The sequence below is a fragment of the Leptolyngbya sp. FACHB-321 genome, assembly GCF_014695975.1.
Lineage (GTDB): Bacteria > Cyanobacteriota > Cyanobacteriia > Leptolyngbyales > Leptolyngbyaceae > Stenomitos.
The window spans coordinates 229,937-345,279 of record NZ_JACJPI010000083.1; the positions used below are offsets into that span (position 1 = coordinate 229,937).

Here is a 115,343-nt window from a genome sequence, read left to right on the forward strand (position 1 = left end):
TCCCCTGTTACTGATGCAGGACGGCGCTCAGTTGCGGCTACAAATTTACCAGCGACACAAAGCAAGCGAAAATCTTTACCTGCAATGCTTTTTTCAACAATGATGCGAATGGACTGATCTTCGGGAACGGCTGCAACAGCCCGCTCGAACGCTTGCACTAGCTCCGTTTCGTCCATAATGCCCGCCGTGACACCAATGCCCTTGTGCCCAACGACTGGCTTCACTGCAACGGGATAGCCAATGCGATCAGCGGCGGTCAACGCTTCTGCCTCAGTGTAGACGATGCTACCGTGAGGTACAGGAAAGCCTAGCGTATGCAGGAAGGCTTTGCAGTCATCCTTGCCTGTGGTGAAATCTGAATCAATGTGGCTGTCATGGTCAAAGGTCGTAGCAATGCCTCGTACCTGCTTTCTGCCATAGCCGTACTGCATTAACCGCTCATCCCACAGATAAAAGGTAGGAATGCCGAGATCATAGGCAGTTTGAAGCAGTGCATAAACAGTAGGACCACCAAAAACGGAGTCGCGGAAGGTCTCTTGCAGTACCTCAATTTGGTCTTCGATCCAAAAACGTCGATCGCGTGTAATCGCTTCAAACCAGTCCCACACGCAGTAAACGATCGCCCGACTCGTCCGTGCATGTACTGCCTGTACCGCAATCCGGGTACGACTGCCCTGCTGCTTAACAGCCCACTGAGTTATGTGCAGATCCATCTCTAGCTTGCTAACTTCAGCAACCGTGCGGGCAAACAGATGCGCGTAAGATTTGTGTGTTTCTTTAAGCAAAAGGGGATAACGATTGCCAATCACTGCAACATATTCTTCCAGCGATCGAGGCGGGTTTGCTTCTACCAGAGCAAAATCGAACGCTGCTGCTGCTGTGCCAAGATCGGGATTAGGACCGATGTAGTGCCTGAGATTGAAGATGTCAAAGGCATCTGTCGTACGGGCATTCACGCGAACCAGATCAACACTTTGATCCACAACCATAATAAGTATCTCCAGTAGACCGTTACTACCCTAGTCCTATCGTTCTCACACGTTCTTCTATCGCAGGTTACGATCTGTAGCAGTTTTGTAAAGCATTAACAGCAAACCATTTAAAGGTACATCTTAGGAAATACCACTTTTGAAGGGTGAAACAATAGCGTTCAATGTATAGAACAGAAGGATCGCTTTGTTATTCAGTCATGATTTTATGAACAAGACAGCCACGAGCGAAACAGTGTTGAATCTAAGAATGGAAGTGCATAATCTTGCTGAGGCTGCCTTCCATCGACACTTAATTTCAGGATATGGTGACAGTGAATATCCTGATTCGTATCAGATTGTGTATGAAGGAAAGCCCAAGCATTTAACCCTCAATCAGGCACGTACTTTTCTATCTCGCTTAATGCAGCAACCCGTTTAGTAAGTAGCTGGGTGTAATTGTTTGTAAGCTGCATTTCGACTTCGCGTTCAACTGAGTGCTTACGCCCAAGTTTCAATGCTCTCAGTCTTGTATAAGTGGGTTGAGTGCAGTCGAAACTTGGTCTCTAAGTAGTGCTTAATTTAGCTCCTACGTGCTTCCGGTTCATTTACTGAGCCGGTTTTTTATTATTTACTTTTTCTCGATCAACCCTAGTGTGACGATCGACTCGTAAACCTACTGCCTTTAGAAATATCAGAGAGATAAAGTTAGGTCGCTAGAGCGATTTTCCATCGGAAAAGTATCAAAATCTACCGAACGGTGAAGGCAACTGTGCAGAGCACTGTGTTTTATTAAAAGACCACCTCAACACAACGCGGAGACACTATGACAGGACACGAGGCTCAAGGATCGGCGGTGATGGCGTCTCAGGAAGATGCTGCCGAAGCGCAGGAGAGTGTTGCACTTCCAGAAACGCATGGGCAACTAGTCATTATTGGTGGAGCAGAAGATAAAGAAGGCGATTGCACTATTCTGCGCGAATTTGTACGTCGGTCTGGTGGGTTACAGGCACGTATTGTTGTGATGACCGTTGCTACAGGGTTACCCGGAGAGGTTGGAGAAACGTACCTTAATGTCTTTGAGCGTCTGGGTGTGGAATCAGTTCGGGTGGTTGACACTGCCAGACGAGAAGATGCTGATGATCCCAAAGGTCTAGAGTTGATTCAGCAGGCGACAGGCGTCTTCTTTACAGGTGGCAACCAGGCCCGCATCACAGAATGTCTGAAGGACACACAACTGGATGCAATGCTGCACAAGCGGTTTGCTGATGGTGTTGTCATTGCTGGGACGAGTGCTGGTGCAGCAATGATGCCCGACATGATGATTGTGGAAGGCGAGTCTGAAACGAACCCACGGATGGAAGTGGTTAGCATGGATCGGGGTATGGGCTTCTTACCGGGCGTTGTAATCGATCAGCATTTTGCCCAACGTGGTCGCTTAGGACGGTTGCTATCTGCGATCGCCCAGCAGCCTGTCAATCTGGGTTTTGGCATTGATGAAAACACCGCGATCGCGATCAATGGCAAAGAGCTAGAAGTGATTGGTGCAGGCGCAATCACTATTGTGGATGTGGCAAACCTTACCCACAATAATGTGGAAGAACTCTTACGAGACGAACCCTTGGCTTTGTGTAACGCAACGCTGCACATTCTTCCCCACGGGTACAAGTTTGATCTAGAAACGCGCTCGCCAATGGAGCTTAAATAAGCTGCTAGCTGAAATGCGATCGTCCAAGTAAGTGATTCTGACGGCATCTGGTTTGACCAAGAACACCAAATGCCGTCAGTCATAGCGCCACCCAAGCGCGAAAGCTACTTGGCTAAGCTTTGCCTTATTACAAGTTTTTGGTCAAGGTATCAATACAGAGGCTAAGGCAATCCATCCTACGTTTTGCAGTTCAGCGTGTCGCGCGTATTGCGTCCAGTGACGGGGTTTTTCCCTTTTGCTGATTGGCATAGGAGAGTTTGAGCATCCTGCCGCACATCAACATCAGTGAAGTCAGCACCGTCTACGATCGCCCCGCCAAATTTGGCATTGAAGGCAAACGCCCCCTCTAGATTGGCATTGGTCAGGTTAGCGCCTGTAAACCGTGCAGCATCTAAGGTAGCGTTTCGTAAGTCGGCACCCTCAAAGTTTACGTCCTCCAAGTTGGCACCAAAAAAACTTACGCCATGTAGGTCACTATGGCTAAAGTTACTGCCCCGGAGATTTGCTTTTGTAAAGCTAGAGTCGGTTAAATCTTTGCCAGAAAAATCAGCGCCGACCAAAAAATCTCGGTTGTAGTCATCTGCCAACGCAGCCATAGGGCTAACGAGCCAGAGACTAATCACGATCGCGCTCCAACAGATGAGGCTTACCGTAATTGTCCGTCGCTGCTGCCATATCTGTTGCTTAACCAGTGCTGCAAGCCATCGTTTAACGTGCTGACCGATTGCCGTGCCCAATCGTTTGATGCTCATTGTTGCTGCTTACTACCGAACCCAACTGCGATCGCAGTAGCGCCTTCATCTTTGCTCACCGCCCTAAGCAGACGCTTTGTTACTGGGTGAGTGAATACGATCGCTACTCCTTCGATCCTACCTGAATCCGTTGCGCTTCTAGTCTGGCAGCAGTAAACCGAAACAGTAGAGCGCTTCAGCAACGTGAGTTTAGCGCCGGGATTGTCGATATTAAAGTATTGAAGAAAGACTTAGTATCTCGTTCTGTTCCACCGCTCATGCCTCAAAAGCCAAAGCTTCAAATAAGTCGCAAGCGCAGTACTAACGCAGAAGCCTCAGATATTGGTTCCTTAGGAGAAGCTTTGGTAGCTCAATGGTTGTGCGATCGTGGCTGGCTTCTGTTGCAGAAACGCTGGCACTGTCGATGGGGCGAACTCGATTTAGTCGTTGGTCAGCCCTCAGCACAACTACCAACACAGCCGATCGCCCTAGCGTTTGTGGAGGTTAAAACCCGCAGTCGAGGCAACTGGGACAGTGATGGTGCGCTGGCAATCACCGCTCAGAAGCAGTCAAAACTTTGGAAAACGGCACAACTCTTTTTAGCAGATCATCCCGACTGGGCAGAATTACCTTGTCAATTTGATGTGGCGCTGGTCTGCTGTCGGTATCAGCCTCAACCAACCGTGCTGTCAGATGATGTAAGCCAAGCGAGGAAGGCAATCGCTGATTACAGCCTGACGCTTCAAGACTATATTCCTGCTGCCTTCACGCTCGATTAGGATGTATCAAATAGGACGTATCAAAACAGTAGAATCTCTAGCGATACGTCCGCTTCTCTACGCATTACGCCAACGTTTCTGGGCAGTAGCCTAACCCCTGCACAAACTGCTGACGAAACGCTTCAATCTCCTCGCGCTCTGGTGTGCCATGCGAGACGACTGCAACCTGATAACGATGCATCACCTCAACTGGTGACTGCCCCGTTTCCAAACCCCATAGTGCCATTTGGACGCGAATACCTGGGTCACATGGAATGCCCAGTTCATGCATCAAAGCTCGGAAGTCGCCATGCTCATGAGGCTCCAGGCAACGGCTCATTTTCACCTTTACAATCCACCCGTCAATTTGGTGGATCACGGTCATAAAGCTGACTGGAAGCCGACTTGAGCAGTGTAGATACTCTACAACCCTTAATGTAAGGGACGCATTTGCAAGATAATACAGATAGTCCACCACAGTTTTTGACCAGCAACCGCTTACACCATCTATAGTCGCTAAACGTATCAGTAAATACCAGGGGAGAACCCCCCGAAGTGGAGCGTGTTATCACCCAATCCGAAAGGAGGAGGGGTAGGGAGTTAGGGCTAAAGGCTGAAGGATTAACTGGTGGTTAAAGCCACGTCTACAAACCAAAAAATCTACGTAGGTGGATTACACCAAACCAGCTTGCAGTCTCTGTAAGCAGACTTATAGGTGTAGCCGAAATGATAAGTGTACTAAGCGTTACTTCTGACTACTTCTACTAAAACTAACTTGCCTGTAATGAGTTCTGACCGCCTGCTGACTGCTTATGACTATACGTTGCCTGAAGGATTGATTGCTCAAGCGCCGTGCGTTCCTCGTGATCAGTCACGGTTGCTGGTGGTACAGGATACCGTGCAGCATTGCCATACGATCGTGCAGACGTTGCCAGATTGGTTGCGATCGGGCGATTTGTTGGTGTTGAATAACACTCGCGTGATTCCAGCTCGGCTGCACGGGCACAAAACAAGCGGGATGCCTGTAGAGGTGCTGCTGCTGGAGTCACAGGCTGTCGACCCATCCAAGGGCACTGTGCACGGTACGAGCGATCGCTGGTTGGCACTGGTAAAACCGGGTCGGCGGCTTAAGCCGGGTGCGACGATCGTGTTTGGGGGGCAGGAGCCAGCAGACCAACAGCAAGAGGCAGGCAGCTTAAGTGCCACGGTTCTGTCGATTGATGCGGCTACGGGTGGACGCCTTTTGCAATTTAACGTGCCACCGGAAACCACGCTCGACGAGTGGATTGAGCGGCTTGGGCAAGTACCGCTACCACCCTACATCACTGAGTCCGAGGCACAGCCAGAGCAGTATCAGACGGTCTATGCCGATCGCCCTGGTGCGATCGCGGCACCGACAGCAGGGTTACACTTTACGCCTGCTTTACTAGAACGCTTGCAAGCACACGGTATTAAGCAGGCTTTTGTGACGTTGCACGTTGGCGTGGGCACCTTTCGTCCAGTGGAGGCAGCGGCAATCACTGACCATACAATGCATGCTGAATGGGTAGACGTGCCACCAGAAACAGTAGCGAAGATTCAGGAAACCAAAGCAAGCGGTGGACGCATCATTGCAGTTGGGACAACCGTTGTGCGATCGCTCGAAGCAGCAGCACAAAGCGGCACGATACAGACCTTTTGCGGCAAGACTAATTTGTTCATTTACCCCGGTTACAAATGGCGAGTCGTTGATGGATTGATGACAAATTTTCACCTACCGAAGTCGAGCTTGCTCATGCTGGTCAGCGCCCTGATCGGACGACAGCGCTTGTTAGATCTGTACCAGGTGGCGATTGCAGAGCAGTATCGCTTTTACTCCTTTGGGGATGCGATGTTAATTTTGCCAGAGGCAGGAGTGGGGAGTAGGGAATAGGGGATGGGGATTAGGGAGAGTTTTGAGTTTTGAGTTCCACTGACTCTTCACCCTTTCACCCTTTCACTCTTTCACCTCTTTCACTCTGGCAACGCATGACAAAGCTGACGGAAGTGTTCACCGCGTTGTTCAAAGTTTGGGTACTGGTCAAAGCTCGCGCAGGCGGGAGAGAGGAGTACGACGGGTGTCTGGTGCTGTTTGGCAAGTGCTGCCGATCGCTCGACGGCTCGTTCCATTGTTTCCACAATCTCAACGCTGGAGTAATTTGCCTGCTGTAAGCGTTCGGCAAAGGCAGGGGCAGCGTTACCAATCAAAAGTACCGCAGTCACGTTGGCTTGAATGGCAGCGATCCAGGCAGCATCGTCGCCCTGTTTTGCTTCGCCGCCTGCAATGAGGATAGTGGGATGCTTGACGGCAGTGAGTCCCACTTCGGCGGCATCGTAATTAGTTGCTTTGCTGTCATTAATGAAGTCAATGCCGTGCCAGGTGCGAATATGTTCTAGGCGATGGGGTACGCCAGAGAAGTTAGCAATAGCATGGGCGATCGCGCTTTTATCAATGCCTGCCAGTTTTGCGGCGGCGACTGCCATCAAGAGGTTCTGTCGATTGTGCGCTCCCGGCATTCGTAGCAGACTGATCGGCAAAATTAGTTCGGTAGCCGTTCGTACCCAGGCATCTTCAATGTAGACGCTGTGAGGGGAGTTGCCAATTAATGCAGCCTTGCCGTTAACGCTTGTCCAGCAGGCGGTTTCGCGCACTGGATAAGACGCTTGTTTACCTAAGTTCCGCAAGTACGGATCATCGCCGTTGAAGACCTGATGGTGAGACTGGTTGAGTAACTGAGCTTTAATAGCGCAGTAGCGTTCCAGCGTTTTGTGGCGACTCAGATGGTCGGGTGTGAAGGTTGTCCATACACCGATGCGGGGTGCGATCGATGGCGATGATTCGATCTGATAGCTACTGAGTTCAGCGATCGCCCAGTCTGGCTTTTTGTCACTGAGCGCCACTTCACAGGCGGCAAGCCCAATATTGCCAAAAGCCGGAGCAGCTAATCCTGCGGTTTGAAAAATAGCGGCAATGAGTGTGGTTGTGGTTGTTTTGCCATTAGTGCCTGTAATGCCAATCCAGGGGCAAGGCTTCAGATGTTGCCACGCTAGCTCTGTTTCGCCGATCGTTTCAATGCCTAGCTCTCTGGCACGTACTAGCCCTGGTAGATCCCAGGGCACACCAGGGCTAACGACAAGCCGCTGGACAGATTCTGTGTGCAATACTTCCACACGTGCCGGAGTGAGGGATTCGCCCAACTGTCCCGTGATGCCTTCAGCGGTCAATACCTGCTGCTGTTGCTGTAACCCATCGGAACTGCCGGAATCACTGACCGCTACCTGCCACCCCTCACGCTTGAGTAGTCGGGCGGCTGCGAGTCCCGATTTTCCCAGACCGATCACATAGGCTTTGGGCATAGCTTGCGGTGTTCCTGCGTTTGCATCCCTCATGGTACCGCTTAACGGACAGCAAGCCGCTGGTTAGGAGTGAAGGCAAGCGATCGATAGCAACACATCACTCGCGATCGCTCACCTTTACTAACGTACGAGCTAACGATACATTCGTACTTACCATGAGCAGTGCGATCGTTAACTGCTACGAACGATCGTTAGCCTACAGTTACTTCAGCCGTGGTGACATCGGTTGCGCCACTCACGCTTCTGGCAATCTGGACTGCTTTGTTAAGGACATCCTGACTGGGCACTTTCCCCTTCAACACAACATTTGTACCAAGTTGCGCGACCCAGAGTGTTTCCACGTCGTCTAGCGTAGAATCTTCATCAAAAGCGAGGGCAACCCGCTTGGCAAGACCGCTCTGGTCGTATTCGCCGTTTAACCCCACGCGCTCAGGTGCGATCGTACCAGTTGCGGTTTGTTCTGCTGCTGGCACCTCTGGCGTTACAGGAGCCGGAGCTGGATTGACTTGAGCGCCCGCAGGCTTTTCCTTACCAAAAATTCGTTGTAACCAACCCATAGTTTTCCTCCCAAAAAAATGCCTTCTCAACCGCAGGTAACTAACTGATACCAATTAAGTTAAGAACACACACATTCTGTCGGTGTACAGCGTTGATACGCCCCTACCCAACGAGTGATCTATAGCGATCCCGCTCTAAACCCACTAGGAGTATGTCTTGCTGAAGGAAGGATTTTCTCTAAATAGACGAATGGTTAGTTGCTTAATTAAGGTGAGAGACGGAATTTCGAGGGAAAACCTGTCAACACGGGGCACAAAAGTTGGCAGTGATAGGGCTGTCTTCAGCTTTTGACGATCGCCCCAAAGTCCGCCAGGACTCTTGCATGATTGCGGAGTACACCCAGTAAGTACAGCCGATTTTGCTTAATGGCTGGGTCATTATCCATCACCAGAACGCTATCAGCACCGTCAAAGAAGCGACTCAGCGTGGGTGTGGTCTTGCTAAGGGTTACGACCAGGGTTTGGTAGTCTTGCGGTTGCGCTGCCATAGCGGTGTGTAGTTGGCACAAGGCATCGTAAAATGCTTGCTCCGACTGCTTTTGAAATAGCTTTGGCTGAATGACGGCAGTGGGGTCAAGGTGTTTGGTTGCCAGGTCGCTTTGAGCAGCGAGGCGAGAGGCTCGGTTGACCACCTCGTAAATCGTTGCCAGGGTGCCATCTTGCCGACGAGCTTGTAGGAAGAGGGCACGATCGCGCACGTCCAGCAAATCTTGCAGCGCCCGCTCCGTGTATTCAGCATCGTTTTCGCCCAGCACTGCACTTACTAAGTCATAGTCTACGTGCTCGTCTTCTTGTAGCAAGGTGCGGGTGCGCTGAAGCAAGAAATCTCGCAACTGCTGCCTCAGCTCGTCCAAACTTGGCTTCATGACTGCAGCAAACGAGGTCTTGAATGCCTCAGTGACGGCTTCGACCAGAGTGGACAAATTGAGGGGCAGCTTGGCATCCCAAATAATTTTGACGATCGCGTTAGCGGCACGGCGCAGCGCAAAGGGATCAGAGGAACCAGTTGGCACCAAACCCAGCCCAAAAATGCTGACTAATGTATCAACGCGATCGGCAAGCCCAACGATTTGTCCTGTCAGGGTTTGAGGCAGTGTGTCTCCAGCACCTTTAGGCAGATAATGCTCGAAGATGGCAGTGGCAACTGCTTCTGTCTCGCCACTGGCGATCGCGTATTTTTGCCCCATCACGCCTTGCAGTTCGGGGAATTCGCCCACCATTTGCGTTACCAGATCCGCTTTACAGAGCAAGGCTGCACGCTGGATATCTTGCTGCTGTTGCGTATCCTGCTGTAAGCGTAGCTGGTCGGTAATTAAAGCAGCGTTTTTGCTAATGCGATCGACCTTTGCCCGTACCGATCCCAGGCTTTCCTGAAAGGTAACGGTTTCGAGCTTGGGTAGGTAGTTTTCAAGGGGAATGGCGCGATCGGCATCAAAAAAGAATTTGCCATCCGACAGACGGGCACGGATGACGCGCTCATTGCCAGCCGCAATAATGTCAGACTTGGCGGGATCGCCATTAGAAATAGTGATGAAGTAGGGCAGCAGCTCGATCCCATCTGCTTGCTTAAGCACTGGGAAGTAGCGCTGATGGCTCTCCATCTCGGTCGTGATAACTTCGGGCGGCAACTCTAGAAAGTCTGGCTCGAAGGTGCCAACGACAGCGCTGGGCCACTCTACTAGATTGGTGACTTCGCGCAGCAGCCCAGGAGTGATAACGGCAGTCCCACCAATTTCGGCAGCGGCAGCTTGTACCTGGTGTTGAATTGTTTCTTGCCGTTGGGCTAGGTCTACCGTAACAAACGCAGACGCAAGGGCAGCTACATAGGTATCAGCATGAGAGAGGGCGATCGGTTGGGGATGGAGCACGCGATGCCCCCAGGACTGTCGATCGCTGGTGCAAGTTTCGGAACCACTAACCAGGGCGATCGGCAGTACGGCATCATCTAGCAGTGCCACTAGCCAACGGATTGGGCGCGAAAACCGTAGGTCGCCATCGCCCCAAACCATAAACCGCTTGCCCTGAAGTGCAGTAATCCATGCGGGTACAAGCTGTTGCAAAATGTCGGCGGTGGGTTGCCCGGCGATCGTTTTACGCACAAAGGTAAACTCCCCTTTTTCCGTCGGGCGAATTTCTAGAGACGAGAGCGGTACGCCTTGCTTCTGGGCGAAACCGATGGCAGCTTTCGTGGGCTCACCGTCTTTGAAGGCAGCTTGTGCCGGGGGACCTTTGACTTCTTCTTCTTGATCAGGCTGCTGTAAGGGCAACCCTTTAATCAGCACTGCCAGCCGTCGCGGGGTGCCATAAAACTCGATCGCCGTTGGAGTCAGGTAATGGTCTTGCAGCGTTTGCGGCAGGCGCGATCGCCACTGCGCTAGCGCTTCATCTACAAAACTGGCGGGCAATTCTTCAGTTCCAACCTCGAGCAAAAACGTTGCCATAACTCCCGAACCTAGCACCAGACAGCTTTTAATTTCATCAGTTTACCGTGCTAAGAGACGGCTGGGCGGTTTGTTGACCGACACGACTTGACCGCTCACTACTTTGTCGGCTGCACCGTTGGCAGGGGCGATGCGTTTGCTCCAGGTAGCAATGTGGCGCATGCTCCTAGCTGCGAGGCTTTGAGACCAAGGTTTGAGGTCACAAGCGGCGCGATCGTGTCTTGCTCAATCCAGCCGCTGACTCCTGGCTTGAGTGTGGCGGCAACTGGGGCTGTAGCTGGCGTATTTACACTGGTAGGCGCAGGTGAAACGGATGTGGGTGCAGAAGCGGATGCGGGTGTGGAAGGCAAAGAGCAAACTTTGAGCTTGAGCCAATAGCCGCGATCGGGTACTGCCTGTCGGCTTGAGATTTGCAGCACAGCTCCAACGGGAAGCGTTCCTAAGCGCACACTGGCACTCTTTGGTAATGTCGATTGCCCTGGCTGGCTCCACAGCGTCAGCGGTGTTTCGGTCGCTGTAAGTGTAAGTGTTTCGGCAGTCGTGGGTGTTGCCTCAGCTGTAGGTGTTGCCTCAGCCGTGGGTGTTGCTTCAACTGTATTGCGCTGTACCTGAATCAGTGCCCCAACCGTTAACGTCTCTACGTTAGGTGCTGGACTTTCTGGTGAACTTGTAGGCGCTGGTGTTGTAGCGATCGGCTCTGGTGAGGGGCGCGTTCGTGATCCCAGTAGCACCTCTGTCCACAGTCGCAAGCCTGGAAAAGCAGCATAAGCGATCGCGCCTCCTATCCCCAGCACCACTAGCAAAGACAGTAAGGCTAAAAAGGGGTTGGTTCTTGGCTTGCGGGTTGGTAGAATTTGCGTTCTGGCTTGCGTTTGGGCAGCAGCAGAGACCTTCTGTGTTCTACCTGTTGTTGTATCTATGGTGGGGTCCATGTTTCCGCCCCCATTGGCACCCAAGTCAGGCACATCCATAGCTAGATTGAGCGGCGCGTTGGTACCAGCAAGTTTGCTAGGGCTGACCTGGCAGTGCAACAGCCCAATCGTGACGTTGTCATGTCCATTCACATGATTGGCGATCGCTAGCAAGCGCTGACTTGCTGTAGCGACATTGACCTTGCCGTCTAGCAGCGGTAGCAATTCGCTCTGCCAGTATTCATCGACGCGATCATAGTCACTCAAGCCATCAGAGCACAACAAAAACACGCAGTCCTCATCCAGCACAAAGCGCTGCACAGTCGGGTGCAGCAGAGTTGAGGCATTCATCCCCAACGCCTGCACCAATGAGCCAGATCCCGGTTGTTGGAGCGCTTGACGGTACAACGCATAGCCCAACCGTACCTCCCGCGATGCCAAATCATCATCCAGCGTGACCTGATGGCAGCCAGAACGGCTTATACGGTAGATACGGCTATCGCCAACGTGGGTGAGATACAGTTCGTGGTCACGAGCCAGGGCTGCCACCAATGTTGTGCCCATGCGCTGTCGTTCTTGCCGCTGTTCGCTGTCGTTGCGCTGGCTGATGATATCGTTGGCTTGCAGTGCGACCCGCTCCAATTGCACCATTAAGACTGTCGGTGCTGTTGTGCTGCCTTGTAGTACAGACTGTAACTGGTGTTGTACGGTGTCGATCGCCAGGTTAGAGGCAACATTGCCACCTTCATGCCCACCAATACCATCGCAAACCACGACTAACGGCTGCGTTTGCGTTGGATCAACATCTGCCCAAAGCGTGCCACTGGGGGGATAGCAAGCATCCTCATTGCGTTGTCGGCTGGGTCCTTGGTCGGTCACAGTGGCGATGTGCAGCTGACGAGACTGCGATCGCCCTCGGTCAGCTAGGGCGCGATCGAGCAGTGCTACAAGCTGTTCTGCATTCCGTATGTCCCCCTGCTGCATCAACTGGCAGAGCTTGCCCACGAATGCCGCAATGTCTGGTTTCGCTGTGGGTTGCCACCGCTGCCAGAGTTGCCCTAATGCTGCCAGTGTAGCTGGTGTTCGACCCTCTGGCTGCAATGATAAGAGTCGTACTAACGATCCCTCTACTCGTAGCAGTGTTGGCTGCAACAGCGACGCTGCCACGCCTTCGCCTGCAAGCGGTTCCCAAAGCTGTGCGATTTGCCAGAGCCAGTGAAGCTGACGCAAGGCGCTAGCCTGCTGCCAAACAGCCGTTAGCTCGGGCATCAGTTGTCCTTCAAGCGGCTCTAACGATGCACTCATCACCCCTTCTGGGTAAAGTGGCGCTTGCTCCAGCAGCCAAATGCCACTATTGCGTTTTTGCGGTAAGGTCACTACCCCATAAACCTGCGGCACATGCAGTTGATACGACACTAACCGCAGGTAGGGTTCGAGGTCAGGTGAAATTTCAGTCGGTGCCTCTGGTAATAGCCCAGGTTTTGTATCCAGCACAATACGAGGCTGTTTGACGCTATAGCGTTCCGCCAACAGTTCACCCAATCGACAGGACTCTATGCCTTTACCGATCGCCCACAAGTAACGCTTGGGCAGAAAAGTATGGCACTGCTGGCAAGACCGTTGGCGCTCCGAATTGGGAGCCTGGCAGGCGTGATTGGGGCAGTAGATTGTTGTATCGCTGTGCATGAAGCGTCCTTGCCAGGTCTATTTACGCCTATTACAGCGTTTCTTCAATGGATCAGCCATAGTCTATGCCAGACATGACTGCGGCTCTCCCCATGTTAAACCCAGTCGGGAAGTCGGTGTTACTTAAGTATGTCGGTAGTGTTGTTCAGCGCATCGGTGACCCTAAGGACATTGCCATGATCGTCATCAGCAAACCGAGTTTGTGTTCTTTGGCATCAACAGCTTGTAACTTCTGCTTTGTGCGATCGCACTGGGGCTGATGTATTAAATAGGCAAGGCAACAGGGTTTAATGAAGATTTATTGATGCGTTACGCTATCGCTAACGCATCCTACAAGATCGGGCGATTGCTCTTGAGCAGATATACAGCAAGGCTGCTGTTAATTCACCTAAAACCGGGAGATAAACAGCTAAACTCTGTACGATAAATTGTTGGGCTGCTTCTCGTATCTGTTAAGACAGTGGTTTGAAAGTTGCCTGTTAAAGTTGATATTTTACTAAATTGCAAGGTTGTCAGTGAGGTCTGATGAATTGGCTGAGTTTGCAGAAGCGCTTATTCAACTTGACCCAACCCAAGAGAGTGGCAGAAAAGTACCGCTCAAAATTGGTTCACTTCTTTACACCCTACATTTTCGAGTCTCCAAAGATTCGGTTTCAAGTGCTGTTGAGCCTATTGGAGGATCACCAGAAATTGAACCAGGGCATAGCGGTTTAGTTCAGGTTGTATTTCTCGATCGTGTTCTAGACCCTGCTTTAGAAGTCGGATGCCAGTTCTACCTGTATGAAGGTTCAGTGTTGATAGGTAAAGGTGAATTAACCCGAAGATGGCAAGGTGAATTTGAAAGAAAACCAAATAATCTAAATCCAACAATCGATGAGGTGAGAGCTTGGGCATATGATGAAGAGGCTTGGCTAATGGATCAGGATGAGGACGTAATCCTGTGCAGACCGCGATACATTTCCGTTCTCAAAGAGTTGGTTTTGGATCAAGGTTGTGCTGAAAATAAAAGGAAAGAGATTCTTAAGATGCTCAAGCTTCACGGCATCTCCTAAATATCCTGAACATACTACATGCATCCCAACACTACGTTGGAGCCGAATGAAGAGAGTTTATCGGTTAGAGTTGAAGAATACTGCATCGGCTCAACTCTGCCGTTGTGTTGCTTAGCGCGATCGCCGATCTTGTAGGATGTGTTAGCGCTAGCGTAACGCATCAACGAATCGTCATAAAAACCCCTGTGAAATCGTCTCTCATCGTCATGTGATCGCCCCAAAAAGTAGAGCGATCGCAGTTCTTGTGACTGGAGGAGCGATCGCTATTCACCTTGTGGCGGCGTTGCATCCGGTAGTGCGCCACTCTCCTGCATCAAGCGAGGATAAATCAATAGAAAAAAGACCATCCAGACCACCACTGGCACTGCTACCAGCACGGTCAACCAGATCGTGTGCATCAAGCCCCAGCTGCCACCAATCAACACCGCACCCGTTAACAAAATTGACCAGGGTTGGCACCACCACGGTTTGTACGCCCAGACACTGCCTGCTTTAGACATGGTGATCGATTTTTTAGAAAGGTCACATTTATCGTAGTGCGTGATGGAGAGGAGGAAGTTCTGAGTTTTAAGTTTTGAATTGCGTTTCTGCCTTCTACCTTTTGCCCTTTGCCTTCTACCCTTTGCCTTTTGCCTTTCCCCTTCCGTCATGAGTATTTTTGCTAACTTACCCTAAAATGGTGGGTGGTAAGTAGATATACACAGACGGGAAAGCTATGGCTGCTGGCGAATCTCAAGTGCAAGGTCCTCTTTCAGACCGCGAACTCCAGGTGATTGAACTGGTTGCCTCTGGCTTAACCAACCAGGAAATTGCCGAAAAGCTAGAAATTAGCAAACGTACCGTCGATAACCACATCAGCAACATCCTGACGAAAACCGAAACTGACAACCGTGTGGCGTTAGTGCGGTGGGCGTTGCAGTGGGGTAAGGTCTGTATTGATGAGGTTAATTGCTGCGCGTTGCCAAACGCCAATTTGCCTAAGCTTGGTAATGAAGCTGTGTCGTGATCGCATGCTTTAGCTGACCTGCTAAGACGAGAGATTAGGGATGAAGGTAAACGCTTCTCTCTTTGGTCGATCGTGCAGCGTTAGTGCTTATGCTCGTAGGCAGTGCTAGTAAAGCTTAGTTTTGAATCATTGGGAGAGATGGATTGGACGATCGCCTTCGTTGCCCAGGGCTGCCGCTGGCTGTCTATCGTGAAGTGGCTGCCCATCTTTGCCAGGTGGATGGCATTACCGTAGACCTGCTACCGCAGCAGTCGCAGCAGTTTGACTATCGCCTGAGTCAGATTGATAGTCTGCGGATTCAAAGCATTGCGGATGCAGACTCGATCGATTCTGAGCAGGTGAAACGAATTTTGGCGTACTATAGCGATCGCTATGGTGCTTGGGAAGCAGTCAATTTAGACAACACATGGGTTTAATTCAAGCGCAACGGGGCACGCGAGATATTCTGCCGAGTGAGATTGCCTACTGGCAACAGGTCGAGGCAGCGGCTCGAACAATTTTGCATCAAGCAGCGTTTGAGGAGATTCGCACCCCTATTTTTGAGCAGACCGATCTGTTTGAGCGCGGCATTGGTGAAGCAACCGATGTTGTGGGCAAGGAGATGTATACCTTTCAGGACAAGGGCGACCGATCGCTGACCCTTCGTCCTGAAGGCACGGCTGGCGTTGTGCGTGCGTTTATCGAGCATGGCTTGCACGCGCAAGGAGGCGTACAGCGTCTCTGGTATATAGGTCCGATGTTTCGTTATGAGCGTCCGGGGACAGGACGACAGCGACAGTTTCATCAGTTGGGTGTGGAGTTGCTGGGTAGCGGTGATGTCCGGGCGGATGCCGAAGTCATTGCGATCGCGGTCGATCTGCTGCAAGCGGTTGGACTCAATGATCTACAGCTAGAGCTAAATTCGCTCGGCACTCGCGACGATCGCATCCAGTACCGCAGTTTGCTGGTGGATTACCTGATGCCTTACAAAGCGGATCTTGATCCAGATTCTCAAGATCGTCTCACGCGCAATCCGCTGCGAATTCTGGATAGCAAAGATGCTAAAACGCAGACAATCCTGCAAGGGGCTCCGCTGTTGGGTCACAGCCTTAGCGTTGCGTCTCAGGAGCGGTTCGCAAAAGTGCAGCAGCTCTTGACCAATTTGGGCATTGGCTACACGCTGAATCCGAAGCTAGTACGAGGGCTAGATTACTACAGCCACACCGCGTTTGAGTTTCAGTCTAAGCAGTTTGGCACTGTTGGTGGTGGTGGACGCTATGACGGCTTAATCGCTGAATTGGGCGGTCCCGAAACGCTCGCGATCGGCTGGGCGATCGGGCTGGAACGACTGATTGGGCTTTTGCAGCAGCTTGCACCGAGCCAACCAACCGCGATCGATTTTTACATCGTTTCCAGAGGCGAGGCGGCTGAGGCACAGGCTTTGAAGCTGGCGCAAACGCTGCGTCATGCAGGCTTCGTCACGGAGCTTGATCTCAGCAGCAGTGCCTTTGGTAAACAGTTTAAGCGTGCCGATCGCAGTGGTGCAGCGGCTTGCTTTATCTTGGGCGATGCCGAAGCCGCCAATCAGACGGTGCAGCTTAAGTGGCTGGCAACCGGAGAGCAACAGGCAATCGCTCAGGCTGATCTACCAGCGCTTGCCGACACACTCCATGAGCAAATTGCCCGTAGCCGCAATGACCGATCCACCACCACAGTTTAGTCCAGCTGAACTGCTCGCATGGCAGCAGGGCATCGACGAAGCTAACAAAAACAATATTCTCTGTCACTGTCGGCAGTGCGATCGTGAATGGATTGCTTCGACTAACGAATCCTGTTCCTGCGGGAGCGATCGCGTGGAGCATATTGCCTGCTGGCAATTTCCCGATGATTAAGACCAGCTTCCTTTCTCCACGCTGTTAAGATCCCCTGCCTACGGCTTCCCACTTTGTAAAGGGGATTGAGGGGTCTCTCAAGCTAGTGCGTCAATAAGGGTATCAAGCGCGATCTCAGTCTCTTTCGGCTCAGACTCTTCTAGGCTCAAAAACGCGCTTCGTATTCCACCAAAGCACGACTATCACCAGAGAAATCGCTAGAACCGCGCAACAAGATTTGATCGTTGAGACGGTAGCGGATGCCAAACTGGGTGGGTTCGTTAGACGTAAGAACTTTCAAGGCAGAGAGGGAGAAACTGGGGGTAATGTCGATCGCGGCTTCGGCACCTAGACCAAGAGCGGACGTACCACGGCTTGAACCACGTGCTCGATCGGGGCGAGTCACAGTAGGAAAGAGCCGAAATTCGCTAAGTCCCAGCGCATTGCCAATTACACCCTGAATATTGCTCAACAGAGCAGACCCAGCCAGGTTAGCGATCCCCAGAGCCGTGTCGCCTCGCCCTAAAGTATTCACGAAGCCAGCACCCAGCAGGGACACAATCTCAGTTTCACTACGAGCGGGACTGCTGGTGAGCGTAAGATTGTCTGACAGGCGGCTAGCGGGACCCTCTACCTGTGCCTGAACCCGCACCGTTTGCAAGGAGCCGTAGGCAGAGGCTGTAATCGTTGAGTCGTTGATTTCGGACGACAGCGTTGATGTGGGCAGGCGGCTACTGGTCACCTCTGCCACAGATGTAATAAGACGCACATTCAGGTTGGGATCAAGCCCCTGATTCTCGACAAACTCAGCAGTTTGGGGGTAGCCACGCGCCAGCGTGAACTGAGTTGTGAAGAGATTAACTTGACCCGATCGAAGACTAATCAGCCCCTTTGGTTTTAGCTCGTCCAATGTGCCGTTGATCGTGAGATCTCCAGTCGCGACGAAACTTAGTAGGGGGGCACTTACAACCCGGACGCGATCGCCCAACGAAATCAGCAAGTTGTTAAACGCAATGACAGTCGCGTTATCACCTGACGCAGCATTTCTGCTAGTAGCATTCCCGCTGGTGGCATTCCCGTTAGTAGTCGCGCCATCATTATTGGTAGCTTCAGTGCCCTCCGAACTCGCCAAAAGTACCTGCCCATTTGACAGTTGAATCGTGCCACCAATGACAGGACTCAGCGCAGTGCCTGTGACTTGAACATCACCACCAACGCCGCCCTGATATAACCCTTTCAAATTTAGAGAAACCTGATCGAGAGAGACGTTGAGAGGCGTTTGCTGATCGGGATCGTTCGGCGACAGAGTGGCAAAAATCGGCAGCACGCCAGCCGCAGTGACCTCGCCCCGCGTGAACTGCCCCGTTACTTTATCTACCCGCAGGCGATCGCGGTCAAAGCGAATGGTACCCGTTACATTTGTCAGCGGTTCGGGGAGTGCTCGTGCTTGTAGCGTCGCTTTTTCAAAGCTGGCAGTACCAGTGGCGATCGGCTGCTGAAGCGTGCCCTGCACTTCTACATTGACTTGCCCAGCGCCATCAACCCAAGCAACTTGATTATTCAGCAAGTTGAGCAACGCCAGCCCTTCGTCTTTCACATTGATGCTGAGTTGAATCTGGTCGTTATCCGGTTCCACAGAGGCAAAGGGTAGCTTTTGAGGCACGCTACCCGTGAGTGTGACTGGCTCGGTGCCGCTAATCAACAGACGACTGCCAAAGTTGAGACGAGCATTGCTATAGCCAAAGTTACCCTGTGCCTCCTGAACATCAGTCCCATTAAGTACACCGTTAGCTAAACTTAGGAGTCCAATCACCTGCGGATTACTTTGGCTACCCGAAATCGTTGCAGTGGCATTCAGGTTGCCTTGCACATCTAGCGGCAGGTTAAGTAACTCCGTTACGCGATCGACCGGAATATTTTCCATGCGGAACTGCCCCGACTGCGTTGCGCCGCCTACTTGCCCCGAAAACGCAACTAGTGAGTCATCTGATTGAAAACGTAAGGGCAGCAGCGTCAGGACACCATTCTCGAACGTGCCGCTTGCCACAACCTGTTTCGCTGACAGGTCACTGCCCCACTGCCAGTCTTGTCCACTTAGGTTGAACTGGGCATTGATGCCAGTCCGTAACGAACCTGTGGCTGTGACTTCGCCGCTAAATGCCCCTTTCAGCTCACTAAGTTCTGGTAAGGGTGATGCCTCACGGGTCGCTTGTGCTTGTGCTTGCAGCGTCTGAATTTCAGCGATGCGGCGGATTCGATTGAGCAGAGCGGTACGGGATAGTTCAACTGGTACAGTCTGGAGGTCAGCAGCCGTACCATAAGCAGGCGAGTCTGCGCCCCGTGCAAGGTCAGATAAATCGAAGAGCTGAAGCAATTCCAGCACATCCTGAAGTTGCCCTTGCGCGACTGTTAACTTCGTCTTGAACTGCGGATTGGCACTAGCAATGTTGGCACTGGCATCCAACTGAAAGATGCTTTGCCCGCGTCGCAATTCGGCTCCGCTTAACGTCGCGACACCATTGTTCAGGCTAATCCGCCCACCAAATTGGCTTGCCCGGTAGGTGCCGATCGCCGGATTAGTAATTGTCAGCTGCCCATTAGCGTTCAACTGGCTGAGATCTCCGGTTCGTAGTCGGCTCCGACTCAGCGCTACAGTGCCGTTTAGCTCACCCCCTAAAGGGAAAAAGACGGCTGTAGCAGACGTGTTGAGGAACGAAAGCGGAAAGTTTTTCGCGTCCACCAGCAGTAAATCGCCCTGAGTTCTGCCTGTTGCAATGGCTTGATCGCGCTTGATGTCAAAGGCAACAATCTGGTAGTCAGAACCAAGCGTGAGTGCAATGCGGTCACGCTGCCCGGTCAGGTTTAAGTTCACACCTTGCGCCACCCGCAAACTGCCCCGCAGTGGCGATTCAAAGGCGGTGCCATTTAAGACAAACTGGCGTAGCGTTAAGCCTCCGTTAATGTTGGGGCTGGCAGGGCTACCAACTAGCCGCCCTGCAAAGTCTACGCGCCCAGAGTAATCGATGTTGCGAGGAACGGGAAGCGCGATCGCCTGCAAGCTGTAGTTGCTGGTGCGAACGTTCAGATCCAGTCCGGTGACTGCTGGTCTGCCCGTTAACCGTGCAAAAATGGCACCGTTGGCGCTAAACCCTGGAGCCGTTGCTCTCTGCAAAAGCACTTTTTGTCCATCCCATCCAAACTGAGCGTCGATCGGTGCCGCAATGACCGAAATGCCCTGCGATAAACGTCCCTGCCCCTGAGCGCGTACGCTGGCTGGGCTAAAATCTGACAGCGAACCAGAGAGCGCGATCGCCCCACTAAAGAACCCGCGCAAGTCTTGAGAAAAGCGATTGAGCTGAATCTGAGAACCTGCCACCAACGCCTGCCAGCGTCCTCCTTGTGCCCGCGCCTGGGCGCTCACGCTACTGCCTGCGATCGCCAGGTTCGTATTCTGGAGCGTGGTGATGCCGTTAGCAATAATGATTTCGCCAGTGCCAGCATATTCTGCTTCGGGAGCCTGCCAGCGAATAGCGGTACGAGGATTTGCAGTGGTGCCTGTCACTACTGCCTGAGCGCTAACTCGACCAATCGCGATCGGTAGTGCCCTGCCGTTGCTGTAAGCGCTAGCGATTGGTTCAGCGGGTACATCTCTTGCCTGAAGGCTGAATGCCAGTTGCACTGGATCTCTGAGGCTAACCCGTCCTGCCCCTGTAACCTGTCCACCCGCTGCGGGTGATGCTTGAATGTCTGGGATCGCCAGTGCCAACGTTGCCGTACTTAGCTGAAACTGGGCACTATATTTGCTTAGGTCAATACGATCAACCCTGCCCGGTTTGGTATTGCGTGCTACCCCTGTAATCACCGGCTGCTGAGTTTTTCCCGTTACTTTCAGGTCTGCCAGTACTTCGCCTGATACTGGTACGGGCAGCTTCAACTGAAAGGTCTGTACCAAGCGAGCCAGACTGATTGGCTTTACTTTCGCCGCGAGATTAAAGCCTTTGTCAAAGTCCAGCGTACCGTTTGCCAGTAGAGGAATCTTGCCCTTGCCAAAGAATGCCGTAGTATTCTCTAAGGTCAGCAACCTCCCTACAAGTTGCAGCGTACCCTTTGCCTGGGTAAAGGTATAAGGGACTTTGGGAATAGCCAGCGTGGTGCCTGTAAACGTTGCCGTGCCCATCACATACGGCTGTTTTTGGTTGGGACGAAACTCTACACTGACGTTGCCATTGGCGCGACCGGCTGGAAGGTTAACAGGAAACTTGACCAGGCGATCGATTTCAGCCAGGGCAAAATTCTGCCCCTGCACCTGCAAATTAGTTCGTGATGGCGATCGTAGCGTTTCGCCGTTGAGCTTTAGGCTGCCACCGGTGTTCGATTGCCCTGCAAGTTCATAGGCAATGCGTTGATTTTGGTCAAAGAAATTAGCGCTGCCGTTAAGTTGCGAAAGGTTTATGGGTGCTGCTTTACCGCCGCCAGCCTTAGCAATTGGCACCAGCGTTGCTCTAGCATCCTTAAAGCGAATGGCTTGAAACTCAGTTTTGACAGGTCCCTGGCGCTCCTCGTCCGAGATTTGCACCGCGATCCAACTGCCATCTCGTGCCTGCTCTAGATAAAGGTTTGGTTTATCGAGCGTAATATCCAGATTGAGATTGCGGGTAAGCAGCAGTTGAATAGGGTTGAACGCGACATCAACGGCTTCAATCGTGACGCGATCGGGATCAGTTGCCGTGGGTGGCACCGACGATCGACCAAAGCGCAAACTGGTCAGCGAAACTCGTTCCACCCCACCCAACTGCACGGGACGCCTTAGTGACTGACTCAGATTCGCCTCAATTAACGGAGCCAACCTCTCGTTGACAAAAAACCAGCCATACCAGGCTCCTCCCGCCACTCCTGCCAGCAACGCAACGCCCAGCGGCAAACCAATTCGCCTCAGCAAACGTGACCGTGAGCGTCTGTTGGAATTAGAGCCGGGATCGCTCCCCGGACTTGGCAAATTCGTCATTTGCGAGGGGTGAGGTAACTACTGGAGCCAATATACTGCCTACGCCTGCGAATCTCCCATTCTCTGAAAACTTTTAATTTAAGAATTTTGCAGAGGGTCGGAAGTCGGAAGTTTCACAGATGAATTTTCGAACCTTGCACTTGAAGCACTAAGTTTTGAGCTTGAAAGTCTGAGTTCTGAAGTTGAAACACTGAGTTCTGAACACGAGGTATCAAGTTATGAACTGCAACATCCGAATTCTAGGGTCAAAATACCGATTTCTCCGTACAGGGTTGAGTTTTGGCAATCAAGACTTATGCCGAGCCGATATAACTAGTTGTGCGTTCTATGCGTGCGATCGTTCGAGCACGTACCTGGATGAGTTTGACAACGTGTCTTTTGACATCAAGGTGAATGCTGTTCCAACAATAAGAGCGATTATTTGAGGTTTTGCACCATGCCTGTTTGTTGGGGCAGGGTGTGTGAGGAGTGAGTCAACTTAACATATGAAACGACGCTTACTATTACCCACCGTGTTCCTGCACGGAAGCATTCTGTTGGGCACAAGCGCTCAAGCGGTTGCAATGCCCGTTGCTGCCAATGAAGAACGCACGGGCTCAAGACAGACTGTGAACAAGCCGCAAACGATTCTGCGATTGAAAGAGTTCGATCGCCCTTTAACCCGTGCTGTATGGCTGTTGGCAAAACCAACCGTTTCAACTGCCATTAGCCAGTCATTACAACTGGATGAGCAGACACCCTCTGACAATGAAGCAGAAGAAGATGAAGCGGAAGAAGAGATTGTAGTTGAGGGTAAAAAAGTACCTGCTAACACTGCTCCTATTTACACCATCACTGGTGAGGAAATTGACAAACAGGGGGCAACCAGCGTTACAGAGGTGTTGCAGAGTCTACCCGGATTTGCCATCAATGACGCTGGGTTTGGCGCAGACATTCATACCGGCTTTTATTACCGGGGCACAACGACTAACCAGAATACGTTTTTGTTGAATGGTAGACCGATCGGTAGCAATGTCAATACTTACCACGGTGCTACTGACCTAAATACATTTCTGACGGGTGGCATCGATCGCATTGAACTCTCCAGCGGCACAGCGTCTACACTCTATGGTTCTGAAGCGTTTGGTGGCGTAGTCAATATTCTCACTAAAGAAGAAATTGCACCCATTAAGTTCAGTGCGCTGGCGCAGGGTGGTTCCTATGGGCAGCAGAATTATCGCGCGGGTGTTGCAGGCACCCTGAATGCATTGAGCTATGCCATTGGCTATGAGCGCTTTCAGGCTGATAATGATTACCTAGTGCCCAGAGGGGCAGCAAACCGTGGACCCGATGGACGGTTGTTTAACGGGGATACCAAGTTTGACAACTACTTTGGTCGGTTAACCTACCGAGTTGATTCCCGCCATACTTTGAGGCTGGATGCTTACGCGAACACTAGTCGTAAAGGGCTTTTGTACTTTGGGTTTCCGCTCCAGCGCGATCGCTTGGAGCATGACGGCTTAAATATCGGGTTGTCATGGAATGCCCTGATTGGCGGTAGTGATGATTCGATTCTGACTGCAACCATTGGCTACAACCGGGACAACTTCAACACCTTTGGTCCGACGCAAAGCGTCTTTTTCCGTCGAGGTGCCTTAGAATCTCAGGGCTTGACCGCAAGAGTTGAGCACAATTGGCAAATTCTAACCTTCTACAACCTGCGCTACGGGCTTGATTTACGCAGTGAGTTTTTTGAGGGCGAAACGCTCAGTACTGTGCCGAGCCTGACTCGCTTCAACGCGGCAGAGAAGCGCGATCGTACCAATACAGCCCTGTTCGTTCTCAACACCTTCAAAATCCTTGCTAATGTGCAGCTTGAACTAGGTCTACGCCAGAACTTCAACACCGAGTACGACAGTTCAACTAACCCTAGCGTTGGTACAAGGTGGGACATCACCTCAGACATTGCTTTGCGAGGCAGTTGGGTCTCAGTGCGTCGTAACCCAGGCTTAGACCAGTTGTATCTCTTTGATACCGTTCACAACTGGTTGCCAAACCCAGACTTGGAACCAGAGACAGGTTCCGCGTGGACAGCAGGGATTGACTTTAAGGTAACGTCCAGTCTCTCTGCCCAACTCACCTACTTTGGCAACCGTTTGGAGAATCGCCTTAGCGTCGTGGCTGGACGCTGGCAAAACATTGGTCTGGTCAATACGAATGGGTTTGAGGCAGGTGTGCGCTGGAAACTAACGCCGCAACTTTCGGCACTGTTCAACTACACTTACACCGATGCTCGGACTGAATCAGGTGTGGAGCAGGGCTTGCAGCTAAGTACCATTCCCTTCTCAGTCGCTCAAATTGGCATTGGCTACGACTGGAACGGGTGGCAACTGAATTTCTATGCCAACTACAATAGTGGTTCTCGACGTGCTTTATTTGCCGAGACAGGCGTAGACACGCGTAGTTTTTCGTCTTCGTGGCTCAACCTGGATTTGAATGCGCGAATTCCGATCGTCCAAAATGTTGCCTTTCTGGTTTATCTCGAAAACTTAGCTGATGTCAGCTACGAACGAGTGAACCGTATCTACCAACCGGGTTTGACCTTTCGCGTCGGTTTATCTGCCGCTTTTTAGCCCGCTCTCTCTGCTCCTGTGAGAAACCCTCTCCCCTCACCTCTTCCTCCCTCAAATCGGTAGAATGAGGAAAACGAATCGAGAGCAAGCACCATGATTCCTACCGTCATTGAGCAATCTGGTCGAGGCGAACGTGCCTTTGACATCTACTCGCGGCTGCTGCGGGAGCGGATTGTGTTTCTAGGGCAGCAGATTGATGCCGACCTGGCAAATTTGATTGTGGCTCAGTTGCTCTTTCTGGATGCTGAAGATCCAGAGAAAGATATCTATGTCTATATCAACTCCCCTGGTGGCTCGGTTTCAGCGGGGATGGGCATTTACGATACGCTGCGGCACATTCGTCCAGATGTCTCGACCATTTGCGTTGGGTTGGCTGCTAGCATGGGCGCGTTCTTGCTCAGTGCAGGTACGAAAGGCAAGCGGATGAGCCTACCCCACTCTCGCATCATGATTCACCAGCCGTTGGGTGGCGCGCAAGGTCAGGCAACCGACATTGAAATCCAGGCAAAAGAAATCCTGTATCACAAGCAGCGTTTGAACGAAATGCTGGCAGAGCATACCGGGCAGTCGATCGAGCGTATTCAAGAAGATACCGAGCGCGACTTCTTTATGTCTGCCGAAGAAGCAAGAGATTACGGTTTGGTTGATCAGGTGATCGACCGTCGCCCCTCCGCAACTCATCCAGTGACTGAGAACTAAAGCGTCCAGCGGTTAGCTATTAGCTTTAGAACTGTGCAAAGTGCGAAATTAAAAGGTCTACCATTTTGGGTTGCCATGTTTGATTTTGCCTTTAGTCATACGATGTACAACTAAAACCCGCATTCCAGCCCTTCTTCCAAAAAAGAGGGGCTTTTGAGTCTTTTCAGCTCCTTACTTTTTACCTAGAGAATAGATGGGCTGTGCTTCTTCAGTGAATTAGCGGCACGATCAGTGTGCTGAGTGACAGCGCTGTGTCAGAATGGGGCAACTTTGTAAACTTGAACGAATGTCAAACGTGCTAGAGCAAGCTCAGGAAGCGTTTCGCCAGGAAAACTGGTCGTTACTGACGCATTGTTTACAGCAGTTGTTGAGCAAGGCTCCCGCTCATGTGCCTGCAACTGTCGATCACAACCCGTTGCTGCCCACAGCGGCTGAGATGGTGGTGCTGCTGGAACTGGCGATCGCCGCTCTTGAGGCGGGCGACTTTCAAGACCGTTGGGAGATTGCCAAACTGCTTCCGATCTTTGGCGATCGCGCGATCGCACCGCTCATCACCCTACTTCAGGACGATACGGCTGATCTGGAGGCACGCTGGTTCGCTGCCCGGATCCTTAGTGGCTATAGCCACCCTGATGTCATCAGGGCATTAATGGATTTGCTGCAAACGACTGACAGTGAAGAACTCAGCAGTATGGCAGCCGAGTCGCTGGCAAATTTGGGTACGACAGCGATCGCTGCCCTAACAAACCTCCTGGCGATCGACGATACACGCCTCTTTGCAGTGCGGTCGCTGGCACACATTCGTCGCTCGGAAACAATTGCTCCCCTGCTGACAGTGGTGCGTGATCCTAATCCGGCAGTCCGAGCGATCACGATCGAAGCCCTGGGCAGTTTTCATGATTCTCGTGTGCCGCCCGTGCTGGTAAACGCGCTTCATGACGAGAATGCAACAGTCAGACAGGTTGCGGTTGAAGCGTTAGGTTTTCGCCACGATCTGACTCTACCACTGGCGTTAGTCACGCTACTGTCGCCACGCCTGCGGGATACCAATGCGGCAGTTTGCCAGCAAGCGGCGATCGCGCTGGGACGGCTGGGCACCGATGCTGCCGCAGAGGCGCTTTTCGCTGTGCTCAAGTCTCCGCAAACGCCACTACCCTTGCAAATCGAGGTTGTTTGGGCACTCACCCGGATTGGCAGCGCGATCGCCCTAGATTATCTTCGACAAGCACTGCCTCTGTTGCAGGAGCCAGCAGCCCAACCGCTCTGTCAGGCGCTCATTACTGCTGTTGGGCAGTGGGAAGTCGCCGAAACCAAGCCCCAGGCAGCTCAACTGTTAATGGCTACCCTTGCCACCCCGCTTGTAGTGGATCAGCCTACGCTCAGACAAGCGATCGCGCTTGGTCTCGGTCAATTAGAGCAACCAGACGCGCTCGAAACTCTGATGCAGCTTCTGGCAGATGAAGCGATGGGTGTACGGCTCCATGCTATTGCGGCTCTTAAAGCTCTCGATGCTCAAACTGCCCGTCAGCGGCTAGAACAGTTGGCACATAGTGACTTGCCGGAGCCGCTGAGACAGGGTGTGGCGATCGCGTTACGAGAGTGGTAGCCAGGAAGAGTAAAGGAGTGAAAGGGCGTGGCTTTTTTGTGTGGAAGTGCCTGTTACAGACGCTCACCAGTTACTAGGCTTAAAACTAACGACTCATCAGCAATCCTTTAACAGCGCCTTTTTGCCCAGATACTTGCACGGACACTGTAGAATGCGGCAAACTGACGCTAGTCAGATACATTGACTGATTCCGCCCGTGCCAGTTTGCCCCTGGCACCCTTCTTACTCCTCAAGATGAAGATAAATGCCGCTTTCCAATACCCATCGCCGAACCAAGATTGTTGCCACCATTGGTCCAGCAACTAGCAGTCCAGAGGTTCTGCGCGAGCTGATCGAGGCAGGTGCAACAACTCTACGCCTCAACTTCTCCCACGGAACGCATGAGGATCACCAACGCAGCATTCGTCTCATTCGCCAAACCTCGTTTGAGTTGAACCAACCAGTCGGCATCTTGCAAGATTTGCAGGGACCAAAAATTCGACTGGGACGGTTCAAAGATGGGTCGATTATTCTTAACAAGGGCGATCGCTTCACCCTTACCAGCAAGCTTCTAGAAGGCACTCAGACTATTAGTTCGATTACTTACGAACCGCTAGCAGACGAAGTGCCAGAGGGTTCGGTCATTTTGCTGGATGACGGCAAGGTGGAAATGTTTGTTGAGAAAGTCGATCGCGCCACACGCGAACTTCACTGCATCACGGTCGTTGGTGGTGCCCTTTCTAACAACAAAGGGGTCAACTTTCCGGGCGTTTATCTCTCCATTAAGGCACTGACGGATAAAGACCGCAAAGACCTGACCTTCGGGCTTGACCAGGGCGTTGATTGGGTTGCCCTCAGCTTTGTGCGAAACCCGCAGGATGTGCTGGAAATCAAAGAACTGATCGCCAGTGCGGGCAAAAATGTGCCTGTGATCGTCAAAATTGAAAAACATGAAGCGATTCAAGAGATGGAGTCGATCCTCTCTATTAGCGATGGCGTGATGGTGGCACGGGGTGATCTGGGCGTAGAACTCCCTGCAGAAGACGTACCCGTGCTGCAAAAGCGGCTGATCTTGACGGCAAATCGTATGGGCATCCCAGTCATCACCGCGACTCAGATGCTAGACAGCATGGTACATAGCCCCCGCCCCACTCGTGCTGAAATTTCTGACGTGGCGAATGCCATTTTGGACGGTACGGATGCGGTGATGCTCTCGAACGAAACTGCTGTGGGTAAACATCCCGTTGAGGCGGTGGCAACCATGGCACGTATTGCGGTGCGAATCGAGCAGGAAAAATGGAAGAAGGCGATCGAGGACAGTGGACGATCGATTCCCAATGCAATCAGCCATGCGGTAAGTCAAATTGCCGACCAGTTAGATGCAGCGGCGATTATGACCCTCACAAAAACAGGAGCCACTGCCCGCAATGTCTCTAAGTTTCGCTCCGCTAAACCCATTTTAGCGATTACGCCTCACGTCGATGTCGCGCGGCAGCTTCAGCTTGTTTGGGGTGTCAAGCCACTACTTGTCCTGGATTTGCCCTCAACGGGACAGACGTTTCAAGCTGCGCTGAATGTGGCTCAAGAGAAAAATCTTCTGTGTGAAGGCGATCTCGTTGTCATGACTGCTGGCACCTTGCAGGGTGTTTCTGGCTCCACCGACCTGATTAAGGTGGAAATGGTTACCGCCGTGCGTGGTAAGGGTGTGGGTATTGGTCAGGGCATGATTAGCGGTAGAGCAAGGATAATCCACAGCAGCACGGATATGAGCCACTTTAATCCGGGCGAAATTCTAGTGGCACAACATACGGGCGCTGAATTGATTGATACCATTCGCAAAGCGGCTGGCATTATCACTGAAGACGGTAGCCTCTCCAGCCATGCGGCTGTGATTGGGCTGCGCTTAGGTGTACCTGCGATCGTCGGCGTGAAGAATGCGACCTCAGCCATCCGCGATGGCGAAATTGTCACCCTCGATCTACAGCGAGGGTTGGTCTATTCGGGCGCGGCAATTCCCAATCAGGTTGAGCCAGCGCTACCTGTTTAGAGGGCTGAGGGCTGAGGGACAAAAGGCGGTACTTCGTGCCGCCTTTAAGTTACTGTGCTAATTTGCCCAATCTTTTGCCCAAGCAAGGGTTTTGTGCACTTGCTCTAAGGTCGCCGCTTCGCAATAGAGCCGTAAAACTGGTTCTGTGCCGCTAAAGCGGATCAATAGCCAGCTTTGGTCGTCGAGGCGAAATTTGTAGCCATCAACAGAAAGGCAATCAATGACGCGATGCCCGGCGATTTCAGTTGGTGGCTGGGTTTGGAGCTGGTTCAGCAGCTTTGCCCGTACATCCATACTGGCAAGGGGCAGGTCAATGCGATCGTAGCTAGAGAAAAAGCCCGTTCGTTCTTGTAGCTTGCGGTAGAGGTCGCTCAGGTCTAACCCAGAGTGGACGATCGCCTCCAGCACATACAGCGCTGATAACAGGGCATCGCGCTCGGGGATGTGGTTACCGTAGCCGATACCGCCTGATTCTTCGCCACCCAGCAGCACCTGGCTTTCCAACATGCGATCGGCAATGTATTTATAGCCAACGGGCGTTTCAAAGACCGGCAAGTTGTAGAGTGCTGCTACTTTGGGCATCAGGTCAGAGCCACTGATGGTCTTTACCAGTTCACCGCTGAAGTTACGACGAGCAACCAAATGCTCAATCAAAACTGGGATGAGGATTTGTGAACTGAGAAAGGTTGCCTGTCCATCGACAGCTGCAATGCGATCGCTATCACCGTCAAACACTAGCCCCACTGCCAAGCCAGCCGGATTTTCCTGCCGATAGGCGCGAATATGCTCAAAAAAGCTGGTTAGATAACGCGGTAACGGTTCAGGTGCGCCGCCACCAAACAACGGGTCGCGATCGCTATGTAATTCTCGAATCGGTGTTTTGAGCAGTTGTTCCAGACCACCTGCCGCCGCTCCGTGCATCACATCCGCAAAAACGGTCAGCTTGCCCTGCTGAATGGCTTGCCGAATGGCTGCAATATCTACCTTTGTTTCCAGCCCCTTGCAGTAGCCTTCCCAAGGATTGAAGGTCTGTAGCTTACCCGGTGTGCCCTGAACCGTTTTGCCTTCCGCCAGTAGCGCTTCTACTTGCTGCGTTACCGCAGGCGGGACAGAGCCGCCAAACGCACCCTTAATTTTTAAGCCAGAATAGCTGCCAGGATTATGGCTTGCAGTGATGACCAGTGCGCCCAAGGCATTGTGTTCTTTCGCAGCCCAGCTAAAGGCAGGTGTGGGCGCGTAACCATCTGACAGCAGCACATCAAAGCCAGCCGCTCTCACTGCTTCAGCCGTTGCCAGCGCAAAGTCTTCGGACAGGAAGCGCCGATCGTAGCCCACAATCACTAACCGCTTGGCAGTTGTGCTGCCATAGACGTTCGCCAAGACATGAGCCGCTAATGGTGCTACTAGCGTCAGGCGATCGAAGGTGAAGTCTGCGGCAATTAACCCCCGCCAGCCATCAGTACCAAACTTGATCGGATTTGACATAACCGACGTTGGAGAAGGGTGATTCATGGACAGACAGCCTCATGTTCGTTGTGATTCTTGCCATTTGAGTGTATGCGTAGAATAGCCCCTTCAGCTACCCTAACCCTCTTTTTAGACGAGTCGTACGATCGCCATAATCACCGCTAGCATAGGTTTTCAGCTTGGGTTGTCGGGATTCCGTTCTAACATAGGTTTACCAAACCTTCAAGCGACAGGGCTAAACCTAAACTCTGAGTTAAGACTTGCTATTTTTTCCGGTTTGCTGCCGACTGTCTTTTGTCGCTGCGCTTGACACTCGTAACAGTTGCATTGTATAAATTCCCTTTTTGCACGCTGCGAATCAAACTTCCCCTACCTGCGGCTTCCCCTTTATGAAGCGGAATTAAGGACGATCTAGATGGAAAAGTGACAGCCAGCACTTGTTGCATGGATACTGGGGCGATTGCCAGGTAGCTGTGTGCGCAAAACAAGTACGCAAAACAAGTACGCAAAACAAAGCCCTGAAGTTTCCCCCAGGGCTTACTGCTGCTATCCAGAGCAGACGGTTAATTCGGTTCGCTTATTCTTAAGCGTTAACCTTCGGCTCCACAATACTGGTTGCTTCGTACGCCTTCTCCAGATTCATCACCCGCTTTGCCTGAGCAGACAGCGCACTGGCATCCAACCAGTTTGCCAACAGTGCATCGGTAGAAAACAAGCCCCCACCATTAATGGCAAAGAAAAGGAAGCAAGCTGCGTAAACGGCTGATAGTTCCAGGTACGGAATGCTAAAACCAGCGACCAGGATGTGGTGATACATTGCCACACACATGGTTGAAAACAGACCCAGTGCCGCCGGACGAGTGAGTAAGCCAAGTGCTAATAACGGTGCGCCAATGAGTTCAGTTAAGGCAGCGACGTAGCTAAAGAAAAGGGGGAACGGCAAGCCAATAACCTGGACATACGCTTGAGAAAAGCTCTCAATATTAGAGAGTTTGTCTAATCCGTTATGAACGATCATCATGCCGACTACCACGCGAAGCAGTGCAAAGGACGTTTGCGAAAGCAGATTAACGTTCACATTGGGCTTGAAAACAGCGGCTAGAAGCGAGTTTTTAGGCATGATTTGATTTTTGTGATAATGACGAATGGATGAATTTACGATACATATGTTAATAAAGCTAACGCATTTCGTTAAGTTTTGCTAATGGTTGAATGTATTCGCGTAGATGATTCTCATAATCTGGTGCTGCTGATGATCGCTGCTCTACCTTAAATAAGGCTTGACGGGTTGCTTCTCTAGGGATGCTGAGAGTAGTGGCATACCGATTCTCTTTTTCCGCGCTATAAACGCTATAAATCGAGATCCCCCTGCCTGTGTCTTCCCTTATCCCCATCCATACCCTCTCTCACCGTCACCCACCATGAGTTACAAAATTGAAACAGATGGCTTTCTCAACGACCTCGATCGCGTAGTTAGAGCACGACGACAGATCTCAGAGCACCTTAATAATGTTGCTGAAACACTTACCCAAGCTGAATCTGCTAGCGAGAAGGCATCGGGCAAGCTGGGGCTAGAGCGGGAGATTGAGGATCTGGTGATCGCCAGCAAAAATCTGCGGCAGGGTGCCTTTCGGTTGCTGGTGTTAGGGGATATGAAGCGGGGCAAAAGCACGTTTTTGAACGCCCTGATTGGTGAGAACTTGCTGCCTAGCGATGTGAATCCCTGCACGGCACTCTTGACGATTCTCAAGTACGGTGCTGAGAAGACGGTGACGGTGCATTTTAACGATGGTAAGCCGCCAGAGCCGATCGACTTCAAGAGCTTCAAGCAACGGTATACGATCGCCCCAGAAGAAGCAAAAGAACTGGAACAAAAGCAACAGCAAGCGTTTCCTGATGTCAGCCATGCGGTTGTAGAGTATCCGCTGCCACTTCTGGAGAAGGGAGTAGAAATTGTAGATAGCCCCGGCTTAAACGATACCGAAGCACGGAATGAGCTTTCGTTGGGCTACATCAACAACTGCCACGCTATTCTGTTTGTTTTGCGGGCATCGCAACCCTGTACGCTGGCAGAACGGCGCTATCTAGAAAACTACATTAAAGATCGAGGGCTATCCGTTTTCTTCTTAATCAACGCTTGGGATCAGGTCAGAGAAGGGCTAATTGATCCGGATGATGCAGACGAAATGGCAGAGGCAGAAACAAAGCTGCGAAAGGTGTTTCACGCCAATCTGATTGACTATTGCCAGGTGGATGGTGCTGATCTTTACGAAGAACGGGTGTTTGAAGTCTCCGCCATTCAAGCACTGCGGCGACGGATCAAAAATCCTGCTGCTTCACTCGAAGGCACAGGCTTTGCTGAATTTATGGGGTCACTGAACACGTTTTTGACGCAGGAGCGGGCGATCGCCGAATTCCGTCAGGCGCGCACGCTGGCTCGTCAGGCATTTGCGCGAGTGCAGGAGGCGATCGCGCGGCGCATTCCCCTACTGGATCAAGATGTAGAGGCACTCAAGCAGCGGATTGCCTCAGTCGAGCCGCAGTTTGGTCAATTGAGCGGCATTCGGGATGAATTTCGAGACGAGATTCGGACAATGAGAGATCGGAAGGCACGAGCGATCGCTGATTCCTTCAAAACCTACGTTCTAAATCTGGAAAATACCTTTGAGCAAGACTTTCAGCGCTATCAGCCAACCGAGCTTCAGTTTCTAGATTTCTTTAACGAAAGCAAGCGAGAGCAGTTCACCGCTACCGCGCAACAGGGCTTTCAGCAGTATGTCAACGACAAATTCTTTGCCTGGACGCTGACTGCCGAAAAAGAGTTAAACGAAGCGTTTGCCCAATTGTCTACAAGTGCTGCCCGTTATGGTTCGTCTTACGTAGAAGTGACGGATCAAATTACAGAGAAGCTGACGGGGCAGAAAATTGAGACCCGCCTTGGGTCTACGCCCGATGACGATAGCCCTGGCTGGGCAAAATGGGCAATGGGTTTGTTCTCGCTGGCAGCAGGTAACTTCGCGGGTGCGGCACTGGCGGCATCTGGGTTTGACTTCAAAAGTATCTTACTAAACTTCTTTACAACGGCAGGCGTGTCGATCGTGGCGTCTGCTGTCTTTGGTGCCATGCTGGGTCCAATCGGCTTTGTGCTCATTGGTCTCGGTGTTGGCGCACTGCAAGCCGATCATGCCCGTAAACAGTTTACTAAAGCCATCAAAACTGAACTGGTGAAGCAGTTGCCTCAAGTCGTGCAAGCGCAATGGCAACCGATTTATAGCGCTGTACAAGAGTGTTTTGATGCATACGAACGCGAAGTCATCAAGCGGATCAACGACGACATTCAGGCGCGTAAGGCTGAACTCGATAATCTTTTGAAGCAAAAGGAATCGCGGGAGATCGATCGCGAACTGGAACTATCTCGCCTAAACAGTGTGAAAAGCACTGTGTCTACCGAATGCCAGGGTTTAGAGGCAGAGTATCAAGCGCTATTGCTTCATTAAGAGAGACAAACTACTACTGAGTCTGCCCCAGGTGCGAAACTTGCCTGGTCGGTTGTACAGCGTTATTAGGCTCAACAGGAGCTAGCTCAACCTTACCAGGCTCCACGCTGTGGGTCAGGCGCAAGTAGGTACGGACTCTGGTAAGCAACTCGTTGAAGTCGATTGGCTTGCAGATGAAGTCATTTGCCCCTAGCTCAATGCCGCGTATTGCGCTGGCTTCATCATGTGCAGAGATTAACAAAATCGGGATGGACGGAAGGGTGTCATCCTGACGGATCTGTTGTGTTACCTCATAGCCATTCATTCCAGGCATCATGACATCCAGCAAGATTAAGTCGGGTGGTGCAGCTTTAATCTTACGTAGTGCAATACTACCGCTAGTTGCCACATCGACTACAAACCCTTCCATTTCTAAAATTGTTTGCAGTAGAAATAAATTATCTGGAACGTCATCAACGGCAAGGAGACGATAGACTTGCGAAGACATACGAAGGGAACCTGATTATACAAATGCTGTTTTGCTTATGTATACAGTTCTACTCGGTAGTGCCAACCGTCGAGGTCTAACTAGGGATGTATTTCCGCTTCAGGCAGCTAAATCGTTAGATTCTCTTAAGATGAGCGTTGCTCTCAACCTGATGATCGCCACCCAGCTATCAAAGTAGTGTGATAGCGGTTACTTCGGGTGGGCAAAAGAGGCGACCTGGCAGGTAAGTACCAAGACCGCGATTGACATAGAGACGATTGTTGCCTACATTGTGCAATCCCTGTGCCCATTCCCAGTGTTTAGAAACTCGAGCGCATTCTTTCATCCAGGGTACAAAGCGTCTGGCTTGTTTGGGTAGTTTGCAATAGGTTGTTGAAATAAGCTGCGACACATTGCCGACGCCAGGAAGCACGACTTGACCACCGTGGGTATGCCCAGAAAGTTGCAGATCTACACGCCACTGTTGTAACGGGACAGCCGTATCGGGATTGTGCGACAGGACAATGCGTGGAATGCTGGGATCGATCGCCTTCAGCACGGGCAGAGGATTAAAGGATGGCGACCAAAAATCAGCCAACCCTACGATCGCCAGTTCGGGCCCAAGGGGGTAAGCAACCTCATTCCACAAAACCTGAATGCCAATGCTAGTAAGTGCTTTTGTCACTTCCGGTCGTGAGCGGCGATAGCAAATATCGTGATTGCCCAACACGGCATAGATGCCTGCTCGGCTTTGCAGCGCTTTTAACCAGGGCACCAAGTTATGAATAGCAGCAGGATCAGCGGTGACAAAATCGCCTGTGAGGACAACCAGATCCGGTTCCAGTGTATTGCTGGCTTCGATCGCCGCCTCAAGCAGTTTTTCAGAGAGCCGAATCCCGTCGAAGTGAAAATCTGAGAACTGTGTCAGCGTCACGCCTTTGAGCGAAGTAGGTAAGTCGGCGATCGGCAACTGCAACCGTTCGACTGTCAGGGGACCTGTCAAGAGTCTATGCATACGCTCATTTAGCAGAGTACCTTCAGGCTAGCAGTTGTTTAAAGTAGCGTGGCAGTTGGCTTAGACAGTGAGTTTCGTCCGTTTTACCGTCTCAAGACGGACGGCAGCCGTCAAGAGAAACAGGGCTGTGCGCTGGTGTTGGGCTGTTCGTTCCGTTAGAGCCGTTACGGCAGGCATGAAAAGGGCCGCAGCTTGATTGATGACAGCTGTTTGGTAGGAGACTGTTTGATAGGAGGCTGTTTGATAGAAGGTCTGAGGCAGCGACTCTGGCTGAATAGCCGGTAACTGTCGCCCGGTCGGTTTGGTTTGTTTGGTCTGGTCAGCGATCGACATGACCAAGATCACCAGCATGAACGAGAGCAACAGCCCCAAACTCAAGCGCTGCTCTGGGTCAGAAAGAGCACCAGAGGAAATCTGCTCAACCGTGGGCGCGTTCGTTAGCTGCCAGTTCGTTCGGGGAGTAATGAACTGCTGAAGTTCAGCACGTTTAGCTGTGTACAGGTTTAGATTATCAGTGGCAAACTTTAACTCCAGATTAAGTTCAGCATATTGACGGGCTAACACTACCCATTGTTTGATTTGTTGCTGAACGTGCCCTTCGGTTTGTGCGATTATCTGCTCAGTCAAAGTCAGTACCCGCACCTGAGTTGCGGCTGCTACCCATTCCAACAGATTTTGCTGCTGCACGATCGCGGTATAGTCAGTCGTTTTCCCTGTTTGGAAGTCTGCGATCGCCTGCGCGAGTTGACGAGCGATTGGCGCTTGTGCCGCCTCGGTCATCTGGGCTGAAATCACCTGATAGCGATGTTTGAGAGGTTGCAGCGTGGCGCTATCTGGCTGCGGACGGGCAAGCTCGACGGCTAGCTGATCGGCGAGCGTCCGCAATTGTGCGAGGAGTGACTGATAGCGATCGTTTCGGGTCAGCGTTTGCTCTGCCAGATCTGCATCCGCTGATGACAGAGGTGATTGCCCCGATCGCTGCTGCAAAATGGCAAGCTGCGTGCGTGCTTCGATTAGACGAACTTGTAAGGCTTGGCGCTGTTGCACCAGCACATTGCTTCGCTGAGACAACTGTTGCCCCAGTGCTGTCGGTTCAGTGATGCTATGCCGCTGCTGGAGCCTTTGAAGGTTTTGCTGTGCGACCACCACTTGTTTTTGGATCTGGGGTAGCCGCTTCTCCACAAACTTTAGTTCGCGACAGAGGTTCGTGCGGCATTGCTGGCTGTATTGCAGGTAGGCGTGCGACACTTTTTCGAGCACTGCCTGCACTTTTTGCGGGTCAGGGTCTTGATAACGGATCTCTAGCGTTTTGTCGTCGTCGCGGTGCGTGATGTCTAGCTTCTGCGCCAGCGTATCGTAGTTGAGGTCGGCATACTGCGTCTGGAGCTGTTGCACCACTGGCGCGAGCAACTTGGGACTCCACAACACCTGAATCTGGGTTGCGTAATCGACGGTAGGGGTTGATCGCGTGGCTTGCGCGTTAGCTTGAGTGGCAGGAACCGTTGTTTCAGCACCTGGCTCGACCAAAAGCTGAAACTTGCCTTCATATTGGTCTGTCTGGTTGGCTAGCTGCACCAAAGTAGTGCCTCCTACCAGGGCGATCGCGGCTCCTGCCAGTGCCCCGGTACGCCGATTGAACAAGCTGGGACGTTCTCGTGTTGCCTCTATTAGTGGTGCTTCGGGGCTTGCAACTAGTTCCAGCGACGACACAGGCGCGATCACAGGCTGGTCGAACGATCGCACCTCGATCGCTAAATCAAGCCAGTCGGTGGAATCGTTGTTGGCAATGGAGGTGGAGCGCATACGTCTTACCAAGATCAGGGGACGATTCAGGTGTTAGTCATCTGGCAGCAGGGAACGATCGGAAGGCTAAAAGACAGTTTGAGGAGCCGAGTCTAAAGATGTTCAACAGGAGCCGCACCGTTTGACGGCTTGACATAACGCTGATAGTGATAGCTGTAAGGGGTCATTGCCTCAACAGCACCATTTGCCACCAAGCCCAGAACATTGGTGGACGAAACCTTCAGCTCTTCCATGGCTTGCGCGACTGAGGGACGCTTCGTTTTACCCACCCGCACGATCAGCACTAGCCCGTTCGTTTGCGAGGCGACTAAGCTACCGTCTGCCAAACCAACCAGTGGTGGGGTGTCGTAAATGACCAGATCAAACACCATCTGAAAGCGTTCCATCAAGACGCGCATCTTACCGGATGACAGTAGCTCAACCGGATCGATCGGGGTTCGTCCTGCTGTTAGCACCATCAAGTTATCGCGGGTTGGTGATGGCTGAAGGGCAGTCCTAACATTGATGTTGGTTGTGATGACATCGCTTAACCCGCACTGGTTTGACAGCTCCATAATATGATGCACTTGTGGATGGCGCAGATCGGCATCCACTAGCAGTACCCGTTGTCCCATTGCTGCTGCCGCGTGGGCTAAATTAACCGCGATCGTCGATTTGCCATCGCCTGGTTCGGCTGAACTAACGGTGAGCGATCGCACCGTGGCATCTACACGCTGCAAACGAATGTTTTTGTAGAGCGAGCGAAACGCCTCTATAAAGGGTGACGCACCGACACTGGATGAGGTTTGTGCGGGTGTAAACGTAGCCGGAATCTCTGGTAAATCTAGGGATGACGAGGATGGCGCAACAGGTGGCACATGGGTAGACAGACGGCGCTTGCGCTTGATGAACGGTAGCTTTGAGAGCCACGATCGTTGGGGAGTCGCGCGATCGCTGTCGAGTGGAATGAGACCCAGCAAGGGTAGGCGGGTTGCCTGCCGAATATCTTTGGTCGTATGATATGCATTGCTGCTGGTATCGGCAAGAAAACCAGCGAGAATGCCCAGCGCGAGACTTAAAAAGACCGCAAGACCCAAATAGTTCAGCGCGAGGTTAGCGGCTGTGTTCAATGGTTCGCCATTCGCATCGCGAGCCAGTTGTGGTGGTGACAGTAACTCCCAGGGCACTTCTTTTTGTGCCGCATCAATTTGCAGTGCTTCCCGTTTCCCCAAAAATTCGTTCAAGCTGTTGGTGGCAATGGTCAGTTCTCGCTCAATATCGGTGTACTGCCGCGCTAATGATGGGTATTGCTGAATTTTTGCGTCTACTGCACTTTTGGACTGAGCAACAGCGCGATCGCGTGCCTGCTGAATTTGAATGTCGTCATTGACCTTCCCCAAGACTCGCTGAGCTTCTTGATCCAGCAGCGTCTTCAAATTTTGCTGTCGATCGCGCATTGCCTGCAAGGTTGGGTTTTCTTCGCGCGATCGAGCGGTTTCCAGGGCAACCTGGCTCGAAAGCTCTTGATACTTGGCTAACAACGTCTGATATTGTGGCGCTTCAGCTAGTATGGAAACCGTATTGGCAGCATTTGCGTTTTGTTGCAGCGCTGAGAACCGAGCGCGGCTTTGTGCCAGCTTAGCTGCATTGTCCATTTGCTGCTGCTCTAGATTGCCGGACTGGGTAGCAGCTTGTTGCCCCTGGATGTCTGGGTTAATGATACCATAGCGTTGCCGGAAGCTCTGTAGCTGCCGTTGGAGCGTATTCACTCGCTCCTTCAACTGTGGCAACTGAGCGTCAATAAACTTGACACCTTGCCCAATATTGGTTTGTCGCTGTTCTAAGCTGTACTTTAAGTAGGCATCAGAGAGCTGTTTCAAGACATAATCTGCGACCTGTGGATCAGCATCTTGATACGTCACTTGCAAAATTTTTGTGCCAAGTGCATCTTTTTTAGCATTCTTAGACCGCGATCGGTCAATGGCAATCTGGGATGCAATGCGATTGTAGTCAACGTTAGGAAACTTTGCTTGCGTCTGCTGAACGATCGGACCCAATAGCTTAGGGCTTTGCAGCACTTGAATTTGGGTTGAGTAGTCTAGTGCCGTTGGTGCAGTTTGCAAAGACTCCCCTGGTTGCTGTTGCGGGTCGAGCAGCAAACGCTTATATTGCTCCTCAGCGGTGACAGGCTCGACCAAAAGCTGGAACGAGCCGACATACTGGGGTGGCTTGCGACTTGCCGCCCACAAGCCTAGAGGAATCGTTGCCGCTGCGACCGCGATCGTGACTCCCAGCACTGTGCTCAGCCGTCGCCGAATGATATCGAAGGGTTGAGTCATGCTAAACGTCGATTCATCTGTTTCTACAGCCAGTGAGGCTGGCTGCAGCAATCGACCAGACGTTCTAGAGGGATGGAGAGAGGAGTGTTCAGTTTCCATGGGCACCGTATGCATTCTTGCGTTCACATCAGAAGCAGCGACACGAAGGCGCATCATTGCAAGCGTTTCAACTTAACCAGCGTTGTACCAAAAGCACCGCTAACTAATGCACCATTGGCAACAGGTTTGCTTAGGGAACACCAAAGATTCTTAAGAAGTTTGACAAGGAAAATAGTGGGCTAAGAACGGTGCCAAGCGTATCGGTGACGCTGGTTAAGCCCGATCGCCCAACCACAATAATGTCATTATTTCGCATCGCCGGATTGGTTTGCTCGTTGATGCCCTGAGCAAAGTCAACTGATATATCTCGACGTACCACTGTCCCGTCCGGGTTGAGACGAATCAGCTCGACGCGACCCTTGCGCGCCCGTCGATTGTCAAACCCGCCCGATGCTAGCAACGCCTGATTCATCGGTGTATTAGGTGGCACCTGTACAACGCCAGGTTGCTTCACCTCGCCGACGATGTTCACCCGAATGGTATCGGGCGAGAAACTCGCGCTGGCAATTTGAGCAGCGTCTGCCGGAGTGAGGTCGGTTGCAGTCGGAATCGAAATGGTGTCACCCGATTGTAAGATAACATCCTGTTTGAGGTCGCCTGCTTGCACAAGCTGCAACAGATTAATGTTGATGGTTTGTTCTGCCCCCGATCGCGTGGGTCGCCGAATCTGGATACGTCGGATGTCTGCCAGTGGCTTAATGCCTCCTGCTACCTGAATGGCTTGCGTAATAGTGGGGGGTTTATCAAGGTTGCTGATGTTGCTGCCTGTTGTGCCCTGTGCGCCAGCAGTGCTCGCACGAGGGTTAGTACCCGTTACGAGATAAGAACCGGGGCGAAACACTTCACCTACGATCGCCACATTGACGGGTCTGCCTTTCTCGCCAGCAAAGGTTGTGTCTGCCAACAGCAACGACTCGGCTGGATTAGGATTGGTGGCAGCAACGACCGAAATTGAATCGCCATCTCGCAGCGTTACGTCCTGCTGTAAACTACCATTTTGCACATAACTCCACAGGTCAACCGTAATAATCTGGGGAGCACCAAGTCGCTGCGGACGGCGAATTTGCACTTGCCGAACATCCGCTGCCTGAGTAATGCCGCCGGCCGTTTGTAGTGCCTTGGTCAGTGTGGGAAACTGGGTGCCGCCAGCCTCGCTAGCTAGCGGGATGGTATAGGTACCCGGACGGCTGACCTCGCCCAAAACGCCAATAGATAAAGGGCGTGGAGTCAGCAGCGTCACCGTCACTGCCGGTCGCTTAAAAAAGCGGGCATACCGTCTAGACAGTTCAGACTCCGCCTGCTTTAAGCTCATCCCCCGTACAGAGACAGAGCCTAAAAGCGGCAGATTGACCGTGCCATCGACTAACACTTGCCGTCTGCCATTCTCACCGCTATATTCAGGTACATCAAAGAGATCAATCTGGAGTCGATCGCCTGCGCCCAGTACGTAAGAACTCTCTTCAAAAGGAACCATGCCTGGCTGTACTTGGCTAACAGGAGGCAGGAAAGCGGGAGTTGCACTTAAAGCTGGAGAAGCAACAAGCGCCAGCATCAGGACAGCAAAACCCGCTTTTGGTGTAATAAGTTGATGACGCATAAAAATCATGCAAACGCTCCGGCAATGAAGTAGACGTTGTGAGATAACAGTCAAGGGACAGTAAGCCTTGCTAGATTGTTACTTCGTAAAACTACTTACTCTGTAGACCGACAAACACCGGATAAAGTTCTGCGATTTCACGCAAGCCCTACACATACTTTAATTACTCGTAGGCAATTAAACTGTTCGAGCGCCGTACGTTCAAATACAGGTACAACGCGTGGCATATCCACTTTTCAAGTAAAAGCGACCGGAACCGGAAGAAATGCCGGAAAGCTTCAACGGCTTACAACTCCATGCTTAATCCAATTAGGCACCAAACTCCTACCCGTATCAGTATTAGAAGCGCAAGAGTCTTTGTCATGCAGCGAGAGGCCTGCGAGAATCTACGACTGCTTCTAAAGCAACAACTTAAAGAAGGGGTGAAGACGGGTGATTGTACTGTAACTATCCTGATTACATTTTGTTGCGTTGTAAGCAGGAGTAGCATTAGGGTGAGTGCCAACTTCCCCCGCTCATTAATGTATATCGCTGTTCGCTAACTCTGTAAATGAATAAATTAGTGAGCAGGTAACTTAAAGAATGCATAAAGATAAGTGATCTTTCTAGTAGATGTCCTGATTACACTTCGTTACATAGTAAGGAATAGCAGGTTAAGCAATAGATTCAGTGCCACTCTACCAAACGTTCATCTTTCTAATCATGTTTAATGTCCCTTCTGCAGAAAATTAATTGATGATTCAGGGTTTATTACAGTGGGAAATCGAGTTTTTCTCTAAACGTGATTTCAACAGCCATTATCTTCCGTAAAAATACCTTAGCAATGGATTCAATTAAAGACAAAACACCAAAATTATTTTAATTATTCATTTTGCTTTTATGAAGAATTTAACATTCTATTAGAATCGTTCAGCCTAAATAAAAAGCTCGTCACTAATGTTCATATTTCCACTAGATAGCGTCTCCATTCTGATTCTTTAATTTTTATATTTGCTTGGAGTAATCACTGGAGCTATGTCTACATGAGTTTGAAGCAAAAGACAATTAAAGGCGTGCTTTGGATTGCTATTCAGAATTGGGGAAATCAAGTAATTTCCTTTGTTGTCTTCTCAATACTTGCTCGATTACTGGGACCAGAGGCATTCGGACTGATTGCCCTTACGACAGTCTTTCTTGCATTTATGCAAATCTTTGTTGATCAAGGGTTTGGTCAGGCAATTATTCAACGACGTAATTTAGAACCAGAACATCTAGATACAGCTTTTTGGACAAGCGTTGTGATGAGTGTGCTGATGATGGGTATAACCTGTGCAATTGCAGGCTATGTTGCTGACTTTTTTAAGCAACCTGCTCTCACACCCGTTATTCGTTGGTTATCGCTATCTTTTCTGTTCACTGGGCTCGATAGCGTGCAATCCACAATTCTTAGCCGCGACCTTGCCTTTAAAAAATTAGCTATTCGATCGTTAATTGCCACAATTCTGGCAGGAAGCGTTGGTATCGTCATGGCATTTAAGGGCTTTGGAGTATGGAGCTTGGTGGGCCAGAGCTTAGTGAATGGTGTGGTTAGCGTAACCATCTTGTGGGGAAGCACCAAATGGCGACCAGGATTTAGCGTTTCTGTAAGACACTTCAAAGAACTGTTCATGTTTGGAATCAACGTTGTAGGAGGTGGGATCCTTAATTTTCTCACTCGTCGCTCTGATGACCTTTTAATTGGCTATTTTCTCGGTCCAGTTGCCTTGGGTTACTACACTGTTGCTTATCGGATTCTGCTAATCACCAGTCAACTAATGATTAGTACGATGCAGCGAATTGCAATGCCAGTCTTTTCTCAACTTCAGCAAGAGCCAGAACGTTTGCGACAAATGTTTTATAGTGCAATACAAGTTACTAGTCTAGTTGCATTCCCTACATTTTTAGGGCTGTCGGCTTTAGCTCCCGAGCTCATTACTGTCTTGTTTGGTCAGAAGTGGTCAGCTAGCATTCCAGTAATGCAAGTTCTAAACCTGATTGGTCTGCTATATGCGGGTTTCTACTACAACAGCTCACTAATTATGGCGATGGGCAAGCCTGCTTGGAATTTAGGGCTGAACTTTTTGCAGGGGGTTGGCAACGTCATATTTTTCCTAATTGCTGTTCGTTGGGGCATTGTTGCCGTTGCTGCGGCTTATGTTCTTCGTGGTTATTTGACAGCACCCATCATGGTTTGGGTTGTTCATAAGGCATTGCCTCTTAACCTAAAACAGTATTTTCAGCAGTATGCAGCTCCCCTATTTGGATCTTTAGTGATGGTTATTGTCATATTTGGAGCCAAGTATGTACTGGTAGATGTAGTAAGCGTCAAGGTTTTACTTCCTATTTGCATCGTTCTTGGAATTGCTGTATATGCTGCAACCATTTTTGTAATTGCACCAAAGCTTGTACATCGAGTGATTGATCTTTTCCGCTCTGCTCTACCACAATCTCGGCTGAAGAAGGTTTAAGTCAGTAGTCTTTCATATAGTCCATAGAGGAGAAAGATGAAGAAATTCATTAAGTTAATTATTCCCAGCAGCATAATTGAGCCTACTATCCGCACTGTTCGTGGCTTTCAAACTTCATTACTCTATGCCTTCTTACGTCTGGCTACAAAGTCTCAATTTTTGAGCTCTTTATACTATGCTCTTTTCTCAAATGCTTTTGCGAGAGAGCACCGAGGCTGTATTTATGGTCAACTAAAGTATCTTGAGGATTGCGAGAATGCTCAGGGCAGCCAGTATCTGTTACGACGAAATGTTCATCGGCTAGAGAAGGGTCTACTGATGAGGCCGAGGCGTAATTTATTCGCAACAGATTATATTACAGAGACTTTTAGAGGTTATGAACAAGCTCTGGCGAAGCAATCAACTTGTGCTGCTGATGTCGGTGAGATAGGTTGGGCCCATGATGTTTTATCACAATATTTTACGATCGTTTCTTCACATCCGGTTGTTGATGGGTTAAGGGATCAGTTTTCAACGCTGAAGCAGATCGAGCAAGTTGAGCTTCCTCGCATTCCCTATAAGCGGAACTTAAACGAACCTTGTTCTGTTGATTATGACGATTTTCTCAAGCTTTCATATCGTCGGCGCTCAGTACGATGGTATCTGCAAAAACCTGTTTCGCGAAATTTGATTGATCAGGCAATCACGATCGCGGCTTTATCGCCTAGTGCCTGTAATCGACAACCGTTTGAATTTCGCATTTTTGATGATCCAGAGATGGTGAAAAAGGTTGCTTCTATTCCAATAGGAACTAAGGGATTTAGCGATAATTTTCCAGTCATTATTGTTGTTGTCGGTAAGTTGAGAGCCTATTTCAGCGAACGAGATCGACATGTAATTTACATTGATGGTTCGCTCGCTTCCATGTCATTTATGCTTGCCTTAGAAACGTTAGGGCTTAGCTCATGTCCCATTAACTGGCCTGACATGGAATCGAAAGAAAAAGAGATGTCCGCACTATTAGGGCTCGAATTTGATGAGCGTCCAATCATGCTGATTTCAGTTGGTTATCCCGATCCAGATGGCATGGTTGCGTACTCGCATAAGAAGTCTCTTGAGCAGCTTCGTAGATATAACTAGCTACCACACCACTATCCAGCAATATGTACAGATCAGTTTGCTCAGATTTGTACAGTAGTCAACAACCCCCTCATTATTCACACGGAGTCCTAAAATGATTGTTGAAATTCGAGGCATACACTTCGAAAATAAAGGGTCTGAGTTGATGCTTTATGCTGTTGTACAGAAGTTATCTGAGTGGAACAATGACAATACTGTTGCTATGCGCTTTAAAGCTGAAACTTTTCGAAAAAGGGCGGAAGCTGGGCTATATCAGCTACTATATTCAGATCGGAAAAGCCATTTTTCCAATCAGGTTACTGAATCAATTGTTAATTTTCTTCCTAAGTCACTAATTAGTTCTCTTGGTATTACGACCTATTCAAAAATTAATGCAGTTCTAGACGCTTCTGGTTTTGCCTACTCTGATCAATGGGGTGCAAAGAAGTCAGCAGTAATGGCAGATTTGGCTAAAAGAATGAGCAAGCAGGGTAAGAAGGTAATTCTGCTACCGCAAGCCTTTGGTCCTTTTGATGAGCCAGAAGTAAAAAGTAACTTTTTACAGGTACTCGAAAACTCCCATCTAATATTTGCTAGAGATCCAATTTCTTACAAATGTTTGGTTGATTTAGGAGGTTCTTCCTCACATATTAAGATGGCGCCAGACTTTACAAATTTAGTTAAAGGGCGCGTCCCTGACTATTTCGAGAGAGATAAAAAACGAGCCTGTATTATTCCAAACGTTCGGATGATTGATAAAAACTCTGCGAATGTAGCAGATAGCTACCTTCAGTTTCTGGAGATTTGTACAGAGCTTCTCGTGGAGGCAGAGCTGAACCCTTTTATCTTAGTTCATGACTTTGCAGATGAAGAATTAGCACTACAGCTACAGGAAAAATTCGGAGGGTCCCTTGAGGTGATCATAGAACAAAACCCTCTAAATCTTAAAGGGATTCTTGGCAATTGCTATGTAGTAGTCAGTTCTAGATTTCATGGTCTAATTAGCGCACTTTCCCAGGGGGTTCCCTGTTTGGCAACTGGTTGGAGCCATAAATATCGCATGTTGTTTGAAGACTACGCATCTCCAGAATGCTTAGTTTACTCTTTGGATTCACGTGAGGAAATTGAGAGCAAACTCAAGCTAATTATTGAAGAACCAAGCCGATCTGGGTTAATTGCTCGGCTGCAGACGACTGGCATGGAACAAAAGGCACTAGCCTCTGAGATGTGGACTGAAGTCTACAAAGTATTAGTGGCTTAGCAAAGCTATTGACTATTTGGCATCTGAAATAACTTCTATAATTTGCTACAACTGAGGCTTGAAATTCTATGGAAAGTAGCGTCCTCAATTCCTTCGTTACTCCGTTTGTTTCAGTGATTATTCCGGTGTATAACGACGCATATCGTTTGAGCCGTTGCCTAAAGGCGTTGGAACATCAGACTTATCCCAAACTTTCCTATGAAGTAATTGTGGTAGACAACAACTCGGAGGAAAACATTTCGAGTATTACGGAACTGTTTTCTCAGGCAATTCTAGTTAAGGAAGAGCGTAAAGGGTCTTATGCGGCTCGTAACAAAGGGATTTCGATCGCTAAAGGTACTGTTCTTGCTTTCACTGACTCTGACTGTATCCCTGTACTTGACTGGATTGAGAAGGGGGTTCAGTGTCTTTTGGCGAACCCCAATTGTGGATTATCTGCTGGAAAAATTGAGCTTTTCTTTAAGAACCCAAGTAAGCCAACAGCGGTTGAAGTGTATGACTCCATAAACTTTTTGCGACAGGAGCACTATATTAAAGCCTTACACTTTGGCGCAACCGCAAACGTCTTCACCTTTAAGCAAATGTTTGATGTCGTTGGACTATTTAATGCTGACCTTAAATCGGGAGGTGACCAAGAGTGGGGCAACCGAGTATTTGCAGCTGGATATACCCAGGTTTACGCTGAAGAGGCTTGCGTTGCCCATCCTGCACGGCATGAGTTGAGCGAATTAAAGCAGAAAGTTACTCGCGTTACAGAAGGACATTACAACCTAAAGAGTCAAGATAAAGGCTTATACCTGCCTTATTTGAAGGAGATTTTCATTGACATCAGCCCTTCAATAAAAGACATCAAAGATATTGTAAAAGCATTTCTTAATCAGAATTTGCATGGACTTGAGAAGAAAATGGAATTTATCTATGTAATTTTGTCTCTGAAATATGCGAAAGCCGGGAAAAAAACTCAGCTTTACTGGATGTACTTAACAAAAAACAAGCAAAATACATCGAGCACAAGAACTTGCCAGAGTTAGCAAGTTCACCTGCACTCAAACTTTTGTTTCTTATTACAAAACTTGTCTGATTTTTACAGTTTTTACGAGTAATAGAACTGATCACGATTATCGAAGCAGAAAGGATAATTAGTCCCCCGTTGAATAAAGCCATGAATCTTACAAATGATAGTCAAGTATTGGTTAGTATCTTAATCAATAACTATAACTACGCACGATTTGTTGGTGACGCGATCGACAGTGTGCTAGGTCAAACCTATAAGAATATTGAGGTCATTGTTGTTGATGATGGCTCTACTGACGATTCGCGGAATGTAATTGAGAGCTACGGCGATCGAGTTACGGCTATCTTCAAACGTAACGGTGGGCAAGCCTCTGCTATGAACGCTGGCTTTGCTGCCAGTAACGGCGAGATCATTTGCCTTCTAGACGCTGATGATCTCTTTCTACCAGAGCGCGTGTCCGAAGTCGTCAAGCTGTTTACAGTCAACTCAGGTATTGACTGGGTTTTCACTGAATCTGCTCCTATTGAAACCAAAGAACTGACTGATACAGATCTCAGCGTTGTCTTTCAACGGGTTTCTAACTGTAGTAGTTCTAAGGCTTCACCCAAAAAAATTGATTTTAGAGCTAATATTAAAAATGCTGAAATGCCGCATTTTGCACCTTCTACCTCTAACTTATGCTTCTCCAAAACGATTCTAGAAAAAATCTTTCCATTGCCTGAAATTAAAGGCTTTTCGGGTATGGCAATCACTGACATATACATTAAACTCCTGGCGATCGGGCTGGGTGTAGGTTGCGTTACCACTCAAGAGTTGGGCATCTATCGCTTTCACGACAATTTCTATAAAACCTTAGACCCGATTAAAAAGCGGCGAATGTTTGCTGAGATTTATACTACCACTGGTTACTGGATGGGTAATCGCTTCGCAGACTTTAGCAAAATGAGTAAAAAACTACTTGCTAGAGGTTTTGGTGCATATTTAAGCAGTGATTATTTGAGAGGCAAAAGCACCGACGCTGACTGTGAAGCAATGGTGGCAAACTATCTAGAAAAAGCGCCTCTTTTTACAAAGACTGAAGTGCGCTTTATGATCGCTTACTGTCTCCTTCGCTGGCAACTCAAAGACCTTGTAGTAAAGTTTAGAAAACCCAATCTGATGCCCTTAAATAATTAGGTTTGCCCTGCTGGCTGAGCCAACTTATGCATCAATTGCCCCCTAGATAGCTAAAACTATGAGTGACTCATCTAACCTCTTTGTCTCTGTTATTATTCCTGTTTTTAATGACAGTGAACGGCTCAAGCTTTGCCTGCAAGCGCTAAAGCAGCAAACATACCCTGAAGACTGTTACGAAGTCATCGTAGTAGATAACAACTCCCATGAAGATATTAAGAGTGTTGTTACCCAGTTTAACCAGGTTCTACTAACGCATGAAAGCCGTCCTGGTTCTTATATTGCCCGGAATACTGGCTTAACGTTAGCAAACGGAGCGGCGATCGCTTTTACCGATGTGGACTGCATTCCTGACCCAGCATGGATTGAAAAGGGTGTTGCAGCCTTGCTCAGCACACCAAACGTTGGTCTGGTTGCCGGACGCATTGACCTATTTTGTAAAGATGCCAATAACCCTAACCCAGTTGAACTGTATGACAGCATTGCGCTGAGTTTCCCTCAGGACAAGTTCATTGAGGATGGAAAGTTTGGCGTGACCGCTAATCTTTTTACCTTTAGACGTGTAATTGATGCTGTTGGGATGTTTGACGAGACGCTGATGTCTGGTGGCGATCGCCAGTGGGGCGAACGCGTTTTTGCAAAAGGTTACGAGCAAATTTACGCCGACGATGCTCGTGTTCGCCATCCCGCTAGAGATTCGTGGGATGACCTTCTGAAGCGATCAATTCGAATTATTGGCGGTAAATATGACTTGATGCGGCAGAATACAACGTCCGATTTAGAGGCATTGAAAGATTTAATTCTTTTTCTCAAACCGCCCTTCAGAAGTTTCTTTCGGATTTGGACAGATCAGCGGCTACATGGAACTAAGCAAAAGGTTCAGTTCACAACTGTCATGCTGCGTTTGCGTTGGGTAGCGATTCAAGAACGATTAAGGCTACAGCTCGGCGGCGGTATTTCCGATCGCGGTTAGGTTAACCACTTCCTAAGTGTTCACTTTCAAGATTTTGGAGAGTACCAGTATGGAGTCTACACCACTTGTTAGCATCATCGTTACCAGCTATAACTATGCTCGCTATCTAAGGCAGGCAATTGACAGCGCGTTAGAGCAGACTTATACCAACATTGAAGTCATTGTTGTAGATGATGGTTCTAAAGATGATTCTCCTAACGTGATTGCTAGCTATGGCGATCGCATCATTCCAATTCTTAAAGAGAACGGTGGGCAGGGCTCAGCCTGGAATACTGGCTTTGCTGCTGCAAAAGGAGAGATTGTTGCCTTTCTGGACAGTGATGATGTTCTTCTTCCTGACATTATTCAACGGGTGGTTGAAGCCTTTAAATCACATTCTGGTACTGCAAAAGTACAGTATCGCTTACACTTGACTGATGCAGACTGTAATCTCATCGGTCGAACAACACCATTAATGCGGCGAAAAATGCCAACAGGGGATTTACGACCAAAGATATTGAAATTTCCAAACTATAATTGGCCCCCCTCTAGCGGTAATGCATTCTTGGCTGAAGCCTTGAGACAGATTATGCCAGTTCCAGAAGATACTTACCGAGTATCGCCTGATCTTTACGTTAATGTCTTGATTCCCATCATGGGCTCAATTGCTTCTCTAGAAGAGCCAGGAGCGCTCTATCGAAGGCACGGTAAGAACAACGGGGTAACAACTGGTAGCGTTGTGCAGTCGATCGATCTAGTGGAATTTAGGCGAAATCTCGTTAATACCGCAGAGCTACACAAAAAGCGTAAGGAGCTAGTTGGGGACAGTTCCTTGAACATTGAAGATCGGGACAGCAAATTTCTGATTGGTCGCATGGTCTCTAAGAAAGTAGACCGTGACAATTATCCGTTTAAGGACAATGTGTTTTCTATCTGCTTAAACGGTATTATTGCTTGCCTGGTTGAGCCTGGTCTATCTATAGCTCAGCGGTTATTAACCTCGATATGGTTTCTTGCAATGCTGGTTGCACCAAAACCACTTGCATGTCAGTTTGCAAACAGCTTTATTTTTCCAAGCAACAGACCGCCTCTAGTCACTAAAGCTATTACATGGGCTCGTAAGATGCAAAGAACTAGGGCTCAAGCCTAGTTGAAGTACTTGCTCGACCCAATAAAGACCCTTTTTAGAGCTTGTGGAGAACCTTACAATGGAGTTGAAGCTGCTTGTCACCATCATTATTAACAACTACAACTACGATCGCTTCCTCTCTCAAGCCATTGATAGTGCACTGAATCAAACCTATGCACATGTTGAAGTGATTGTAGTTGATGATGGTTCCACCGATGGCTCAAGAGACATCATCGCTGGTTATGGCGATCGCATCATTCCAGTCCTACAGGAGAACGCTAAACAGGGCACAGCCTTCAACAATGGCTTTGCTCATAGTCATGGTGACATCATCATTTTTCTAGATTCTGACGACTATCTGTTTCCTGAAGCCGTTGAGCGCATTGTTGCTGTTTGGCAACCCGACATTGCCAAAGTGCATTACCGCTTAAGTGTGATTGACGGCGATGGCAATTCTCGTGGGTTTTCTTATCCCCAAGGTAGTGCTCCGTTAGCAACAGGGGAAGTATGGCGCAGCTTACTCAGAACAGGAACCTACTGTGGTGTACCAACTAGTGGCAATGCCCTTAGCCGTAAAGCGCTATCACAGGTAATGCCGATTCCATTTGAATACCGCTTAACCTCCGATGATTATCTGTCTGTGCTAATACCGCTATACGGTAACGTTCTAGCCATTGAAGAACCTCTAGGGTCTTACCGGATTCATACCAATAATCAATGGGCGATCGCTACTGTCAGCAGCGATCGCTATCGTCGGTTTGTCAAGCATGACTTGCAGCGCTGTGAGCTCATCACCCAGCGGGCAACTGCAATAGGTTACGAGGTCCCTGAAGATTTAAACCTGCGCTTCTTTGGACGTGCTTGGTCTCGTTTAGCATCCCTACGCTTAGATCCTCAAAATCATCCGGTTGAAACAGACCATGCGCTTTTCCTCAGCTACTCAGGTATTCTCGCACTCTGGAGATTCTCAGCCTACAACGTCCAGAAACGGCTGATTTACAGCCTGTGGTTTATCTGGGTTGGGGTGATGCCGCGCCCCTTAGCAGAGCCAGCTATTACTTGGCTCTTTGCACCCCAGTTTCGCCCCAAGTTCGTTGGGCAAACACTAAAGAAACTTCGTGCTTTAGTTAGCTGATTTACGGATTTAGCGGTGAAGAAAGGAATGGGTAACTATTAGTTTGAATCATCAGCCTGATCTGCAACATTAATCGCGGAGTTTGCCATGCAAGAGACGTTTCGTTTAGGGGTGGTCTTCACCCATCCCACTCAGCACCATGCTCCTCTGTGGCGCAAGCTCAACGAGCAACCGGGCGTGTTAGTGAAAGCCTTTTATTTGTGCAATGAGAACCAGGTTGGCGGCGATCGTCATCTCGGCAGTTCCGAACCCTGGGATGTGGATCTGGTTGGTGGCTATGAGTGTGAATTTCTGAAGACCTGGAACGGTAAGATTGCCAACAAGATTGACAAAGGCTTGTTTAACCCTGGGTTAATCTCGCGCTTGACTCAGCAGAACGTCGATGCAGTGTTTTTGCCCAGCTTTTTTACTCCTTCCTATCGGTTAGCAGTGCTACTGTGCAAACTGCGGGGCATTCCTCTAATTATGCAAAATGATGCCACCATTATCACTGATGATCGCTACGATCGCTCACGAAAAGTGGTGATGTCAGTACTCTATCCTTCCATGTTTGGGTTGGCCGACCATTGGATTTCGAGTGGTGATCACAATGAAATTTACCTGCGTCATTATGGTGTTCCATTAGAAAAAATAGTACGAGGCTGCTATCCCGTCGATCGCGATCGGTTTGAGAAAGCTATTGCTAGCCAACCCGAAGAAATTCAGCAGATTCGCAGCCAGTTGTGCTGGCATGACGACACAGTTCTCTACGGGTTTGTGGGCAAATACATTGATCGTAAAAATCCGTTTGAATTCATTGATGCCATCTCTAAAGCACACCAGATTGATTCACGCATTCGCGGCATTATGATTGGCGGTGGTGAATTAAAGTCTGCAATTGAGGAACGGCTTGCCAGCCTAAACGGTGAAGTCGTCAACGTAGGCTTTGTCAATCAGAGTAAACTGCCGCTGCATTACGCTGCATTGGATGTATTTGTCTCCAGTTCTCGAATTGATCCTCATCCGCTTGTTGTTTCAGAAGGCATGGCAGCAGGCTGCCCGGCAATTCTCAGCGATCGCTGCGGCAACTGGGGCTACCGCGATACGGTCGTACATCGCCACAACGGGTTAGTCTATCCGTCTGGTGATGTCAATGCCTTAACTGAAGCCGTGCTGGCACTGGCAGATGATAATACACGATCAATTTATAGCCAGCACGCTAAAGAAGTGTTCTCTAAGCAAGACCTCAATTGCGAACTGAAAGCGTTTCTGGAACTAATTGGGCGGATTAAACAGCAAATTCACACGGGTATTAACGTTGCACAATCCTCTTCAGAAGTTTCAGCCAACGCCTAGCAGGTTTTTAGCTGAACCAAGATAGGGTATTACGACAAGCGCTAACTCACTGATAACAGTTTATCGATCGTCATTAATTGGCAAAAAACATGCGAGTTGCAATTGTCCGCAGAGTTCCAAAGGCTTCATTCAGCATGGATGTTTATGCGGATGGAATCGTTAATGGTCTGAAAGCGGTTCGACCTGATTGGGACATTGTTGAACTCGTACCACCGATCGCTAGTACCAAAGGCAAATCCTGGTTAGTTGGACTGCAAAAGTACTACCAGCGTTATTGGTCTTTTCCATCAACGGTCAGGCAGCAAGATGTCGATCTGTTCCACATCATTGACCACAGCGATGGACATTTGGCTTACTGGTTGCAAGGAGCCCACAAGCCAATAGTTGTTACTTGCCATGATCTGATCAACTTCTTGCAGCCCGAAAACATTAGCGATCAAGCCAAGTTGCCGCTTCTTAGCGCTGCCGTTTGGAAGTATGCCGTTAAAGGCATTCGACACGCAGACCATATTGTTACCGTTTCAGCCCATACCGCCAAAGATGTAATACGGCTGATGACTGTCGAAGCAGAGCGTTTGACCGTCGCTCCTAATGCAGTGGAGGCACTATTTCAACCATTGCCTCCATCGGAGTTTGCCTGGGTTCGCCAGCAGCAGCAAATCTCTTCAGAAACCACCTGTTTATTAAATGTCGGTTCCAACCATCCCCGTAAGAATGTAGCGGCTGTTTTATCTGCCTTAAATACCCTGAAAGATCAGGGCGTTTCTGTACATCTATTCAAGACGGGTGCAGACTTTACGGCTGAACAAAAGACGTTTATTCAGTCCCACAATCTAAAGTCATTTGTTACTTATCTAGGTAAACCAGACAAAACTGCCCTGATTCAAATCTATAACGCGGCTGACATTCTGGTAGCCCCTTCGCTGTATGAGGGGTTTGGCATGACGATTTTAGAGGCAATGGCGTGTGGCACTCCAGTAGTCACATCGAATGTCACTTCGTTGCCAGAAGTTGCGGGGGATGCCGCGATCGTGGTGGCTCCTAATGATATTGCTGCGATCGTGCAAGCCGTTGACCAACTACGGGAAGATGACAATCTGCGTCACTTATTGATTGAAAAAGGACTGGTGCGGGTCAAGTCTTTTACCTGGGAGAAGACGTCTGAACTGATTGCTGACATATATGAACAATTGTTGGATAAAGCACCATGAATCTCAAGGTTTTACTTTCTGCTTACGCCTGTGGACCGCATAAAGGCTCTGATCCTGGAATTGGTTGGAATATTGCCAAAGAGTTGACTCAGTATCACGAGGTTTGGGTGATTACTCGTGAAGATAATCGGGTAGCGATCGAAACCGAGTTAGCTCAGCACCCCATTCCCAACCTCCACTTTGTTTACTACGACATTCCCGTCTGGATGCGCTGGTGGAAGAAAGGACTGCGGGGGGTCCAGTTGCACTACTACCTATGGCAGGCCGGTATTCACTCTGTTGCTAAAAAACTTCACTATGAGGTTGGTTTTGATATCATCCATCATGTCACCTACGTCAAGCATTGGGGTCCAAGTTTTCTAGCGCTGCTTCCAGTACCCTTTGTGTGGGGTCCAGTGGGCGGAGGAGAGTCGGCACCTGAGACGTTTTGGCACGACTTGACCTTGCGGGGCAAGGTGTATGAGACGGTGCGAGATTTGGCTCGTTGGCTGGGTGAGAACGATCCGTTTGTCCACTTAACGGCTGAACGGAGTGCGATCGCACTTGCAGCAACCGGAGAAACAGGTGAGCGCCTGTCGGCATTGGGCTGTCAACGAGTCGAGCTTTGTGGAGTAGCAGGCATTCCCAAATCAGATTTTGAAACGCTGGCAAAACTCGGCTCTATTGATCGCGAAACATTCCGCCTGGTCTCGATCGGCAGGCTGTTGCACTGGAAAGGCTTCCATTTAGGTCTCAAAGCCTTTGCCAAACTCAACCTACTCAATGCTGAATACTGGATTATTGGCGAAGGCCCCGACAAACAAAATTTGGAGAAACTTGCACAAGACCTGGGCATTGGCGATCGTGTTCGCTTTTGGGGCTTGTTGCCGCGTGAACAAACCTTGCAAAAATTAGAAACCTGTCATGCGCTCGTTCACCCCAGTCTGCACGACTCAGGCGGGTGGGTTTGCCTGGAGGCAATGGCAGCAGCCAGACCCGTTATCTGTCTCGATTTAGGCGGACCCGCGACTCAAGTTACCCATGAGACGGGCTTTAAGGTGCCTGCCCCTGAACCAGAACAGGCAGTGCAAAACCTGGCAGACGCAATGATGTATTTGGCAAATGACCCTGATCTGGGTGTGCGTTTGGGGCAAGCAGGGCAACAGCGAGTGAAGAATCTATTTGATTGGGAAGTTAAGGGACAAATCTTCACTCAACTCTACGAAGAAATTCTCCTGCTCAAGAAAGATTTAGTCCGCCGTTAGAGAGATCCATCAGTATGCGTATCCTGAGCATCCACAACAAATATCAGATTCGGGGTGGTGAAGATGAGTCTCGCGAGTCGGAAGAGCGACTGCTGCAAGATCGAGGACACCAGGTAGAAGTATATGAGGAGAGCAACGATACCTTAGCCATGATTGGGGCAGCACGGGTTGCGCTCAAAACTGTTTGGTCTTCTGAATCCTACCAGATTGTTCGACAGCGGCTGAAAGCGACTAAACACGACCTTATTCATGTGCAGAATTTTTTTCCGCTCATTTCTCCGTCAGTTTATTACGCCGCCAGAGCAGAGGGTGTTCCCATTGTTCAAACTCTTCGGAACTATCGCCTTCTCTGTCCCAACGCTCTCTTTTTCCGGGATGGAAAGGTGTGCGAGGACTGTTTGGGCAAGTTTGTCCCTTATCCAGGAGTTCTGCATGGCTGCTACCGAGAGAGCCGAGCAGCAAGTGGTGGAGTCACCGCTATGATCACGGCGCATCGGGCAATGAATACCTGGAATGAGATGGTAGATGTTTATATTGCTTTGACTGAGTTTGCACGTCAGAAATTTATTCAAGGTGGGCTGCCGTCTGAAAAAATTATCGTCAAACCTAACTTTGTTAACCCCGATCCAGGTGTGGGAGCGGGACAAGGTGGCTATGCGCTCTATGTAGGTCGGCTCTCGGTTGAAAAGGGGTTGGATACGCTGCTGGAAGCCTGGGAGCAATTAGATTATCCCATGCCGCTCAAGATTGTAGGCGATGGTCCTTTAGCCAACCAGGTCGTTGAGGCTGCGAAACGAATGCCTCAAGTGGAATGGCTCGGACGTAGACCCATGTCCGAAGTTCATGCTTTGATGGGAGAAGCCATGTTCCTGATTTTTCCATCAAAGTGGTATGAAACCTTTGGTCGCGTCGCCGTCGAAGCCTTTGCTAAAGGAACCCCCGTGATTGCTGCCAATATCGGCGCAATCGCCGAAGTAGTTAATGCCGGGCGCACCGGATTACACTACCAGCCAGGTAATACGGCTGATTTGGCTGCTAGAGTGAAGTGGGCACTAGCAAACCCGGCTGAGATGGCTCAAATGCGCCTTGCTGCCCGTGCCGAATTTGAAGCAAAGTACACGGCTGAGAAGAATTACCAGCAGCTAATTGAAATTTACAAGCAGACGCAACCAGTTCCTGCTCTATGGTAAGTAGTCAATGTCATCTTCCTCAGCCAATGTTTCAAGGTATTTCAAGTCCTGCATTTTGTGGTTGCGCTCCGATTTACTTGACGTTACTCAAAGTAGTCATAATGCAAAAGCTACAGAAAAGTAACCAAAACTTCATGCGTTGTTTCCTGATAGTTACCAGAGCGCGACTAATAAAGAAGTAAGTAACAACAGAGGAACTGATGGTCGCAGGAACAAACTATCAGCCGCAGGGCGGTGGCATCGTCAAAGGTTCAACGCTCATCTTGATTGCCTTTGCAGCAACATTCTTCCCTCGGCTGCTTAATTCAATCGGGTTTCCCCCTGCCATCAACTTTGTACACTTCGCGATCGTTCCTCTCGCCTGTGTCATTGTTCTCTTTCAAACGCGGGTTAAAGACAAACGGCAGATTACGATCGCAGACTCTCTTCTCGGTGGTCTTTTCGCCCTCTTTGCCATTACGACCGCAAGTGCCATCTTGAATGGAGCAGGTGTCATTAATGTCGTTCTAGATTTTCTGCTGCTGACTGAGCCATTCATTCTACTGCTGGCGATTATGGCAGTTCCAATCAGTGAGGGCTATTTCAAACAGTTTAGAAAATGGTTGCTGGGGTTTGCGTTTGCTCACCTCTTTCTAGCGCTAGCTCAGAAGGTTCTTCTAAGTGTTGGCATCCTCCGCCACACTAGATTAACTATGGAAGACAACATTCAAGGAGTCTTCTATCTGTCGTCTGGTGGTCACGTAGTGGGAGCTACCGTTTCTCTATGCTTTTGTCTCTACTACTTTGTTAGCGCTAAAAAAGCTCCAATGTGGCTTCGGGCATCTGTTTGCTTTGCCACACTGATGCAGATCTTGCTGGCTGATGCAAAACAGGTTATTCTAGTCGCTATTGTGGCGTGGATTTTGCTCATTTTGAGCCGCTTCAAGAACATCGGAGTGGCTCTGCAATATATTATTGTTGCGGCTGTACTACTTTCTATTTTTTGGTGGTGTATTCAGAATGTAGAACTCTTTAAAGCCTATAAGACATGGATCAGACCAGAAATTTATGGTCCCGATGGAGATGCCACCATTCTTAAGTCAGGTCCGCTATGGATTATTCCTACCTATTATGAATCAGTCTTAAACTGGTTTTTAGGGTTAGGACCAGGCCATTCGATCGGACGTTTAGGCGGCTGGATGCTCAAAGACTATCAGAGCCTTTTAGAACCACTTGGCGCTACGACTCATCCGGTAACGGATGTGATCTGGGCGACTTGGAATGGTAATTACCTTGACTCCAGTATGTTTTCTCCATTCTGGGGATGGGCTGGTGTTTGGGGCGACTTAGGCTATTTGGGTCTAGCCGCCTACATGTACCTGTGGATCATTGTCTGGACACGGCTTTGCCCCGACGATTTCTCCCGATTCATTGTGCTGAATGTACTGGTAAATGGGCTAATTTTCACCTTGATGGAAGAACCCGGCTTTATGCTCTCTGTGGCTGCATTGCTTGGGCTGCAATGGCAAGAACGACAGCTCGCTCAACAGCGACGACACCGGGAGAAACTGGTTGCCTACGCTATGCAAGCAACAAGTTACTTAAGCCATGATGATCTACTCTATCTCAACGAGCTTCAGCAGCGAGAGTAATATCAACTTACGGCGGTGCCACTGGGTCGTAACAAGTCGCTGTGTGTTATGTCGCTTGCTGGTCAGCATACCCAGTGGCGTTATCAGGTAACAGGCATCGGGCAGTAGGTACGGAGACCGAATCCCCCTCAATTCCCCTTACGAAAAGGGACGTCGCAGGCGGGGATCTTGCTTTGTAACGTGTAAAAAGGGCATTGGTATTAGAACAGCAGCAGAATCTTGCAACTGTTGAAACGTATGAGAGTTGATCGCTAATTACAGATAGCAGCAGTGCTAATGACTAACGATTGAAGTTGAGCCTCTGCTGCAAAAATCTGTATTACTTTACACAATCTTGATATTGAATGTCTTCTATACCACATAGCTCCGCATTAGTACTGATGCTACAGTCTTAACGAAGAATGTACGTACGCGAGCAATCCAAAAGAGTACAACGCCTTACTCAAACTTTGTAACTACGCTCAGGTTCTTGATCATGAGCTTTGCTTTAAGGCTTTGTGGCACGAAGAACTTAACATCACGTTTTTCTTATAAACAGGTTTAAGCGCTTTTAGCCGTCTGCTATTCCCTCAAACTCGCTTTGAGGATCATTTTTTGCGCTTACATATTCCCGTTTCTTCCACGGTCTACCTGTTTTATGGCACCTGCCACTCTTAATCTGAGTGGTATCACGATCGCTGCTGACAGCATGAACCGTTTTTTTAACTCCTGATGCCTGTGCCTCTGCACTCTTGCACCTTCTCTGATTACCCACATCCCCAACACATGACTAGGAGATATTCTGATGCCGCTTAGTACTGGCAGTATTGCGATCGTTGGTTTTAACGCTGATGGGAACGATAATCTAGCCTTCGTGTCGCTGGCAGACATTCCTGCTGGTGAAACCATTTACTTTGAAGACAACGAGTGGAACGGCACTAGCTTTGTTGATACCAACGAGTCTGCGTTTAGCTGGGCTTCAACGGCTCCCATTACGGCGGGCACGATCGTCAGCATTGACAACATTGGTACGGGTACGATCACAGCCAGCACAGGCACAGTCGTCACTCCCGTTACTGGACGAGGCAGCAATCGAGGACTTGCGGCTGGCGATGAAGTGCTTTATGCGTATCAGGGTTCGCCAGGTATACCGACCACGTTTCTAACTGCTGTGGCAAATGGTGGTTTCAGTACCGCAAATGGTTCTCTAACGGGAACAGGGCTGACGGTTGGCACAACGGCTCTTGATCTCAGCACTGTTGACGATGATGCCGATATTGGCGCTTACAACGGTTTACGCAGTGGACAAACCAGCTTTAGCGGTTATTTGGCTTCCATTAACAACGCCGCAAATTGGCAAACTCAGGATGCTACAGGCGATCAAGGGATCGATGGGACAGCTCCAGATGTACCCTTTAGTACCACTGCTTTTACGTTTGGTGCTGGCGATGGCGGTAATCCCACTGTTAGCTTAGCAGCTAGTTCCAGTACGGGCGCGGAAGCAGGGCAGACAGTGATCACGTTGACAGCAACGGCTTCCAGCGTTGTGACGGGCGATCAGACCGTAAGCTTAGGCGTGTCCGGCACGGGCATTACCGCTGGTGATTATGCGCTTAGTGCAGGCACGATCACAATTCCCAATGGCGCAACGACGGGCACTGTCACCTTTACCATAGTGGATGATGCGATCGCTGAAGGCACTGAAGCTGCCGTCTTGACCCTCAGTAATCCCTCCGCAGGCATTACATTGGGCACTACCGCCTCTCAAAGCATTGCGATTGCAGACAATGATGCCAGCCCGACTCAATCCGGCATCTTACAGAAAGTGGGTGGCTTTACTAGCGCGAATGGTGCCGAAATTCCAGCGTTTGATCCAGGGAGCGATCGACTCTTTACCGTTGCAAGCAGCACCGTCGAAATTTTCAGCGTCAGCAACACTGGGGCACTCACTTTGACGGGTGCTTTAACACTAGGCTTTACGCCTCCTGCTGGCACCAATGCGATTCCCAACAGTGTGGCGGTCAAAAACGGTATTGTTGCCGTCGCCTATGCGGTGGTAGACGCAACCACTAACGCCCAGCAAACGGGACGGGTCAGCTTCTACAATGCCGCTGATGGCACCTTTTTGAATTCGGTGGCAGTTGGCTTCTTGCCCGATATGCTGACCTTTACACCTGACGGCACGAAGGTTCTAGTTGCCAACGAAGGCGAACCAAATAGCTACGGTCAAGCGATCTCCGGTGATCCAGAAGGGTCGGTGAGCGTCATTGATTTAGCAGGCGGCGTTGCCAGTGCCACGGTGAGAAATGCCTCGTTTACCAATTTCAACAGCCAGATTGACGCGCTGAAGGCAGCAGGGGTGAGAATTATCGGTCCAGGGGCAACGGTGGCTCAAGATGTGGAGCCAGAATACATTGCCGTTGCACCCGACGGTCTGACTGCACAGGTGACGCTCCAAGAAAACAACGCGATCGCCATCCTCGACATTGCCAGCGCCACCATCACCCAAATCATTCCACTGGGAATCAAAGACCATAGCCAACTGGGTAATGGACTGGATACCAGCGATCGCGACGGCGGCATTAACATTCGCACACAGCCTGTCGTGGGGCTGTATCAACCAGACGCGATCGCTAGCTTTACAGCGAACGGTCAGACTTACTACATCACCGCGAACGAAGGCGATGCCCGCGACTACACAGGTTTTGCTGAAGAAGTGCGCATTAGTGCTGCGGTGCTCGATCCCACTGTGTTCCCAAATGCTGCCACTTTACAGAACAACGCCAATCTAGGACGGCTCACTGTTTCGCGCACCACCAGCGACAAAAATGGCGATGGCGACCTCGATCGACTTGAAGTCATTGGGGCACGATCGTTCTCGATTCGAGATGCCAACGGTGTGCTCGTATTTGACAGCGGCGACCAGCTAGAACAGATCACGGCAACCCTGGCACCCACGCTCTTTAACTCCGATGGCACCGCCGTCACGTTTGATACCCGCAGTGACAACAAAGGTCCCGAGCCAGAAGGCGTGACGATCGGCGTGATCAACAACCGCACCTATGCCTTTATTGGGCTAGAGCGCATTGGCGATGTCGTCGTTTACGAAGTCACCAATCCCAGCAAGCCCGTCTTTGTGCAGTACATCAACACGCCAGAAGATGTGGCACCAGAAGGACTGACGTTCATCCCAGCAGCAGACAGCCCCACTGGGAAGCCCTTGCTGGCAACCGCAAACGAAGTCAGTAAAACCGTGGCGCTGTTTGAAATTACGCCCCCCGTGCGCATTAGCGATATTCAGGGAACCAGCCATACATCGCCGCTCAATAGTCAAACCGTGAGGGGCGTTGCTGGCATCGTGACGGTGGTGCGATCAAACGGCTTCTACCTGCAAGACCCCAACCCGGACAGCAGCGATGCCACCTCTGAAGGCATCTTTGTCTTCACCTCGTCTGCACCGACTGTAAAGGTTGGCGATGCCATTCAGGTTAGCGGCACCGTCAGCGAGTTTCGCGCCGGGGGAGCATCCAGTGCCAACTTATCAACCACGCAAATTTCTAGCCCCACCATCACCGTTTTGTCGAGCGGCAATGCTTTGCCAACCGCCACAATCGTGGGTAACGGTGGACGTACCATCCCTACCAGCGTGATCAACGATGATGGAACGGGCAATGTGGAAACCAGCGGCGTATTTGACCCCGCTACCGATGGCATCGACTTTTACGAAAGTTTGGAAGGAATGCTGGTGCAGGTCAATAACCCGCTTGCGACCTCACCCACGGCAACGTTTGGCACCTCGCAGGAAATTTGGGTGCTGGCAGATAACGGTGCCAACGCGACTAGTCGCACGGCTCGTGGCGGTAGCCTGATTACAGCTAACGACTTCAACCCTGAACGCATTCAAATTGACGATCTGGACAATGCGCTGGTGTTGCCTGAGGTGAATGTGGGTGCTCAACTCAGCACGATTGCTGGAGTCGTGAATTATGACTTCAGCAACTATGAAGTCCTGGTTACTACGGCACCAACGGTTGTACAAGCATCGCCCTTGCAAAAAGAAGTGACGAATCTGGTTGGCAGCGCCACCGATTTGACGGTCGCCGCCTTCAACGTGGAAAACCTCGATCCAGGCGATGGTGCCGCGAAGTTTAATGCCCTTGCCAGCGCGATCGTCACGAACCTGAAAGCGCCAGATATTATCAATCTGGAAGAAATTCAGGATAACAACGGTCCCACAAACGATGCCATTGTGGATGCCAGTCAGACGTATCAAACCTTGATTGACGCGATCGTGGCGGCAGGTGGTCCCCGGTACGAATTCCGTCAGATCAATCCGGTGGATGACACGAATGGAGGCGAACCAGGCGGCAATATTCGCGTGGGCTTCCTGTTCAATCCCAATCGCGTCTCCTTTGTCGATCGCCCAGGCGGTGCTTCTACAACAGGGACAACCGTAACCAACGACAGCGGAAATCCTCTACTCTCTGCCAGTCCTGGTCTCATCGACCCAACCAACCCTGCGTTCAACGCCAGCCGCAAACCATTGGTCGGTGAGTTCGTCTTCAACGGACAAACGGTTTTTGTGGTTGCCAACCACTTCAACTCCAAAGGCGGCGATCAGCCATTGTTTGGGCGCTTTCAGCCACCGACTCTCACTAGCGAAGCCCAGCGGCTTCAGCAGGCGGCGATCGTCAAAAACTTTGTGCAAAGCGTGCTGGCTGTAAACCCCAACGCTAACGTCGTCGTAGCAGGTGACTTGAATGACTTCGAGTTTTCCGCCCCAGTTAACCTGGTAGAAAGCGCGGGTCTGGTCAATTTGATCGAAACTCTGCCTGCCAATGAGCGCTATACCTACAACTTTGAGGGCAACGCTCAAACCCTTGACCACATCTTGGTGAGCGGCAATTTGTTCAATCAACTCAATGGGTATGATGTCGTTCACTTTAACTCAGAGTTTGCTGACCAGATTAGCGACCACGACCCCTCCGTTGCTCGGTTCCGGTTTAACAGTGCCCCGACTACTCTTGCTTTGAGCACCACCAGCATTGATGAGAATGTTCCAGCCAATACGCTAATTGGCAATTTCACCACAACCGATCCCGATCCAGGTAATACCTTCACCTATAGTTTGGTTGCTGGTGCAGGCGATAGCGGTAATAGTGCCTTCACAATCAACAGCAATCAACTGCAAATCAACCTTTCGCCCGATTTTGAAACGACTTCTAGCTACAGCATTCGAGTGCGAACCACTGACCAGGGTGGCTTGAGTTTAGATAGCGTCTTGACCATTGCAATCAACGACATCAACGAAATCTTTGACGATGCTCGTAACAACACCATTCAAGGCACAACTGGCGTTGACACCATTTTGGGTCGTCATGGCAATGACAAGCTTTACGGTAATGGCGGCAACGACATCATCTTTGGTGAAGATGGCAACGATGAGCTATTCGGCGGCTCTGGCAATGACTACTTTGACGGTGGCTCTGGCAATGACAAAATCTATGCCTATGATGGCAACAACACCATCTTTGGTCGTGATGGCAATGACACCATTACGGTTGGCTCTAGTATCAACTTCATTGATGGCGGACCCGGTAACGACACTATTAACCTGAATGGTGGGCAGGATACGATCGTCCTCACACGCGGCAACGGCATTGATACCATTAACGGTTACTCTGCTGGGTCAACTCGCTTTAATTTAACAGGCGGTTTGACCTTCAATGATTTGGCGATCGCACAAGATGGCAGCAGCACCTTAATTAGTGCAGGCGACGGAAAATTAGCGTTTCTGTCTGGAGTCCAAGCCAGCAGCGTGACTGCTAGTAGCTTCCTCACCGCGTAGCATTGAGTGACTTAGCCCCCGGATACTACATCTGGGGGCTTTTTGCTGGTCTTAAGCTCGAGCGTAGAAATCTGTAGCCAACAGTTTTTGCATTGGTATAAAAACCCCTGGAATATACTAATGTTGTAGACTCTGCTCTAACTTATTGTGACCACTCCTAGAGACCTTTCTGAAACCTATATGCCTCGTCAAATGGATGGCGATCGCCTGTCAGCTACAGACTCATCATCGGCAAACTGGAATTACGAAGAAACGGTAAGGCAGATCGAAGCAATCATGGCGCAGATCGAATCTGGAGAGCTAGATCTGGCAGATGTTTTCGACCAATTCGCCGTTGCTGTAAAACATTTGCGCCAGTGCGAGGAATTTTTGGGTCAACGTCAGCAACAAATGGATCTGCTGATCGAAACGTTGCCGACTCATCGCAGTGAAAAGCAGGAAACCAGCACAGACGCTTAAAGACTAGAAAACTCAGCTAAACGGCTGAAAAACACTGCGTCATGAAAGTTTACACTTTCCCTATGGGCACGTTACAGCAAGAGTTTAAGGTCTGAGCAATGCTTTCATTAACGCTTTTGACGGTCATGGCTGGGTTCACAATGTATCAAGTGTTGCTACTCTCCCACAAACGGGTTTGAGCCGTTAAAGGCAGGTGTTAGTCAGATGGGGGCAGTTCGCCAAGAATGGTAAAGCGAACGTGATTAATCGCTAGTTCCCCGATCGACACATCAACGCCATCGTCTTGAGTAGACATGGTTTCAAACGGAATACCCTTACCAATCTCGGCATGATACCAGGGCAAGCCCATAAAGAACCGTGTTGGATAGGGACCACGTTCAACAACGTCATCCGGGTTCGACTCCATTGGTAACCAGCCATAGCCCGGTACATAAAACTCAATCCAGACGTGGTTGTAGTCCGGCTCTAGCGGTACATGGTGCTGATCTGCTTTTGCAGGACATTTATAGCGTCCCACGGTACGACAGGCAATGCCATTAAGCCGGGCTAGTGCTAGCAGCACTCCAACATATTCGCCGCAGGAGCCAACGCCCCGTTCCCACACGACATCTGGTGCATCAATGTGGGGTGTGAGGCTGTAAGAAAGGCGATCGTACACATAGTTGCGAATTTTTAAGATTTTTCGCAGTAGATTTGTTTCCGTACCGATCGCCTCTTTCGCCGCTTGCTGAATCACGGGAGTATCCATCGCCAGTTCATCGTCATCTACTAGGTAGCGGGCGTGAAAGTCAGATGGTAGTGGCGGGACGTCATCCACATCATCTGGTGTCAAAGCATACTTAATGCCGCGCACCTCTAGCAAAGCCTTCCAGCCAAAAATCTGTCGCTCATAAGATTTCAGCCTCTCGAACTGAAAAACTGCTACACGCTGCCCATTTTGCATCTCTTCAGTAAACGGCAGACCGATCGGCTCGATCCGCAGAATTTTTTGCCGATGGGTTTCAGTGGGTAGCGCGATCCGCCATTCTAGCTTGTGGATTTCAACCTCTTCCAGGGGCAGCAGTTCCTCCGCGTAGGACATCTCAACCAGGTAGCCGTTAGAGAGCGTGTAACGATCGTGAGGATTGTGCTGGATGTAAAGCGGATGGATGAAGGTGCGATCGCGAAAGGTCAGTTCTAAAGGCTCTTCTAGATTATTCGGGTTATCTCGAATGTAGGGTTCTTCACCCGCATAAGACACATAGAGAATGTCGTGTCCACTCTCAGAATGCGGATAGAATGTTAGCCCTGTAGGAAACTCAAAGGGTGTTAGTACGCAAAACTGCTGCTCTCCAGTCGCCCGATCGAGGCAATAAACTGTTTGCTCTAAGCGATCGCAGACCCAAAGCTCCTCACCCCGCACGGTCAGGTTTTCAGCCCCTACCCCTGGCATGGGAAAACGAGTAATTAACCGACGCGACTGGCGCTCAAAAATTGAGATGTAGCCCTCTTTCTGGCTCGAAATGTAAACCGTAGACTCCCACACGGCGACACCATCCACCGCATAGGGCATGGTGATAAAAAGTTGCGGCTCAAGATTGTCTAGACTGCAAACGTAGACATTCTCTTCGCGAGCAAACCAAATACTCGTTTGCCAGACGGCAAGCCCAGTTGCCCCAACAAAGTTATCGACCTGGCACGAGTTGACCATCGTCGCGTTGTCTGTCGCTGGGTCAACTTTGAGCAGATAGCCCCGGATGGAATCTAGCACGAGGAGGGCACTGTCCATTACAGCAACGCCCTGAATGGCATAGGCTCCTAAGGGGCGCACTGTACGAGACCAAGCGTCTTGTCTAGAAAGGGGCGAGGGGATCGGAAGAGAGGGCTGAACTACCGACTGTGCGTGGCTAGTTTGCATAGTTGCAGGTTGTATTTACCATAAGACGGACTGCCGCTACCGTGGTCTACATTGTTTAGAAAACAATCAAAGAGAAACAATAGCGAACAGAGACGATTGGACGAATAATCGGTAACAATGCTATGTCCCAATCATAAACACTATCTGCGGGCGATCTGTATCCAAACAGCTTCACAAAGGAATTATCGGCGATCGCTAACCCCTTTGGGCTTTTTAAGGGTAATTGCTGGCGCAATCGCTTATAACCGTTGCTGATCCCCTCTTACACAAACTCAGGCAAGGCAAAAGAGACATACCCTTTTGCCTTGCCTGAGCTTTAATTAAACTGTACGGACCACTGGACATGGGTGCTTAACCGCCATACCCAGCTTGACGCACTACGTCAGAGATTTCTTCAGCATCCTTGACGTGATGCAGCGCTTTTTGACTGCCATCGGGCTCGTCAACCACAAAGTATGTTGGGACAACGATATGATCACCTGTAATATCAGGTGCATCAACCGCGACCTGCTGCGCTTTTTCCTCTAATGTTTTAGATTCATCAATGCGATCGCCTGGGTTCACTGTTAGTGGCGCTTCGCTTTTATCTAGTATTTCTTGCTGTGCCCGTTTTTGAGCGGGATCAACTTCTTCAGGAGTCATAGGCTGGTTAATGCCCGTATCGTTGTCGTTCACCTTGGAATCGTTATTCATGACGTAACCTCTTTTACCTACTCCGTCCACATTAGAATTAAGCCGAATGAAGCTCATCCTGCTAATGGAGAAACACCGCCTATTTCGGAGGAGGTAAATCTGGATTGTGAGTCATGCAGCCTGATAGTGAAAAGTTAGTCACTTTGTCCATCTATCTGTTTTGTTGTGCCTGAGGGGCAGAGATCGCGTTTAGCTAACGAGAGTGGCTCATTGCCTTGGCAAACGCTGACCAACTGCCCTCACAAGCACTGAATTGTCAACACAATAGAGAGAAATCGAGACAACGGTTTATCTTTGAGTCAGGGCTTTGTTCAAAAGAAAGGTGTCAGCATGGACTTGTTGGAGTATCAAGCAAAGGAATTGTTTCGCGAGATGGGTATCCCTGTGCTGCCCTCCCAACGTATCGATCGCCCTAAAGATCTCAAAGGTCTGACGATTCCTTATCCCGTAGTGCTGAAGTCGCAGGTTTATATTGGTGGGCGTGGGCGAGTCGGCGGCGTGCGTTTTGTCGAAAACACGATCGATGCTGTCGCTGCCGCGCAAACTATTTTCAACCTGCCGATTATGGGCGAGTACCCAAAGGTGCTGCTAGCCGAAGCAAAGTATGATTCGGAGCGCGAGTTTTATCTAGCGGTTGTCTTGAATCGATCGATTTGTCGTCCGGTCTTATTAGGTTCTCAGCAAGGCGGCATTGATGTGCAGACAGCGCTCGAGCAAATGCAGCATGTTGTTGTCGATCAAGATTTTTCGCCCTTTTATGCCCGCCGCTTAGCGCTCAAGATGGGCTTACAGGGGGCACTCATAGAATCAGTAAGCGCCATGCTCGAAAAGATGTATCGGCTTTTTGTGCAGCATGACTTAGATCTAGTAGAGATTAATCCGCTTGGTGTGACTGCCACTGGTGATGTGATGGCACTAGACGGCAAAATTACTGTGAATGATGATGCACTGGCGCGACATCCGGCTTTAGCAGCTCTTATTGCTAAGTCAGACGGTAACCAGCCTGGTCATCTGAGTCGATCGCCAGTCACGATCGAACCAGATGGTCAGATTGGGCTTTTGTGTAATGGGGCAGGGCTAACAATGGCAACGATGGATGCAGTAGCTCAAGCCGGTGGCAAACCAGCTATCTTTCTTAACATTGGTGGTGAAACCCAATGGGATGCGTCGCCTACGACCCTGCGTGAACAGCTAGAACATGGTCTAGAGCAGATGCTTCAGACGAAACAGGTGCGGGTATTATTAATTAATCTGGTCAGTGGTTTGATTCCCTGTGATGAGATTGCAGCCGTTATTGCTCAATCGTTGTTGAGCCGAGTACGGAAGCCCCGCAGCATAAGCGAGATCAGTCCCGAAGCGCTGATTGCTCACACCGTGCGCTTTCCTCAACTGGTTGTACGACTGGTGGGGCGCGATCGCGATCGTGCACAAGCACGTCTAGAAGCAGTGCAGATTCCGTTAGTTGAAAGCCTTAATGAAGCTGTTACTCAAGCTGTAACGCTGTCGAAAGCGGCGGTACGCAATTCATAAAAGACAAAAGGCAGAATTAACCTAAACGCTCTAATGGCACTTAACGCTTTTGGCAGATCAGAAACGCGAAGCGAGTCTAAAGGACGTAGCGCTACTCAAAACTTGTATCCTTAAACCTCTCCCTCCTTACCCCTGCCCCTTCCTTCCCAAGTGATTTCCCCCCAGCAAAATTGCTGTACTGTTACTTGAGTAGCAGCAACATTCGCTTTTCTCTTGCATTCTGGCTAGTATTAGTTTTCTTGTGCTGCGATCGTTTCAGTGATCATCGGTTATGAATTTCTTACCAGACAGCAAAGTCTTGATACAAGGTGTTGTCGAACCATTGGGTGCGACGTATGCGCCACTTATGCGGGCATACGGCACCAATGTAGTCGCAGGGGTTAGCCCAGGTTATGGCGGCACAGTGCAGCAAGACATTCGTGTGTTCGACATGGTCGAGCAAGCGCTGGCGATCGTCGGTCCGGTTGATTCGACCGTCATTTTTGTGCCGCCTTATGCAGCACTGGACGCAGCACTGGAAGCGATCGCGGCTGGCATTCGTCAAATTGTGCTGATTACAGAAGGCATTCCGCCGCTAGATATGGTCAGCTTGCTCTGCAAAGCCGAAGCAACAGAAACGTTGATTGTTGGTCCCAACAGCCCTGGCATCATTATTCCGGGTCAACTGTTGATGGGGCTTCATCCAGGCGAGTTTTATACACCTGGACCCGTTGGGTTGATTAGTCGTAGCGGTACACTAACGTATGAAATTGCGCTGGAGCTGACGCAAGCAGGCTTAGGGCAGTCGATCGGCGTTTGTATTGGCGGCGATGCGATCGTCGGCTCATCTTTTCCACAGTGGCTCCAGATTCTAGACGAAGATGAAAATACAGAAGTGATTGTGCTGGTAGGCGAAATTGGTGGCGACAGCGAAGAAGCCGCTGCACACTATATTGCTGAGGCGATCGACAAACCTGTAATTGCTTATGTTGCTGGACGTACTGCGCCTAAAGGTAGACGTATGGGGCACGCTGGAGCCATTATTAACGCCCAGGTTTCTGAACTAGGTCCCGAAACAGGTACAGCCGATAGCAAAATCAATGCCTTTCGGCGTGCCAAAATTCCGGTCGCTGATCTTCCCTGGCAAATTCCTGATCTGGTGAAGAAAGCGCTGAAGCTAACCACGAGAAAAAGCTGAAATTGAAAGTATAAAGGCTGAAGGGTAGAAGATGGATTCTATCCTTCAGCCTTTATACCTTAGAGCTTTCTACTTTGGAGCTAGCCTCTACTTGCTGCTAGCAATGCTTTCATCTCCGACTCGCCTGCCCGTTTTAGCTGACGAGTGAGGCGCAAAGATAGCAAACTCAAGATGCCAAGATGACCCAGGAAGGCAGTGAAGGCAGTCGTCATTGAGACACCCTGCTGGAACACTGTAAAGGCACCGATGGAAAACAGCCATGCTAGCGGTACTTCGGTGTAGGAAAACTGCAAGACAGTAAGCGCGACTGGCGGCAGAATCACCACAGCAGTAACCGTGCTTGCAGCCCAGACTGCCCGTTTCGGCGACTTCATAAACATCATTAGTTGGGCGATCGCGGCACAAATAAGCGTGAACGTACTACCCAGGACAATGGTCGCTAGCCCTTGTCGTGGACTGCTACCTTGCCAACTAAGTATCCAGGGTACGACCACTACAGCCGCAAGCAGCAGGTTGAGTGCGATCGCCACCAGCGCTGGGCTCTTCTCATTCCACAGCAAGTCTTTGACAATCGAGCGACTCCAAAACTGCTTGGCGCTGGTAACTCGCTCCCGCCGATACCGCGCCCAATCAATTAGCATCTGCCGCTGCGGGGTAAGCGCTGCAAAAAGCACCATAAACCACAGCAGATTGAAAAAGCCCAGCAAGATTAAATCGTTAAAGGGACGATCGTAGTTTGTAAGATCTCGGAAGACAAACCCAATTAGCCAAACTTCTAAGCAAAGCGTCATACCGTAACTCTGTTTTTTGCTTAACAGTGTCAAATCAGGATTACGGAAGCGACGGTTAACTGCTTGCCACAGCCCGTAGGTGCCAGTTCCCAGCGTCAGCAACGCAAAGGCAAGCGCAGTGGTACGGCTGCCGTTAATTAAAAAGTAAAACCATTGTAGGCGCAGACTGGAGTCTGACCAGGAGTGCCACAGTTGGTAGAAGAGCGTGTAGCTCATCCAAATCACCACTGCTCCTGTCCAACCCTGCACGCCACCCATCAGCGCATACAGCAAGGCGGCAGTGTAGCAAAAGGCGCAAACAGCCATCGTTAAAAGGTAGAAGCTGAGAACATCGCTAATTGGCATTCCGGCTGCGATCGCTGCCAATCCATGCAGCGGCAACGTCAACAACACTGCCAAATACGGTACAGCAGGTACGCCCAAAAGCTTACCAAGCAGGATCTTCTGGCTAGTTTGTGGGCTTAAGCGAATGAAGTTCAGCGTGCCTCGGCGCTCTTCCTTCCCTAAGTCACCAATGAGCAAATACACCCCTGCAATCAGCAGCACAAAGGGCAAGACCCAGGAGATTGCCTGAAACACATCGAACCACCAGCGTTGCCAATTCACTATGGGATTACCCAGTGAATCGTAAAGACATTCAAACCAGCGATAGCTCCCCTTGCCTGTGCAGTACGCGTTGTGGTGGTCATCCCCTATCACGGCTGGTCGTGCAACAGGCAGCGTGCTCCAAAAACATAGCAGCACGAAGATCTGAGTTGTCAGTGATCCTAGAACAGTGAGAAGAACATTACGGCGCTTCAAGCGTCCTTTGAGTTCCCGGAAGACCTGGGGATTCCAATCGCTGAATTTATGCAGCCAGTTAAGTGTCATACGATGAATGCTCCAGGGTTAAAAGGTAATGAGGGTAAGAGAAAGTTCTGAGCTTTGAGGTTTAAGTAAAGACAGTTAGATGAAGCAATAAATGTCAAAAGCGGTAAAATTCAGCGGCGTAGCGGTGGGTGATGAAAGCGCTTTATACTCTCCCACCACATGCTGAACGTCAGCACCACCATTGCTGTCACTAGAACGCTGACAGCAATGAAAAAGCCGCTTCCTAGGTTGAAGTAACCCGTTGCAGCCATAAATTGACTGTGTGCATGATACTGATACTTGAAACTTCCATAAACGCTTAGTAGCGAGAGCAAAAAGTAGATGATGCAGGGAACAGGTAAGACATACCAGAATTGCGCCTGAGCACCCCAACCCAAACTATGAAGCAAGGTGAAACTAAAGACAAAGCTACAAGAAGCGACTGCCAGTAGGTAGACGCTAGCGATCAGTAACAGCGATAATCCTGCATTGTTTGCTGCCCAGAGGTGCAAAGGAAGGGCAGAAGCGATCGCCCCGTACAATAAGATCGGCACGCCCAGCAGCTTACCCAGCAGAACACTTTGAGCAGACTCTGGGCTTAAGCGCACAAAGTCTAGTGTGCCTCGCCGCTCTTCCTGTGCAATGTCATTCACTAACAAGTAGCTGCCCAAGAACAGTAGGAGCAGTAGTGCAATCCAAGTCATTGTATTGAAAATGTCGAACCACCAAAGGCGCCACATCATGTTACTCCCGCTCGTTTCAGCATAAGCCGAGCCAAGACGTCGCCAGTTGTAGCCCACAATCAGCAACTGAGTCACTAGCGATAGAGCCAGCGTCACCAGAACCTGACGCCGTGTGACACGCCCTTTGATTTCCCGCAGGAGTTGGGGATTGCGATCGCTCAGTTGCGGCAGCCAGTGAGACAGCATTGATGTCAAAGATAAAAGGACAAAGAAGAACGTTTTGCGTTGAGCTTGAAGGTTCTACTAACTTCTGACTGCTAAAAGCACTGTTACGACGTCTGCTGATGCCCCATTTTGAGAAAGATACTTTCCAGGCTTTCTTGCGTGCGGTGAAAATCAGTGAGAGGAATGCCGGCGGTGATGAGCGATCGCAGCAGCGCAGCTGATTCCTGTACATCACCAGAAAAGTGAACACAAAGGCTCTGGGCATCTGCCAAAACTTCTATGCCTTCAACTTGGGGACAGTTGTTTAACTCTGCCTGCAGTGCCCCCAGATTGCCCATTGTCGCCACTACAATTTGCTGACGACTAAGGCGCTGGTACAAATTTTCAAGCGAGGCACTTTCAACCAAAAAGCCCAGCTCCATGATGCCAACGGACGTGCAAAGTTCTTCCAAATCGCTTAAGACGTGCGATGAAATCAGGATCGTCATGCCTGCTTCTTGCAACACCTTGATAATTTCGCGGAACTGAACACGGGCGATCGGGTCTAGCCCTGATACTGGTTCATCGAGCAAGAGCAGTACTGGCTCATGGATGATTGTGCGTGCCAGGCTCAGTCGCTGCTTCATCCCCCGTGAAAGGGTCGCAATTAAACTCTGGCGCTTGTGCGTGAGCTGTACCAGTTCCAGCACCTCTTTCAATCGTCGGCTGCGTTTGGGCTCGGTTAGCCGATAGAGCCGTGCAAAGTAATCGAGATAATCCCAAACGGTCAGGTCGTCATAAAGCGGAAAGTCGTCCGGCAGATAGCCAAGCTGTCGCTTCAGGTTGGGGTTGTCGCGATCGCGTACCAGTGGCTCACCATTGATATAAATTTCGCCGACTGTTGGCTCTTCTGCCATTGCCAGCATCCGAATCAGCGTCGTCTTACCCGCGCCATTGGGACCGATCAAGCCATAGACTTCGCCTGCCTGCACTTGTAAATCAACATCGTTGACGGCAATCTGCCGCTCAAACTGTTTTGTTAGCCCACGGGTAGAGATCGCAAGTTGTTGGGGCATGAGAGAGAGGGGTAATAGGGTGAGGAGAGAAGGAGAGGCTTGAAGGTAAGGGCTGACTGCTAGCTGCTGCCTTCTACCGTTCTCAAAAGTTACTCGCTAGCCTAGCTTCTCCCTACACGCTTTGGCAGTAGCATTTCGGAAACTGAAACGAAAACGTAAAAGAACACTTCTTTAAGCCGTAGCGGGGTGCTACAAAACGAGGGAGTAGCCATGCTCAGTCGTTTAACTTCGCTTTATAGGGATGCACCCAGTCCCCACGGCTCGAAGCTAATGGCTCCACTTTTTGAAAACTTAGATTGTTTGACGAATTAAGCCACAGCAGGTTGCAAATCCTTCCAGTTTCTTCAGCCCAAAAACCTGCCGCTGTGCCCCTAAAATTTAGCCAGCAACTCCAGCACGGCTTTAGGCATTAATTGATCTTTAAACCAGACAACTCGTGCGGAAAGGTCGCTGCTTTTAACGCCTGCCTTTTCCAGATTTAACCGTTCTGAGATTGCCAAAATCAGATCATCGCGCCCTGATTGGCGTACCTGAGAGAACTTCTTCTTGAGATAGTCAGGTCGCCAATAGCCTACGATTTCGAGCAGAAACGTGCGCCCATCCGGATGCACGAGGCGAAAATCGGGAATCATCACGCTGCCAGGAATGGGGATTAGATCGACTTCTCGTTCAAGCTGCCACTCGGTTTTTGCTTTTGACCACCGATCGACAAAACCAGCTTCCAGCATACTGTCATAGGTTTTACCGGGGGGGTAGTGCGTTACTAAGTCGCAGTCTGCGTTGAGGGTAAAGCGTCCCGATCGCAGTTCGCCAGAATACGTCTCTCGCTGTTGCAGAGTGGCGCTAAGGCTCCATTTGGTCACGTGCAATAAGGCTGGCAGCATCATTGCTAGCTTTAGCCCATAGCGTGTATTTGGTTTGAAAAGGCTAGTGGGACCATCGATCGTCAGCGTAAAGCCATGATCCGCGTCACCTTCAATGTAAGTCATTAGGCGAAACAGCTTGAGATAGCGAAACAGCAGCTTGTATTCGCCAGGATCATTACGATGCGCGTTAATAGTGACGTGGCTGGCGCGATAGAAAATACCTTGCACTTGCGACAGATTATAACGATGCAGTAATGCTTCTGCTGTTGGTGCTTCAAAGCTGGTCAAAATTTGGTTTTCGGTCAGGTCGGCATACAGTCCCGTTTGAATATGTGCGGGCAAAACATCCTGCCCTAGCTCTTGAGTAAGGCTTGCAGCAAGCTGCTCCAGCGTTACTTGTGTGGCTGTAGAGCCGCCTGCTCGTTGTGCTGAGAGCGCAAAGACTCGCTGGCGCAACATGAGAGGGTCAAGCGGACTAATCGTTTCAAAACGACTAAAGGTATCACTGGTCAGCAAATGAGCAAGACCACGCTTAATCCGGTAGTCAGTACTTTCGCCTTCTAACGCTTGCAGTTGCTGATTGAGTGCGCCTCTGGTGCCAGCTTTAGCATTCTGAAAAAGGGTGATCACGTCATTGGCGATCGCCAGATTTGGTGCCGCGATCGTCAACCGTTTGGGTACAATTTCCTCGCCACTATAACGATGAATGAGCAAATCGGTTGGTAACATCCGCAGGTTTTATACCCTTAGGGGCATGAACAGTAAAGAACTACTACCCAAGTTAGATACCGAAACGTAGAGACTGGTATTAACTTTTATATAGTTTAGCTGAACGGTTTTTGCAGCCTGGCTAAGAACTAGCCTTGCTGGCTGCACACTTAGGCGAAGCTGAAGCTGTAAACGGCAGTCGCCCAACTGTCGGCGAGAAGGCGTTTACTGCTTCTTCTGACTATCCGTTCATAAGCGTTGTCAATTGCGGGTTTCAAATATATAGGTTGTCAAGATCAAAGTTAAACAGACAGCTTTAGACAAATCACTTTAAACAACTGCTCCTAAGTGACTGGCTCTTATTAGTAGGCTCTCAACGAATTATGGTAGCAACTCCTCCGTCAGGCTCTCGCACTCAGTACGAAACGGATGACAACCAAGAAAAAGCCGTATCGCTAGTCTCGGAAGCCCGTCAAGACACCGAAATTGATCTGGAATTTCTTTACACTCGCGATATTGAGTTCCGTCAAGAAACGCTCTACTTCATAGTGGTCGATCGCTTTCACGATGGCGATCCTGAAAACAACGAAGGACCCAACCCAGAGCTTTTTGATCCTGAACGGCAAGACTGGGGCAAATATTGGGGCGGTGATTTACAAGGCATCATTGACAAGCTTGATTACCTTAAAAATTTAGGTGTGACCGCGCTCTGGTTAACGCCTTTGTTTGAGCAGGTGGAAGCGCTCTTCGTAGACAACGCTGCCATGCATGGCTACTGGACGCGAGACTTCAAGCGCCTCAACCCACGCTACATCGGCAAGGGCGAAGACCCGTCATTGAACCGCACTCAAGAGCAAAAAAACACAACCTTCGATCGCCTCATTGAAGAGCTACACAAGCGCAACATGAAGCTGATCCTTGACATCGTTTGCAACCACAGCAACCCCGACTTCAGTGGCAAAAAGGGCGAACTTTATGATGATGGTGTCAAGATTGCTGACTTTAACGATGACAAAAACGGTTGGTATCACCACTATGGCGAAGTCACTGACTGGGAAGACGAGTGGCAAGTCCAAAACTGTGAACTGTCTGGGCTAGCTACCTTTAACGAAAACAACAGCGACTATCGCGCTTATATCAAAGCAGCCATTAAGCAGTGGCTTGATCGCGGGGTCGATGCCCTGCGTATCGATACCGTTAAACATATGCCCATCTGGTTCTGGCAGGAGTTCAATGCTGATATCCAGAGTTATCGACCGGATGTCTTTACTTTTGGCGAGTGGATTTATAATCATCCCTCGGACGATCGCTCCGTTGAATATGCCAATCAGTCTGGCATGACGCTGCTTGACTTTGGCTTATGTGTTGCCATCCGCGCCGCACTGGGACAAGGAGCCGAAGGTGGGTTTCATCTGGTTCAAGAGATCTTTGACTTGGATTACCGCTACTTCAGGGCAAACGAGTTAGTCACGTTTGTCGGCAACCACGATATGCCTCGGTTTCAGTCCTTAAATGCTGATCCAGACATACTGAGGGTAGCCATTACGCTGATTATGACCAGTCGTGGCATTCCTTGCATTTATTACGGCACAGAACAGTATCTCCACGACGATACCAACGGGGGTAATGATCCCTACAACCGTCCCATGATGACGCAGTGGGACACTGATACTGAAATGTATCGCTTGATCCGCTTACTCTCTGGTCTGCGTCGTTTGAATCCTGCTGTGTCCATGGGAGGGCACTGGCAAAAGCACCTTGAACCTGATGTGTATTGCTATGCCAGACGGTATCGCGACTCCATTTGTTTTGTCGCGCTCAACCGGGGTGAGACTGCAACGATCGCCAACGTTGAGACGGAATTACCAGATGGTGAGCATACCTGCGTCCTGACCCGCAATAAGTTTGAGGTGAGTCATGGCAAGATTCACAACCTGGAGATTCCCACCCGCAGCGCGATCGTCATCAGCCATGTCGGTGAACGGGTTAAAGGTCAAACGATCGTGCGTGTGCAGCTTAACGGTGTCCAGACCCAACCCGGCGAAACGATCGTCGTTACAGGTGACTGTCCTGAACTGGGCAATTGGGATATTTCTAAGGCGTACCCGCTGGAATACATCAACACCAACACCTGGTTTACTGAAATTCCTTTTAATGAAAGCGTTGGCAAAATGGTCACTTATAAGTACGCCATGTGGCGCGATGGTCATGCACCACTACGTGAAAATTTAGTCGCTCGTCGCTGGGTCATTGCAAACGAAGGAACCGTTAAATGGCGTGATGTGTGGGCATCAGGGGTCGAGTTTTGAACTGTAGCCAGCGTTTCTGGGTTTACCGCTTACTTAAATATTGCAGTTGCTCGACAGATCACCCGGTTAGGTGACGCTAGTGGATGAAGTAATAGTGAACCACTTGCCCGTAAGGTGAGTCCAAGCTAACGACGTTGTAAGGTAAGTCCAAGCTAACGACGTTACTTTGTTGTGCTAAAAATTATCTCTGTTCAGACAGTTTCGGTCTCAAAGTCTTGTCACACGGTTCTTTAACTATGCTTTTAGTTCGCGTCCGTATAGTACACTCCTGAAGTTAGGATGACTTTACTTTTTAAAACAAGATGGCTTTGCCAATTTGATCAGTAAGCGGCTATTCTGCATAAGGTTGCTCCTCGACCGATGCCATCCAAAAGTTTTTCGACTGCAAGCTAGCAAGAAACGTATGCAACTTTCTCATCATTTGTTCGTTATGGGTGTGGGAGTTCTAGTTGCTCTCAGTGGTATGCCACCGGGTTTATCAGAGCCAGCTCCTAATCAAGATCGGGCTGCTTCTAAAAGCGATAAACCACAGCCAATGTCACTAGCAGAAACGACAGTTTCCTCAGAGTCAGCTAGCCACAGTCCACCTAAACCTACTGCGGCTAAACCAGCGCCGTCTAAAGTGGTGGTCGCTCCAGTTGTACCCAAGACAATCAGCACTAGAGGCAGTGCCCCTACGAAAGACAGTACCCCTGCAATTAGCCAGCAGCCTGCGATCGCACAAACCGCAACGGTGACCAAGGTTAAGCAGCCTGCGATCGCGCAAGCCACTCCCTCACCAGCGCCTAACCTTGCACCAGCGCCTGGTGGTACTCCCTCACCAGCGCCCACCCTTCCACCAGTGCCTGGTGGCATCACGCAGCCTCCGCTTTCAACCCCAGATCCAGGTCCTTCGCGACCATTGGGCCCTGCCAAACCTGGTAAGGCACCCGACTACCTAAACCCAGATCCAAACCCGCTGAGTTTTCCCACTAAGCCAGAGGAAGTAAGACTTCGAGGTATTCAGCCGATTACCCTGCAACAGGCGATCGAGCTAGCACAGCGCAACAATCGCAGCCTTCAAGTTAGCCGCTTACAGTTGGAACGCAGCAGAGCGGCGTTACGAGAGTCTCAAGCAGCGAACTTCCCAACCTTGAGCGCACAAACTAGCTTAGGTCGTTCTCAATCAGCCAGCGGTGGTGGTCAGAATAACAATGCGTTGTCACAACTGCTGGGTCGTCAAACCAACACCGACAACCCAGTTAACAATACCTTTAGTGCCTCAGCAACGCTAAGTTATGACATTTTCACCTCGGGTCGTCGTCCAGCAACGATTCGAGCCGCTGAGAGGCAGCTACGATCGGATGAACTTCAGGTCGAAATTAATCAAGAGCAATTGCGGTTTGACGTTGCAGGCGATTACTACAACTTGCAGCAGAACGATGAAGCTGTTCGCATTCAGCAAGCCTCAGTACGAAATAATGAAGCCAGTTTGCGCGATACATTGGCATTAGAACGCGCAGGGCTAGGCACTCGTTTTGATGTCTTACAGTCTCAAGTGCAGTTAGCGAACGCGCGCCAGAACCTTACGAACGCGATCGCACAACAGCAGATCTCTCGACGACAGCTCGCACAACGGTTAAGCCTTTCACCCGCGATCGACCTGGCAGCGGCTGACCCAGTGGATGTTGCCGGTGAGTGGAATCTGTCTCTGGAGGAAAGCATTGTCTTAGCGCTGAAAAATCGTGCCGAGCTAGAGCAACAGCTTGTGCAGCGAGAGCAGGCGCAGCAGCAGCGCCGAGCCGCACTGGCAGCTCTGAGACCAACCGTGACCGCGGAAGCACAGTATTCGCTTGCCGATAACTTAAGTGACAACATTCGTATTGGTGATGGCTACGCTTTCCAGCTAGGAGCAAACTGGACAATTTTTGATGGCGGTGCAGCGGTTGCTCGGGCACGGCAGGCAGAAGCAAATATTGCGATCGCAGAACAGACGTTTGCCGATCAAAGTAATCAAGTACGCTTTGCCGTTGAGCAAGGCTATGCCAATTTGCTCTCTAATTTTGAAAATATTGGCACTACAACTCAAGCCCTGGGGCAAGCGCAGGAAGCATTACGTCTAGCGCGCCTACGCTTCCAGGCTGGGGTTGGTACTTCCACTGATGTAATCAATGCTGAAAACGCTTTAACTAACGCCGAGGGTAACCGGGTAAACGCCGTCATTGGCTATAACCGATCGCTGTCATCACTCCAGCGGGCTGTGACCAATCTACCGATCGCTACTGGTGCCACAACTCCAAGTCTTGCTTCACCGGGCGGCAGAACGCCTTCTAATCCATCTGTTCCGAGCACATCTAGCCCAAATACAACACCAACGCCAACGACAACACCAACACCTGACAGCTCTACTCCTAATTCGTCTCCCCCTGCTACCCAAACGCCTTGATTTTTCTGCTTTTGTTAGACTGGGCTGCAATCTTACTTTGTCCTACCCTTTCGGTTTGTTAGACACAAGGATTTCACAATGACTCCGCACGTCACCGCTGCCCGTTTGCTCCATGATGCTTCTCGTCGATTGCTCTTAAGCCGAAGCCTCAGCGTTCTTGGCACCGTTGCCGTTCTGAGTGGCGGTACTGTATGGGCACAGTCCATCGACACGCTATCAGAACCTGCACCTGAGCAGCAGGCTCCGTCACCAGCTTTAGAAGTACCTTCGCTGAATGCTCCCAGCGCCGATCTCTCGATCGAGCCTGCTGCCCCCGAAGCTTTTCCCACCCGTGAAACTCCTTTGGATCTAGACCGTGCGATCGCGCCATCGTCCTCTGGCGCAGCAAGTGGTGCTGATGATCAGTACATTGATTCAACCAGCTATAGCATTGGGGCAACTGAGCGCAGTAGTGATATTGCCAAGCGCTCTCCACTGCTGCCAGGCGTCACGTCGTCATCATCACCGTTAAGTGTTGGCTCTGCGGCAATCAGTGATTACAGTGTTACGCCTGGTCGTACCACGCCATCAGTAAGGGACTACTACTATCGCACGTTACGACCCCCCGCTATGCTAGGTAACGGCAACATTCGGCTAGTGTTTCCCCTTTCCATCCCAGCGCCAATCACTTCACTGTTTGGCTGGCGGTTGCACCCCGTCTCAGGTGAACAACGCTTCCACGCTGGTACCGACTTAGGCGCACCAATGGGCACCCCTGTGTTGGCTGCTTACGCTGGGAAGGTCGCGCTTGCAGATTTTATGGGCGGCTATGGTTTGGCAGTGGCGATCGACCACAATCAGGGCACTCAGCAAACGCTCTACGGGCATCTCTCCGAGATCTTTGTCAAGCCTGGCGAGGTTGTGAAGCAAGGTATGGTGATTGGACGAGTCGGCAGCACAGGCGTCTCGACTGGACCACACCTTCATTTTGAGTTTCGCCAGCTTACCACTGAAGGCTGGGTCACTCTAGACCCCGGTGCACAGCTTGAATATGCCTTGGCACAATTCGTTAAATCGTTTGATTTTGCTCAAGCTAAACCCGGAGAAGTGCTTGGCTTGGGTGGTAGCCTTGGTGCCGTGAATGTAGGCGCAAAAGGTGATATTACAGTGCAAACAGAAGAGCTAAAGAAACTGAGCCGTGAGGTGGCGGTGAAGGGGCAAGGATGAAGGCAAACGGTAAACGTTGAGCAGAGCGATCGTGATGAACCATGATCCAGATCGGGGTGATTATCTGAAGCAGGTTGAGCGAGCGATCGCGACTTTGCAGCATGATCTGCCAACGTTGTTTGAGCGTGACATCTCCTACGACATCTACAGCCGCGACATCGACTTTCGCGATCCGGTTAATCAGTTTAAAGGCAAGTTCAACTACCGCATTATCTTTTGGACACTGCGGTTTCATGGTCGGCTCTTTTTCACAGAGCTTGCTTTTGATTTGCAAAACGTGGAGGCAACCAACCAGACGACCATTCGCGCTGATTGGACAGTACGGGGTACACTGCGAGTACCCTGGAAGGCAAAGCTGTTCTTCAACGGCTACTCCCTCTACACCCTTGACCAGGATGCCTTAATTTGTGAACACGTAGATACCTGGGATCGCTCCCCTGGCGCGATTTTGCAGCAGTTTGTGCAGAAGGGTTAAGGGCGCCCTGTAAACAGTCAAGGGTCAGACGCGTTCTACGTCTGACCCTTGACTGTTTAAGCAATGTCACGTTTAAAGGCTGTTTGCCAAACGTTTTAGGCTGCTGATTGTTCTCACTGAATAGGCAGCTTTAACCAGGTTGAAAGCTCGTATGCCAGCCAGTCCGCTTCTGGAACGGTAAGCGGTGGATAACTCTTGAGTTCGTACTCTTGTGTGCCAGCCCAAAGAGCCAGATAGGGTTCAGCATTATTTTGGGCGCTTTCTGCCTTGCGGTACTCCAATCGGCTGATTTGCTTTCGCGGCGCGGTCAGAGGTCTACCAGTTTGAAAACCCAGGCGCTTTTGAGAGAGAGAAATCTGCTGCTGATCAATATGAAGATGCGCTTGCCCCAAGAGTGAGGGCATGAAAATTTCTAAGTGAGTTGCATCTTGGGTCAGAGAAATTTTAGTCTCAGTGGGTTTTGCAATTGGTGCGATCATTGGCGATCGTCGTCCGCCTTGTTCTAGAGCGGCTAGCGCTTCTTGTGCTGAGCGTACCCGTTGCTCCAGATTTGGATTGGTCAACCAGCCCAGCCAGTCTGCATAGGCTGGACTAAGGTTGGCAATTTTTTCAAAGTCAAGTTTCGTACCTTTATGCGGCAGACTCGATGGATGAGCACCAGCCAGCATCGCTGTCAAAGTTGCGCCCAAGCTGTAGAGGTCGGACGCTGGGATCGCCCGCCCACTGAACTGTTCGGGCGGCATATAACCATAGGTGCCAACCACCGTAAAAGCACTCGTATCGCCAGTACCAGTCAAGGACTTAACGGAGCCAAAGTCCACAAGATAGACCTGACGGTTTGCTAGCAAAATGTTACTGGGCTTGATGTCTCGATGCACGATCGGCGGTTGTTGCCCATGTAAGTAGATCAGAATGTTGAGCAGCGCTTTGGCAAGTTGCTTTGTTTCTGCTTCGGTAAAAAGCCGTTGCTCTTGCAGGCACTGCTCCAGCGATTTACCTGGAACGTAGGTCTGAATAAGGGCAAGCGCTTTATCGTTAGGCAGTTGGTGTTCAAAAAAGCCTAAGTAGCGAGGAATAGACGGGTGCGAAAGCGCTTTGAGGATTTCGACCTCGCGCTCGAAAAGTTTCAAGTCATCCCACTCCAGCGCATCATCCAAAAACAATAGTTTGATGACTACACGCTCTTGTGTTTTTAGATCTCGGGCAAGCAAGGTCCAGCGTCCAGTTTGTTTGCCAATTTGCCGCTCTACTTCGTAGCGATCGCCCAATATTTGACCAGCCATCGTCTGTTACCAGTGTCTCTAGGTTTGGTTATAACTCTGGCGACAAGAAACAGCAATGCGATTATTACGGTTGTGCAACGTCTGTGCGGCAATCTATCAATGTTGCCTCCAGCACAACGCTGAGTTGCACACGCTAAAGCATGCCCTTTGCCGACTTATACAACTTATACAATGGATTAACTTGCCCTTTTCCCTCCGGTGTCATCCTATCACCCAATTTCCGCCGAAACCGCTACTATTGCAAGTAGCAAGAGAGGAACCACCGATGTCTCCAGACATGGCAATTGAGGCTGACGTGTCGCCAGATATCAGCAAGCTGGCGATCGATGACAATATCTCTGTGGATCATCTCATTTCTGAAAAGCAGCAGCGACTGTTGACTGAACCGCTGCATAGCAATCCGTCTGTCTTTGGTACGCGGACATTTTTATTGGCAGCGAATGTGGGGGTATTTTACGCAGCGCGTCAGCCACCTTTGGTTCCCGATGTTTTCTTGAGTTTAGATGTGGAAGTGCCACAGGACTGGCGTGAGAAGAAAAACCGCACCTATTTTGTCTGGGAGCTTGGCAAACCGCCCGATGTCGTGATTGAAACTGTGTCTAACAAAGAAGGTAACGAGTTAGGTAGCAAACTTGATCGCTATGCTCGGATGAGCGTAGCTTACTACATTGGGTTTGAGCCGCTCCAGCAGTTAGGTGATTATGTGTTGCGATCGTTTGAGCAATGGGCAGGGCGCTATCAAGAAATGTCTGGCACCTGGTTAGAGGCGATCGGCATTGGTTTAACACTTTGGGATGGCAAGTTTGAAGGCAAGGACGATCGCTGGTTGCGCTGGTGTACGGCTGAAGGCGCTGTCATTTCAACTGGAGCCGAAAATGCAAACCAGGAGCGGCAACGCGCAGAACGTGCTGAGGCAAAGGTCGCTCAATTGGCAGAGCGACTGCGGGCAATGGGGCTTGACCCTGATGCGTAGGTAACGGTTGATGGCTCGCACTCCTACACTGTCCTACGATCGCGGCACTCTCATTCTGCATCCACCACCACGCGGCAAAGAGTGGTTGGACTTCGCTGCATGGGACGATCGCGTTGAGCGTTTTCGCATTCCAGCGATGCAGTATCGCAATCTGGTGTTGGCATTACGGGCAGCAGGCACCGAGTTAGACGATCAGGCAAAAGCTTTTCACGACGTTGAGCTGATCCCAAAGCTGGAAATGGAGCCTTATCCGCATCAGCAAGAAGCTTTAACAGCATGGGTTGGTGCTGGACGCATGGGGCTAGTGGTGCTACCGACTGCCGCAGGTAAAACGTATCTGGCGCAGATGGCAATGCAGGCAACCAAACGCAGCACGCTAATCATGGTGCCAACGCTAGACCTAATGCATCAATGGTATGCCCACCTTGTGGCAGCGTTTCCTGATGTCGAGATTGGGTTGTTGGGTGGCGGCTCCAGAGATCGAACGCCCATTTTGGTCTCGACGTATGACAGTGCGGCGATTCATGCCGAAACATTAGGCAATCAATATGCGCTGCTCATTTTTGATGAGTGTCACCATCTGCCCAGTGATTTCAATCGTGTGATTGCTGAGTATGCGATCGCCCCTTACCGTCTAGGTCTTACTGCCACGCCCGATCGTGCTGACGGCAAGCATGAAGACTTGCACACTCTCATTGGTGCAGAGGTGTATCGCAAAAGCGCTGAGGAGCTAGCAGGCAATACCCTGGCGAAACATAAGGCAGTGCAAATTATGGTGCGGCTGTCGCAAAATGAGCGCGATCGCTACGATGAACTGATCCATCTACGAAACCAGTTTTTGCAGGAGGCGAAGATCTTCCTCGGTTCAGTTCAAGGATGGCAGCGGTTTGTGCAGGCGAGCGCTCGTTCTAAAGCGGGACGACGGGCAATGCTGGCGCATCGAGAAGCACGAGCAATCGCCTTTGGCACCGAAGGCAAATTGCGCGTTCTGGCAGATCTGCTGGCAACCCATTATCCTGATCGCACCCTGATTTTTACAGACGACAATGCGACGGTATACCGCATTTCTCAGGAGTTTTTGATCCCTGCCATCACGCATCAAACGGGTGTCAAAGAACGGCACGATATCCTGACTAAGTTCAAAACAGGCGACTATCGAACACTGGTTGCGTCTCGGGTACTGAATGAAGGCGTGGATGTACCTGATGCAAGTGTGGCGATCGTCCTCTCAGGTACAGGCTCTACTCGTGAACACATTCAACGTCTGGGACGGGTGCTCCGCAAGGGCAAAACCCCTGACAAACTAGCGATGCTGTATGAAGTTGTGGCAGAAGACACCAATGAAGAAAATGTCTCCCGTCGCCGTCGAGGGCAGCCTACCCTTACCAAAGCTCAACAGCAGCTAGAGTTAGTGCCTCCATCACTGTATGCTGTGAGTCCAACAACAATGCCCCTTGCTGCTGAACCGTTGCCAGAATGGGACATGAAGTTGCCAGAAACGCAAGAGTGATGCAGGAGTCGATCGCCAAATTGATTGGCTAAGGCTAAGGGCTGTAGAGGGGCTTGGATACCGCTTTCTGGCTTTTAGCTCCTGAAGCTTAAGGACTGCCGCTGCAAGTCAGATTAGTCAGTAACCGAGCGTCATGCCATAAAAAGTATTTTCTGCTTTCGCTAAAATACGTCTGAAAGCAGAGTCTTCATTCCCCCTGCTGATCAATTGGAGCGATCGACTGATCAGTGGTAGTGAGGCAAGATCTGAAGTTTTTTGTAATAATGAGGGCACCCAACTGACATACGTTTTATGACTTTATTATTTAACTGTATAAATATTGTGTGGTTTCCAACAAATGTTCTAACGTGAGCGCTAGTCGGTTTTACGTTAACTAATAAGCTGCATACCTTATAGATATTCTTGACTCATAAATGCTTTAACACAGAGATGTTTTAAGTTCGTTTAACTACCTTTAAAGGCTGTTCTGCTTGAAAGCTTCGTAAAGAATGGTCCTGTAGCATTGTCAGGCAATCCTGACAACTACAGGTTGCTGCTTTGTGTGCTGAATAATGTCATTGAGAAATGATATTACGCCTTTTTGTTAACGACTTTAAAACAAGTTGTTACAATTAGTCATTCATTTATTTCTTACAAATTTTAGGTCTTTAGTTTTTATGCCTTATGCAACGAGCCGTCTTTCTATTTTTGTAGACGGAAACAATATGTTCTATGCTCAACAAAAAAACGGTTGGTTTTTCGATCCGAAGCGAGTACTGGAGCATTTTACCAGTGACCCAGATGTAAACCTGATTAATGCCTTTTGGTATACCGGTCTAAAAGATCCTCAGGATCAACGCGGTTTTCGGGATGCTCTCATTAGCTTAGGGTATACGGTGAGAACCAAGATTTTGAAGGAATACTACGATGATAATTCTGGCCGTTACTCGCAAAAAGCAAATTTAGATATTGAAATCGTCGTTGATATGTTCAACACGGTTGAACAGTACAATCGGGTAATCTTGTTTAGCGGCGATGGCGATTTTGAACGAGCGATCGAACTCCTGCGCTCCAAAAATACCCATATCACAGTTGTTTCTACTGAAGGCATGATCGCCCGCGAACTGCGTAATGTGACTGATCGCTACATTGACCTGAACGCAATTCGCAAGGAAATTGAGAAATCAGATTACTAAGGGAATCAGACTACTAAGAAAAAGAGAGGGTGTAGAGCGTCAACTCAATTGGAGCATAAGACCTAATAACAGGTGCTTCTTGCGAAAACAGTCTGCGTCCAGGCGAAATTTTCGACTTGAAGTACAAGATACTACAGCTTGAAGTGCGGAATGTGGACTTCGCCCTCTAGAATAGTGATATTGTCGCTTGCATGACAGCAGGAATCTCTACTTATGGAAACACCCTCTCAACCCAGTCACGATCGCATCATTATTTTCGACACCACACTCCGAGACGGCGAACAGGCTCCTGGTGCGGCGCTTAACATTAACGAAAAACTGACGATCGCGCGCCAACTTGCACGACTGGGTGTGGATGTGATTGAAGCTGGGTTTCCTTACTCTAGCCCTGGCGACTTTGAAGCCGTGCAGAAAATTGCGGAAGTCGTTGGCGTAGAGGGTGGTCCCATCATCTGTGGCTTGGCACGAACCACACATAACGACATCAAAGCGGCTGCTGATGCCCTGAAACCCGCCGCACGTTCCAGAATTCATACCTTTATTGCAACTTCAGACATTCATTTGCAGTACAAGCTGAAGAAATCACGTGCTGAGGTGCTGTCGATCGCAGGTGAAATGGTTGCTTATGCTAAGTCCCTCACAAATGATGTGGAATTTTCGCCCGAAGATGCGGGACGTTCTGACCCAGAGTTTCTCTATGAAGTGCTGGAACGGGCGATCGCGGCCGGTGCAACGACTGTCAACATTCCCGATACCGTCGGTTACACGACGCCTGCAGAATTTGGCGCGTTGATTCGCGGCATTAAAGAGAATGTGCCCAATATTGATCAGGCAATTATTTCCGTGCATGGGCACAACGATTTGGGATTGGCAGTTGCAAACTTTTTGGAAGCAGTGAAGAACGGTGCTCGGCAGCTCGAATGCACCATCAACGGCATTGGCGAACGGGCAGGCAATGCGGCGCTGGAAGAATTGGTGATGGGTCTGCACGTCCGGCGGCAGTACTTCAATCCTTTCTTGGGTCGTCCGGTTAATTCAGAAGCACCGCTCACTAATATTGATACGCGGCAAATTTACAAGACCTCGCGGTTGGTGTCGAACCTGACGGGAATGCTGGTGCAGCCGAACAAGGCGATCGTCGGTGCCAATGCGTTTGCCCATGAATCTGGCATTCACCAGGATGGTGTGCTGAAAAATCGGTTGACCTACGAAATCATGGATGCTCAGTCCATTGGGCTGACTGATAACCAGATTGTGTTGGGCAAACTGTCGGGACGCAATGCCTTTCGATCGCGCCTCAAAGAATTGGGTTTTGACCTCGCTGATCAAGAGCTCAACAAAGCGTTTGTTCGATTTAAGGAACTGGCAGACAAGAAAAAAGAAGTGACGGATTGGGATCTGGAGGCGATCGTCAACGACGAAATTCAGCAGGCTCCTGAACTGTTTCGCCTCGAACTGGTGCAGGTCTCCTGCGGCGATCGTGCTCATCCCACCGCGACGGTAGCCATCCGTACTCCTGATGGTCAGGAACTGACGGATGCGGCAACTGGCACGGGACCTGTCGATGCCGTTTACAAAGCGATCAATCGGGTGGTGAATGTGCCCAATGAATTGATCGAGTTCTCAGTGCAGTCCGTAACTGCTGGCATTGATGCGATCGGTGAAGTCACTATTCGCCTTCGCCAGAACGAGCGTATTTTCGCTGGACACTCCGCCAACACTGACATCATCGTGGCATCAGCACAGGCATACGTGAACGCGCTGAATCGTCTCTATGCCTCAATGCAGCGGCAAGAGGAAGCAGGTAAGGTGGCGATCGCTGTCGAGAGCTAGGAACGGGCAGCAGATTGGTCGCAGAGAGGTAGAGGTATTCTCTACCTCTCTGCGATGCAAATTAATTGCTTTACCGCTATTTGAAAATGTATCAGTAATAGTCAAATCAAATGTTTAAAGATCTTAGGAGAAATCTTAGATTGTGGGGGAGTCTTTTGTCATCGCTAACTTTGGTAAGGAGCAGTTCCTAAATCCCTGGAGGATTCCATCTAGCGAAAGATTTCCTTCTATATTGAACAACTCTTACATGTCCACATCTATTGCCTGGTTAGTTTGTGGCTCTAACAACTCTTGGTATAGCCGAGTAAAAGAACGAGGTTTTTATATCAAAGAATATATGGGTAGCTGGTATGGCAATAAGTTGGACATAGTTGGCAGTCAGAGTGAAGAAGATTTGTATCGTGCTATTCAGAGCGAATTCGAAGACATCACAATTGAAGTTTTTGCGATGTTGTTAGAAGGACAACAAGACTGGCTTGAAGAACTAATAGAGGAAGCTAGAAAGTCTTCCTATTACTTTGAGCCATTGGCAGAGGTAGGGTTATTAGAACACTGCTCTCGGCACATCACGTTTGAGATTGTCGGTCATTTCGGCAACGACTGGAAAGAGACATACTATAAAAACAAACGTTATTAGTGAAGGTTCCAATATCTAGTTAGGATTGAGAGGTGATTTGGAAACAGGTATGAGAGCGTTTACCGCGATCGTTAAGCAAGATTCTAAAACAAAACTGCTCTGCCGATAGCTTCCCTAGTGCCCATTCCTAGAGCGATTTGGAAGATAAACAAGCTGCAATAATCTCTACCTGAAACCTGGCTTCATTAGTTTGCCAAATAGATTTCTCGATTCGCGGTTTCTTGTGCTTTTTTCATTGCTTGCGGTAGCGGTTGTTCACCCAACAAAGCACTAACAAATTGATTATTAAAATTCATGCGAATGGTTGGTAGATTTTCGCCTGATTGCCAGATCGTTGCGTAACCTGCACCTCTTACAAAGGGAGCATATAAAGGTTTTTTGTCGTAGCCTAAGCTGGCTAGAACCGATCGACGAGTTGGTAGTGCCAATCCTTGCCTTGCCCAGGCATTCATGCCTTTAGTACCCGTCAGGTAAGCGATTAATTTCCATGCAGCTTTCTTATGTTGAGTTTTGCGATTCATGACATAAGCAACGGTAAAAGCCATTGTGCCTGCTTTACCATTAATGGTAGGTACTTCTGCTGTGGCAAACTCAATATCTGGAAAGGTTTCTTTGAAGTATGGCAATGCCCAGACCCCTTCAATGGTCATGGCAACTCTCCCCTGCCCTAGCATCTCGCTGCCTGATGTTGCGCCTACATCAGTTGGTTGGGCAGACGTACGATCGTCATGATACTGGTCAATCACTAATTGCAACCCTTTCAAACTGTTAGATTCGGCAAAGGTAGCATAGCCGTTTTGACCTATAAGCTGACCATTAAACGCTTTAATCACGAAGGCTTGTCGGGCTAGCTCAGGCATAATGCCAAAACCGTATTGATCAATCTTGCCATCACGATCGCGATCAACAGTGAGCCTTTTAGAAGTAGCTAAGAGTTCATCCCAGGTTTGAGGTGGCTGCGAGATATTAGCAGCAGCCAACGCTTTTTTATTATAAATTAATGCCAAAGTTGAGAAGTCTTTGGGCAATCCATACAGCTTACCGTTATGCCTAAACGCTCTCACCATAGATGGTTCAAAATCAGCAAGATTGAAGGCTGGCGTAATGTAAGAGTTTAATGGTTCTAGCACATTTGATTTCATCAATAAAGGTGCTTCAAACGCATCAAGATAAAAAACATCGGGCGCGACGTCACCAATTAAACGAGTTTTAATGACATCCATATACTCGCTGTTGATGACTTCATGCTTAACTTTTATAGTAGGATTTTGTGCTTCAAAAGCTCGAATGACTTGATCTAAAAGCTTTTTCTCATTGGGGTTACTTTGCCACCCGCTTAACGTGATAGTGACGGGTAATACCTGTGGTTCGTGCAGTGATGCTATCGGTTGATTACGACAACTTGTTAAGGCGATCGCCATCCATACTAAACCACTTAAACCAACTCGCTTTAACCTAAAATCCATAGCCATAGCTCACCGATCGCGTGCTTCAACCACCCTCTTTCTCATCTATAGCGCGATACTCTGACATTGTGAACAGGTAAGCGTTCCCTAATGAAAGGAGGCATTGATTAGTGCTGCTGCACTTAAGGAGCTGCCATACAGTCAGTGGCTGGGGACGATCGCCCTATTTGGCAAGGGAATCAAACTCTTTATTAACTCGCATTAAGCTTGAGTCGGATGACTAAAGTTTGCCTTACTTATGACTTTTGAAGGCGCTGTATTTATATCTCGACGAGTCCTTGCTCAATCTGGGCGAATGTAGATTTGCGTGACGTAAAAAGCACCACGCTCCCCTCTTGCCACACCAACGCCTGTCAACCGATACTCACGCCCTTCAATACTGGGACGATGAGCGGGGCTTCTGAGCCAACCTTGCACAACGCGTTTAGCAGTCTCGCGGTGGGTGAACATATAGGCAACATTTTCAGAAATTCTGCGGCTGGGGACAAGGCGATCGAGTGCCAGCACGCGCTGCCGAAAGTTGCTATGTCCAAACGGAATGCGTCGATCTGCCATGTTTTGACTGTGCGATCGGGCAGCAACGCTGATGCGTGTATCCAGTCGCAGTGGTGCAAGACCTAGTGTGGCTCGATGTTGGTTAATCTGTTCGTAAACAGCGTGTTCTAGCGCTGGAATCGATGGTTCAGCCGCTTCCGTAGTCGGAAGGACTTGAGGCGTTGGCTGCGATCGCCGAAACAAGGCTGGCACTTGTTCTGCTACAGCGCTGATGGCAATTACGGTTGGTAAACTGCTCAGCGCCATTAAACCCAACACTTGCATGAACCGGGCTGCAACCATAAAGATGTTAAGTCTGATCAATACTCTCTGTTTACAGACAAAATCAGCGATCGATTGTTCCCTAGCGCAAAAGACTCACGGGGTGCAATGCTCTTGCTTCGCTGGGTGCTGTCAACTTACCTAAGGGAAGAGATAAAGTACTGGATCATGCTGTCTAACCCTGTTCATGTTTGCTCGCAGTCGTTTCCTCGTCAAAATGTTCAGCGATTGCGTCTGGCTCTACTACACCGTCCCTCTAAGCGACTGAGACATTGAAAAGATGCTGCTCTAGTGTGGGGTTGCAGTGATGAGAAGGAGCCTACGTTACTCCTGTCTGAGTTATCGTCAAAGAAGGAATGAAGTGACTAAGCTCCTTTAAACATCGCACCCGAAGCAGCAAGCTTATGGACAGCCAAAACAGCCAGAATACGGTTGAGCCAAAACGCCAAGGGGCAACTTCAGACGATACAGGCTCGCATCCAGATGGTTCGCACAATTCACAGCCCCCCCAGCGCGTTCGCCTCATCATGAATCCGGTGTCGGGTGATGATGAGCCCAACCCGATGAAGCTGCCAGACATCATCGCCGCTATGGAAGCAGAAGGAATTCGCGCTGACCTTGTGTTTACCAGTCCAGATGAATCTCCTGCTTTGATTGCCCAACGGGCAGTGGAAGAAGGGTATGACATGGTTGTAGTGGGAGGAGGAGATGGTACTGTAAGCGAAGTGGCTAATGGACTGCTCCACGCCCCGATTCCGCTGGGTATTGTACCGATCGGCACGTACAACAATATTGCTCGTAGTCTTAACTTGCCGACGGATGTTGCTGAAGCGTGTCAAGTTCTGGCACGGGGTCAAGTGAAGCACATGGATGTGGGTCAGGCAAACAACGAGCATTACTTTTTTGAAGCAGCAGGTGTAGGACTGGATGCTGCCCTCTTCCCGTTAGGCGAAGAAATTAAAGGCGGGCGGTGGGGGCGGATGGTGCAAGCGGCTCAGTTGGCAGTGGGCTACAAACCACAGTGGCTGCAAATGCAATTTGACCGCTCCATTGCCGAAGCGCGTGAGCGACCCACCTCAAGGCTGCGCTTTTTGCGACGACGAGTAGAGCCAGTTCAGCGCAAGTTGCAGTGTTCAGCACTGCTTGTTGTGATTGCCAACGGACCTTACTATGGCACTGGCTTCACTGTTGCTCCCGATGCCGTCATTGATGATGGGCTGCTGACCATTAGCATCTATCGCAACTTCAGCAAGTGGGAACTGATACGTCACTTCTGGTCGATCAGCCGAGGACAATATCACTACAGCCCTAAAATTGAAACTTACCGCGTTGCTGAAGTGCGGTTAACATCCAGGGCGGCGTTACCAGTGCATATTGATGGGCATCCGCTGGGAACGCTGCCAGTCACACTTAAGGTTGTGGCGCAGGCACTCAAAGTTATGGTTCCTGCTACAGATACTCCAACGTACAAGCGCAAAGATGACCTCAACCCACCGATCGCTCTGCCTGTTGCTAAGGCAGATGAATTTGAGGACGAATAAGAGCCATTCACTTAGAAGCATAAAAACACATTTGAAAACTGCGTCTCAACTGAACCACTGCTCGTATTGAAACAAGACTCAAATGGAGTGTTTTATCATGCGCGATCACTGGACGCTATAGCAAAAGGATGAAGGACGAAGGATAAGGGATGAATCGACGCCTTTGCTCAAAGGCAGTTCCAAGGTTTATGTCTGTCCTAAGGCTCTCTTCGACTGCCATAACAAACAAAAAAGCCTTTATGACTGGTTCCTGGCAGTGTGCAGACGATCGCTAAGCCGCCAAAAAAATATCATTTCTCTTGTAGCGGCAGCAGAATGGCAAACGTTGTGCCTTGTCCAATTTCTGAAAACACCTTAATTTCTCCTCGATGCTTTTCAATAATTTGATAGCAAATAGAGAGTCCCAGTCCTGTGCCTTTACCAATCGATTTTGTTGTGAAAAAAGGATCAAAAAGCTTCGCTTGAACATTCGGTGAAATGCCGGGACCGTTATCACTAATCTGAATAGAAACGTGATGCTGACCGTCTTGCCCTGTGCGAATGGTGATACTAGGGGCTAAGGTCTGGTCATTAAAAACTGAGGCTTGAGCGTTGTCTAGACTGCCTGCTGTAGCCGTCGCCTGGTGTTCTTCTAGTGCGTCGATCGCGTTTGCAATCAAATTCATGAATACCTGATTAAGCTGGGCTGGATAGCATTCTACCAATGGCAAAGTCCCATAGTCCTTAATCAGATGAATGCCTTGCTTCAGACGATTATTGAGGATTAGCAGTGTATTTTCGATGCCTTCGTGAATATCAACGGGTTTCATTTCGGCTTCGTCCAGACGAGAAAAATTGCGCAATGACAAGACAATTTGCCGAATGCGTTCAGTTCCCATTTGCATAGAGGCAAAGAGCTTAGGCAGATCTTCCTCAATAAAATCTAGGTCGATCGCCTCAACATAGGTTTGCACTGCCGCCGTTGGCTGTAGGTCTTGTTGCCGATAAAGTTGAATCAACCCCAATAAATTCTGGGAGTATTCATCAGCGTGTTTGAGATTTCCGTGAATGAAATTGATAGGATTGTTAACTTCATGGGCAATACCAGCTACTAGCTGACCCAAGCTAGACATTTTCTCACTTTGAATCAATTGTGATTGAGTTTGTCTAAGTTCTTGCAGTGCTTCAGTTAAATCTTGCGTACGCTCCTCAACCCGCTTTTCCATTGTGTGACGAGCTTGTTCTAAGGCACTAGTGTATTCTCCAACCCACTGCACTAATTGATTCAATGAAGTTGCCAGTGATCCTACTTCATCCTGTGTGCTAATTGGGCTTTGCAACTTAAAGTTGGACTCTTGAACTACTGCTTTTGCAAATCTGGTCACAGCTTGAAGCGGGCGGACGATCGCGCGTGAAGTAATTACCGCTAGCATTACTGCCATGACAACAGAGAGCAGCATACTGCCTACGACAATTTTCATCCGCAGTGCTTCAGCTTGTGCCATCTGAGCGATCGCTTGCTCATGTTGCGCTTCAGCAGCAGCTTTAAGTCGAGTCAAGCTCTCTGTTAAGCGGTCTAGTTCAATGTTGGTTTTGCTGGAAGAGGGGTTTCTTAATGACGCTAAAAGCTGTTGTTGTGCGGCGGCTATTTCTGTTGCTGTTAAATCTGTAGGCTGCAACTGCTGCCACAGAACTTCTGTCAATTGCCGATATGCCTCAATATTAACTGCATAACCTTTTGCTAAGTCCTTTGATGCCTGGGCATCAATTGCTAAGGCAGCGGCATGTTGGTCGGTGAAAGACTCAAATTCGACTAGCAGGGCTTTTACCTGACTCATTGAACCCAGAAACCTGGTTTTTTCATAGTCAAACCAGACTGATTCTCCCAACACCCCCATCAGCCGTTGCGGATGAATCCGAATCAGATTAACTGTGTTCTCTAGCTCACTCAAAAGGTGTTGCTGCTGGTTTGTAAGTGCCTGCTGTTGCTGGGCTTTTCCCTGATAGTAATCTCCGGTCACTAACCCAATGGTTGTTCCCAAGACGGCTATACCAATTGATAAAGCATAGCCAGCACTGATTTTGTGGGCAATGCTCCAATGTTGGCTCAGTTGTTTGAGTAAAGGCGTTTGTTGAGTGTGCTTGATGGAGAAAAGCGCAGAAGGGCTGTCCGCTTTTTTTACAAAATGTTGAATTGCTTGAAAGAGCATGGAAAGCTAGCCTTATAAATTGTTGCAGGCAGCGAAATTGGTATGTAAGCAAGATGATAAAAAGTTGCTCGATTAAGAAACAGAGTTGCCCTGTCCAATGGCTTTATAAACATCACGAATCATGTTGTAGTTGGTGTCATTCACCTGCACCATCTTTGCACCCTCAAACTTGTTGCCATCTGCAAGGGCGATCGCTTTCAATATCTGGTTCTGATTTTGCAATAATCGCTGCTGAATTTGCTCCACAAAAGCTGGATCGAGCTGGCTGCTTGCCACAAATGGATCAGCAGGTAAGGTAGGACCCTTAGCAAGAATCGGAAAGTCCTTTTCAGACAGCCCGTTGGACTGAAGAAACTTGTCATAGCGGCTGACCGAGCCACCCCAAGCAGCAACGGTGCCTTTCTGAAGTGCAGGTAATCCTTGCTTTTTCAACAACTGAATTTTGAGGTCTGTTTTGGGATCTAAACCGGCATCAATCAATAGTTTGGTTGGTCCTAAGTGACCGCTAGTTGAACCAACGTCCCACATGGCGATCGTCTTACCACCTTTTAACTCTGCAACCGATTGAATCCCGCTGCCTAGTTTTGTTGCAATGACACAGTAATATTTCTGACGCTCGATCGCTACGATTGGAATAGCATTCGTTCTAGCACGCATCACAACATATTCTGATGGGCCTGTAAACACCAAATCAACCTGATTAAGCTGAAGTGCGGCAGCAGCAGCAATGTAGCTTTCTACCGAAAAAAACTCAATTTTCTTCTCTAAAACTTCCTCTAAGAGAGTTCGCAAGGCTCCATAGTCTTTCTGCAAATCCTCAAGCCCTTTCACATCTGATACTGCAAAGCGCAGTTTCTCCGGTTGGTTTGTCGTTTTTGATGTAGAAGCTTGCTTGGTTGAGGTGCTCGTGGCGGTCGTACAACCTGCAACAACTAATAAGCTAGCCCAGAGGAAATGACGACGTTTCATAGTTTTGACTGAGAGGAAATGACGACGTTTCATAGTTTTGGCCGTTGCAATACACCTACAAAGTGCCCAAACTTTGCTGTTGATCAGCAACAGGATAGCTGAAAAAAGTGGAAACCAGCGTTCTAAAGCGCACTTTCCAAGGTTGTGTCGCAAAAAACGGTCAATGGATAAGTGGGATTGCCTAAACCTTTGCACCTGATTTGCCGTAGCTACCCCTTCTCTGTACTCTGCGGGAAGCAAGCTACAAATGGCGACACTTTTTGCCTGAGATCATCCTGCTGAATAGGTGATGTTGCCGCTAATCCTTGAGCGATCGAGCTTTAGAGGTAATGATGTTCGAGCATGGGGTGGTGGAGCACTCGACAAGCAAGCGCTGGGTACTGAAGCACACACTTGGCTAATGCTTCGACGTTACTTGCAGCCGACCTACAACTCCTAAAGGGTTGACGGAAAGCAAGAGCGGCGTTTCAAGACAAGTTGAAACGCCGCTCTCATGTTGTTGCTGGCTTGCACCCGCACTTAGAATCGCCCTAGGTTTGCGTAGCCTCGACCGATGATCACCCGATCATCGGTCGAAATTAGGCTTAGAAACTCCTTGCAGAGCTTTTCGCTTGGACTGAGCGGAGGTCATAGCGATCGAGGTTCATCACCTTGTCCCATGCCGCTGCAAAGTCATTCACAAATTTTTGCTGCGAGTCCACAGCGCCGTAGACTTCTGCAAGAGCGCGGAGCTGAGAGTTTGAGCCGAAGATAAGGTCAACACGAGTAGCCGTCCACTTGGGCTCGCCGGTTTTGCGATCGCTCCCCTCAAATATATACTCCGCTTCAGAGGTCGCCTTCCACGTCGTGCCTAGGTCGAGCAAGTTCACGAAGAAGTCGTTGGTCAACGTCTCTGGTCGATGGGTAAAAACGCCGTGTTTAGACCCTCCAAAGTTCGCACCCAAAACGCGCAAGCCGCCTACGAGAGCCGTCATTTGAGGGGCTGTTAGGTTTAGCAATTGTGCCCGATCGACCAGCAACTCTTCGAGCGATTCGCTGTGTTTGCCGCTCGTGTAGTTGCGGAACCCGTCGGCAGTCGGCTCTAGTGGAGCAAAGGATTCCACATCCGTTTTCTCTTGCAACGCATCTGTGCGTCCCGGCTTGAAGGGAACTGTCACGTCGTGACCCGCGTTCTTCGCCGCTTGCTCAATGGCAGCGCAACCGCCCAGAACGATCAAGTCGGCGATCGAAACCCGCTTTCCGCCAGACTGCGAGTTGTTGAACTCCTGTTGAATTCCCTCCAGGGTTTGCAGCACTGTCGCCAACTGCTCTGGTTGGTTGACTTCCCAATCCTTTTGCGGCGCGAGGCGGATGCGCGCCCCGTTCGCTCCACCGCGCATGTCAGAGCAGCGGAAGGTCACTGCCGATGCCCAGGCGGTCGAAACCAGTTGAGAAACAGACAGACCCGAAGCCAGAATCTTGGCTTTGAGAGCGGCGATGTCCTGCTCATCAATCAATTCATGATCGACAGCGGGGATGGGATCTTGCCACAGGAACTCTTCTTGAGGAACCTCTGCGCCAAGGTAGCGCGATCGAGGACCCATGTCACGGTGCGTCAGCTTGAACCACGCCTTGGCAAACTGCTCGGCAAACTCATCCGGGTTATCGTGGTAGCGCTTCGCGATCGAGTTGTAGATGGGATCCATCTTCATCGCCATGTCTGCCGTCGTCATCATGGGGGCGTGCCGTCTTGATGGATCGTGTGCATCAGGCACCGTACCCGCACCAGCGTCGCCCTTAGGCTTCCATTGCCATGCGCCAGCGGGGCTTTTCGTCAGTTCCCAGTCATATTTGAACAGGTTTTCAAAGTAGTTGTTATCCCACCGCGTTGGATTGGTAGTCCATGCGCCTTCGATACCGCTGGTGATCGCATCGACACCGACACCCGTGTTGAAGGCGTTCTTCCAACCAAGACCCTGATCGATGACAGTGGCACCTCCAGGATCAGGACCGACGTGCGTCGTTTCGCCCGCACCATGACACTTCCCAAAGGTGTGTCCACCAGCAGTGAGTGCGACGGTTTCCTCATCATTCATCGCCATCCGACCAAAGGTTTCGCGAATATCGCGCCCTGATCCAATCGGATCAGGCTCACCGTCTGGTCCTTCTGGGTTTACATAGATCAGTCCCATCTGAACAGCAGCGAGAGGATTCAGGAGCACCCGATCTTCTTCATACCGTTCATTACCGAGCCAAGCTTTCTCAGAACCCCAGTAGATGTCTTCCTCTGGTGCCCAAACATCTACGCGTCCGCCAGCAAAGCCGATCGTCTTGAAGCCCATCGACTCCAAGGCACAGTTGCCAGCAAAGACCATGAGGTCAGCCCACGAGATTTTCTTGCCGTATTTCTGTTTGACTGGCCAAAGCAACATCCGTGCCTTGTCGAGGTTGGCATTGTCGGGCCAACTGTTGAGAGGCTCAAACCGCTGGCTACCTGAGCCCGCCCCACCGCGACCATCGCCAATCCGATACGTGCCAGCGCTGTGCCACGCCATCCGAATGAAGAGTGGTCCATAGTGACCGTAATCAGCTGGCCACCAGTCTTGGGAGGTGGTCATCAGCTCATAGATATCTGCCCTCAGGGCAGCTAAATCGAGGCTCTTGAACTCCTCAGCGTAGTTGAACGCCTCACCCATAGGATTGGATTGGGGTGAATGTTGGTGAAGGACGTTCAGATGCAAATAATTCGGCCACCAATCTCGGTTCGCTGGCTTGTGACGAGGCTCAGATTTCTGACCGCCGCCTGCAAAAGGGCATCCGCTTCCGCTGCTCATGGTATCTCCTATGAAGTGTTGTGGTGGGGCTTTTGACGTTGCAGGTATTGCAAACAAATAGCGCACCAATAACTATTGGGATAATCCATGAGAAATATAATCGACAAGAAATATAAACAACGTTAGGGTTTGAAACAATTGGTTATACTACAGCCCAAAAGTGAGCCTGTACGCTCTCTGGTCGAGCGTAGCGGCTTTCCACAAAGCTCGCATGATGCTGAGGCACTTCTAGGTCTAACGACAGCGACAGTTGGCACAGCCGTCGGACTTTACGCAATCTGATGCAAGGTAATAATTACTTTGGGAGAGCGCTAATAAGCAGCGGGACAGGTGAGACTGAGAAACAAAGGGTGGCAAAAGAGAGACTGAGAAGGACGATCGCCCTGTTCCATCATCTATTGGTTTATAGCCTGTGCGATCGCCGCCAGCGATTCATCACACCAGGCTACCCACTCTTCCTGATAGCGAATACCACGACGAATAATGAGATGCATGTAGATGTCTTTCAGTTCTAGTGAATCAAGATGTTTGGCAAAATGCTCATCTAGTTTTTTGACGTGTTCCACCATTTTCAGGTGTAGCTGCCGTCGTCGTTCAATTTCGCGAATGACGACCTGAGGAGAAACTAGATGACCCGCCAACCCCATTACTCCTAAATCTTCACGAATGGCACTGGGTTCACAGGGTTGTGTGAGCCAGTTGAGCAGTTCTTGCTGCCCCTGCTCTGTGATGGAATAAATTTTTTTATCAAGCCGTCCCGCTTGGGGAATCGCCTCATAGCTAACGCTGCCCTGCTGTTCTAGCTTAGTTAGTTCGGCATAAACCTGCTGCTGACTCGCTTTCCAAAAGCAACTGCCAAACCCTTCAGCAAACTCTTTAGCAACGTCATAGCCGCTCAGAGGGTGACGAGAGAGAAATGCCAGGATCGTGTGCTTGAGTGCCATAACTAAAAATCTGCTTGACGAATGCAATAGACTGAGTATACCTTGTTTTTGTATTCAAAAATTTGAATACAAAAACTGGAGTAATATATGGTTGGTCGGAATTGGCGAGTTAAACGGCAATTTTGGGGTAGATGGCAAAAGCGGTTGTCTACCCGGTATGGTCCTTGGGCGCTAGTCACAGGAGCGTCTTCAGGTATCGGTCGAGAGATGGTACTGCGGCTGGCTGAGGCAGGGATAAACCTTGTTTTAATCGCTCGGAGTCAAACTGTACTGGAGCAGATGACGGTTGCTTTGACATCTCAACACGGCATTGAGGTCCGGGTGTTTGTCCTCGACTTGTCGCTGGAGGCAGGAGTTGAAACGCTAGTGGCTGCTACTCAAGATTTGGATATTGGGTTGCTGGTGGCTGCGCCTGGTTTTGGTACATCGGGTCTGTTTCTTAACTCTCTGCTGGAACAAGAGATGGAAATGCTCAACGTCAATTGTCGATCGCTTTTGGGGTTGATCTGGCATTTTGGGCAGCGCTTTGCAATGCGTGGTCGTGGTGGCATGGTGCTGATGAGTTCGATCGTGGGGTTTCAAGGAATGCCGTTTGCTGCCCACTATGCAGCGACCAAGGCATATGTGCAGGCATTGGCTGAAGCGTTGTATGTGGAACTCGCACCGATGGGAATTGATGTCTTGGCTGCTGCTCCGGGTCCTACCCATTCGGGCTTTGCCACTCGCGCAGGTATGCAGATGGGAATGGCTCTAAAGCCCGAGGACATCGCTTTACCCATCCTTAATGCTTTAGGTCGTCGATCAATGTCATTGCCTGGAGTCTTGTCAAAACTGCTCACATACTCGTTGGTGCCTCTGCCAAGATGGGCACGGGTGCGGATCATGGGTGAGGTGATGGGCAGTATGACGAAGCATCAGCGAGGAATGATTGCAGACCTGGCGGAGGTTGAATAGCATGAGCGCTACATTGACCAAGATGCGTCACTTACCTCTAGTTTTAGGGGTGATTGCTACTTTAATTGCGGGTGGAATCGGCTATGGCGCGATCGCAAAGCGTCCCACTCCACCGTTGATCTCAGAAACTCCACCTCAAGTAAAAACGGTATCGGCGTTGGGGCGCTTGGAACCACAGGGTGAGGTCATTCAGGTGTTTGCGCCCACATCTGCGGAGGGGGCACGAGTCGAAATCATCCGTGTCACTCATGGTCAACAGATTCGCAAAGGTGATGTGATTGCGGTGCTCGATTCGTATGCGCGGCGCTTAGCAGCGTTTCAGGAAGCTCAGGAACAGGTAAGGGTCGCTCAAGCCCAGTTGAGCCAGGTGGAAGCGGGTGCGAAAGCAGGACAAATTCGGGCACAGGCGCGAGTGGTCGATCGTCAGCAGGTGGAATTACAAACTGAAACTGAGGCGCAGGCAGCGACGATCGCCCGTCTGCAAGCAGAACTGCACAATGCGGCACTGGAAGCGAGGCGGTATCAAGTGCTGTATAGCGAAGGAGCCGTTTCTGCGTCTTTGCGCGATGGGAAGCAATTAACCGCCGATACAGTGCGACAACAATTGAACGAAGCGCAAGTTAATTTGAGTCGCATTCAGCGATCGCGGCAACAGCAGGTATCTGAAGCACAGGCGACACTCGACCAGATTGCTGAAGTGCGTCCGGTCGATGTAAATGTGGCGCGATCGCAGGTGTCTGCGGCACAGGCAAGGGTTGCACGGGCAAAGGCAGAACTGGATCTCGCAACGGTGCGCTCGCCTCAGGATGGACAAGTCCTCAAAATCCATACTCGTCCTGGAGAACTTGTGGGTGAGCAAGGCATTATCAGTCTGGGTCAAACTCGGCAAATGGTGGCAGTGGCAGAAGTGTATGAGCTGGATGTCAGCCGCATTCGAGCTGGGCAGACGGCAACCGTGATCAGCAAGAACAATGCCTTTCCAGATGTGCTGCGCGGTCAGGTTGTAGAAGTGGGGCTGGAAATCAATAAACAAGATGTGTTGAACACTGATCCGGCAGCACAGTTTGATGCGCGGGTAGTGGAAGTGAAGGTGCGATTGGATGCAGCCTCTAGCCGTCGGGTTGCAGGGTTAACCAATTTGAGCGTGCAAGTATCCATTGATGTCAATTGAGGCAATGGCAGTGAAATGACTCAAAAGAAAAAACCGCTATTTCTCTCCTGGTTGCAGTTACGCAAAGAACGGGCGCGGTTATTGGTAGCGATCGCCGGTATTAGCTTTGCCAATGTGCTGATGTTTTTGCAAATGGGCTTTCGAGGTGCGTTATTTAGCAGTGCAGTAGAATTCCACCATAGCCTGAACGGTGAGCTGGTCATGATGAGTAGCCGATCGCGATCGCTGATTTCCCTCGATCGCTTTACAGAGCGCAGGCTTTATCAAGCAGCAGGTGTAGCTGGGGTTGCATCAGTCAGCCCAATTTACCTGAATACAATTCAATGGCGTAATCCTGACAACAAAGAGATTTGGGATATCTATGCCATTGGTATCAATCCAGAACATCAAGTATTGAACATTCCTGGGGTAGAAGCCAACCGCAAGCAACTGCGACAGCCCGATACTGCTCTGTTCAATCTCGGTTCTCGTCAAGAATTTGGCGCGATCGCTCAACAGTTTCAGGCAGGAAAGCTAATTGCGACTGAAATCAATGAACGCCAGGTGCAAATCCAAGGTTTGTTCAAACTTAGCCCCACATTTGGCATTAATGCCTATTTAGTTACCAGTGATGTCAACTTCTTACGCATGGCAACCTTTCGCCAAGGTGGACTCATTGATATAGGCGTGATTAAACTTCAACCTAATGCAGATATCCAGGCGGTTCTAGCAGAGATGCGATCGCGCCTGCCCAGTGATGTCAAAGTTATGACCAGAGAGGACTATGCAAAAGCAGAAGTTGCCTTTTGGAATGCTAGCACTCCCGTAGGCTACACCTTTGATTTAGGTGTAGTGATTGCCTTTATTGTCGGTGCTGTCATTGTCTATCAAATTCTCTACAGTGATGTGACCGATCACTTGCCGGAATATGCCACCCTCAAGGCGATGGGCTTTCGCGATCGCTATCTCCTCCTAGTTGTGTTTCAAGAAGCGCTGATTTTGGCGGTTATGGGATTTGTTCCGGGGACTGCGATCGCGCTTGGTATCTATCGCATTACGAATGTCGCAACTATGCTACCCATGGCAATGGATTTGGGACGAATCGTGTTTGTTTTGATCCTTACTGCCATCATGAGTTCGGTCTCTGCTGCAATGGCGGTGCGTAAGCTGCAAACCGCTGACCCTGCCGATATTTTCTAGGAGTTGAGCATGTCTAAATTGCTAGAAAGCAATGCCCTTCATACCGCTACACCTGCCATTTCCATTAGCCATCTAAATCATTACTATGGTCAAGGCTCTCTGAAAAAACAGATTTTGTTTGATGTGAATCTGCAAATCGATCGTGGCGAAATCATCATTATGACGGGACCATCAGGTTCGGGTAAAACCACATTACTGACGCTGATGGGAAGTTTACGATCCGTTCAGGAGGGCAATTTAAGTATCTTAGGACAAGCGTTACATCATGCCAGCAAAGAACAGATGACCCTGGCTCGTCGCAAGATTGGCTATATTTTTCAAGCGCACAATCTCTTAAACTTCCTGACTGCCTATCAGAATGTTGAGATGGCATTGGAACTTCAAGAAATTACTGCTGCCGAAACTGATACTCGTATTCGGTCTGTCTTAAGCGCAGTCGGTTTGGCAGATCGAATGGACTACTATCCCAGCGATTTATCAGGTGGACAGAAACAACGAGTGGCGATCGCCCGTGCCTTGGTCAGTCAGCCCAAAATCATTTTGGCAGATGAACCCACTGCTGCACTCGATAAGAAATCAGGGCGAGATGTCGTAGAAATTATGGAAAAACTCGCCAGAGAGCAAGGCTGCACCATCTTACTGGTGACTCATGACAACCGGATTTTGGATCTTGCCGATCGCATTATCTACATGGAAGATGGACGTTTGGTGAATCATGCCGCTACTGCTACCGCTCAATAGCTTTTTCAGTTCTGTGACAATAGATGGTTATAATTCAGCAGCCTAACTGGAGTTCAGCTTGGGGACGACGCGCAGTCGTGGCAAACCCAGACGGACATCGAGTAGCGTTGACACAGCTTCAATAACCTTATTGTCAAGTCCTGCGGTACAACTAGCATGTTGCAGCAGTTGATCTAGACACTCGTTTGATTGCAAGCTAAACAGCATGAAACAGGAAACACTGGCAAAGCTTCAGTCTGCAGACGACCCAGCAGAATGGGAATCACCTGTTGATTTTGACTGGCATGAGGCGATGTCTCGCGTTAGGCGACTGAAACCAGAAATTGAGCAGTTGACTGGTCGCCCCTTCGAGATCGACGAAAATGTGCAAGACGCCTCGTTCTTCACGGAATTATCACTGCACAAGCCAGGTGGAAAGCTGAATTTTATTGAGACAGTTTTAGCCATTCGGTTTTCTGCATTTGGCAATTTATTCGCTGTCTGGAACCGTTCTTCTGAGCAGTTACCACCAAGTGTGGTAGAACAAGTTATTAAGACAACTGAGCATTACGGGTTCATTTACGTCAATGCGGATGAACTGGTCAAACAATATACGGGGCAACATGAAGGCTTCAAAACTCAATCATGGTGGATTCGCTTCTTTGACTACATCTGACCAATAGCAGCATAAAGCGCTGCACTCGGTCGCCCTTAGAGGCGGGAAGGCAAAATCTACACAATAATGTACATGTCCATTAAAAAGTAATTTGCCCAGCTTAAACATTTAATGTCAAGCCTAAATTAGAGCCTGAAGTACGCCTATAAAGCACACTTCAGGCTTTTTCAGTGAGTTTTTATTCTGCGACAGAAGTTAAGCAGCTATTTGCCTTTTTTCTGAAAACCACTAAAAACAGCTTAAACTGATAAGTGCCTTTTATTCTGTCAACCGCTAAAGCCTATCAGGTTTAGCTTATGGAAAGTCTAGAAACTGCATCTGCTGCCCAAACACCCGTTGTTCCTACCGGGGTAACTGCCCTTGTAGAAGAAGATCAGCAACCCGCGCATAAGATTCTGATTGAGCTTATTGAGGATCTGGATAAGCGAAGAGAGGTGATGCGGAAAGTCGAGGCGGTCGAAGACATCATCCAAGCTTCTGATGAACTCAAGCAAGAGAGAATCCAGTTGTGGGCAGACAGGCTGGAAAAACACCCTTCAACGATAGACCGATGGGTAAGGAAGGCAATGGGACCAGATGGTCTAGCTTCGCTCGCTAGAGCTACACGCTCTGATGCAGGGCAGATTAAGGGTTGCAAGCGGTGGAAGCAATCAGTTGAGTATTGGACAGAGTTTATTCTCAAGACCTATAACGATGGCGTTAAGGCAAAATTGGGCATGACCCGCAGCCTTGTCAATAACCAATTGAAGGGGCATGCTGAACTTGATTTGGGATTGAAACAGGGTGAGTACCCCTCACACATGTTTGTTTACAACATTCTAGATCCCCTTATTGAGAAGAAGAATCGAAAAGTTCGCAACCCAGGGCAGGGACCTGGAATCATCATCAAGGTTACGACTGGCAAAAAAGATGGTGAGTGGGTTGAGGAAGATATTGAGGTTATTCGTAGCAACCAGGTTTGGCAAATCGACCATACGCGACTAGACAATCTACTTACAGATGAAAGCGGGGGTCTTGCTGGATCTGTGTGGATCACTGCGGTGATCGATTCCTGGTCAGGCTGTGTGATGGGCCACTATCTTAGCTTTGGTTCTGCCGGCTCGCATGAAGTCGCCTTAGCCCTTCGCCACGCCATCTTGCAAAAGCACTGCGAACCGGAGTATCAACTCCAACATGAGTGGGAGGTTTGTGGTTTACCTGAATACATTGTTACTGACCGGGCGAAGGAGTTCAGATCGGCACACCTGAAGCACATTGCATCAGATTTGAACATCAAACTGCGTCTGCGTCTCTACACGGAACAAGGTGGTATCGTAGAGCGATTATTTCTGGCAATAAAAACCGAATTCTCAGCACTGGTGTTGGGGTTCAAGGGTGGCAGTCTCAAAGAGCGCCCAGAGCATCCTGAGAAGTATGCCTGCGTTGTCTACGAAGACTATGCTAGGTGGCTAGTGCGGTATCTTGTGGATCATCACAATCAGCACTCATACCCAAGGGTTGCGAACCAAACACGCTTGATGCGATGGTGGGCAGGTTTGCCGGATCTCAAGCCTAGAATGCCTGCCAGTGAGCGAGAACTTGACTTTTGCTTAATGAAAACCCTGCAACGGAACGTCGAGGAACGGGGATGTATCAATTTTAAGAATCTTGTTTACACAGCGAGTTTAAGTCGAGATGAGGACGGACATTGGCGTTACGACAAAGCGGTAAACTTTCTTAAAAACTACGAAGGGAAGAAAGAGAAGAAAGTCATAATCCGGTATAACCCAACCAATATCATTTACATTCTTGTTTACACACTCGAAGAAAATGGTCAGCCATCTAAGTTCTTAGGCACAATTAGGGCAAGAGATTTGGAGGAGGAGCGTCTATCTTTGAAGGAATGGGAAGACCGCAAAAGGAAAATGCGCGAAGAAGGCAAGGCGATCGACCAAACGTCCATTCTCGCCCAACAACGCGACTTATTCAATACTTCAATTGAGCAAGCCAAAACACTTAGGCAGCGGGGCAAGACGGAAAATAACCGGCTTACTAAACAATCTGAACATTCGGACAAGGTATTGCAGTTATTTCCTCCAGAGGCTCCCCCCTCAGAGGTTGAACCAGAAAGTAAAGATGTTAGAGGCATAACCGAACCACTCACATCAGAGGCTTTGTACGAACTACTTCCGGCAGAAGATTTGCAATCCACACAAGAAACTCCTAAAATCCAGATACAACCTGCACTCTACGTTGTTTCTGATTGGAATGAGTTTGTTGAAGAGGGATGGTAGCCCAAGATGAGCCAGTCGAACTTGGCAGTTCAGCCACTTGAGGAAGAATCTCATTACTCCAAAGTTCAATCTGGAGCGGCACAATCTGACGCAAACCCATCAACTCCTAAAGCTCTAAAGTTAGGGGCACAAAAGGAGCGATCGCTTGAACAACAAGCAGAGGTTGAGCGGATTAGTCAAATTGACCTATACGTTCAGCTAGAGAGAGATGAGAACTTGTTCACTGCATTAAACCAGTGGCGGGAAACTGGCATTTGTGGTTGTGTAACTGCAATGGATCGCTTGGGTTTAGCTAAGTCTTTAATATTTTATACACAGAGCCATATCAGACGACGTGGTGGTTTGTTGATGACTCCTGCACCCCTTGCTTACATCGAAATTGAACAAAATGGCAGCCCGACAGACTTGTTCCTTTTGATTCTAGAGTTTCTGGTTAATCCTCTCGATTGCGGTTATTTGCGGCAGCTTCGCTCTCGCACATGGGGAACGCTCAAGTCGTGTGGAGTTAAACTCTTGATTGTTAACAACGCAGACTTACTATCTTTTAACGCTTTTAATGAGCTTGTACGAATCACCGAAAAACTGAAAATCTCTATCGTTTTAGCAGGTTCTCCCTACCTCAATGATGTCATTGATCCGAGACTTGACAAGAAGAAAAAATATATCACTATTTACAATACCTTCCTAAAACAGCACCCTTACGTCAGACTTAGTAAAGAAAATATAGCCACAGTTATAGCTGAGTGGGAAAAAAAGTTGGGTTGGACAAAGCCGCTGAATTTGTTGGAGAACAAGGGGATTATCAATACGTTGGAGGCTAGCTCTCAAGGACAGCTTCGAGTGCTCTATGAAAACCTCCGAGAGGTTACGATTTGGAAAATTGATCACCCTAAAGCACAGATCAATCCCCAGAATATTTCTAAGGCTTTGGGCATCTGCCAACAACCAATATTGAAACTTTAGGATGCTAAGGATAGGCTTCAATATTGTTGTCTGAGATAGACAACTTTTTCTTGCGTAGGGTTTTGGATAGAGTCATAGATGCAAAAAGACGAAAGCCATCAGTCACTTCTGCACCTTCGCCCATGGGATGATGAAAGCATCAGTCATTATCTTGGACGTTGGTATCGTCAAGAGGTGGTTAGTACCGATTCTCATAGCCTGGGAAAAGGATTGAGGTTGGGTAAAATTCTGTGGCGATGGGAAAACTTCTACTTCAACCCGCCTCCAACTTCTCAAGAATTGCAGAAGTTAGACACATTTACGGGACTGGGAATAGAAAGGCTACTGCTGCTGTTTCCACCTGAGCATGAGCCTATTAAGCCTAGACCAGTCCGAATCTGTGCAGCTTGCTACACTGAGGCTCCTTACCATCGCATGAGTTGGCAGTATCAATCCACAGAAGGGTGCGAGCATCATCGGCTTCGCCTTCTCCCAAAATGTCCAGAACCTAAATGTGGAGAGCCTTTTCCTCTCCCTAGCCAATTGACAGTTTTGCAGTGCAAAAAATGCGGGATGCCATACAAGACAATGGCAAAGAAGCAAAAGCCTTATTAGTTGGAATAAGGCAACAAACAAGGCTTCCTTTCAGCCAACTCGCCTGAATAACTTTTTACCTAGAGAACAAATTTTCTGGACACCCAAATTTTTTGGGGTTAGGGTGAAGCCAAGACAGGAGTGAATAGACACCTTTCCTCCCTTGACTCTTTTGAAGACCGGATGGGTACGCTGTAAAGGGATGAAGTTCGTCTGCTAGAAGCGATCGTCTCAGGGGACAAGCGCATCGCTATGCCGGAATCAGACTTAGAGAGAATTAACTGTGCTGCCATCCATCTTTACGACCTGCATTCCCAGAGACGAAATTCAAGCGGGCGAATTATCACTCGACCTGTTTGCTGCCAAACTCCGACTGGTGGTTGAGGGGAAAGCCCCGCAGGTTTATCAAGACCCCAAAACCTTTTTTGCCAACACCTTTCCAACCGATGGTTTGAAAACGTTAGTTTCAGAGGTCTTCGGTCGTCTAGTTGGCGTGTCAAGCGGCTCACCCATCATTCGGCTAGAAACCAGCTTCGGTGGTGGTAAAACTCACGACGAAATCGCTTTGTGGCACATTGCGAAGCAGGGACGGCAGATTGAAGGACTGGAGCGCTTTGCGGACCTGGCACTAATTCCGGATCGCCCCATTCAGGTCGCCGCGATCGCCTGTCAAGATCTCGACCCGATCAATGGTGTCTATCATCCAGAATCGGGTATCACGACTTATACGTTGTGGGGCGAGATTGCTTACCAGATTGGCAACGTCGAGGGCTACAGCCTACTGCGAGGATCAGACGAGAAGCGTGTCAGTCCCGGTACAGTGGTGCTGGAGCGCTTAACCAAAGGGCAACCGACACTGATTGTGCTGGATGAGATTGCGCGGCATTTACGAGCGGCAAAAGCGACCACCGTAGGCAATAGCGACTTGGCAGGGCAAGTGGTGGCGTTTCTGTTTTCCTTAATGGACTTGGCAGCCAGTAGCAGCAACCTGGTCTTTGTCTATACGCTCGCTGCTTCCACCGATACTTTTGGCGAAGAAACGACAGAGATTCGCGAAGCGATGCAGTCGTCGGCACGGCAGGAACGGGTGTTAAGCCCCAGTACGGACGTTGAGATCTACAACATCGTCAAGCAACGACTGTTTAGCAGTGTGAGTGAGCAGGCAGCGGCGAACGCTGCCAGAGAGTACCTGCATACCTATAAAGCCAGCCGCACCGCTTTACCGGAGGGTTGCAAAGAGGCGCGGTACGCTCAAACGGTGCAAGCCAGCTATCCCTTTCATCCCGAACTCTTCACGCTACTGACGAAAAAGCTTGCCTCCATTCCTAACTTTCAACGTACCAGAGGCGCTTTACGGCTATTAGCCAGAGTCATCCGGCAGCTTTGGCGGGAGCCAACGACCTGGCTACCCATGATTCACCCGCACCATCTGCCGATTGGGGTGGATGGCGAAGTGACGAGCGATCTAACCTCCCGGCTAGAGCGACCCCTGATGCGCTTGCCGATTCAAGCTGACCTTTACAACCTGGATGGTCGGGAAGCCCATGCTCAATTGCAAGACCAGGAGTGGTTAGCCGCCGGAAAGCCGCCCTTCGCCACCTGGGTGGGACGCACGATCTTCCTTCATTCCATTAATCAGGGCATTACGGCTGGCATTCGGCGACCCGAATTAAATCTGTCGCTCTTAACGCCAGGGCTAGAAAGCGGTTTCGTAGACACAGCCTTAGATCGGCTCAGTACCGTCGCCTGGTATTTGGACAATGACCCGGTCACGTCGATCGCTCGCTTCAAGGAAGAACCCTCAATCAACAAAATTGTGGCGGAAGAGAAGGAGCAAATCGGACGCGGTGAAGCAAAAGATGATTTGCGCTCGCGCCGGGACACGATTTTTGCTGACAAATTCTTCAAGCTGATTCCGGCTCCAGAGAGTCCGGGGGATGTGGATGATGTGGCGGACACTGTGGCGCTGTGTCTCATCGACTTTGATGAAGCAACCGTCAAGTCTTCCACGGACGATCCGCCTGGGGTTGTAGAGCGCCTCTTCAACAACACAGGTGAATCTGGCAAGTTTCGCACCTTTCGGAACCGCCTACTGTTTCTGGTAGCGAATCGACAAGAATTGGAACGCGCGATCGACAATGCCAGAGAGTATCGCGCGGTCAAGAATATCCTCAACTCCCCCAATCGACTGGAAGACCTGTCGGAGAGCCAGCAGAAGCAACTGAAGGACAAAGCGGGCAGCATGGATCTGAACGTGCGGGTATCGCTCACCAATGCTTACCGTCACCTGTTCTATCCGTCGAGTGATCCCGTGAAGGCGGCAAAGGGGCTGATGCACTATCCCCTTCCTGCTCAAGATTCAGGCGATGTGAAAGGCAAGAATAACCAGCAAGATGTGATTCTGAAAGCGCTGAAGGACTGCCAGAAGATCCGTCCCGAAGAGGCTCTGCCCTTTGCTCCTGCCTATGTGTTGCAAAGGGTTTGGGCGGCTGGACTCGATCACTGGACAACCAAGGCACTCCGAGAAGCGTTTGCCAAAGACCTGGGACTCAATCTGCTTCTAGACGCAGAAATCTCGAAGCTGCGGGATACCATTCGGCAAGGTTTGCAATCTGGGCTGTGGGATCTGAAGGTTGGCGAACGCCTTTTTATCAAGACGGCTGAAGGGCTGCCTGCGCTGCCAGAGACGATCGAGTTTTCTGACCGCATGGTGCTTTACCGTCATGGCATTCTGGAGCTACCGAAACCGAGGGAGGTAGAATTAAATGCCCAGGTGATGCCCAGTACGGAGGCTACGAAACCTGTGCGGGTACGTTGGCGAGCACAAGGGGCATTAACAGTCAGCTTGTATCAGGACGGTGATCTGTTAGGACAGGCGTACCGCCCCTCTGATGAATATGAGGGTGCGATCGCTCAAACGACGGTTTTTCGAGTGGTGGCAGACTACGGCAATAGTGAGACAGCACAAGCCGAAACCACGGCTAAAGTCCTGGTCTATAGCCCTGGTGGCACCAGTGGTGGTAGCCCTATGGTCGGCAATGGCACGACGCTGTTTGCTGTGAAGCCGGAGCAGTTTGACCTGGAAGGCACACCCAATAGTGTGTTTAGTGGGTTGAGCGATCGCGCCCTCGATCATAAGGTGAAAGGCATTACCGTTTTAACACTCTCGGTAAGCCAGGTCATGGATTATCGGAAACTCAGCACAGCCCTACCCTTGCTGGCAAAATTCCCCCTCCAGATTGACCAGACGGTAACGCTGCAAACTGGGGATCAGTTTGTGCGGTTGGAGTATCAGGGACCAGTGCGGGGGTTTCAAAGCTTCTTGAATCCAACCATTGCTTTATTGAGTAGCCCTGATGTGCAGGCGAATGTGATGCTGAAACTGGTAGTTGAGTTTGCCTCACCTGTGGAGCCAGAGGGGCAGGAAATGGGAGCGATCGCTCAAGCGCTAGGGCGGAACCCAGTCGATCGCCTAAACTTGACAGCACGAGTAACATATTAGGTCTGTAGGGCAACCGCCCTGTCCTTGTCTGTCGTGTTTCCCCGTCTTATGCAGGAATTTCAGCTTCGCGTTGTCCCTACTGACAATAACAACTTCGCCCTAGAGTTGTATCAGTGTGCCTATAAGAAGGCAGGCGAAAAGAAGCGTCCAGCAGCAAAGCGGATTGGGCGGCTGAAGGGACAGGCATTAGTGCAGGCGCGACAGGCGCTTTATGAGTGCTTGAAGGCAAATGGGTATGACCCAAAGACGTTGAGCCAGTCCCGGCAGTCTCCCTATGTACTAAGTGAAGAGTCAGGGGTGAATCTGGCACTGCTGTTTCAGACCTTGCAGCCGCTCTCGAAGCCCGATCGTATTGCCAATATTGCCTCAGGGGTAAGGGCAATGAGTAATGAGGAATCGCATTACTGGTTTGCGAAGGTGTCGAATGGCAAACGGAGTCAGGCGTTAAGAGCCATTCGGGTTTTGCTGGGAGATTGAAGCGAGAGACTTTAATGTTTATAGAAGGATTTGGTATTGCAGGGTATAGAAGCTTTGGCAATGAACTTCAGAGAATTGGACCGCTCGAAAAATTAAATTTGATAGTAGGGCAAAACAACTCCGGCAAATCGAATATTCTTCTATTCCTTGCTCGGCATTATCAAGTGGCGCAACAAGCGATCACTTCGACTGCTTTTAACACACCTAATTGGGCTATTGCTGCTCTAGATTACCCGCTCAAAAACAATACAGGCAAGTTAACTATTGAATTTGGCTTAAAACTTAGCTCTGCTATTTATACAAAAACTGTCTTAGAAAAGTATGGTCGTCAGATCAAATCAAGGGGGGAATATGGCGAACGTTTAGTCGAGCGTATTCTTCAGTCAAAGACTTTATCAAAAGGAACGCCCTTAGCTTGGTTTAGATATGAAGGAATTTGGGGGGAGAAAATAGAGTTTTCATTAAATCAAACTAACGATTTACTACAGGAGAATGTGCTTTCAGATGAGGAATGGATGCACACTTGGGAAATGTTAGCCTTAACCAACGAGCAATTCTATCATCATCGTAGTATACCAATTACAGAAGAAGTTAGAAAGAAAAGGATACTTGAAGCACTAATCTTGTTAAGCCCAGCACAATTTCAAACGCCAAATGTTGTGCTGATTCCCGCAATTAGAAAAGTTGGGGATTCAAGTTCAATAGTAGAACAAGATCATAGTGGAAATGGTCTAATCAATAGACTGGCGGAGCTACAAAATCCAGGATTTGACCAACAGCATCTAAAGGAACAGTTTGAACAGATTAACAACTTCTTACGCACTGTTACGGATAACCCTACTGCTACTTTAGAAATTCCATATGATCGAAGTATGATTTTGGTTCACATGGATGCTAAGACTTTACCTTTAGCCTCACTTGGTACAGGAATTCATGAAGTCGTAATTTTAGCAGCAGCGGCAACAGTTATTCAGGGACAAATTCTTTGCATCGAAGAACCAGAACTTCATCTCCATCCTCTGTTACAAAAGAAACTTTTACGATATTTAAGTGTCAATACAAACAATCAATACTTCATAACGACCCATTCTGCTCATCTACTTGATACTCCTGGCGTAAGTATTTTTCATGTTCGACATCAACATGGACAGTCTACAGTTGAACCTGTTTTTACATCAGTAGGCAAAGCCTTAATATGTGCAGATTTAGGTTATCGAGCTTCTGATTTACTTCAGGCAAATTGTGTGATTTGGGTAGAAGGACCATCAGATCGAATTTATCTCAGACATTGGATACAAGCTAGCAATTCCTCGTTAATTGAAGGCGTACATTATTCAATCATGTTCTACGGGGGTAGGCTGCTTAGGCACTTAACCGCGTTAGATCCTGAAATTGAAGAATTTATCTCTCTACGGAGACTGAATCGTTATATTTCTATTTTAATTGACAGCGATCGCGCTAGTTCACATAGCCCAATTAACGCCACAAAACGAAGAATCAGAGACGAGTTTAACCAAGGACCTGGATTTGCATGGATTACCAAAGGTCGGGAAATTGAAAATTACATTGCACCAGAAGTGCTTGAGCGTGCCGTTAAGAGCATTTACCCGGAGGCTGCCAGTATGGTTGACACGCAACTATATGCTCATTGTTTATTTTTTAAGACGGTAAAGGGTGTCGTAAAAGATAGGGTAGATAAAGTCAAGGTCGCCCACGAAGTAGTGAAATATAAACCAACACTTGATGTTCTGGATCTGCAAAAGATGATTGCTAACTTAGTCAGTTTTATACATGAGGCTAACGGAGTTTGATCGCTATTCACTTAGATGCTTAAATTTTGCAAATGCCTGAAAGAGTAGTACCGTAGAGCCTAATATTTGAGCAACCAATATAGTTTCCCCTCATTAAAGTAGACCTATGCATAGAAAACTGTGAACTGTAGTCAGAATCCATAGTTTATTAGTTGTGACGATTGCAGGCAGCTACCGTCTGTTAAAACAAACTTCGCCACTGGTTTATTTCAACAAAATGACGTATAGGCTGCCTGCGATCGCCTAACCTAAGCTCTAGGGCATGAGGGCGTTGGTATAGAGTAACTGGGCTGTCTCTTCTTGTACAACCGAGTTTTTCCAGTAGTTGGTGTGGGCATCGCCAGGATTATCGCCTGTATCTACTTGAAACTCTTGAATGGCGCGAGCGTGATTGTAAAGCCTGCGAGTGCCAAAGCCAAGTAGATCGTCAACATCGTAGAAGATGTTCCAGCAAACCCGATTCGGATCGGTGATGCCAATATCGGTAGCATCCAGTAACTTTTCGTTAGCGAAAGTGTCTACAACCTTTTGGCTTCTCATAAGCAGAATCGGCAGTTGTGATGCAGTACTGGTGAGTGAACCTAAGCGCAACTCGCCTTTTTTGGCTTTCTCTCGCCAGCGCTCAAAATCTGTTTTGTCCGTTTTGGTAGCAGCTTGATCAAGGAAGCCTGGTCTGTAATCAGGGTCTCTGTTAAACAGCCCAAAGAGGAAATCGTGAGTGAGCGTAACGCCGAGGCTTTGCCCCCATAGGTGCAGCCGCACATCGGGTTCATCAAGATAGGGGTGCAGTTGACTGAGCACTTGATGATAGACCCGTTTGCGAACACGTTCTTCGCCATCAGCAGATGCGTAATAAATCACGTCACCCAGTCCGCGTGTAACGATAGTTTCTCGGAGTCCGACAACAATATTGCGGAGAATGAGCAATGTGGGAGCATCATAGGTGATGCCTCCATAGCGGCTGCCAAGCAACTTTAGGACATAATTGTTCTCGTCAGGGACTTTACGCAGCACTTCGTGGGCAATTTGCTTGTTGACGAAATTTTGGGCGCGGGTCAACCGCTGATCATCGTATAGCTCATCAACGGACGGTTCTGGAGCGGCAGGCAGTTCATGCAGCCACTCAACACCAATAAAGGGAAAGGTATACTCTTTGCCATCAGAGGCTGTCTGGGTAAAGTTCTCGAACAAGCTAGCCAATTTTGGTTGCTTGGCTGTCAGCTTGTTCCAAAACTCTTCATAGATAACGATTTTGCGATCGTCAAACAGTTTTCCCAGGATGCCTTGTGGCGGTTCCGGTGTGATTAAGGGGTCACGCGGCTGCTCATCGGGAACCATGCCATGAACTAAAACCAGAATATTAATCGGGGGCATCGCTATCTCCTTGATAAAGGCTTGTAACAGGCTACACAAGCGAACTAACTTTTCAGGAAACGGATACAGAAGTTTATTTCCTACAAGGCGAATATTGCTGCTAGTCATCTCTGGCGGGACACTGCCTACAAAAAAGGGCAAACTGACAGAGAGCTTTTTATTTCAGCGTCCTTGCCCCATGCCTGACCCTAAACCCGATCGCAAGTCCGTCTTCATCGAGAAAATTATGCCTG

86 protein-coding genes and 1 pseudogene (2 of these 87 running past the window's edge) are annotated in these 115,343 nt (G+C 49.5%); 55 read left to right on the plus strand and 32 right to left on the minus strand.

From position 1 onward, the window contains the following. On the minus strand, positions 1 to 989 hold the 5' portion of the coding sequence (locus tag H6F76_RS26450) for an acetate--CoA ligase family protein (protein ID WP_190512774.1). It extends 922 nt beyond the left edge of the window; only the first 989 of its 1,911 coding nucleotides appear in the window; the start codon lies at positions 987 to 989; its stop codon lies off the left edge, out of view. Positions 990 to 1,197: 208 nt separating this feature from the next. Between H6F76_RS26450 and H6F76_RS26455 the strand changes: the two genes are divergently transcribed. Both H6F76_RS26455 and H6F76_RS26460 read left to right on the plus strand, forming a co-directional pair. Further along, positions 1,198 to 1,410 carry a hypothetical protein gene (locus H6F76_RS26455; protein WP_190512775.1) on the plus strand — a complete coding sequence of 71 codons (213 nt, stop codon included), beginning with the start codon at positions 1,198 to 1,200 and terminating at the stop codon, positions 1,408 to 1,410. Between the two features lie 417 nt (positions 1,411 to 1,827). Beyond that, a complete protein-coding gene (locus H6F76_RS26460; protein WP_190512959.1) occupies positions 1,828 to 2,676 on the plus strand; it encodes a cyanophycinase in 849 nt (282 codons plus the stop codon). A gap of 176 nt (positions 2,677 to 2,852) precedes the next feature. On the opposite strand, the gene H6F76_RS26465 is transcribed toward H6F76_RS26460, so the two are convergent. Further along, positions 2,853 to 3,428 carry a pentapeptide repeat-containing protein gene (locus H6F76_RS26465; RefSeq protein ID WP_190512776.1) on the minus strand — a complete coding sequence of 192 codons (576 nt, stop codon included), beginning with the start codon at positions 3,426 to 3,428 and terminating at the stop codon, positions 2,853 to 2,855. A gap of 257 nt (positions 3,429 to 3,685) precedes the next feature. Between H6F76_RS26465 and H6F76_RS26470 the strand changes: the two genes are divergently transcribed. Then, positions 3,686 to 4,186, plus strand: coding sequence for a YraN family protein (locus H6F76_RS26470; protein ID WP_190512777.1), 501 nt, complete (start codon positions 3,686 to 3,688; stop codon positions 4,184 to 4,186). A gap of 64 nt (positions 4,187 to 4,250) precedes the next feature. Here H6F76_RS26470 and H6F76_RS26475 read toward each other — a convergent pair whose 3' ends face one another. Beyond that, on the minus strand, positions 4,251 to 4,640 hold the full coding sequence (locus H6F76_RS26475; protein WP_190446426.1) for a hypothetical protein: 390 nt from the start codon (positions 4,638 to 4,640) through the stop codon (positions 4,251 to 4,253). Positions 4,641 to 4,949: 309 nt separating this feature from the next. On the opposite strand from H6F76_RS26475, the gene queA reads away from it, so the two are divergent. Beyond that, complete coding sequence (gene queA / locus H6F76_RS26480) at positions 4,950 to 6,077, plus strand: tRNA preQ1(34) S-adenosylmethionine ribosyltransferase-isomerase QueA (protein WP_190512778.1); 1,128 nt, start codon at positions 4,950 to 4,952, stop codon at positions 6,075 to 6,077. Positions 6,078 to 6,157: 80 nt separating this feature from the next. Here queA and murD read toward each other — a convergent pair whose 3' ends face one another. From murD to H6F76_RS26500, 4 genes are all read right to left on the minus strand, one after another. Continuing rightward, positions 6,158 to 7,540, minus strand: a complete 1,383-nt coding sequence (gene murD / locus H6F76_RS26485; protein ID WP_190512960.1) for a UDP-N-acetylmuramoyl-L-alanine--D-glutamate ligase — start codon at positions 7,538 to 7,540, stop codon at positions 6,158 to 6,160. A gap of 191 nt (positions 7,541 to 7,731) precedes the next feature. Then, positions 7,732 to 8,097, minus strand: a complete 366-nt coding sequence (locus tag H6F76_RS26490) for a BON domain-containing protein (RefSeq protein ID WP_190446368.1) — start codon at positions 8,095 to 8,097, stop codon at positions 7,732 to 7,734. Between the two features lie 281 nt (positions 8,098 to 8,378). Continuing rightward, the gene (gene glyS / locus H6F76_RS26495; RefSeq protein ID WP_190512779.1) at positions 8,379 to 10,538 is read right to left on the minus strand and encodes a glycine--tRNA ligase subunit beta; all 2,160 of its coding nucleotides are present in this window, start codon (positions 10,536 to 10,538) and stop codon (positions 8,379 to 8,381) included. A gap of 98 nt (positions 10,539 to 10,636) precedes the next feature. Continuing rightward, a complete protein-coding gene (locus H6F76_RS26500; RefSeq protein ID WP_190512780.1) occupies positions 10,637 to 13,135 on the minus strand; it encodes a protein phosphatase 2C domain-containing protein in 2,499 nt (832 codons plus the stop codon). Between the two features lie 65 nt (positions 13,136 to 13,200). Between H6F76_RS26500 and H6F76_RS26505 the strand changes: the two genes are divergently transcribed. Both H6F76_RS26505 and H6F76_RS26510 read left to right on the plus strand, forming a co-directional pair. Next, positions 13,201 to 13,395: a hypothetical protein gene (locus H6F76_RS26505; RefSeq protein WP_190512781.1), complete on the plus strand. Its 195-nt coding sequence runs from the start codon at positions 13,201 to 13,203 to the stop codon at positions 13,393 to 13,395. A gap of 255 nt (positions 13,396 to 13,650) precedes the next feature. Beyond that, on the plus strand, positions 13,651 to 14,187 hold the full coding sequence (locus tag H6F76_RS26510) for a hypothetical protein (RefSeq protein ID WP_190512782.1): 537 nt from the start codon (positions 13,651 to 13,653) through the stop codon (positions 14,185 to 14,187). Between the two features lie 160 nt (positions 14,188 to 14,347). Here the strand turns inward: H6F76_RS26510 and H6F76_RS31210 are convergent, their stop codons facing one another. Then, the gene (locus H6F76_RS31210; RefSeq protein ID WP_277881289.1) at positions 14,348 to 14,476 is read right to left on the minus strand and encodes a hypothetical protein; all 129 of its coding nucleotides are present in this window, start codon (positions 14,474 to 14,476) and stop codon (positions 14,348 to 14,350) included. Further along, complete coding sequence (locus H6F76_RS26515; protein ID WP_190512784.1) at positions 14,451 to 14,687, minus strand: DUF6737 family protein; 237 nt, start codon at positions 14,685 to 14,687, stop codon at positions 14,451 to 14,453. The genes H6F76_RS31210 and H6F76_RS26515 overlap by 26 nt, the downstream gene beginning before the upstream one ends. Positions 14,688 to 14,902: 215 nt before the next feature. Here H6F76_RS26515 and H6F76_RS26520 point away from each other — a divergent pair, with 215 nt between their 5' ends. From H6F76_RS26520 to H6F76_RS26535, 4 genes are all read left to right on the plus strand, one after another. Beyond that, entirely contained in the window at positions 14,903 to 15,193 is a 291-nt protein-coding gene (locus tag H6F76_RS26520; protein ID WP_190446372.1) for a response regulator transcription factor, read from the plus strand. Between the two features lie 143 nt (positions 15,194 to 15,336). Continuing rightward, complete coding sequence (locus H6F76_RS26525) at positions 15,337 to 15,609, plus strand: hypothetical protein (protein ID WP_190512786.1); 273 nt, start codon at positions 15,337 to 15,339, stop codon at positions 15,607 to 15,609. Continuing rightward, positions 15,600 to 16,892: a histidine--tRNA ligase gene (gene hisS, locus H6F76_RS26530; protein WP_190512788.1), complete on the plus strand. Its 1,293-nt coding sequence runs from the start codon at positions 15,600 to 15,602 to the stop codon at positions 16,890 to 16,892. Before H6F76_RS26525 ends, hisS begins: the two co-directional genes overlap by 10 nt. Then, positions 16,867 to 17,064: a hypothetical protein gene (locus H6F76_RS26535; RefSeq protein ID WP_190446375.1), complete on the plus strand. Its 198-nt coding sequence runs from the start codon at positions 16,867 to 16,869 to the stop codon at positions 17,062 to 17,064. The genes hisS and H6F76_RS26535 overlap by 26 nt, the downstream gene beginning before the upstream one ends. 145 nt (positions 17,065 to 17,209) lie before the next feature. Here H6F76_RS26535 and H6F76_RS26540 read toward each other — a convergent pair whose 3' ends face one another. Beyond that, positions 17,210 to 22,048: a translocation/assembly module TamB gene (locus H6F76_RS26540; protein ID WP_190512792.1), complete on the minus strand. Its 4,839-nt coding sequence runs from the start codon at positions 22,046 to 22,048 to the stop codon at positions 17,210 to 17,212. Positions 22,049 to 22,533: 485 nt separating this feature from the next. Here H6F76_RS26540 and H6F76_RS26545 point away from each other — a divergent pair, with 485 nt between their 5' ends. From H6F76_RS26545 to pyk, 4 genes and pseudogenes are all read left to right on the plus strand, one after another. Then, entirely contained in the window at positions 22,534 to 24,660 is a 2,127-nt protein-coding gene (locus H6F76_RS26545) for a TonB-dependent receptor (RefSeq protein ID WP_190512794.1), read from the plus strand. A gap of 81 nt (positions 24,661 to 24,741) precedes the next feature. After that, positions 24,742 to 25,359, plus strand: a pseudogene (clpP, locus tag H6F76_RS26550) (ATP-dependent Clp endopeptidase proteolytic subunit ClpP); the annotation flags it as partial. 286 nt (positions 25,360 to 25,645) lie between these two features. After that, positions 25,646 to 26,965 carry a HEAT repeat domain-containing protein gene (locus H6F76_RS26555; RefSeq protein ID WP_190512796.1) on the plus strand — a complete coding sequence of 440 codons (1,320 nt, stop codon included), beginning with the start codon at positions 25,646 to 25,648 and terminating at the stop codon, positions 26,963 to 26,965. A gap of 244 nt (positions 26,966 to 27,209) precedes the next feature. Continuing rightward, the gene (gene pyk, locus H6F76_RS26560; RefSeq protein ID WP_190512798.1) at positions 27,210 to 28,991 is read left to right on the plus strand and encodes a pyruvate kinase; all 1,782 of its coding nucleotides are present in this window, start codon (positions 27,210 to 27,212) and stop codon (positions 28,989 to 28,991) included. 57 nt (positions 28,992 to 29,048) lie between these two features. On the opposite strand, the gene H6F76_RS26565 is transcribed toward pyk, so the two are convergent. From H6F76_RS26565 to H6F76_RS26575, 3 genes are all read right to left on the minus strand, one after another. Continuing rightward, the gene (locus tag H6F76_RS26565) at positions 29,049 to 30,476 is read right to left on the minus strand and encodes a phosphoglucomutase/phosphomannomutase family protein (protein ID WP_242036862.1); all 1,428 of its coding nucleotides are present in this window, start codon (positions 30,474 to 30,476) and stop codon (positions 29,049 to 29,051) included. Between the two features lie 565 nt (positions 30,477 to 31,041). After that, positions 31,042 to 31,578: a DoxX family protein gene (locus H6F76_RS26570; RefSeq protein ID WP_190512802.1), complete on the minus strand. Its 537-nt coding sequence runs from the start codon at positions 31,576 to 31,578 to the stop codon at positions 31,042 to 31,044. 58 nt (positions 31,579 to 31,636) lie between these two features. After that, on the minus strand, positions 31,637 to 31,852 hold the full coding sequence (locus H6F76_RS26575; RefSeq protein ID WP_190512804.1) for a hypothetical protein: 216 nt from the start codon (positions 31,850 to 31,852) through the stop codon (positions 31,637 to 31,639). Between the two features lie 27 nt (positions 31,853 to 31,879). On the opposite strand from H6F76_RS26575, the gene H6F76_RS26580 reads away from it, so the two are divergent. Further along, a complete protein-coding gene (locus tag H6F76_RS26580) occupies positions 31,880 to 33,955 on the plus strand; it encodes a dynamin family protein (RefSeq protein WP_190512806.1) in 2,076 nt (691 codons plus the stop codon). A 13-nt stretch (positions 33,956 to 33,968) separates the two neighbouring features. Here the strand turns inward: H6F76_RS26580 and H6F76_RS26585 are convergent, their stop codons facing one another. The 5 genes from H6F76_RS26585 to H6F76_RS26605 form a co-directional block, all read right to left on the minus strand. Next, on the minus strand, positions 33,969 to 34,442 hold the full coding sequence (locus H6F76_RS26585; protein ID WP_190512808.1) for a response regulator: 474 nt from the start codon (positions 34,440 to 34,442) through the stop codon (positions 33,969 to 33,971). A gap of 169 nt (positions 34,443 to 34,611) precedes the next feature. After that, positions 34,612 to 35,436: a metallophosphoesterase gene (locus tag H6F76_RS26590; RefSeq protein WP_190446386.1), complete on the minus strand. Its 825-nt coding sequence runs from the start codon at positions 35,434 to 35,436 to the stop codon at positions 34,612 to 34,614. Between the two features lie 60 nt (positions 35,437 to 35,496). Then, positions 35,497 to 37,239: a hypothetical protein gene (locus H6F76_RS26595; RefSeq protein WP_190512810.1), complete on the minus strand. Its 1,743-nt coding sequence runs from the start codon at positions 37,237 to 37,239 to the stop codon at positions 35,497 to 35,499. A gap of 92 nt (positions 37,240 to 37,331) precedes the next feature. Continuing rightward, entirely contained in the window at positions 37,332 to 39,713 is a 2,382-nt protein-coding gene (locus H6F76_RS26600; protein ID WP_206754419.1) for a polysaccharide biosynthesis tyrosine autokinase, read from the minus strand. Positions 39,714 to 39,786: 73 nt separating this feature from the next. After that, entirely contained in the window at positions 39,787 to 41,253 is a 1,467-nt protein-coding gene (locus H6F76_RS26605) for a polysaccharide biosynthesis/export family protein (RefSeq protein WP_242036863.1), read from the minus strand. 1,022 nt (positions 41,254 to 42,275) lie between these two features. Here H6F76_RS26605 and H6F76_RS26610 point away from each other — a divergent pair. The 15 genes from H6F76_RS26610 to xseB all read left to right on the plus strand — a co-directional run bounded on the left by H6F76_RS26610 (position 42,276) and on the right by xseB (position 64,399). Further along, positions 42,276 to 43,739 (plus strand): MOP flippase family protein, encoded by a 1,464-nt coding sequence (locus tag H6F76_RS26610; RefSeq protein WP_190512816.1) that lies wholly within the window; start codon positions 42,276 to 42,278, stop codon positions 43,737 to 43,739. Positions 43,740 to 43,775: 36 nt separating this feature from the next. Then, the gene (locus H6F76_RS26615) at positions 43,776 to 44,858 is read left to right on the plus strand and encodes a nitroreductase family protein (protein WP_190512818.1); all 1,083 of its coding nucleotides are present in this window, start codon (positions 43,776 to 43,778) and stop codon (positions 44,856 to 44,858) included. 94 nt (positions 44,859 to 44,952) lie between these two features. After that, a complete protein-coding gene (locus tag H6F76_RS26620) occupies positions 44,953 to 46,098 on the plus strand; it encodes a polysaccharide pyruvyl transferase family protein (RefSeq protein WP_190512820.1) in 1,146 nt (381 codons plus the stop codon). Between the two features lie 68 nt (positions 46,099 to 46,166). Next, positions 46,167 to 47,129, plus strand: coding sequence for a glycosyltransferase family A protein (locus H6F76_RS26625; protein ID WP_190512822.1), 963 nt, complete (start codon positions 46,167 to 46,169; stop codon positions 47,127 to 47,129). A gap of 131 nt (positions 47,130 to 47,260) precedes the next feature. Beyond that, complete coding sequence (locus tag H6F76_RS26630) at positions 47,261 to 48,289, plus strand: glycosyltransferase family 2 protein (RefSeq protein ID WP_190512824.1); 1,029 nt, start codon at positions 47,261 to 47,263, stop codon at positions 48,287 to 48,289. A gap of 58 nt (positions 48,290 to 48,347) precedes the next feature. Further along, complete coding sequence (locus tag H6F76_RS26635) at positions 48,348 to 49,259, plus strand: glycosyltransferase (protein WP_190512826.1); 912 nt, start codon at positions 48,348 to 48,350, stop codon at positions 49,257 to 49,259. Between the two features lie 49 nt (positions 49,260 to 49,308). Further along, on the plus strand, positions 49,309 to 50,388 hold the full coding sequence (locus H6F76_RS26640; RefSeq protein ID WP_190512828.1) for a glycosyltransferase family A protein: 1,080 nt from the start codon (positions 49,309 to 49,311) through the stop codon (positions 50,386 to 50,388). Positions 50,389 to 50,446: 58 nt separating this feature from the next. Then, entirely contained in the window at positions 50,447 to 51,502 is a 1,056-nt protein-coding gene (locus H6F76_RS26645; protein ID WP_190512830.1) for a glycosyltransferase, read from the plus strand. An 87-nt stretch (positions 51,503 to 51,589) separates the two neighbouring features. Then, a complete protein-coding gene (locus tag H6F76_RS26650) occupies positions 51,590 to 52,837 on the plus strand; it encodes a glycosyltransferase family 4 protein (protein WP_190512832.1) in 1,248 nt (415 codons plus the stop codon). 134 nt (positions 52,838 to 52,971) lie between these two features. Continuing rightward, positions 52,972 to 54,048, plus strand: a complete 1,077-nt coding sequence (locus H6F76_RS26655; RefSeq protein ID WP_242036864.1) for a glycosyltransferase family 1 protein — start codon at positions 52,972 to 52,974, stop codon at positions 54,046 to 54,048. Beyond that, positions 54,045 to 55,292, plus strand: coding sequence for a glycosyltransferase family 4 protein (locus H6F76_RS26660; protein WP_190512835.1), 1,248 nt, complete (start codon positions 54,045 to 54,047; stop codon positions 55,290 to 55,292). The genes H6F76_RS26655 and H6F76_RS26660 overlap by 4 nt, the downstream gene beginning before the upstream one ends. A gap of 14 nt (positions 55,293 to 55,306) precedes the next feature. After that, positions 55,307 to 56,482, plus strand: coding sequence for a glycosyltransferase family 4 protein (locus tag H6F76_RS26665; protein WP_190512837.1), 1,176 nt, complete (start codon positions 55,307 to 55,309; stop codon positions 56,480 to 56,482). A 200-nt stretch (positions 56,483 to 56,682) separates the two neighbouring features. Continuing rightward, a complete protein-coding gene (locus H6F76_RS26670; protein WP_199322488.1) occupies positions 56,683 to 58,113 on the plus strand; it encodes a hypothetical protein in 1,431 nt (476 codons plus the stop codon). Positions 58,114 to 58,897: 784 nt separating this feature from the next. Further along, positions 58,898 to 63,940, plus strand: coding sequence for a choice-of-anchor I family protein (locus H6F76_RS26675; protein WP_199322492.1), 5,043 nt, complete (start codon positions 58,898 to 58,900; stop codon positions 63,938 to 63,940). 192 nt (positions 63,941 to 64,132) lie between these two features. Further along, the gene (gene xseB, locus H6F76_RS26680) at positions 64,133 to 64,399 is read left to right on the plus strand and encodes an exodeoxyribonuclease VII small subunit (protein ID WP_190512969.1); all 267 of its coding nucleotides are present in this window, start codon (positions 64,133 to 64,135) and stop codon (positions 64,397 to 64,399) included. A 196-nt stretch (positions 64,400 to 64,595) separates the two neighbouring features. Here xseB and H6F76_RS26685 read toward each other — a convergent pair whose 3' ends face one another. Beyond that, a complete protein-coding gene (locus tag H6F76_RS26685) occupies positions 64,596 to 66,296 on the minus strand; it encodes a transglutaminase domain-containing protein (RefSeq protein ID WP_190512839.1) in 1,701 nt (566 codons plus the stop codon). A 351-nt stretch (positions 66,297 to 66,647) separates the two neighbouring features. Beyond that, complete coding sequence (locus tag H6F76_RS26690; RefSeq protein ID WP_190512841.1) at positions 66,648 to 66,989, minus strand: hypothetical protein; 342 nt, start codon at positions 66,987 to 66,989, stop codon at positions 66,648 to 66,650. Between the two features lie 330 nt (positions 66,990 to 67,319). Here H6F76_RS26690 and H6F76_RS26695 point away from each other — a divergent pair, with 330 nt between their 5' ends. Together H6F76_RS26695 and H6F76_RS26700 are read left to right on the plus strand one after the other, a co-directional pair. Beyond that, a complete protein-coding gene (locus H6F76_RS26695) occupies positions 67,320 to 68,519 on the plus strand; it encodes a succinate--CoA ligase subunit beta (RefSeq protein WP_190446403.1) in 1,200 nt (399 codons plus the stop codon). 271 nt (positions 68,520 to 68,790) lie between these two features. After that, positions 68,791 to 69,696, plus strand: a complete 906-nt coding sequence (locus H6F76_RS26700) for a CoA-binding protein (RefSeq protein ID WP_190446404.1) — start codon at positions 68,791 to 68,793, stop codon at positions 69,694 to 69,696. 80 nt (positions 69,697 to 69,776) lie between these two features. Here H6F76_RS26700 and H6F76_RS26705 read toward each other — a convergent pair whose 3' ends face one another. The 4 genes from H6F76_RS26705 to H6F76_RS26720 all read right to left on the minus strand — a co-directional run bounded on the left by H6F76_RS26705 (position 69,777) and on the right by H6F76_RS26720 (position 74,894). After that, positions 69,777 to 71,357 (minus strand): hypothetical protein, encoded by a 1,581-nt coding sequence (locus H6F76_RS26705; RefSeq protein WP_190512842.1) that lies wholly within the window; start codon positions 71,355 to 71,357, stop codon positions 69,777 to 69,779. 110 nt (positions 71,358 to 71,467) lie between these two features. After that, on the minus strand, positions 71,468 to 72,265 hold the full coding sequence (locus tag H6F76_RS26710; RefSeq protein WP_190512844.1) for a hypothetical protein: 798 nt from the start codon (positions 72,263 to 72,265) through the stop codon (positions 71,468 to 71,470). Positions 72,266 to 72,348: 83 nt separating this feature from the next. Continuing rightward, positions 72,349 to 73,299 (minus strand): ABC transporter ATP-binding protein, encoded by a 951-nt coding sequence (locus H6F76_RS26715; RefSeq protein ID WP_190512846.1) that lies wholly within the window; start codon positions 73,297 to 73,299, stop codon positions 72,349 to 72,351. A gap of 371 nt (positions 73,300 to 73,670) precedes the next feature. Beyond that, the gene (locus tag H6F76_RS26720; RefSeq protein ID WP_190512848.1) at positions 73,671 to 74,894 is read right to left on the minus strand and encodes a DUF790 family protein; all 1,224 of its coding nucleotides are present in this window, start codon (positions 74,892 to 74,894) and stop codon (positions 73,671 to 73,673) included. A gap of 362 nt (positions 74,895 to 75,256) precedes the next feature. On the opposite strand from H6F76_RS26720, the gene H6F76_RS26725 reads away from it, so the two are divergent. The 4 genes from H6F76_RS26725 to H6F76_RS26740 all read left to right on the plus strand — a co-directional run bounded on the left by H6F76_RS26725 (position 75,257) and on the right by H6F76_RS26740 (position 81,288). Continuing rightward, positions 75,257 to 77,182, plus strand: a complete 1,926-nt coding sequence (locus H6F76_RS26725) for an alpha-amylase family glycosyl hydrolase (RefSeq protein ID WP_190446411.1) — start codon at positions 75,257 to 75,259, stop codon at positions 77,180 to 77,182. A 403-nt stretch (positions 77,183 to 77,585) separates the two neighbouring features. Then, entirely contained in the window at positions 77,586 to 79,607 is a 2,022-nt protein-coding gene (locus tag H6F76_RS26730; protein WP_199322494.1) for a TolC family protein, read from the plus strand. A gap of 78 nt (positions 79,608 to 79,685) precedes the next feature. Beyond that, entirely contained in the window at positions 79,686 to 80,813 is a 1,128-nt protein-coding gene (locus tag H6F76_RS26735; RefSeq protein ID WP_190512849.1) for a M23 family metallopeptidase, read from the plus strand. 34 nt (positions 80,814 to 80,847) lie between these two features. Then, positions 80,848 to 81,288 carry a DUF2358 domain-containing protein gene (locus tag H6F76_RS26740; protein WP_190512852.1) on the plus strand — a complete coding sequence of 147 codons (441 nt, stop codon included), beginning with the start codon at positions 80,848 to 80,850 and terminating at the stop codon, positions 81,286 to 81,288. Between the two features lie 113 nt (positions 81,289 to 81,401). Here H6F76_RS26740 and H6F76_RS26745 read toward each other — a convergent pair whose 3' ends face one another. Continuing rightward, positions 81,402 to 82,571 (minus strand): serine/threonine-protein kinase, encoded by a 1,170-nt coding sequence (locus tag H6F76_RS26745; protein ID WP_190512853.1) that lies wholly within the window; start codon positions 82,569 to 82,571, stop codon positions 81,402 to 81,404. Between the two features lie 265 nt (positions 82,572 to 82,836). Between H6F76_RS26745 and H6F76_RS26750 the strand changes: the two genes are divergently transcribed. The 5 genes from H6F76_RS26750 (at position 82,837) to H6F76_RS26770 (ending at position 88,699) form a co-directional block, all read left to right on the plus strand. After that, the gene (locus tag H6F76_RS26750; RefSeq protein WP_190512856.1) at positions 82,837 to 83,544 is read left to right on the plus strand and encodes a Uma2 family endonuclease; all 708 of its coding nucleotides are present in this window, start codon (positions 82,837 to 82,839) and stop codon (positions 83,542 to 83,544) included. Positions 83,545 to 83,554: 10 nt separating this feature from the next. Then, positions 83,555 to 85,054: a DEAD/DEAH box helicase family protein gene (locus tag H6F76_RS26755; protein ID WP_190512858.1), complete on the plus strand. Its 1,500-nt coding sequence runs from the start codon at positions 83,555 to 83,557 to the stop codon at positions 85,052 to 85,054. Positions 85,055 to 85,710: 656 nt separating this feature from the next. Beyond that, positions 85,711 to 86,229, plus strand: coding sequence for an NYN domain-containing protein (locus H6F76_RS26760; RefSeq protein ID WP_190446417.1), 519 nt, complete (start codon positions 85,711 to 85,713; stop codon positions 86,227 to 86,229). Between the two features lie 213 nt (positions 86,230 to 86,442). Beyond that, on the plus strand, positions 86,443 to 88,062 hold the full coding sequence (locus H6F76_RS26765) for a 2-isopropylmalate synthase (RefSeq protein WP_190512860.1): 1,620 nt from the start codon (positions 86,443 to 86,445) through the stop codon (positions 88,060 to 88,062). A gap of 247 nt (positions 88,063 to 88,309) precedes the next feature. Then, positions 88,310 to 88,699, plus strand: coding sequence for a hypothetical protein (locus H6F76_RS26770; protein WP_190512862.1), 390 nt, complete (start codon positions 88,310 to 88,312; stop codon positions 88,697 to 88,699). Positions 88,700 to 88,884: 185 nt separating this feature from the next. On the opposite strand, the gene H6F76_RS26775 is transcribed toward H6F76_RS26770, so the two are convergent. Continuing rightward, positions 88,885 to 90,165, minus strand: coding sequence for an ABC transporter substrate-binding protein (locus H6F76_RS26775; protein ID WP_190512865.1), 1,281 nt, complete (start codon positions 90,163 to 90,165; stop codon positions 88,885 to 88,887). Between the two features lie 282 nt (positions 90,166 to 90,447). Continuing rightward, positions 90,448 to 91,002, minus strand: a complete 555-nt coding sequence (locus H6F76_RS26780) for a CAP domain-containing protein (RefSeq protein WP_190512867.1) — start codon at positions 91,000 to 91,002, stop codon at positions 90,448 to 90,450. Between the two features lie 383 nt (positions 91,003 to 91,385). Here H6F76_RS26780 and H6F76_RS26785 point away from each other — a divergent pair, with 383 nt between their 5' ends. Beyond that, complete coding sequence (locus tag H6F76_RS26785; protein ID WP_199322497.1) at positions 91,386 to 92,522, plus strand: diacylglycerol kinase family protein; 1,137 nt, start codon at positions 91,386 to 91,388, stop codon at positions 92,520 to 92,522. Between the two features lie 290 nt (positions 92,523 to 92,812). Here H6F76_RS26785 and H6F76_RS26790 read toward each other — a convergent pair whose 3' ends face one another. Both H6F76_RS26790 and phnD read right to left on the minus strand, forming a co-directional pair. Beyond that, positions 92,813 to 94,711, minus strand: coding sequence for an ATP-binding protein (locus H6F76_RS26790; RefSeq protein ID WP_190512869.1), 1,899 nt, complete (start codon positions 94,709 to 94,711; stop codon positions 92,813 to 92,815). A gap of 72 nt (positions 94,712 to 94,783) precedes the next feature. Continuing rightward, the gene (gene phnD, locus H6F76_RS26795) at positions 94,784 to 95,680 is read right to left on the minus strand and encodes a phosphate/phosphite/phosphonate ABC transporter substrate-binding protein (protein WP_190512871.1); all 897 of its coding nucleotides are present in this window, start codon (positions 95,678 to 95,680) and stop codon (positions 94,784 to 94,786) included. 289 nt (positions 95,681 to 95,969) lie between these two features. Between phnD and H6F76_RS26800 the strand changes: the two genes are divergently transcribed. Beyond that, the gene (locus tag H6F76_RS26800) at positions 95,970 to 96,119 is read left to right on the plus strand and encodes a hypothetical protein (protein WP_190512873.1); all 150 of its coding nucleotides are present in this window, start codon (positions 95,970 to 95,972) and stop codon (positions 96,117 to 96,119) included. Between the two features lie 145 nt (positions 96,120 to 96,264). On the opposite strand, the gene katG is transcribed toward H6F76_RS26800, so the two are convergent. Next, positions 96,265 to 98,493: a catalase/peroxidase HPI gene (katG, locus tag H6F76_RS26805; RefSeq protein ID WP_190512874.1), complete on the minus strand. Its 2,229-nt coding sequence runs from the start codon at positions 98,491 to 98,493 to the stop codon at positions 96,265 to 96,267. Positions 98,494 to 98,888: 395 nt separating this feature from the next. Continuing rightward, the gene (locus H6F76_RS26810; protein WP_190512876.1) at positions 98,889 to 99,437 is read right to left on the minus strand and encodes a PadR family transcriptional regulator; all 549 of its coding nucleotides are present in this window, start codon (positions 99,435 to 99,437) and stop codon (positions 98,889 to 98,891) included. Positions 99,438 to 99,524: 87 nt separating this feature from the next. On the opposite strand from H6F76_RS26810, the gene H6F76_RS26815 reads away from it, so the two are divergent. From H6F76_RS26815 to H6F76_RS26865, 11 genes are all read left to right on the plus strand, one after another. Beyond that, positions 99,525 to 100,391, plus strand: coding sequence for an SDR family NAD(P)-dependent oxidoreductase (locus H6F76_RS26815; protein WP_190512878.1), 867 nt, complete (start codon positions 99,525 to 99,527; stop codon positions 100,389 to 100,391). Position 100,392: 1 nt separating this feature from the next. Continuing rightward, positions 100,393 to 101,562 (plus strand): ABC exporter membrane fusion protein, encoded by a 1,170-nt coding sequence (locus tag H6F76_RS26820; protein ID WP_190512879.1) that lies wholly within the window; start codon positions 100,393 to 100,395, stop codon positions 101,560 to 101,562. A 15-nt stretch (positions 101,563 to 101,577) separates the two neighbouring features. Then, on the plus strand, positions 101,578 to 102,741 hold the full coding sequence (gene devC, locus H6F76_RS26825) for an ABC transporter permease DevC (RefSeq protein ID WP_190512881.1): 1,164 nt from the start codon (positions 101,578 to 101,580) through the stop codon (positions 102,739 to 102,741). A 9-nt stretch (positions 102,742 to 102,750) separates the two neighbouring features. Beyond that, the gene (locus H6F76_RS26830; RefSeq protein WP_190512883.1) at positions 102,751 to 103,482 is read left to right on the plus strand and encodes a DevA family ABC transporter ATP-binding protein; all 732 of its coding nucleotides are present in this window, start codon (positions 102,751 to 102,753) and stop codon (positions 103,480 to 103,482) included. Positions 103,483 to 103,687: 205 nt separating this feature from the next. Beyond that, complete coding sequence (locus tag H6F76_RS26835; protein ID WP_190512885.1) at positions 103,688 to 104,137, plus strand: hypothetical protein; 450 nt, start codon at positions 103,688 to 103,690, stop codon at positions 104,135 to 104,137. Positions 104,138 to 104,433: 296 nt separating this feature from the next. After that, on the plus strand, positions 104,434 to 106,410 hold the full coding sequence (locus H6F76_RS26840) for a Mu transposase C-terminal domain-containing protein (RefSeq protein WP_190512886.1): 1,977 nt from the start codon (positions 104,434 to 104,436) through the stop codon (positions 106,408 to 106,410). 21 nt (positions 106,411 to 106,431) lie between these two features. Then, positions 106,432 to 107,373, plus strand: a complete 942-nt coding sequence (locus H6F76_RS26845; RefSeq protein WP_199322500.1) for an ATP-binding protein — start codon at positions 106,432 to 106,434, stop codon at positions 107,371 to 107,373. Between the two features lie 78 nt (positions 107,374 to 107,451). Beyond that, the gene (locus tag H6F76_RS31635) at positions 107,452 to 107,967 is read left to right on the plus strand and encodes a TniQ family protein (RefSeq protein ID WP_190512890.1); all 516 of its coding nucleotides are present in this window, start codon (positions 107,452 to 107,454) and stop codon (positions 107,965 to 107,967) included. 262 nt (positions 107,968 to 108,229) lie between these two features. Further along, positions 108,230 to 111,448 carry a DUF499 domain-containing protein gene (locus tag H6F76_RS26855; RefSeq protein ID WP_190512891.1) on the plus strand — a complete coding sequence of 1,073 codons (3,219 nt, stop codon included), beginning with the start codon at positions 108,230 to 108,232 and terminating at the stop codon, positions 111,446 to 111,448. Positions 111,449 to 111,496: 48 nt separating this feature from the next. Then, positions 111,497 to 111,925 (plus strand): hypothetical protein, encoded by a 429-nt coding sequence (locus H6F76_RS26860; RefSeq protein WP_190512976.1) that lies wholly within the window; start codon positions 111,497 to 111,499, stop codon positions 111,923 to 111,925. A gap of 14 nt (positions 111,926 to 111,939) precedes the next feature. Then, positions 111,940 to 113,736 (plus strand): ATP-binding protein, encoded by a 1,797-nt coding sequence (locus H6F76_RS26865; protein ID WP_190512893.1) that lies wholly within the window; start codon positions 111,940 to 111,942, stop codon positions 113,734 to 113,736. Positions 113,737 to 113,991: 255 nt separating this feature from the next. Here the strand turns inward: H6F76_RS26865 and H6F76_RS26870 are convergent, their stop codons facing one another. Further along, positions 113,992 to 115,110, minus strand: coding sequence for a hypothetical protein (locus H6F76_RS26870; RefSeq protein WP_190512895.1), 1,119 nt, complete (start codon positions 115,108 to 115,110; stop codon positions 113,992 to 113,994). A 178-nt stretch (positions 115,111 to 115,288) separates the two neighbouring features. Here H6F76_RS26870 and H6F76_RS26875 point away from each other — a divergent pair, with 178 nt between their 5' ends. Further along, positions 115,289 to 115,343 carry the start of a DUF1156 domain-containing protein gene (locus tag H6F76_RS26875; RefSeq protein ID WP_190512897.1) on the plus strand. 2,807 nt of this gene lie beyond the right edge of the window, so only the first 55 of its 2,862 coding nucleotides appear in the window; its start codon is at positions 115,289 to 115,291; the stop codon falls past the right edge of the window.

What these genes read in the sequence shown, in the direction of transcription:
- H6F76_RS26455 (WP_190512775.1), top strand. Translation starts at nt 1,198, where the DNA reads ATGAACAAGACAGCCACGAGCGAAACAGTGTTGAATCTAAGAATGGAA.
- H6F76_RS26460 (WP_190512959.1), top strand. Translation starts at nt 1,828, where the DNA reads ATGGCGTCTCAGGAAGATGCTGCCGAAGCGCAGGAGAGTGTTGCACTT.
- H6F76_RS26465 (WP_190512776.1), bottom strand. Translation starts at nt 3,428, where the DNA reads ATGAGCATCAAACGATTGGGCACGGCAATCGGTCAGCACGTTAAACGA.
- H6F76_RS26470 (WP_190512777.1), top strand. Translation starts at nt 3,686, where the DNA reads ATGCCTCAAAAGCCAAAGCTTCAAATAAGTCGCAAGCGCAGTACTAAC.
- queA (WP_190512778.1), top strand. Translation starts at nt 4,950, where the DNA reads ATGAGTTCTGACCGCCTGCTGACTGCTTATGACTATACGTTGCCTGAA.
- murD (WP_190512960.1), bottom strand. Translation starts at nt 7,540, where the DNA reads ATGCCCAAAGCCTATGTGATCGGTCTGGGAAAATCGGGACTCGCAGCC.
- H6F76_RS26490 (WP_190446368.1), bottom strand. Translation starts at nt 8,097, where the DNA reads ATGGGTTGGTTACAACGAATTTTTGGTAAGGAAAAGCCTGCGGGCGCT.
- glyS (WP_190512779.1), bottom strand. Translation starts at nt 10,538, where the DNA reads ATGGCAACGTTTTTGCTCGAGGTTGGAACTGAAGAATTGCCCGCCAGT.
- H6F76_RS26500 (WP_190512780.1), bottom strand. Translation starts at nt 13,135, where the DNA reads ATGCACAGCGATACAACAATCTACTGCCCCAATCACGCCTGCCAGGCT.
- H6F76_RS26505 (WP_190512781.1), top strand. Translation starts at nt 13,201, where the DNA reads ATGCCAGACATGACTGCGGCTCTCCCCATGTTAAACCCAGTCGGGAAG.
- H6F76_RS31210 (WP_277881289.1), bottom strand. Translation starts at nt 14,476, where the DNA reads ATGCAACGCCGCCACAAGGTGAATAGCGATCGCTCCTCCAGTCACAAG.
- H6F76_RS26515 (WP_190512784.1), bottom strand. Translation starts at nt 14,687, where the DNA reads ATGTCTAAAGCAGGCAGTGTCTGGGCGTACAAACCGTGGTGGTGCCAA.
- H6F76_RS26520 (WP_190446372.1), top strand. Translation starts at nt 14,903, where the DNA reads ATGGCTGCTGGCGAATCTCAAGTGCAAGGTCCTCTTTCAGACCGCGAA.
- hisS (WP_190512788.1), top strand. Translation starts at nt 15,600, where the DNA reads ATGGGTTTAATTCAAGCGCAACGGGGCACGCGAGATATTCTGCCGAGT.
- H6F76_RS26535 (WP_190446375.1), top strand. Translation starts at nt 16,867, where the DNA reads ATGACCGATCCACCACCACAGTTTAGTCCAGCTGAACTGCTCGCATGG.
- H6F76_RS26540 (WP_190512792.1), bottom strand. Translation starts at nt 22,048, where the DNA reads ATGACGAATTTGCCAAGTCCGGGGAGCGATCCCGGCTCTAATTCCAAC.
- H6F76_RS26545 (WP_190512794.1), top strand. Translation starts at nt 22,534, where the DNA reads ATGAAACGACGCTTACTATTACCCACCGTGTTCCTGCACGGAAGCATT.
- H6F76_RS26555 (WP_190512796.1), top strand. Translation starts at nt 25,646, where the DNA reads ATGTCAAACGTGCTAGAGCAAGCTCAGGAAGCGTTTCGCCAGGAAAAC.
- pyk (WP_190512798.1), top strand. Translation starts at nt 27,210, where the DNA reads ATGCCGCTTTCCAATACCCATCGCCGAACCAAGATTGTTGCCACCATT.
- H6F76_RS26565 (WP_242036862.1), bottom strand. Translation starts at nt 30,476, where the DNA reads ATGTCAAATCCGATCAAGTTTGGTACTGATGGCTGGCGGGGGTTAATT.
- H6F76_RS26570 (WP_190512802.1), bottom strand. Translation starts at nt 31,578, where the DNA reads ATGCCTAAAAACTCGCTTCTAGCCGCTGTTTTCAAGCCCAATGTGAAC.
- H6F76_RS26575 (WP_190512804.1), bottom strand. Translation starts at nt 31,852, where the DNA reads ATGGGGATAAGGGAAGACACAGGCAGGGGGATCTCGATTTATAGCGTT.
- H6F76_RS26580 (WP_190512806.1), top strand. Translation starts at nt 31,880, where the DNA reads ATGAGTTACAAAATTGAAACAGATGGCTTTCTCAACGACCTCGATCGC.
- H6F76_RS26585 (WP_190512808.1), bottom strand. Translation starts at nt 34,442, where the DNA reads ATGTCTTCGCAAGTCTATCGTCTCCTTGCCGTTGATGACGTTCCAGAT.
- H6F76_RS26590 (WP_190446386.1), bottom strand. Translation starts at nt 35,436, where the DNA reads ATGCATAGACTCTTGACAGGTCCCCTGACAGTCGAACGGTTGCAGTTG.
- H6F76_RS26595 (WP_190512810.1), bottom strand. Translation starts at nt 37,239, where the DNA reads ATGCGCTCCACCTCCATTGCCAACAACGATTCCACCGACTGGCTTGAT.
- H6F76_RS26600 (WP_206754419.1), bottom strand. Translation starts at nt 39,713, where the DNA reads ATGATGCGCCTTCGTGTCGCTGCTTCTGATGTGAACGCAAGAATGCAT.
- H6F76_RS26605 (WP_242036863.1), bottom strand. Translation starts at nt 41,253, where the DNA reads ATGCGTCATCAACTTATTACACCAAAAGCGGGTTTTGCTGTCCTGATG.
- H6F76_RS26610 (WP_190512816.1), top strand. Translation starts at nt 42,276, where the DNA reads ATGAGTTTGAAGCAAAAGACAATTAAAGGCGTGCTTTGGATTGCTATT.
- H6F76_RS26615 (WP_190512818.1), top strand. Translation starts at nt 43,776, where the DNA reads ATGAAGAAATTCATTAAGTTAATTATTCCCAGCAGCATAATTGAGCCT.
- H6F76_RS26620 (WP_190512820.1), top strand. Translation starts at nt 44,953, where the DNA reads ATGATTGTTGAAATTCGAGGCATACACTTCGAAAATAAAGGGTCTGAG.
- H6F76_RS26625 (WP_190512822.1), top strand. Translation starts at nt 46,167, where the DNA reads ATGGAAAGTAGCGTCCTCAATTCCTTCGTTACTCCGTTTGTTTCAGTG.
- H6F76_RS26630 (WP_190512824.1), top strand. Translation starts at nt 47,261, where the DNA reads ATGAATCTTACAAATGATAGTCAAGTATTGGTTAGTATCTTAATCAAT.
- H6F76_RS26635 (WP_190512826.1), top strand. Translation starts at nt 48,348, where the DNA reads ATGAGTGACTCATCTAACCTCTTTGTCTCTGTTATTATTCCTGTTTTT.
- H6F76_RS26640 (WP_190512828.1), top strand. Translation starts at nt 49,309, where the DNA reads ATGGAGTCTACACCACTTGTTAGCATCATCGTTACCAGCTATAACTAT.
- H6F76_RS26645 (WP_190512830.1), top strand. Translation starts at nt 50,447, where the DNA reads ATGGAGTTGAAGCTGCTTGTCACCATCATTATTAACAACTACAACTAC.
- H6F76_RS26650 (WP_190512832.1), top strand. Translation starts at nt 51,590, where the DNA reads ATGCAAGAGACGTTTCGTTTAGGGGTGGTCTTCACCCATCCCACTCAG.
- H6F76_RS26655 (WP_242036864.1), top strand. Translation starts at nt 52,972, where the DNA reads ATGGATGTTTATGCGGATGGAATCGTTAATGGTCTGAAAGCGGTTCGA.
- H6F76_RS26660 (WP_190512835.1), top strand. Translation starts at nt 54,045, where the DNA reads ATGAATCTCAAGGTTTTACTTTCTGCTTACGCCTGTGGACCGCATAAA.
- H6F76_RS26665 (WP_190512837.1), top strand. Translation starts at nt 55,307, where the DNA reads ATGCGTATCCTGAGCATCCACAACAAATATCAGATTCGGGGTGGTGAA.
- H6F76_RS26670 (WP_199322488.1), top strand. Translation starts at nt 56,683, where the DNA reads ATGGTCGCAGGAACAAACTATCAGCCGCAGGGCGGTGGCATCGTCAAA.
- H6F76_RS26675 (WP_199322492.1), top strand. Translation starts at nt 58,898, where the DNA reads ATGCCGCTTAGTACTGGCAGTATTGCGATCGTTGGTTTTAACGCTGAT.
- xseB (WP_190512969.1), top strand. Translation starts at nt 64,133, where the DNA reads ATGGATGGCGATCGCCTGTCAGCTACAGACTCATCATCGGCAAACTGG.
- H6F76_RS26685 (WP_190512839.1), bottom strand. Translation starts at nt 66,296, where the DNA reads ATGCAAACTAGCCACGCACAGTCGGTAGTTCAGCCCTCTCTTCCGATC.
- H6F76_RS26690 (WP_190512841.1), bottom strand. Translation starts at nt 66,989, where the DNA reads ATGAATAACGATTCCAAGGTGAACGACAACGATACGGGCATTAACCAG.
- H6F76_RS26695 (WP_190446403.1), top strand. Translation starts at nt 67,320, where the DNA reads ATGGACTTGTTGGAGTATCAAGCAAAGGAATTGTTTCGCGAGATGGGT.
- H6F76_RS26700 (WP_190446404.1), top strand. Translation starts at nt 68,791, where the DNA reads ATGAATTTCTTACCAGACAGCAAAGTCTTGATACAAGGTGTTGTCGAA.
- H6F76_RS26705 (WP_190512842.1), bottom strand. Translation starts at nt 71,357, where the DNA reads ATGACACTTAACTGGCTGCATAAATTCAGCGATTGGAATCCCCAGGTC.
- H6F76_RS26710 (WP_190512844.1), bottom strand. Translation starts at nt 72,265, where the DNA reads ATGCTGTCTCACTGGCTGCCGCAACTGAGCGATCGCAATCCCCAACTC.
- H6F76_RS26715 (WP_190512846.1), bottom strand. Translation starts at nt 73,299, where the DNA reads ATGCCCCAACAACTTGCGATCTCTACCCGTGGGCTAACAAAACAGTTT.
- H6F76_RS26720 (WP_190512848.1), bottom strand. Translation starts at nt 74,894, where the DNA reads ATGTTACCAACCGATTTGCTCATTCATCGTTATAGTGGCGAGGAAATT.
- H6F76_RS26725 (WP_190446411.1), top strand. Translation starts at nt 75,257, where the DNA reads ATGGTAGCAACTCCTCCGTCAGGCTCTCGCACTCAGTACGAAACGGAT.
- H6F76_RS26730 (WP_199322494.1), top strand. Translation starts at nt 77,586, where the DNA reads ATGCAACTTTCTCATCATTTGTTCGTTATGGGTGTGGGAGTTCTAGTT.
- H6F76_RS26735 (WP_190512849.1), top strand. Translation starts at nt 79,686, where the DNA reads ATGACTCCGCACGTCACCGCTGCCCGTTTGCTCCATGATGCTTCTCGT.
- H6F76_RS26740 (WP_190512852.1), top strand. Translation starts at nt 80,848, where the DNA reads ATGAACCATGATCCAGATCGGGGTGATTATCTGAAGCAGGTTGAGCGA.
- H6F76_RS26745 (WP_190512853.1), bottom strand. Translation starts at nt 82,571, where the DNA reads ATGGCTGGTCAAATATTGGGCGATCGCTACGAAGTAGAGCGGCAAATT.
- H6F76_RS26750 (WP_190512856.1), top strand. Translation starts at nt 82,837, where the DNA reads ATGTCTCCAGACATGGCAATTGAGGCTGACGTGTCGCCAGATATCAGC.
- H6F76_RS26755 (WP_190512858.1), top strand. Translation starts at nt 83,555, where the DNA reads ATGGCTCGCACTCCTACACTGTCCTACGATCGCGGCACTCTCATTCTG.
- H6F76_RS26760 (WP_190446417.1), top strand. Translation starts at nt 85,711, where the DNA reads ATGCCTTATGCAACGAGCCGTCTTTCTATTTTTGTAGACGGAAACAAT.
- H6F76_RS26765 (WP_190512860.1), top strand. Translation starts at nt 86,443, where the DNA reads ATGGAAACACCCTCTCAACCCAGTCACGATCGCATCATTATTTTCGAC.
- H6F76_RS26770 (WP_190512862.1), top strand. Translation starts at nt 88,310, where the DNA reads ATGTCCACATCTATTGCCTGGTTAGTTTGTGGCTCTAACAACTCTTGG.
- H6F76_RS26775 (WP_190512865.1), bottom strand. Translation starts at nt 90,165, where the DNA reads ATGGATTTTAGGTTAAAGCGAGTTGGTTTAAGTGGTTTAGTATGGATG.
- H6F76_RS26780 (WP_190512867.1), bottom strand. Translation starts at nt 91,002, where the DNA reads ATGGTTGCAGCCCGGTTCATGCAAGTGTTGGGTTTAATGGCGCTGAGC.
- H6F76_RS26785 (WP_199322497.1), top strand. Translation starts at nt 91,386, where the DNA reads ATGGACAGCCAAAACAGCCAGAATACGGTTGAGCCAAAACGCCAAGGG.
- H6F76_RS26790 (WP_190512869.1), bottom strand. Translation starts at nt 94,711, where the DNA reads ATGCTCTTTCAAGCAATTCAACATTTTGTAAAAAAAGCGGACAGCCCT.
- phnD (WP_190512871.1), bottom strand. Translation starts at nt 95,680, where the DNA reads ATGAAACGTCGTCATTTCCTCTGGGCTAGCTTATTAGTTGTTGCAGGT.
- H6F76_RS26800 (WP_190512873.1), top strand. Translation starts at nt 95,970, where the DNA reads ATGTTGCCGCTAATCCTTGAGCGATCGAGCTTTAGAGGTAATGATGTT.
- katG (WP_190512874.1), bottom strand. Translation starts at nt 98,493, where the DNA reads ATGAGCAGCGGAAGCGGATGCCCTTTTGCAGGCGGCGGTCAGAAATCT.
- H6F76_RS26810 (WP_190512876.1), bottom strand. Translation starts at nt 99,437, where the DNA reads ATGGCACTCAAGCACACGATCCTGGCATTTCTCTCTCGTCACCCTCTG.
- H6F76_RS26815 (WP_190512878.1), top strand. Translation starts at nt 99,525, where the DNA reads ATGGTTGGTCGGAATTGGCGAGTTAAACGGCAATTTTGGGGTAGATGG.
- H6F76_RS26820 (WP_190512879.1), top strand. Translation starts at nt 100,393, where the DNA reads ATGAGCGCTACATTGACCAAGATGCGTCACTTACCTCTAGTTTTAGGG.
- devC (WP_190512881.1), top strand. Translation starts at nt 101,578, where the DNA reads ATGACTCAAAAGAAAAAACCGCTATTTCTCTCCTGGTTGCAGTTACGC.
- H6F76_RS26830 (WP_190512883.1), top strand. Translation starts at nt 102,751, where the DNA reads ATGTCTAAATTGCTAGAAAGCAATGCCCTTCATACCGCTACACCTGCC.
- H6F76_RS26835 (WP_190512885.1), top strand. Translation starts at nt 103,688, where the DNA reads ATGAAACAGGAAACACTGGCAAAGCTTCAGTCTGCAGACGACCCAGCA.
- H6F76_RS26840 (WP_190512886.1), top strand. Translation starts at nt 104,434, where the DNA reads ATGGAAAGTCTAGAAACTGCATCTGCTGCCCAAACACCCGTTGTTCCT.
- H6F76_RS31635 (WP_190512890.1), top strand. Translation starts at nt 107,452, where the DNA reads ATGCAAAAAGACGAAAGCCATCAGTCACTTCTGCACCTTCGCCCATGG.
- H6F76_RS26860 (WP_190512976.1), top strand. Translation starts at nt 111,497, where the DNA reads ATGCAGGAATTTCAGCTTCGCGTTGTCCCTACTGACAATAACAACTTC.
- H6F76_RS26865 (WP_190512893.1), top strand. Translation starts at nt 111,940, where the DNA reads ATGTTTATAGAAGGATTTGGTATTGCAGGGTATAGAAGCTTTGGCAAT.
- H6F76_RS26870 (WP_190512895.1), bottom strand. Translation starts at nt 115,110, where the DNA reads ATGCCCCCGATTAATATTCTGGTTTTAGTTCATGGCATGGTTCCCGAT.